Source organism: Planomonospora antibiotica (assembly GCF_014647955.1).
Taxonomy (GTDB): Bacteria; Actinomycetota; Actinomycetes; order Streptosporangiales; family Streptosporangiaceae; genus Planomonospora; species Planomonospora parontospora.
Genome location: NZ_BMQE01000007.1, coordinates 57672 through 171256, shown reverse-complemented (window position 1 = coordinate 171256; position 113585 = coordinate 57672). Strand labels below are relative to the sequence as shown.

Sequence of the window (113585 nt, the reverse complement as noted above, 5' to 3'; positions counted from 1 at the left end):
GTTGCGGACCAGCGTGTACTGCTTGCCGGCCTCGACCTTCTCGAACTTGTAGGGGCCGGTGGCGATGACGTGCTCGCGGTACTTGACGCCGGTGTCCTTGGCCTGGGGCACCGGGATGGTGCCGGGCAGGGCGGCGAAGTTGTCGAAGCCGGCATAGGCCTTCTTCAGGTGGAAGACGATCGTCTGGTCGTCCGGCGTCTCGATCGCGGAGTCGGTGTTGACGTCCGGGGTCTTGTAGACGCTCTTGAAGTCCTTCGGCAGGTCCAGCCAGTCGTTGAAGTACGTCGGGCCGTTGGGGAAGGTCTCCTTGTCCATGGAGCGCAGCACCGCGTACTTCACGTCCTTGGACGTGACCGGCGTGCCGTCCTCGAACTTCACGCCGGCGCGGAGCTTGTAGGTCCAGGTCTTGCCGCCGTCGCTCGACTCGCCCAGGCTCTCGGCCAGGTCCGGGGAGAGCTTGCGGCCCTCGGCGCCGGGGGCCGGGGTGTAGGTCACCAGCGAGCGCCCGTAGATCCGGACCAGGTTCCACGACAGGGCGTAGTAGGTGTCGCCCGGGTCGACGGAGTCCCAGTCCTCGGAGATGGCGAACTTCAGCGTGCCGCCCTTGGCGTCGGACGGGTTGAACACCTTGTCCACGCCCGCGTTGAACGCCTCCTGCGCCGCCGGGGCGCTCGCCTTGTCGCCGCCGGTCTGGCCGGCCTGGTTGCCCTCGCTGCTGCCGCCGCCGCAGGCGGCGAGGCCCACGGTGAGAACGACGCCCGCGGCCGTGAGGCCCAGTGCGGATCCCTTTTTCATTGCTTGCACCCCTTGCAGGATAGGGAGATGGAACAGGAGCGGTCGGTGTGTGAGCCGGGTCAGCGCGAGGACTTCGGGTCGAGCGCGTCGCGCAGCCCGTCGCCGAAGAGGTTGAACGCCAGCACCGTGATGAAGATCGCCATGCCCGGGAAGAACATGAAGTGCGGGACGGTGTAGAACTTCACCGCCTGCGCGAGCATGCCGCCCCAGGTCGCCGTGGGCGCCTGGATGCCGACGCCGAGGAACGACAGCGCCGCCTCGAACAGCACGTTCGTCGGGATCAGCAGCGTGGCGTAGACCAGGATCGGCGCGATCAGGTTCGGCAGGATCTCCCTGAACAGGATGTACGGCCCGCGCGCGCCGAGGCTGCGGGCGGCGTCGACGAACTCGCGCTCACGCAGCGAGAGCGTCTGTCCCCGGATGATCCGGCCGATGTAGGGCCAGTTGAAGAAGCCGATCACGAAGATCAGGAGCAGGATGCGGAGCGTGTCGCCCTGCACCCCGAGCTGCTGCTCGAACTGGCCGAGCACGCCGACCAGGGCGATCGCGAAGACGAGCAGCGGGAAGGCCAGGAAGATGTCCATCAGCCGGCTGATCACGGTGTCGACCCAGCCGCCGAAGTAGCCGGCCATGACTCCCATGACGGTGCCGATGACCACCGAGAGCACGGTGGCGAGGAAGGCGATGAGCAGGGAGATCCGCGCGCCGTAGACGACGCGGCTGAACAGGTCGCGGCCGTTGAGGGGCTCCACGCCGAACAGGAACTCCCCGCTGATGCCGGAGCCGCCCTTGGGCGTCATCGTGGAGGGGTCGATCATCTCCTGGTGGAACTCGTTCGGCGGATGGCCGAACCAGCCCACGATCAGCGGCGCGAAGGTCGCGACGAGGATCAGGAAGACGACGACACCGGCGCCGGCGAGCGCGACCTTGTCGCGTTTGAGACGCAGCCACGCGATCTGGCCGAGCGAGCGGCCCTGGATGGCCTTCCCGCTCACGCCCGCGACTACGGCCTCCGGCTCGGCCTCGGCAGCCTTGCCGGGCGCGTCGAGCGGTGCGGTCATACAGTGGCCCCCTGGGTCCCAGACGACGTTGTCCGACGGGCGCGTGCCCCGGTCCGGGGTGTCGCGCCCTGAAGTCTACGGTCCCGTTTTCCGCGGTCCCGCCTCGCAGAATCTATGGGCTGATCTGCGGTGACTAGTCCGTTGGGGGGCTATGTGGCTTAACTGTGATTTACGTGAAATTCATTCGTTCTGATCTTGACGCGGATGTCTGAGCGGTGTTCCGGTTATGTCTTGGTTTTGTGACACAACCAGGACCGATCCGCCGCCTCACCCGATCCCTCGGCGCTTGAGGATGTCCTCGATGTCGGAGAAGTCGTCGTCGGCCGCGGGCTGGGCGGCGGGCTTCGGAGCCGGCTTGGCCGTCGCGGGCGTGCGCTTCGGCAGCGGCTGGGTGACCGCGGCGGCGCCCTGCGTCGCGGTGGCACCCTGCACCGCGGGGGCGCCCGGCGCGGCGGGGACCGCCGGCGTCGCCGCGGGAGCCGCCTTGCGCGCGGTCGCCAGGCGCCGCCCTCGCAGGAAACCCGAGACGAGGAAGAGCAGCGCCGAGACCCCGGCCACCGCCACCCCGGCCCACACGGTGGGGTTGAGCACCAGGCCGGTCACGAACCCGGTGACCGCCGTGCCGATCTGCCACAGGGTCGGCAGTGCGCCGGTCAGGTAGGCGGCGAGCGGCAGCAGCGACCAGGCCGCGGCGCGCAGCCCCGCCGCGGCGCCTCTGCGGCGCAGCAGCAGGAAGCTCAGCACCAGTCCCACGCCGGTCAGCCCGGCGCAGACCGGCAACCATGCGATCTGGTGGAATGTCATGGCGGATCGCCCCCTCGTCGTCGTGTACCCGGATTTCCATCCTGGCACGCGAATCCGCAGGCGATCCTCCTCCTCAGGGAGGGATCATCCCTTAGGGGTCGAAGCTCCGCGCCTCGGGGAGGGCCTCCTCGTCGCCCTCGGACAGCGCCCGCAGGACCTCGACGTCGACCTCGCGCAGGGACTCCACGACCAGGCGGCCGGGCGCGTGCGGGATCGGCAGCACGCTCGGCACCGCCACCACCCGGCAGCCCGCGGCGGTGGCCGCGGTCACCCCGTTGGGGGAGTCCTCCAGCGCGACGCAGCGGGCCGGGTCCGCGCCGAGCAGCCGGGCCGCGGTCAGGTAGGGCTCGGGGTCGGGCTTGGTCCGCTCCACGTCGTCGCAGGTCACCACCTGGTCGAAGTGGTGCCTGCCGATGCTCTGCAGGCAGGCGTCGGCGATCTTCCGCGAGGAGGAGGTGACCAGGGCGGCGGGCAGCCCCGCCCGCCGTACGGCCGCCAGCAGCTCGGCGGCGCCCGGCATGAGCTCCACCCCGCCGGACAGGCGGCCGACCATGCCCTCCAGCATCCAGGCCGCCACGTCCGCGGGGTCGGCCGGCGACCCGGAGACCTTCAGCATGTAGGCGACGGTGGACGGCATGGAGCCGCCCACCAGGTGCTCCTGGTCCTGCGGCCCCCAGTGCCCGCCCAGCCGCGCCATCACCTCGGTCTCGACCTGGAACCAGACCTTCTCGCTGTCCACGAGAAGCCCGTCCATGTCGAACAGGACCGCGTCCATCCCCGGTGCCCCTTCCGCCTCAGACGTTCTCAGACGTTGAAGTAGCCGGCCTCGGGGTGGTGGACGATCAGCGCGGACGTCGACTGCTCGGGGTGGAGCTGGAACTCCTCCGACAGCTTCACGCCGATCCGCGCGGGGTCGAGCAGCTCCACGAGCTGGACCTGGTCCTCCAGGTTGGGGCAGGCCGGGTAGCCGAAGGAGTAGCGGCAGCCGGTGACGTTGACCTTGAGCATGTCCTCCAGCGACTCGTCGCCGCCGATCCCGAGCTCCGAGCGGACCCGGGCGTGCCAGTATTCGGCGAGCGCCTCGGTGAGCTGGACCGACAGGCCGTGCAGCTCCAGGTAGTCGCGGTAGGCGTCCTTGGCGAAGAGCTCGGCGGTGGCCTCGGAGATCCGGCCGCCCATCGTGGCGACCTGGAAGGCGACCACGTCGACCTCGCCGGAGTCCTTGGAGCGGAAGAAGTCGGACAGGCACAGGTGCCGGTCGCGGCGCTGGCGCGGGAAGGTGAACCGGGTCCGCTCGTTGCCGGCGTCGTCGAGGATGATCAGCGAGTCGCCGTCGCTGACGCACGGGAAGTAGCCGTAGGCCACGGCCGCCTCCAGCAGCCCCTCGGTCTGCATCCGCTCCAGCCACATCCGCAGCCGGGGGCGGCCCTGCGTCTCGACCAGCTCCTCGTAGGACGGCCCGTCGCCGCCGCGGGCGGCCTTGAGGCCCCACTGGCCCATGAACGTCGCCCGCTCGTCGAGGAAGGCGGCGTAGTCGGCGAGCGGGATGCCCTTGACCACGCGGTCGCCGAGGAACGGCGCGGCCGGGACGGGGTTGTCGGCGGCCACGTCGGAACGGGCGGGCAGCTCCTCCACCGGGGTGCGGGCCAGCGTCGCCCCGGTCTTGACCCGGCGCTCGCGCAGCGGCGGCAGGCTGGCGCCCTCCACCCCGCGCTTGACCGCCATGAAGGCGTCCATCAGGCGCAGGCCCTCGAAGGCGTCGCGGGCGTAGCGGACCTCGCCCTCGAACAGCTCGGCGAGGTCCTGCTCGACGTAGGCGCGGGTCAGCGCGGCGCCGCCGAGCAGCACGGGGTACTTGCCGGCGATGCCCCGGGAGTTCATCTCCTCGAGGTTCTCCTTCATGATGACCGTGGACTTCACCAGGAGGCCGGACATGCCGACGACGTCGGCCCCGGACTCCTCGGCGGCCTCCAGGATCGCCGAGACCGGCTGCTTGATGCCGAGGTTGACGACCTCGTAGCCGTTGTTGGACAGGATGATGTCCACCAGGTTCTTGCCGATGTCGTGCACGTCGCCCTTGACGGTCGCCAGCACGATGCGGCCCTTGGTCTCGCCCTCGACCCGCTCCATGTGCGGCTCCAGGTAGGCCACGGCGGTCTTCATGACCTCGGCCGACTGGAGCACGAACGGCAGCTGCATCTGGCCGGAGCCGAACAGCTCGCCGACCGTCTTCATGCCGTCCAGCAGCACGTCGTTGACGATCTCCAGGGCCGGGCGCTGGGCGAGCGCCTCGTCCAGGTCGGCCTCCAGGCCCTTCTTCTCGCCGTCGATGATGCGCCGCTTGAGCCGCTCCCACAGCGGCAGCGCGGCCAGCTCCTCGGCCCGGGACAGGGCGGTGGCGGCGCTGTCGACGCCCTCGAACAGCTCCATGAAGCGCTGCAGCGGGTCGTAGCCCTCGCGGCGGCGGTCGTAGACCATGTCCAGCGCGACCTGGCGCTGCTCCTCGGGGATGCGGGCCATCGGCAGGATCTTGGAGGCGTGCACGATGGCCGAGTCCAGCCCGGCGTTGACGCACTCGTTGAGGAAGACCGAGTTGAGCACCACGCGGGCGGCCGGGTTGAGGCCGAAGGAGATGTTGGACAGGCCCAGGATCGTCTGCACGGCCGGGTAGCGCCGCTTGAGCTCGGCGATGGCCTCGATGGTCTCCAGTCCGTCGCGCCGCGTCTCCTCCTGGCCGGTGGCGATCGGGAAGGTGAGGGCGTCGACGACGATGTCCTCGACCCTCATCCCCCAGTTGCCCGTCAGGTCCTCGATGAGGCGGGTCGCGATGCGCACCTTGTCCGCGGCGGTGCGGGCCTGGCCCTCCTCGTCGATGGTCAGGGCGACCACGGCGGCGCCGTGCTCCCGGGCCAGCTTCATGATCCTGGTGAAGCGGGAGTTCGGGCCGTCGCCGTCCTCGTAGTTGACCGAGTTGAGGATCGCCCGGCCGCCGAGCATCTCCAGGCCGGCCTCCAGCACGGCGGGCTCGGTGGAGTCGAGCATGATCGGCAGCGTGGAGGCGGTGGCGAAGCGGAAGGCCAGCTCCCGCATGTCCTGGGTGCCGTCGCGGCCGACGTAGTCGACGCACAGGTCGAGCATGTGGGCGCCGTCGCGGGCCTGGGCCCGGGCGATCTCGACGCACTCCTCCCAGTTGCCGGCGAGCATCGCCTCGCGGAACGCCTTGGAGCCGTTGGCGTTGGTCCGCTCGCCGACGGCCAGGTAGGAGGTGTCCTGGCGGAAGGGGACGTGCTGGTAGAGCGAGGAGGCGCCGGCCTCGGGGTGCGGGCGGCGGGCGGCGGTCTCGCGGCCCCGGACGCGCTCGACGACCTTGCGCAGGTGCTCGGGGGTGGTGCCGCAGCAGCCGCCGACGATCGACAGGCCGTAGGTGCGGGTGAAGGTGTCGTGCGCGTCGGCCAGCTCGTCCGGGCTGAGCGGGTAGTAGGCGCCGTCGGAGGTCAGCACGGGCAGCCCGGCGTTGGGCATGCACGACAGGCGCACCCGCGCGTGGCGGGCCAGGTAGCGCAGGTGCTCGCTCATCTCGGCGGGGCCGGTGGCGCAGTTGAGGCCGATGACGTCGACGCCGAGGGGCTCGATCGCGGTGAGCGCCGCGCCGATCTCCGAGCCGAGCAGCATCGCGCCGTTGGTCTCGATGGTGACCTGGGCGATGATCGGCACGTCGCGGCCCGCGTCGGCGATGGCCCTCCTGGCGCCGGTGACGGCGGCCTTGACCTGGAGCAGGTCCTGGGAGGTCTCGATGATCAGCGCGTCGGCGCCGCCGGAGACCAGGCCGGCGGCGTTGTCGTAGTAGGCGTCGCGGAGCTCGCCGTACGGCTTGTGCCCGAGGGTGGGCAGCTTGGTGCCGGGTCCGATGGAGCCGAGCACGAAGCGGGGGTGGTCCGGGGTGGACCAGTGGTCGGCGGCCTCGCGGGCGACGCGGGCGCCGGCCTCGGAGTAGGCGAAGACGCGGTCGGCGATGTCGTACTCGCCGAGCGCGGCGAGGTTGGCGCCGAAGGTGTTGGTCTCCACGCAGTCGACGCCGACCTCGAAGTAGGCGTCGTGCACGGCCCGGACGATGTCGGGGCGGGTGGCGTTGAGCACCTCGTTGCAGCCCTCGTGGCCCTCGAAGTCGTCGAGGGTGACGTCGTGGGCCTGCAGCATCGTTCCCATGGCCCCGTCGGCGACCATCACGCGCTCGGCCAGGACGTCACGGAAGGACGGTGCGTTTGTCATAGGCGGAAGCTTACTGGGAACCGCGCGGCGGCTATCGTTCACGGTGGCAATTGCACTTTCCGTCCAATTACCCCCGTCCTGTTACGAGAGGTGTCATTCCGGTGGCCTACCGCACCGTCGTCGTCGGCACCGACGGCTCCCCCTCCTCCTTCCGCGCCGTCTCCGCCGCCGCCTCCCTGGCCGCCGCGACCGGCGCCACCCTCGTGCTGGCCTGCGCCTACCTCCCCATGCGCGAGCGCGACCGCAGCGCGGCCGCCGACCTGCTCGGCGAGCTGTCCTACAAGGTGAGCGGCTCCACCCCGGCCGAGGACGCGCTGCGGGCCGCCCGCGAGCACGCGGTCGCCGCGGGCGCCCCGGTGATCGAGCTGGCCGCCGAGGAGGGCGACCCGGTCGACGTGCTGGTCTCCCTGGCCGACCGGCTCCGCGCCGACCTGCTGGTCGTCGGCAACCGGGGGCTCAACAGCCTCACCGGGCGGCTGCTCGGCTCGGTGCCGTCGAGCGTCTCGCAGCGGGCCGAGTGCGACGTGCTGATCGTCCGCACCACCTCCGGGAGGTGACGCGGGACCGCCTTGAGCGCATAGGCTTAGCCGGAGGAAACGAGGCGGGACAAGGAGGCGGCGCGTGATCGAACTCGAGGGGTTGCCCGAGCTCGTCGACCCGGTGCTGATCGCCGCGTTCGAGGGGTGGAACGACGCGGGCGAGGCCTCGAGCGGAGTGATCGCGCACCTCGAGACCGAGTGGAAGGCCACCGAGCTGGTCTCCTTCGACCCCGAGGACTACTACGACTTCCAGGTCACCCGGCCCACCGTCGAGATGGGCGAGGGCCTGACCAGGTCGCTCACCTGGCCGACCACGAAGCTGTCGGTGGCCCGGCCGCCCGGTTCCGCCCGCGACGTGGTCCTGCTGCGGGGCATCGAGCCCAACATGCGCTGGCGCTCGTTCTGCGACGAGATCGTCGGCGTCTGCCGCGCGGTGGGCGTCGAGCTGGCGGTGCTGCTCGGCGCGCTGCTCAACGACTCGCCGCACACCCGGCCGGTGCCGATCGTCGGCTCGGCCACCGACGAGGGGCTGGCCCGGGCGATCAACCTGGAGCTGAGCCGCTACGAGGGCCCGACCGGCATCGTCGGCGTCCTGCAGCACGCCCTGGGCGCCGCGGGGCTGCCCGCCATCTCCCTGTGGGCCTCGGTCCCGCACTACGTCGCCCAGCCGCCCAACCCCAAGGCGACCCTGGCGCTGCTGAGCCGGATGGAGGACCTGCTCGACGTCCCGATCCCCCTGGGCGAGCTGGCCGAGGAGGCCAGGGCCTGGGAGCACGGCGTGGACGAGCTGGCCGCCCAGGACACCGAGGTCGCCGAGTACGTCCGGGAGCTGGAGGAGCGCAAGGACGCCACCGAGCTGCCGGAGGCGAGCGGCGACGCCATCGCCGCGGAGTTCGAGCGCTACCTGCGCCGCCGGGATCGCGACGGAGACGGCTGAGACAAGCGGCCGTGACGGAGACCGCTGAGACACACAGCGCAGAGTTACTGCTATTTACCCCATTTCTCACTGATTTCGGGTAATAATCAGTCCTCACCGGATTCCCGCCGGAACGCACCCGGCGGAGATCGCAGACTTGCAACGATTGCACAACCAGGAGAAACACGGCTCGGCAAACACCGGCCGATGGCGTCACCCCCACGCCGAACCTTGTCCCTGTGACTGCGCACGTAAGGGCAACCATGGCGACTCCCCGGCTCGACCCGTACCAGAAAGCACAGGACACGCGGCGCCGCGTTCTCGAGATGGGCACGTTCATGAAACGCCAGGACGGCGAGAACGCCCTCCCCCACCCGGGGGCGGGGGGTCCCGCCGCTCCCGGGCAGTCGGTGGACCTGTTCCTCGCCCTGCTCCAGGACAGGCTCCCGGTCTGGCTGAAGATCCTCGACGACCTGATGCACCTGGTCGGCAAGGGCCGCGTCGCCGACAACCTGCTGCCCATCGCCCGGGCGGGCATCGACTACTACGCGGAGGTCCAGTCGGTGGCCCTGCCCGCCTTCACCTCCCCCTCGGTCACCGTCCGGTTCCGCGAGGCCATGAAGGACACCCGGCTCAGCCCGATGTCGGAGGTCGTGCCGCTGACCGACTACCTCGCGGCGGAGCAGCGCGCCGGCCGCGTCTCACCGCAGGTGGACCCGGTGGCCACCGCCCGGCTGCTGCTCGCCGGGTGCTTCCGGCACGCCTACTACGAGCTCTTCGTCGGCACCGACTTCGTGCCCTCGCGGGACGAGAGCGCCGAGGAGATCATCCGGGAGCTGAGGCTGGAGTCCCACGCGGCCTGATCGAAGCGGCGCCACACCAGCTCCGCCAGATCGGGGTCCGCCCCCAGGGGGGCGCCGACCAGGTCGGCGCCGAGAGCCTCCAGGCGGTTCTGGAAGAAGCCGGGGGCCAGGAGATACGAGGCGAGCGCGATCCGGGGCGCGGGCGTCGCCCTGAGCTCCTCCAGCGCCTCGGCCGCCGTCGGACTGCCCGCCGAGGCGAACGCGGCCCGCACCGGGCGCGACAGCCGGGCCGACAGCAGCCGCGCCGCCGCGCGCACGTCGTCCAGCGCCGCCGGGTCGGAGGACCCGGCCGCGCCCAGCACCACCGCGTCGGTGTGCCGCAGGCCCGCGGCGGCCAGCCTCCGGGCCAGCACCGCGGTCAGCAGCGGGTGCGGCCCGAGCGGGGCGGCCACCGTCGCGTCCGGCCGCGCGGCGGCGACCACCGCCGGCAGGTCGATGTGCACGTGGTAGCCGCCGGCCAGCAGCAGGGGGACCACCACCACGGGGCCGGGCAGACCCGGCAGCACGTCGGCGAGCAGGGGCGAGCTGATCTCCAGGAAGGCGAGCTCCACCCGCCGTCCAGGGCGGGCCCGCCGTACCAGGTCGCGCAGGCCCGCGAGCGTCTCCTCCCCCGCGGCGCTGCGCGTCCCGTGGGCGGTCAGGACGAGCGTCGTCACGCGACCTCGCCGCGTTCGCACGCCAGGCGGTAGCCGCGCTTGACGACCGTCTCGACGATGCCCGCCGGTCCCAGGGCGCGCCGCAGGCGGGTGATCGCCATCTCCACGGCGTGCTCGGCCGAGTCGCGGGACGGGCCGCCGGGCAGGACGGTCCGCAGCTCCGAGCGGGCCACCACGTGGCCGGGCTTGTCGGCCAGGCGCTTGAGCACCGCCATCGGGGCGGGCGGCAGCGGCTTGAGCTCGCCGTCGACGACGACGGCGTGGCCGCGGATCTCCAGCCCGTGGCCGCCCGCGACCAGCCGGGTGACGCCGCGGGCGGGCAGGTGCGTGGCGAGCGTGCGGGCCAGCGCGCCGAGGCGGGCGCGCTCGGGCTGCACCACGGGCACCCCGCGCGCCTCCAGCGGCGCGGCGGTGACCGGCCCCACGCAGGCGGCGGCGACCCGGCCGGCGAACGCCGCCAGCAGCGCCTCCTCCAGCCCGTCCGCGCGGGCCGCGCCGAGCATGGCCAGGACCGCCGGGGCGCTGGTGAAGGCCACCGCGTCCACCCCGCCGGAGACCGCCTGGCTGATCAGGCGGCGCAGCGGCGACGGGTCGCGGTAGGGCAGCCACCGGTAGACCGGCACCTCGATGACCTCGGCCCCCGCCTCGCGCAGCGCTGCCGTGAAACCGGTCAGCGGCTCCCCGTGCAGCTGCACCGCGATGCGCCGGCCCCGCAGGTCCTGGGCGAGCAGGTGCTGCTTGACCTCCTCGCACGACTCGGTGGCCGGCGTCCAGTGGTCGTTCAGCCCCGCCGCCCGGACCGCGCCGCGGGCCTTGGGGCCCCGGGTCAGCAGCCGGGCGGCGGTCAGGTGCGCCGACAGCTCCCCCGACAGCCCCCACCCCTCGGCGGCGGCCGTCCAGCCGCGGAAGCCGACCCCCGTGGTGATCACCACGTCGTCGATCGGGCCCGCCAGGACGGCCCGGGTCGCGGCCAGCAGGTCCGCGTCCTCGGCCAGCGGCACCAGCCGGATCGCCGGGGCCTGCACGACCCGGGCGCCCCGCCGTTCCAGCAGCGCGCAGAACTCCTCGCGCCGCCGGGTGGCGGTGACCCCGATGGTGAATCCGGCCAGCGCGTCGGGCTCCGTCTCCGGGGACCCCGACGGGGAGACCGGCGAGGAGAGCGGCGAGGAGACCGGTGACGGGATCAGGGGAGCCGGGGAGCTCAAGGGACTCTCACCTCCACCGCGCCGCCGGACAGGCGGACCGGATAGGTCGGTACGGCCGTCGCCGGGTCGTCCAGGCAGCGCCCGGTCACCAGCGAGAAGACCTGCTTGTGCATGGGGGAGGCCACGGTCGGCTCCGCGCCGCGCGTCCCGACGATCCCCCGCGACAGGACCCAGGCCCCGCTGAACGGGTCGAGGTTGCCGGTCGCGTACAGGTCGCCGTCGAAGGTGCGGAACACCGCGATCTGCTGCCCGTCCACCAGGACGCACACGCCCTCCTCGGGCAGCAGGTCGGTGTAGGCGCAGACCGCGGTCCAGCCGGCGGTCTCCAGGGCGGTGTCCAGGTTCTCGCGCAGGATGGTCATCGGGGAAACCCCTCCTTCTTCTCCGTCGGTGTGAGGTCGAGGGTCGGTGCGTGGTCGAGGGTCGGTGCGTGGTCGAGGGTCGCGGTGGTCAGGATCGGACCGCCTCCAGCGGGATCAGGACCGGCTTGACCTGGTCCCGCTCCGGGGCGAAGGCGATCGACGGGTCCGGGGTGCCGGGCGCGTTGACGAAGGAGACGAAGCGCCGCATCCGCTCAGGGTCGTCCAGGACCGCGCGCCACTCGTCGGCGTAGCCGGCCACGTGCCGCTCCATCTGCGCGTCCAGTTCGGCGCAGATGCCCAGCGAGTCCTCCAGCACGACCTCCTTGACGTAGTCGAGGCCCTGGTTCTCCAGCCAGACCGAGGTGCGCTGGAGCCGGTCGGCGGTGCGGATGTAGAACATCAGGAAGCGGTCGATGACCCGGATCAGCTCGTCGGTGGACAGGTCCGAGGCGAACAGGTCGGCGTGCCGCGGGGTGAAGCCGCCGTTGCCGCCGACGTAGAGGTTCCAGCCCAGCTCGGTGGCGATGATGCCGAAGTCCTTGCCGCGCGCCTCGGCGCACTCGCGGGCGCAGCCGGAGACGGCCGACTTCAGCTTGTGCGGCGAGCGCAGCCCCCGGTAGCGCAGCTCCAGCGCGATGGCCAGGCCGACGGAGTCCTGCACGCCGTACCGGCACCAGGTGGAACCGACGCAGGACTTGACCGTGCGCAGCGCCTTGCCGTACGCGTGGCCGGACTCGAAGCCGGCGTCGACCAGGCGCTTCCAGATCAGCGGGAGCTGCTCGACGCGCGCGCCGAACAGGTCGATCCGCTGCCCGCCGGTGATCTTCGTGTAGAGGCCGAAGTCGCGGGCGACCTCGCCGATCACGATGAGCTTGTCGGGGGTGATCTCCCCGCCGGGGATGCGCGGCACGACCGAGTAGGTGCCGTTGCGCTGGATGTTGGCCAGGTAGCGGTCGTTGGTGTCCTGCAGCGCGGCCTGCTCGCCGTCGAGGATGTGGCCGTTGCCGAGCGAGGCGAGGATGGAGGCGACGACGGGCTTGCAGATGTCGCAGCCGCGTCCGGTGCCGTGCTCGGCGATGAGCTGGGAGAACGTCGTGATGCCGCGTACCCGCACGATGTCGAACAGCTCGGCCCGGCTGTAGGTGAAGTGCTCGCACAGGGCCTTGGAGACCTCGACGCCGGACTTGACCAGGATCTGCTTGAGCATCGGGACGCAGCTGCCGCAGGTGGTGCCGGCGCGGGTGCAGTCCTTGATCCCCGCGACGTCGGTCAGCTCCTTGTCCGCGATGGCCGAGCAGATCTGGCCGTGGGTGACGTTGTTGCAGGAGCAGACCACCGCCTCGGCGGGCAGCTCCATGTTCGCCGGGCCGCCGGTGAACAGCAGCTCGCTCGGCGAGCCCGGCAGTTCGCGGCCGACGAAGGGCTTGAGCGTGTTGTACGGCGTGGCGTCGCCGACGCAGATCCCGCCGAGCAGGGTGCGGGCGTCGTCGCTGACGAACAGCTTCTGGTAGACGCCGGTGACCGGGTCCATGAAGGTCACGTCGAGCGCGCCGTCCATCGCGCCGAACTGGGCGACCTCCACGCCGAGCAGCTTGAGCTTGGTCGACATGTCCGCGGGGGTGAAGGCCGCCTCGCCGCCGAGGATACGGTCCGCGGCGACCTCCGCCATGGTGAAGCACGGCCCGACCAGGCCGTAGACCATGCCCTGGTGCAGCGCGCACTCGCCGATCGCGTAGATCGCCGGGTCGCTGGTGCGCATGCCGTCGTCGACGGCGATGCCGCCGCGCTCGCCGACCGCCAGGCCGCCGGCGCGGGCCAGCTCGTCGCGGGGGCGCACGCCGGCCGAGAAGACCACGACCTGCGCCTCGATCGTCTCGCCGTCCGGCTTGACCAGTCCGGTGACGCGCCCGGCGTCGTCGGCGGCGATCTCCTTCACCCCGGCGCCGGTGTGCACGCCCAGGCCGAGCGACTCGATGTGGCCGCGCAGCACCGCGCCGCCGCCCTCGTCGACCTGGCGGGGCATGAGCCAGCCGCCCATCTCCACGACGTGCGTCTCGAGGCCCAGCCCGCGCAGCGCGTCGGCGGCCTCCAGGCCGAGCAGCCCGCCGCCGATCACCACGCCGGCCGTGGCGCCCGCCGACGCCTCCCGGATCGCGTCCAGGTCGTCGAGGGTGCGGTAGACGAAGCAACCGTCCAAGTCCTTGCCGGGCACCGGCGGCACGAACGGGCTGGAGCCGGTGGCCAGCACCAGCACGTCGTACGGCTCGGCGTGCCCGTCGGCCGTCGTCACGGTCCGGCCGTCCCGGTCGATCGCGGTGACCGCCGAGCCGAGCCGGAGCACGACGCCGTCGGGCACCGGGTAGGTGAGGTCCTCGGCGCTCCTGCCGGCCAGGTAGGAGGTCAGCGCCACCCGGTCGTAGGCGGGCCGGGGCTCCTCTCCCAGGATCGTGATCCGCCCGCCGAAGCCGCGGTCGGTCAGCGTCTCGACCAGCCGGTAGGCCGTCGGCCCGTGTCCCACCACTACCAGCCGCGTCATCTGCGCGCCCCTTCCTTCCGCCGTGTTCGTCACGCCGAGACCCCTTCCTGCTCGCACAGCCAGCCGACGATGCCCTCGACCGCGTCGCGGCAGCCGCCGCAGCCGGTCGTGGCCCGCGTGGCGGCCGCCACGGCCTCCACGTCGCGGGCCCCGGACTCCCAGCAGGCCCGGATCTGGCCCTTGGTCACGTTGTTGCACTGGCACACCTTGGCCGCGTCCGGCATCCGCACCGGGCTGTCGGCCACCGGCGTGCCGCTCAGGCCGGGGAAGAGCAGCCCCGCCCGGTCGCCGGGGACCGGCGCGCCCCGGTCGAAGAGCTGGGTGAGCGTGCCCACCGCCGCCGTCTCACCGAGCAGGATCGCCCCGACCAGCCGGCCGTCGCGGATGACGAGCTTGCGGTAGGTGCCGCGGGCCCGATGGCTGAACCGCACCACCTCCGTCGCGCGGTCGGAGTCCTCGTCCACGTGGGTCTCGCCCATCGCCGCCAGCTCGACGCTCTTGGCCTTCAGCCGGGTCACCAGCCGCGACCCCCGGTAGCGCGCCGTCTTGTCGGCGCCGGTCACCAGGTCGGCGACGACAGCCGCCTGCTCCCAGGCGGGGGCGACGAGCCCGTAGACCATGCCCTCGTGCTCGGCGCACTCGCCGATCGCGAAGATCGACGGGTCGTCGGTGCGCATCTCGGCGTCCACGACGATCCCGCGCGCCACCTCCAGGCCCGCGTCCCTGGCCAGGGCGGTCACCGGGCGGACTCCGCAGGCGAGCACCACCAGGTCGGCGTCGACCGTCTCGCCGCCGGCCAGCCGTACGCCGTGCTCCTCGATCTCCTCCACCACGACGCCGGTCCGGATCCGCACGCCCAGCTCCGTCAGCGTCTCCTGGAGCAGCAGTCCCGCCTCGGCGTCGAGCTGGCGCTCCATCAGGTGCCCGGCCAGGTGGAGCAGCGTCACCGGCAGCCCGCGCCCGGCCAGCCCCCGGGCCGCCTCGATGCCCAGCAGCCCGCCGCCGACCACCACCGCGCCGCGCGCCGTGGCGGCGGCCTCCAGGATCGTCTGGCAGTCGTCCAGCGTCCGGAAGGTGACGGCCCGCTCCGCGCCGGGCACCGGCGGCACCACGGCCTCGCTCCCGGTCGCCAGCACCAGGACGTCGTACGGCTCCCGCCCGCCGTCGGCGGTGACGACCGCCTGCGCCTCCCGGTCGATCGCCGTCACCGCGACGCCCGGCATGGCCGTCACCCCGTGGTCGGCGTACCAGGACGGGTCCAGCAGCCGCACCTGGTCCGGGAGCATGGTCCCGGCCACCACGTTCGACAGCAGCACCCGGTTGTACGGCTGCCAGTCCTCGGCGCCGAAGACGGTCACCTTCATGTCCTTGTCACGGGCGCGGACCTCGTTCACCAGGCGGGAACCGGCCATCCCGTTGCCCACCACCACCAGCCGGGTCATCCGACACGCTCCACTCTCACGGCGCACACTTTGAACTCCGGCATCCTCGACACGGGGTCGAGTTCGGGATTGGTCAGCACGTTGGCTCCGATCCAGTGGAACGGCATGAACACGGTGTCGGCGCGGATCGCCGGGTTGATCCTGGCCGCGCCCTCGGTCTCGCCCCGGCGGCTGACCACCCGCAGCATCTCGCCGGGTGACACCTCCAGGCGCTCGGCCAGGTCGGGGTGGATCTCCACGAACGTCTCGGAGACGACCGCGTTGAGCGCCGCGATCCTGCGGGTCTGGGCGCCGCTCTGGTAGTGGGCCAGCACCCGGCCGGTCGTCAGGTACAGCGGGTAGTCGGCGTCGACGTCCTCCCCCGGCGGGCGGTGCTCGACCGGGACGAACCGGGCGCGGCCGTCGGGGGTGGCGAAGCCGTCCAGGAAGGGCCGCGGCGTGCCGGGGTGGCCGGTGTCCGGGCAGGGCCAGAAGACGCCGGTCTCGGCGGCGATCCGCTCGTAGGTGATGCCCGCGTAGTCGGCGATCCCGCCGGCGCTCGCGCGGCGCAGCTCGTCGAAGACCTCGCGCGGGTCGGTCGGGAACCCCGCGGCCCCCCGCGGCCCGTCCGCGTCCGGCCCGGCCAGCCGTACGGCCAGGCCCCGCAGGACCTCCAGGTCGCTGCGGACCCCCTCCGGCGCGGCGACCGCCCGGCGGCGGAGCAGGACCCGTCCCTCCAGGTTGGTCATCGTGCCCTCCTCCTCTGCCCATTGGGTGGTGGGGAGCACCACGTCGGCCAGGGCGGCGGTCTCCGACATGACGAGGTCGGAGACCACCAGCAGGTCCAGGCCCTTCAGCCGCTCGGTGACGTGCCCGGAGCGGGGCGCGGAGACCACCGGGTTGGAGCCGAACAGCAGCAGCGCGCGCGGGCCGCCGGCCGTGCCGAGGGCGTCGAGCAGCTCGTAGGCCGAGCGGCCGGGGCCGGGGATCTCGCCGGGGTCGACGCCCCAGACGCGGGCGACGTGCGCGCGGGCGGCGGGGTCGTCGATCTTCCGGTAGCCGGGGAGCTGGTCGGCCTTCTGCCCGTGCTCGCGGCCGCCCTGCCCGTTGCCCTGGCCGGTCACGCAGCCGTAGCCGGAGCCGGGCCGGCCGGGCAGCCCGAGGGCCAGGGCCAGGTTGATGAAGGCGGTCACCGTGTCGGTGCCCTTGGCGTGCTGCTCGGCGCCGCGCCCGGTGAGGATCGCCGCGCGGTCCGCGTCGCCGAGGATCTCCACGGCCAGGCGCATCTGCGCGACCGGGACCCCGGTGATCCGCTCCACCCGCTCCGGCCACCAGGCCGCCACGGAGGTGGCCACCGCCTCGAAGCCGTTCGTGCGCTCGGCCACGTAGTCCTCGTCCACGCGGCCCTCGGTGACCACGAGGTGGAGCAGGCCGAGGGCGAGCGCCAGGTCCGTGCCGGGGGTGGGCTGCAGGTGCAGGTCGGCCATGCGGGCGGTCGCGGTGAGGCGGGGGTCGATGACGATCAGGCGGCCGCCCCGGTCCCGCATCGCGGTCAGGTGGCGGACGAACGGCGGCATGGTCTCGGCCATGTTGCCGCCGGCCAGCAGCACCGCGTCGGCCCCGGCCAGGTCGGTGATCGGGAAGGGCAGCCCGCGGTCCATGCCGAAGGCCCTCATCGACGCGGCGGCCGCCGAGGACATGCAGAACCGGCCGTTGTAGTCGATCTGGCTGGTCCGCAGCGCCACCCGGGCGAACTTGCCCAGCAGGTAGGCCTTCTCGTTGGTGAGGCCGCCCCCGCCGAACACGGCCACGCCGTCGGGGCCGTGCTCGGCCTGCAGCGCGCGGATCCGGCCGGCGACGAAGTCGAGCGCCTCGTCCCAGCCGACCGGCTCGCCGTGCAGGAGCGGGGTGGTGAGCCGTACACCGCCGGTGAGGAGCTCGCCGGCGGTCCAGCCCTTCTGGCAGAGGCCCCCGGCGTTGGCCGGGATGTCCTGCCGCGGGGTGATCGCCACCGTGCCGTTCCCGGTCCCGGCGTCGCCGCCGGCGGCGACGTTCATGCCGCACTGCAGGGCGCAGTAGGGGCAGTGCGTCGCCACCGGCGCCTTCACAGGCGCTGCGACGGGAAGTGAGATCGGCATGCGTCCGATGGTGCTTTCGAGCGGTTTCACCGCTGGGTCCCTCCTGTTACCGCTGTGCTACAAGCCTCTAACCGTGTTCACGTTCGCCTTCACCCCGATGTGAGCCGACGTGAGCGGCGGCGGTCAGACGCGGGCGGCCGCCAGGCTCGGCACCCGGCCGGCGGTCCGCAGGTAGCAGGCCCAGGTGATGAACGCGCACAGGACGTAGAAGCCGGCGAAGGAGGCCAGCGCGGCGCCCGCTCCCCCGGTGGCGGCGATGGAGCTGCCGAACCCGCGGTTGATGAAGAACCCGCCGAACGCGCCGATCGCGGAGATGAGCCCGACCGCGGCCGAGGCGTCGCGCTTGCCGACCGCCAGCGCCGCCTCGTGGGCGGGCGTGCCGGCGCGGATCCCGGCCGTGGCCTTGGCCCGGAAGATCGCCGGGATCATCCGGTAGGTGGAGCCGTTGCCGACGCCGGTGGTGGCGATCAGCAGCATGTAGGAGCAGAAGAACAGGGCGAAGCTCTGCTGGACCAGGCCCTGCCAGACCAGGGCCACCGCGCCGGCCATCGCGCCGAAGTTGACCAGCGTCACCCGCGAGCCGCCGATCCGGTCGGCGAGCCAGCCGCCCGCGGGGCGGATCAGCGAGCCCACCAGCGGACCGAGGAAGGCCAGCGTGACCAGGGAGGCCTGCTCGGGGAACTGGCTGTTGATGAGGAGGGGGAAGGCGGTGGAGTAGCCGATGAAGGAGCCGAAGGTGCCGATGTAGAGGACCGCCATGATCCAGGTCTGGGCCCGTCCGGCGATCTTCAGCTGCGCCCTGGGGTCGGCCTTGGCCACGGTCAGGTTGTCCATGAAGAAGTAGGCGCCGGCCGCGGCGGCCAGGATGAACGGGATCCAGAACAGTCCGGCGGCGGCCAGCCCGAACGCGCCGATGACCAGCGGCATGAACAGCTGCACGGAGCTGACGCCGATGTTGCCGCCCGCGGCGTTGAGGCCGAGCGCCGAGCCCTGCTTGGCCTGCGGGTAGAAGTAGGTGATGTTGGCCATGCTGGAGGCGAAGTTCCCGCCGCCCAGGCCCGCGGTGGCCGCGATGGCCAGGAACACCCAGTACGGCGTGGCGGGGTCGCTCACCGCGACGGCCAGCAGCGCCGCCGGGACGAGCAGGAGCAGCGCGCTCGCCACCGTGAAGTTCCGGCCGCCGAACTTCGCCGGGCCGAAGGTGTAGGGGATGCGCAGCGCCGAGCCGACCAGGTTCGGCAGGGAGACGATCCAGAAGAGCTGGTCGGTGGAGAACTCGTAGGAGCCGAGCTTGACCGCCACGATGCTCCACACCGTCCAGACGGTGAAGCCGAGGTGCTCGGCGAAGACGGAGAAGACCAGGTTCCGCCGGGCGACCCTCTTCCCGTCGTGCTCCCAGAAACCGGGGTCGTCGGGGCGCCATTCGGTGATCCAGCGCTTCGCCATCGTTCCTCCTGCTCAGGTTTTCGGGGAATCCGGTCCTGAAATGTAGGAGTGAGGCGTTACGCACATTCACGTTGTGTGATGGTGCACCGGTTACATGTGGCTAACCGCTGAAATGTGCAATGCACACGTCGCACGTCCGCAACACTGCGGAAACATGACCGGATCCCCAGGTTGGATTGGAAATCGGCGATACCGGGAATCGTAGGCACATCGACCAGCCGCCTCGGGGAGTGCGCGTGACCGTCCAGCCGATCCGCATGTTCAGCGACCCTGCGCTACGGACCGTGACCGATCCGGTGACCACGTTCGACCGCGAGCTGCGCAGGCTCGTCAGGTCCCTCCAGCTGACCCTGCGGGCGGGCGCGGGCCGCGCCGGCCTCGCCGCCCCCCAGATCGGCGTCCCGCTCCGGGTCCTCGTCTACGAGCTCGACGGCCGGTCCGGCCACCTCGTCAACCCGCGGCTGGAGCTGTCCGAGCGGAAGGTCACGGCCGACGAGGCCTGCCTGTCCGCACCCGGGCTGTGGTGGCCGCTGGAGCGCTCCTACATGGTGACCGCGCGGGGCCGCGACATGTTCGGCAAGCCCGTCACCGTCCGCGCGCTCGGCATGCTCGCCCGGGTGCTCCAGCACGAGGCCGACCACCTCGACGGCGTGCTCTTCGCCGACCGGCTCCCCGCAGAGGATCGTGAACGCTTCCTGAAGAATGTCCCATTTTGAGCGTTTCATCCCAATTGTTGGGTAGAGTCCGCATACTGTTTGCTCCCTCTTCGCGGCGCACGGCCCTCGATGCGGCGGACGATCCGGAAAGGGCGCGCCCGCGGATGTTTGCCAGGCGCTCCGGCATCCGGTAGATTGAAGAGGTTGCCGTCGCAGTTTTCAGGTAGCTTGTCACCGCAAGTGTTTGAGAAGTCCGTCGACAGCGGGCGTTCCAGCTTTCTCCGGATGGTCTCCGCGGATGCATGGTAGGGTCCGCAGTGCAGCCCCGGTGCGCCGACCTGGCGTTTCGGTGAGGCTCCCAATGAGGAGAAGTAGTTTTGTCTGAAGGCACCGTTAAGTGGTTCAACGCCGAAAAGGGCTTCGGATTCATCGCTCCGGACGACGGTAGCGCCGATGTTTTCGTGCACTACTCGGCTATCAACTCCAGCGGCTACCGCAGCCTGGAGGAGAACCAGCGGGTCAGCTTCGTCACGACCCAGGGCCAGAAGGGCCCCCAGGCTGAGCAGGTTCAGCCCATCTGACGTCGTTAGCAGCTTCACCTGAGCCCCGTACCGCTCCAGCGGTACGGGGCTCAGTGCTTCTCCGGCTCCTCCGTGTCCGAGCCACCGGGCGCGCGCCCGGATCCCGCCGGGCGGGCTCCGGACGCGCTCCCGGCTCGCTCCGGTCCCGGTTCCGCGAGACCGGAGCGAGCCTACGGGCGGCTCTAGAGACGGACTCCGAGCAGCGCGTCCACCACGTCCCTGACGAGCGCGGGCGCCTGCGGGTCGGTGCCGCCCTGCGAGAGCGCCCGCTCCGCCCAGCCGTCGATGACGGCCAGCGCCCCGGGGGCGTCCAGGTCGTCGGAGATCCGGGCGCGGACGTCGGCGAGCACCGCATCCGCCCGGGGCCCGGCCTCCAGGCCCGCGGCCGAACGCCAGCGTGCCAGCCGTACCTCGGCGGAGGCCGACTGGTCGGCGGTCCACTCCCAGTCGTCCCGGTAGTGGTGCGCCAGCAGGGCCAGCCTGACGGCCATGGGGTCGATCTCCTGGCGGAGCCGGGAGACGAAGACGAGGTTGCCCCGGGACTTGGACATCTTCTCGCCGTCGAGGGCGACCATGCCCGCGTGGACGTAGGCCCTGGCGAAGGGCCACTCCCCCGCCGCGACGTGGCCCTCGTGGGCGCCGCACTCGTGGTGCGGGAAGATGAGGTCGGAGCCGCCGCCCGCGACGTCGAAGCCGGTGCCGAGGTTGGCCAGCGCGATCGCGGTGCACTCGATGTGCCAGCCGGGCCGTCCCCGGCCGAACGGGGAGGGCCAGGACGGCTCCCCCGGACGCTCGGCGCGCCACAGCAGCCAGTCGAGCGGATGCTTCTTGCCGTCCCGCCCGGGGTCGCCGCCGCGCTCGCCGAACAGGGTGAGCATCAGCTCCTCCGGGTAGCCGGAGACCGCGCCGAACTTGGGAGCCGCGGCGACGTCGAAGTAGACGTCGCCGTCGAGCTCGTAGGTGGCGCCCTTGTCGCGCAGGTTCACGATCAGCTCGGCGACCTGGTCGATCGACTCGGTGACGCCGACGTACTCCCGGGGCGGGAGGATCCGCAGCGCCTCCATGTCGGTGCGGAACAGCTCGATCTCGCGCTCGGCGAGCTCCTGCCAGTCCTGACCGGTCTGCCCGGCGCGCTCCAGGAGCGGGTCGTCGACGTCGGTGGCGTTCTGGGTGTAGTGGACCTCGTGGCCGGCGTCCCGCCAGGCCCGGTTGACCAGGTCGAAGGCGAGGTAGGTGTTGGCATGGCCCAGATGGGTGGCGTCGTAGGGCGTGATGCCGCAGACGTACATCCGCGCGACGGGCCCCGGCTGCGTGGGGACGACCTCTCCGGCGGCGGTGTCGAACAACCGCAGCGGAGCACCAGCACCAGGGAGCCGAGGAACCTTCGGCGCAGACCACGATCTCATGTAGTGAGCCTATCCAGGGGACGGACCGCCCCGATCACCCCGGGGCGGTGGATTCGGGGCGTCCATCACAACCACCGGGACCGGCCTGCTCATTCCGGCAGGACCCGGTGGAACGCCCGCGGGTCACCGGGATCACCGGTGAAGTCGTAGCGGATCCCGCCGGCGGAGAAGGCGAGCAGGGTGACCGAGAGCGAGGCGAAGACCCGGCCGTCGGGGAGTTCGTGCCGGATGATCAGCGCGCGGGGATCATCTGCCGGCAGGCCCGCCCCGGTGGCCAGGACCGCCCACTCGTCCCAGGGGCCGTCCAGCGCGGCGGGCCGCCGGGCCCCGGCGAACAGGGGGCGGAAGAACGCGACGCGCTCGTTGTCCGCGCCGCGCTCCCATCCGCTGTTGACGATCATGTGGGTCCCGGCCGGGAGGTCCGTACCGTCCAGGGCGGCGCCGTCCCAGCTCCACAGGCGGGCGCCCGCGGCATCGGCCAGCACGAGGTGGAAGGGGTCGTAGCCGGCCAGATCCAGGTCCGCGGGGCCGCCACCGGCCGCGACCAGCAGCGGCAGCTCGCCGCGGGAGCGGCGGATCGACTCCGGTGCGGGCACGCCGTGGCCGTTGAGCAGCGCGCAGGCCCGGCCGGCTCCGGGGTCGACGGCCAGCCAGGTCCCGCCGGCGAGCAGGTCCCTGCCGCCGACCAGGCCGGGCCAGTGCTCCGCCGGGGCGGCCCAGGGGCGGCCGGTGAACTCGTCCCGGACACCGACCAGGATCAGGGGGATCTCGGCGCCGGGGTCGACGCTGACGACAGCCGTGCACATGTCCGGCAGACTACGGCAGACCCGGCGGAATTGGCGGGGCGGGCTGATCCGCAGAGCGAGGACCGGCGGGGCGCGCCGGACCGCAAGCCGGAGGACCGACGGGGCGCGCCGGGGGTCTCAGGCCGGGGGCCGAGCCGGAGCCTCAAAACGAGGTCCGGGTCGGCGCCTCAGATCGGGGGCCAGGGGATGGCGGGCCAGTCCTGTGAGGGGCGGGGGTGCAGGCCGGTGTCCAGGAGCTTGCGGACCCGCGCCCAGGTGGCCTCCACCTCGGCGAGGGTGAGGAGCTCTCGGAGGCGGCGGCCCAGGCGGCCCCGTTCCAGTTCCCGTTCCAGGCGGGCCAGGACGTTCATCGCCTCCCGGGGCAGAGGCTTGCCGCGCCACTGCCAGAGCACGGTGCGGAGCTTGTCCTCGGTGGAGAAGCAGACCCCGTGGTCCACCCCGTAGACGTGCCCGTCGGCGAGCGGGAGCAGGTGCCCGCCCTTGCGGTCGGCGTTGTTGACGACGGCGTCGAACACGGCCATCCGCCGCAGGGCGGGCTGACGGCTGCGGATCAGCGCCATCAGGTCGGCCTCGGGGTCGGTGTCGACCCACAGCTGGCACATGCCGGGGCCGAAGGGCCCGTCCCGGTAGACCGTCGGGGGGACGATGCGCCAGCCGGTCGCGGCCGAGACCTCGAACGCGGCGACCTCGCGCGCGGCCAGGGTCCCGTCGGGGAAGTCCCAGAGAGGCCGTTCGCCGCGCACCGGCTTGTAGACGCAGGCGGCGGCGAGACCGCCCAGCCGGACCGAGCAGTAGAGCGTCATGTTCGTCGCCTCGACCAGCCGGCCGGCGACCTCGAGATGACCTTCGCGGAGCAGTCGCAGAGCGGCCCCGTCGTCCAGCCCGGTCGCGGGCGGCGCGCTCAGCGTGGGCTCGCTTTCGGCACTCATTCGCCTCCTCCACCGGATGCAGTTGCACTGCCTCGGTAACCGTTGAGCCGTACGCACACGTGCCCCTCCGCGTCGAGCGGCTGGGCGCACAGCGGGCAGGGCGGGCGGCCCGCGGCGACGAGGGCCATCGCACGCCGGGTGAAGGCCCTGGCCACGGCGGGGCTGATGCGGACCCGGAGCACGGCGGGCTCGTCGAGGAGGGACGGTTCGAACTCCTCGTCCTCCGCGACGACCTCCTGCGCCTCGATCACCACCTGGGACGCCTCGGGGTCCCAGGCGAGGGCCATCGTGCCGACCCGGAAGTCCTCGCTGATCGGCATGTCGAGGGGGTCGTTGTCGGTCAGGGCCTCGGGGGCGACGGCCGGCACGTGGGCGGTGCCGCCGCTGCGGCGCAGCACCTCGTCGAGCAACTCCTCGAGGCGGTCCGCGAGCGCGGCCACCTGGAACTTCTCCAGCCCGACGGTGGTCAGCCGTCCCTCGCCCCGGGCCTGCAGGAAGAAGGCCCGCGAACCCGGCTGTCCCACCGCACCAGCCACGAACCTCTCAGGTGGGTCGTAGTCGAACACCGGCATAGCCCGACCTTACGTGGTCCCGGATCCGCCGCCGACTGCGGCATCGCTCCCGGTGGGATTTTCTCCCCCGTCTTCTTCCTCCGAACCCTCCCGGGGTCGCAATCCGGTCACATCTCCTCCCACGTCGTTGAGCCTGAGGACGAAGGGGCGCATGGGGGTGTAGCGGATCACCGTGAGGGAGGCGGGGTCGGCCGCGATCCGCTGGAACTGGTCCAGGTGCAGGCCCATGGCGTCGGCCACGATGGACTTGATCACGTCGCCGTGGCTGCAGACGAGGTAGACGGCCCTGGGCCCCAGGCGGGCGTTCCACTCCCTGACCGCGGCCACCGCGCGGTGCTGGACCGAGGGGAGGGACTCCCCCCCGGGGAAGGTCACCGCGCTCGGGTGGGTCTGCACCACGGGCCAGAGCGGGTCCTGGGCGAGCTCGGCGAGCGGCCGGCCGGTCCAGTCGCCGTAGCGGCACTCGCCGAACCGCTCGTCGGTCAGCACCTGCGCGCCGCGGCCGCCGGCGATCGCCTGCGCGGTCTCCTGGCAGCGCTCCAGCGGGCTGGAGACGATGGCGTCCAGCTCCAGGGGGGCCAGCCGCAGCGCCAGGGCCTCCGCCTGGGCCCGGCCGGCGTCGCTGAGATGCACCTCCGGGGTCCACCCGGCCAGCACCGGGCCGGTGAGAGGGGTAAGGCCGTGTCTTGCCAGCAGCAGCGTCGTCACGGCTCCAAGTCTTGCAGCAGTCGTTCCCTCGTTTTCACCTGTCCGGGCGGTAACCTGGCCGGATCATGGAGCAGCGCTATGTCGGCCGGAGCGGCCTGTCGGTGTCCCGCCTCGGGCTCGGGACGATGACATGGGGGCGCGACACCGGCGCCGAGGACGCCGCGGCGCAGCTCCGCGCCTTCGCCGACGCCGGGGGCACCCTGATCGACACCGCCGACGTCTACACGGGCGGGGAGGCCGAACGGCTGCTCGGACGGCTGATCCGCGACACCGTGCCCCGCTCGGAGCTGGTGCTCTCCACCAAGGCCGTGCTCACCCCCGCCGGGCGGCGGCCGCGTGACGCCTCCAGGAGGCACCTGGTCGCCGCCGTCGACGCCTCCCTCACCCGTCTGGGCGTCGACGAGGTCGACCTCTGGCAGTTGCACGCCTTCGACCCGGAGGTGCCCCTGGAGGAGACCCTGGCGGCGGTGGACGCCATCGTCTCCTCGGGCCGGGCGGCCTACGCCGGGGTGTGCGACTACACCGGCTGGCAGCTCGCCGCGGCGGCCGTCACCCAGCGGGCGGTTCCCGGCCGGACGCCGGTCGTCGCCGCCCAGGTCGAATACTCCCTGCTGGCCAGGGAGCCCGAGCGCGACCTGCTGCCCGCCGCCGAGCACGTCGGCGCCGGGGTGCTGGCCTGGTCCCCGCTCGGGCGCGGGGTGCTCACCGGCAAGTACCGCACGGGCATCCCCGCCGACTCCCGGGCGGCCACCCCTCACCTGGCCGAGTTCGTCACGCCCTATCTGGACGAGCGGTGCCGCCGGGTCGTGGAGTCGGTGGCGACCGCCGCCGAGGGGCTGGGCGTCTCCCCCCTGTCGGTGGCTCTGTCGTGGGTCCGCGACCAGCCGGGGGTGGCCGCGGCCATCGTCGGCGCCCGCACCTGCTCCCAGCTGGCCGGGATCCTGGAGGCGGAGGATCTGGCACTCCCCATGGAGATCAGGGAGGCTCTCGACGACGTGTCGGCGGACTGAGACCCCGGATCCGTGCGGGGCGTCCCTATAGAACGAGAGTCTTTCTCGCATGTCACTAGTCGATACCGAATCGCAACTTTCCGTGGAAAAGCACGGCCTTCGCACAAAACTGTCATTCGCATGGCAGACGGGGTTCAGGCAGGCGTCGGCGAGGCTTCGCCGCCGGCACACGAGGGGGGAACGATGCGAGCTGCGCTCTCGGCCGGCGCGCTGGCGCTGGCGCTGGGCGGCGGGATCCCCGTGGTCGCGGCCGCATCCGGCAGCGTCGCCCGGGCGGCGGACTGCCCTCAGGGCGGCGGGCTGCTCGGCGGGGTCACGAGCGGGCTCTGCCAGACGGTGGACGGCGTCACCGACGCCGTGGACGGCCTGACCGGGTCCTCCCTGACACCGGTGACCGGAGGGCTCGACGCCACCGCGGAGAAGGCGCTCGAGCCCGTCGGCGAGCTCGCGCCGACGGAGCGGCCGAGAACCGGTGGGGGCTCCTCCTCCGGCGCCCCGCCGCACGACCCGGGCGGCCCGGGTGAGAAGAGAGACGAAGGACTGCTGCCCGAGGTCCTCAGCGACGTCTGCCTTCCGCTGGTGCGCTCCCCCGGGTGCGCGGCCTCCGTACCCGACCGGGCCGTACGGCCGACCGCCACGCCCTCCCCCACCGGGAGCCGCAGGCCGGCCAGGCCGCGGAAGGAGGCCGGGGCGGAGGAGGGGATCCCGTTCCGGCCGGCCTCTCCGCGTCCGCCGGAGACGCGGACGCACACCACGGAGGTGCGCGACCCGGTGCTTCCCGAGCCGTTCGCCGTCGACGCCGAGGCGCCCCGGGTGGACCCTCTCTGGCCCGGACCCCTGACCCAGGAGCTGCAGCAGCGGATGCCCGGCGAGCGGGCGGTCACCCCCACCCGCTCGTCCGACCCGCTGGGCACCGCCCTCACCGCGGCCCTGCTGGCCGCCGCGGTCATCGCCGTCCGGCTGGTGCACGCCAGGCGGGCCGAGGAGGAGTCCATCCCGTTCGAGCCGTTCCGGGTGGGACGGCACCGCGTCGCCTAGATGCCGCCGGGGACCGCGCGGGGCGCCGGGCCGGCCGTACGGATCCCTCGGGCGTCCGGGTCCGGGAGATCCGCGGCTAGGCGCCGATCGCGTGCACTCCTCCGTCGACGTGCACGATCTCGCCGGTCGTGGCGGGGAACCAGTCCGACAGCAGCGCCAGGCACGCCTTGGCCGCGGGGACGGTGTCGGACAGGTCCCAGCCGAGCGGGGCCTTCTCCGGCCAGCTGTCCTCGAACTCCTTGAACCCCGGGATGCTCTTGGCCGCCATCGTGCGCAGCGGCCCGGCCGCCACCAGGTTCACCCGGATGCCGTGCTTGCCGAGGTCGCGGGCCAGGTAGCGGGAGCAGGACTCCAGCCCCGCCTTGGCGACGCCCATCCAGTCGTAGACCGGCCAGGCCTTGGTGGCGTCGAAGTCGAGGCCGACGACCGAGCTGCCCTGCTTCATCAGGGGCATGCAGGCGACCGCCAGCGACTTGAACGAGTAGGTCGAGACGTGCACCGCGGTCGCGACGTCCTCCCACGGGGTGTTCAGGAAGTTGCCGCCGAGGCAGCTCTGCGGGGCGAAGCCGATGGAGTGCACCACGCCGTCGAGGCCGCCCACGTGCTCGCCCACCCGCTCGGCCAGCGAGTCGAGGTGCTCGGTGTTCTGCACGTCCAGCTCGATCACCGGCGGCGGCTCGGGGAGCCGCCGGGCGATGCGCTCGACCAGGCTGAGCCGGCCGAAGCCGGTCAGCACGACGGTGGCGCCCTCCTCCTGCGCCAGCCTGGCCACGGAGAAGGCGATCGAGGCGTCGGTCAGGACGCCGGTGACCAGGATCCGCTTGCCGTCGAGGATTCCCATGAATACCGTCCTTTGTGAAGTGCTCCCGCGGACGAGTCCGAGGGCTCGCGCCCGGGTGCCCGGCGCGTCCGGCCGTTCCGGCTCTTGCGGTGATTGCGGAGAGGGGCTCAGTGCCCCATGCCCAGGCCGCCGTCGACGGGGATCACGGCCCCGGTGATGTAGGCGGCGTCCTCGCCCGCCAGGAAGGCGACGACCTTGGCGATCTCCTCGGGCCGGGCCTGCCGCCCCAGCGGGATGTTCTTGCGGATCTGCTCCTGGTAGGACTCGTCCAGCGCGGCCGTCATGTCGGTCTCCACGAAGCCCGGGGCGACGACGTTCACGGTGATGCCGCGTGAGCCCAGCTCGCGGGCGGCCGACCGGGCGAAGCCGATCATGCCGGCCTTGGAGGCGGCGTAGTTGGTCTGCCCGGCCGAGCCGAGCATCGCCACGACCGAGGAGATGAGCACGATCCTGCCGCGCCTGAGCCGCAGCATCCCGCGGGTGGCCCGCTTGGCCACGCGGTAGGCGCCGGTCAGGTTGGCGTCGATGACGTCGGTGAAGGTCTCCTCCTTCATCATCGGCAGGAGCGTGTCCCTGGTGATGCCCGCGTTGGCGACGAGCACCTCGACCGGGCCCTGCTCGGCCTCGACCTTCCCGAACGCCGCTTCGACATCGGCCATGCTGGTCACATCGCACTGCACGCCGAACAGCCCCTCGGGGGGCTCTCCGGAGCGGTAGGTGACGGCGACGGCGTCGCCGGCCCTGGCGAGTTCGCGGGCGATCGCGAGGCCGATGCCGCGATTGCCGCCGGTTACGAGAACAGATCGAGCCATGGAGCCGACGCTATCCGTTACTTGCCAGTAGACCGGTTATCCGTGAGGGACAAGATCACAGGTCTAGGATCGTGGACATGCGCCAGATCGATCCCGACTTCCTCGCCCTGCCCATGAGGCGGATGGCGGACGCGGCCCTGCAACGCGCCCGTGACCTCGGTGCCGAGCACGCCGACTTCCGGCTCGAACGCGTCCGCGCGGAGACCCTGCGCCTGTCGGACGCCCGGCTGGAGGGCTCCATCGACGCCGACGACCTCGGCTACGCCGTACGGGTCGTCAAGAACGGCACCTGGGGCTTCGCCTCCGGCATCGAGCTCACGCCCGAGGCCGCGGCCGCCGTGGCCGAGCAGGCCGTCGAGGTGGCCGTCGTCTCCGCCGCGGTCAACCGCGAGCCCATCGAGCTGGCCCCCGAGCCGGTCCACGCGGACGTCACCTGGGTGTCGGCCTACGACGTCGACCCGTTCGACGTCCCGCTGCGCGACAAGGTGGAGCTGCTGGCCGACTGGTCGGGCGGCCTGCTGAAGGACCCGCGCGTGGACCACGTCCAGGCCTCGCTGATGCAGGTCAAGGAGCAGAAGTTCTACGCCGACACGGCGGGCACCCGCACCACCCAGCAGCGGGTGCGCGTGCACCCGGTGCTGGACGCCATGAAGGTCGGCGAGGGCCGCTTCGAGGAGATGCGCACCCTGGCCCCGCCCGTCGGCCGCGGCTACGAGTACCTCACCGGCACCGGCTGGGACTTCCCCGCCGAGCTCGCCGCCCTCCCCGAGCTGTTGGAGGAGAAGCTCAGGGCCCCCTCCGTCGAGGCCGGCGTCTACGACCTGGTCATCGACCCGTCCAACCTGTGGCTGACCATCCACGAGTCGATCGGGCACGCCACCGAGCTGGACCGCGCGCTCGGCTACGAGGCGGCCTACGCCGGGACCAGCTTCGCCACCTTCGACCAGCTCGGCAGCCTGGTGTACGGCTCGCCGGCGATGAACGTGACCGGCGACCGCACGGCCGCGCACGGCCTGTCCACCATCGGCTACGACGACGAGGGCGTGGCCACCAGGGAGTTCGACATCGTCTCCGGCGGCGTCCTGGTCGGCTACCAGCTCGACCGGCGGATGGCGCGGATGAAGGACCTGGGCGCCTCCAACGGCTGCGCCTTCGCCGACTCCCCCGGGCACATGCCGATCCAGCGCATGGCCAACGTCTCGCTGCGGCCCGCGCCCGGCGGCCCCTCCACCGACGAGCTCATCGCGGGCGTCGAGCGGGGCGTCTACGTCGTCGGCGACAAGAGCTGGTCGATCGACATGCAGCGCTACAACTTCCAGTTCACCGGGCAGCGGTTCTACCGCATCGAGAACGGCCGGCTGGCCGGCCAGCTCCGCGACGTCGCCTACCAGGCCACGACGACCGACTTCTGGCGCTCGATGGAGGCCGTCGGCGGCGAGCAGACCTACGTGCTGGGCGGCGCGTTCAACTGCGGCAAGGGCCAGCCCGGCCAGGTCGCGCCGGTCAGCCACGGCTGCCCCTCGGCGCTCTTCCGGGGCGTGCGCGTCCTCAACACCGTGCAGGAAGGCGGCAAGTGATGACCTCTCAGCCGAGCCCCCGGATGAGCCCGCAGGAGATGGTCGAGCGGGCCCTGGAGCTGTCGACGGCCGACGACACCGTCGTCATCGCCGACTCCGGCTCCAGCGCCAACCTGCGGTTCGCGGGCAACACCCTCACCACCAACGGCGTCTCCCGCTCCGCCCAGCTGACCGTGATCTCGATCGCCGGACAGGGCGTGGGCGTGGTGTCCCGGGCCGCGGTCCGGCCCGAGGAGCTGGCCGACGTCGTCGCCGCGGCCGACCGCGCCGCGGAGGACGCGCGTCCCTCCGAGGACGCCCGGCCGCTGGTCGGGGGCACCGTCTCCGCCGACTGGGACGCCCCCGCCGAGCCCACCACGATCGGTGTGTTCGGCGCCTTCGCCCCCGCGCTGGGCGAGGCCTTCGCCGCCGCCGAGGCGGGCGGGCGCAGGCTGTACGGCTTCGCCGAGCACAGCGTCACCACGACGTTCGTGGGCACCTCCACCGGCGCCCGCCTCCGGCACGTCCAGCCCACCGGGCGCCTGGAGCTCAACGCCAAGTCCCCGGACATGAAGCGCTCGGCCTGGACGGGCGTGGCCACCCGCGACTTCTCGGACGTGGACGTGGCGGCGCTGGACGCCTCGCTGGCCCGGCGGCTGGAGTGGGCCAAGAACCGGATCGACCTGCCCGCGGGCCGGTACGAGACGCTGCTCCCGCCGGGAGCCGTCGCCGACCTGATGATCTACCTGTACTGGACGGCCGGAGCCCGCGACGCCTTCGAGGGCCGCACGGTCTTCTCCAGGCCCGGCGGCGGCACCCGCGTCGGGGAGACCCTCGCCTCCCTCCCGGTACGGCTGCGCAGCGATCCGGCCGCCGCGGGCCTGGAGTCCGCCCCGTTCGTGGTCGCACACGCCTCCAGCCGGCAGAGCTCGGTGTTCGACAACGGCCTGCCGCTGACGCCGACCGACTGGATCGCCGACGGCGCGCTGGCGAACCTGATCCAGACCCGGCACTCTGCCGAGCTGACGAACCTGCCCGCCACCCCCGCCATCGACAACCTGATCATGGAGGGACCGGCGGGGGGCAGGTCGCTGGAGGAGATGATCGCCTCGACCGAGCGGGGCCTGCTGCTCACCTGCCTGTGGTACATCCGCGAGGTGGACCCGCAGACCCTGCTGCTCACCGGGCTCACCCGCGACGGCGTCTACCTCGTGGAGAACGGCGAGGTGGTGGGCGAGGTCAACAACTTCCGCTTCAACGAGAGCCCGGTGGACCTCCTCGGCCGCGTCACCGAGATCGGGGCGAGCGAGCAGACGCTGCCGCGCGAGTGGAACGACTACTTCACCCGCACGGTGATGCCCCCGGTCCGGGTGCCGGACTTCAACATGTCGACGGTCAGCCAGGCGAGCTGATCCGGCACGGCGGACCGGCGCCGTGCGGGCGCGCAGGCCCGCCCGGCGCCGGTCCGCCGCCGTGCGGGCCGGGGGCGGGTCCGGGCGGGCCTGCCGCGGGTCAGCCGTCCTCCAGGCGGAAGCCCACTTTCATGCCGACCTGGAAGTGGGCGACCTCCCCGTCGACGATGTGCCCGCGGACCTCGGTCACCTCGAACCAGTCGAGGTGGCGCAGGGTCTGTGCGGCGCGGCGGACGCCGTTGCGGACCGCCGCCTCGATGCTCTCCCCCGACGTGCCGACTATCTCGGTCACCCGGTACGTTCGATCCGTCATGCCCCCGTCCTACCCGGAAGTCATGATCACATGACCGTTCGCATCCGATCGATCCGAGGTCTACGTTGGAAGGTGTGAGGGGATGGCGCAGGCGCGAGACGGTTCATCAGGTGACCGACGCCCGGCCTTCGCTGAGCGAGGACATCGGGCGGCGTGAACGGAACTACCTGATCAAGATGGGGATCCGGCTGGTCTGCCTGATCCTCGCCTTCACCGTGCCCGCGCCGATGGCCGTCAAGATCCTGCTCTTCGCCGGAGCGATCTTCCTGCCGTACATCGCCGTGGTGGGGGCCAACGCCCCCCGGGGCGGGGCGCCCGCCGACCCCGGCTTTACCGACCCGGGACAGAACGAGATCCCCAGGCACCGACGCGAGATCGGGTCGTGACGAAGTCTTGACGCATCCTCCGGGTTGGAGGTGTACGCTTTAACCAAGTGCCCTGGTCCCCCGTCGGGGCACTGGTGCCGGCGTTCCGGGCCCCCGTCGGAACGCCGATGAAGCGACGCCGGGTGGTTTGCCCCCGTAACCACCCGGCGTCGCCCTTTTCCCGGACTTCCTGTGCCTTCCCAGGTTCCCTACGCGTCGCCCAGCGTCTCCGTGGTCGCCCGCTCCCAGTTGCGGGCCAGTTCCGTCACCCGCTCCACCGCGTCGGCCGGCGCCGTTCCCGCCCCCTGGGCCAGGCCCAGCACGTAGGCCGTCAGCGGTGCGGCCGGGCGGGCCACTCCGTGGGCCACGTCCTTGGTGAGGTCGAGCAGCGCGTCCCGGTCCACCTGCGCGGGGTCGACGCCGAGCTCCCTGCAGACCAGGGCGGTCCACTCCTCCAGCACGTTCACGTCCTGCTCCTCACATGCGTCAGATCGTCCAGCGTGTCGCAATCGAACCACGGTTCCCCGGGCAGGTGGAGCCTGACCGGGTCCAGCGGGGCCAGCAGCCCCCGGAGGGACCGTCCCCCGTAGCCGGAGAGCGCCCCGGCGAGCACGGCCGTACGCCATGCTCCCACCAGCCACTGCTCGCGGCCGTCGTCGTCGACGAGCAGGGCGCCCGCGCCCGGCCCGTCCTTCCCGGCCCCCTCCTCTCCGCCGCCCGCCGCGTCGAGGAGCGCCTCGACGTGCCGGGCGCGCAGGAACGGCAGGTCGGCGGCGAGCAGGACCACGCGGGGGGCGGTCACCTCCGCCAGCCCGGCCCGCAGCGCCGGGACCGGCCCGCCGCCCGGCGGGTCCTCGGTGCGGAAGACCGCCCGGCCGAGTCCCGGCCGCGCGGGCCCCACCACGACGAGGCGGCCCGCACCGGGCACGGCGGCGGCCACGCGCTCGATGAGCGGCACACCGCCCACCTCCAGGCCGGGCTTGTCCCGCCCGCCGAGCCGGGAGGCCCGTCCTCCGGCGAGGATCAGCGCGTCGTAACCGCTCATGGAGATGAGGCTAGCTCACGTCGATGCGGCGTCCGGATCCGGACGCCACCGGGCGGGTGTCCGGGTGCGGACGCCACCGGGCGGGTGTCCGGGTGCGGACGCCACCGGGCGGGTGTCCAGGTGCGGACGCCCTCGGGCGGGTGTCCGGGTGCGGCGTCCGCGGACGGATCCGGGCGTCCGTCGGCGGCCGGTGCCCGATCGAGGGCGTCCGGCCCGCCCCGTCGGTGACCAGGGGCGGCTCCGGCTCCTGAGCCGGAGGTCACCGGGTCCCTCAGTAGCGGAAGCCGGAGACCAGCCGGTGCAGCCGGTTCGACAACTCGGCCAGGTCGGCCGCGGCCTGCCGGCTCTCGCCCACTCCCTCCGCGGTCACGTGCGCCGCATCGGCCAGCACCGAGATGGTGGTGGCGATGTCGGCGCTGCCCTGAGCGGCCTCGGCCACACTGCGGTTCATCTCGTTGGTGGTCGCGCTCTGCTCCTCCACCGCGCCGGCGATGGTCAGCTGGTAGTCGTTGATCTTACCGATGATCGCCGAGATCTCCGCGATGGCCGCGACCGCGCTCTCGGTGTCGGCCTGGATGGCCTCCACCCGCCGCGAGATGTCCTCGGTCGCCTTGGCCGTCTCCTGCGCCAGGTCCTTGACCTCGCCGGCCACCACCGCGAAGCCCTTGCCGGCGTCCCCGGCGCGCGCCGCCTCGATGGTGGCGTTGAGCGCCAGCAGGTTGGTCTGCTCGGCGATCGAGGTGATCGTCTTGATCACCGAACCGATCTCCGCGCTGGAGGCGCCGAGCTTGGCGACGGTCTCGTTGGTGGAGGTGGCCACCGTGACCGCCTGCGAGGCGACCTTCGCGCCCTCGTTGGCGTTGTGCGCGATCTCCCGGATCGAGGCGCCCATCTCCTCGCTGCCGGCCGAGACGGTCTGCACGTTCTGCGAGACCTCACCCGCGGCCGAGGCGACGTTGTGGGCCTGGGTGGAGGCCTCGTCGGCCGAGGCGGCGATCCGGTCGCTGACGCCCGACAGCTCACCGGAACTGGCCGCCAGCCTGTCGGCGCTGCTCGCCAGCTCCGCGATGGCCTGCCGGGTGGAGGCGTTGGCCCGGTTGACCGCCGCCGCCATCTGGCCGATCTCGTCGCGGGAGGTCACCTCGGCGCTCTGCGTCAGGTCACCCCGGGCCGAGGCCTCCAGCGCCAGGGAGAGCGCGTCCACCGACCGCGCCATCTGGCGGGAGAAGACCCGCGCCAGCACGACGGCGAACAGCAGGCCGGCGCCGAGCAGCACGAAGATCAGGGTACGGGCGCTGTCGTATCGGCCGGACGCCGCGGCGGTGACCGTCTCGGTGGCCGTCTGCTCGTAGTCGACCAGCCGCTTGAGCGCCTCCTTGAACGCGGTGGTCACCTCGCCGAACTCGGCGAGCATCTTCTCGATGTCGGCGGGAGCGGCGGCCGCCGCCGCGTTCGGCTCGGCCATGGAGGCATCCCGCAGAGACCGGTACCGCTCCCATGCCTCGTCGAAGTCCGCCACGGCCTTCTGCCAGGCGGGATCCGGTACCGCGGCGGCCCGGTAGGCCTCGAACTCACGGGTCGCCGCCGCGGTGTAGTCCTGCATGTTCTTCTTGGCGCCGGCCTTGATCTGCGGATCGGGGATGGTGCTGTAGCCGAGGGTGGCGTCCATCATGTCCGTCATGTGGCCACGCATGTTGCCGAGATGGATGAGACGCTCGACGTTGCCGTCCTTGACGGTGGTCAGGTCGTCGTTCAGCCCGCTCATGCGGGTGAGCGCCACCGTGCCGACGCCTGCGCCCATGCCGGCCATGAGCAGCACGACGATGAGGATTTTGGTGCTGATTCGGCGGTCGGCGAACCAACCGAGCACCCGGCTACGGCTTACAGTCACCACAGGGCGTGCGATGCCGGCAGCTGACTCGGTCACGATCAGATCCTTTCCAGAGCGACCGATGGCCGCGAGAGCGAGGCAGCGCGTGAGGCTGCAGCTGTCCATCGGCATCCGAGACCGGTACTTGAGCCGATGAACGGCTCGCTCCGCCTGGATCCGCCGAGCCGAGGACGGCGCGGGCCGGCCGGGCCTCCTGCGGGACCTGGTGGCGCGGGGCCTGCCGGGGGTGCGGCTGATCGTCTCCGACGCCCGACCAGACCGTCTACCGCCCGGTCTCAGATCACGATCCGTCCGTTGCCGTACTAACCGCCGATGGCCGACATCGGGCGGGACGGCTGCAGGAAGGCGGGGTCGTCGATGCCGTGCCCGGCCTTCTTGATCCGGACCGCCGCCAGCCAGCGCTCGGCCAGTTCGTCGTCGGAGGCTCCGGAGCGCATCGCCGCCCGCAGGTCGGACTCGTCCGTCGCGAACAGGCAGTTGCGGATCTGGCCGTCGGCGGTGAGCCGTACCCGGTCGCAGGCGCCGCAGAACGGGCGGGTGACCGAACCGATCACGCCCACCCTCGCCGGCCCGCCGTCGACGAGGAACAGCTCGGCGGGGGCGCTGCCCCGCTCCGCCGGGTCGGCGTCGGTCAGGTCGAAGGAGGCCTGCAGCGTCGCGAGGATCTCGTCGGCCGTGATCATGTTCTCCCGGCGCCAGCCGTGCTGGGCGTCCAGCGGCATCTGCTCGATGAAGCGGAGCTCGTAGCCCTTGTCGAGGCAGTAGCGCAGGAGCGGGACGGCCTCGTGGTCGTTGACGCCGCGCATCAGCACCGCGTTGATCTTCACCGGGCGCAGCCCGGCGGCCTCGGCCGCGGCCAGGCCCGCCAGCACGTCGGCCAGCCGGTCGCGGTGGGCGAGCTTGGCGAACGTCTCACGGTCCAGGGTGTCCAGGGAGACGTTGACCCGGTCGAGGCCGGCCGCGGCGAGCGGCCCGGCGAGCCGGGCCAGCCCGATGCCGTTGGTGGTCAGCGAGACCTGCGGCCGGGGAGCGAGCACGGTGGTGCGGGCCACGATGTCGACCAGCTCACGGCGGAGCAGCGGCTCGCCGCCGGTGTAGCGGACCTCGGTGATGCCGAGCCGCTCCACCCCGATGGTGACCAGCCGGACGATCTCCTCGGCGGTCAGCAGCTCGGGCTTGGGAAGCCAGTCCAGGCCCTCGGGCGGCATGCAGTACGAACAGCGCAGGTTGCAGCGGTCCGTCAGGGACACCCGAAGATCGGTCGCCACTCGGCCGAACGAGTCGCGCAACACGGGCGTCACCCCTCATCCGTCGTCATTCGAGCAGGGGGCCAGCCTAAGGCCGACCCCCTCCTCCGCCCAAAAACGGGCTCCATCGCCTGACAACAGCCGCGCCGTACGGATGATTCCCCTCCCGGGGACGTCCCGGCGCCGCCCCGCGCGCGGGTGTGCGGTCAGCCGATGGTGGAGCGTCTCGACGTCCCACCCCGGCGCCACCCCGCGCGGGTGCCGGTCCGTCCCGCCGGGCCCGCCAGCGGCCGCGGGCGCGACCGGCCGTCACCGCTCCCGCAGCGCCTGCCGTACCTCCATCAGCGCGAACCCGAGCAGGTTCAGCCCCCGCCACGCCCCGGGCCGCCCGGCCCGCTCGTCATCGGCCGCGAGCCCGATCCCCCAGACCCGGTCCACCGGGCTCGCCTCGACCAGCACCCGCTCTCCCGTCCCCAGCAGGAACTCCGCCAGCTCCGGGTGCCGGTCGAACTTGGCCAGGTTGCCCTGGACGACCAGGTCGAAGCGGGCCGCCGCCCATGCCCGCTCGTCGAAGCCGCGCACCCTGCGCCCCAGGTCCTTGGCCTGCTTCGGATGTCCGGCCGCCACGATCTCCGCCTCGGTCTCCCCGTCGCCGAACAGCCGCGCCTTGCCCGCCATCATGAAGTGCTCCGCGGTGCGGTAGACCACCCCGTCCACGGTGAAGTCCGCCGGCCACCACTGCGACAGGCACCCGGCCCCGACCCCGCCGGAGCGCGGCGGCCGGTGCCCCCAGAACATCAGGTATCTGACCTGTTCGCCCCGCTCCACCGCCGCCGTCAGCGCCGCCACGTCGCGCGCGTCCCTCGCCTCAGCCATGCCGTGCACCCTTCCAGATCCCCGCCGCGGGCCGCCAGCCGGTTTCCGCGCCCCGGCAAGGCCCGTCCGGGTGCTACGAACGGATCCTCGGCTGCGAGGTCGTCATGCTCCTGCCCGGCGGGCGGGTGCGGTCCCCGTCACCCGCCCGCCACAGGTCGTACGCCAGCCAGAGCCCTCCTGCGGCCAGCAGCGCGCCGTGGGCGACGCGCATCGCGGGGGTGCCGTAGAACTGCGGGACGAACAGGACGAACCCGGCCGCCAGCGGGACACCGCTCCACCGCGGCCCGGCACCGGAGCGCCGGATGCGGACCGCGACCACGATGGCGCCCGCCGCGAGCAGCACCAGGCCGGTCAGGAACATCGCCGCGGGCACGGGTGCGAAGCGGAACCGGTCGACCAGCTCCAGCAGGGTGGCGTCCCGATCGTGTACGGCACGCGCACCGATCACGTTGAGCCCGAACGTCTCGGCGCCGTAGTAGGGCAGGACCAGGCCGGTGCCGATCCAGAACGTCACGACCGGAGGCAGGCCGAGGCGCGCGCCGGGCGCGAGGTGCAGGCCGAGCAGACCCGACGCGACGAGGACGAACCCTGCGACGGCGCACAGGTGGGCGGCGACCCAGGCGGGAGAGGCCATCGCCGCGGCCCCCTCCAGGGCGGTCTCGTCGGCGTAGGGCCTGACGGCCTGGTAGAGGAGGAACAGGACGCCGCCGGCGGCGAGGGACAGGGCGGTCAGCCGGGCACGGTTCACGGAGGGCTCCAGAGAGGGGAAGAATCGATGCTCCAATTAGAGAGCGATGATCTCACATAGGGTCAGCGATTCCAAGAGCAGTGCTCTCGGAATTCCCTCTGCGCCGTCCCGGAACGTCGCCCTTCGCGGGCTTCGCCGTACTGCGCGCTCCCCTGCCGGGCCGCCTGACGGCGAGCCTCCGATCGGTCAGGATCTTGCCGACCTCGCCGGATGACGACGGCCGGGCAGATCTCGCCGGATGTGGCGGACGATGTGCGGGCGGCGCGACGCGACCGGTGATGCGGGCGGGGACGGGGCGCGGCTCCGTTCAGACGCCTTCCGGCGAGGAGGGCTGGAGCAGGTCCCAGCGGTTGCCGTACAGGTCGCGGAAGACCGCTACCGCGCCGTACGGCTCCAGCCTCGGGGTCTCCTCGAAGACGACACCCGCCGACCGCAGCCGTTCGTAGTCGCGGGGGAAGTCGTCGGTGTACAGGAACAGGCCCACCCTGCCGCCGGTCTGGTCCCCGACCCGGGCCTCCTGCTCGGGGGTGGCGGCGCGCGCGAGCAGCAGCGCCGTCTCCTCCGCGCCGGGAGGACGGACGACCACCCAGCGCCTTCCGTCCTCCAGCTCCGTGTCCTCCAGCAGCTCGAACCCCAGGACGCCGGTGTAGAACCCGACGGCCTCGTCGTAGTCGCGCACGACCAGGGAGACGAGCCCGAGGTAGGACGTCCGGTGCCGGGAGGGCGCAGGACCACCGGCGGCACGGACGGCCTCCTGGAGCCGGGTGATCACCAGGACGATCCGGATGGCGAGCAGGCCCGCGGCGATCGCGAGCGGGACACCGGCCGCCGCGGCCGCGGTTCCCAGCCCGGACGCCAGCTCGGCGGCCCTCTCCTCTTCCTCCGCGTCCATCTCCATGCCCACGGCCGTCAGAGCGGCGGCGAGCGTGTCGGCGCACCCCGCCGCGAGCCAGGTCAGCCACCAGGCCCAGACCAGGCCCGGACGGCGGATCTGGAGGAGGTTCGTCCCCGGACGGAGGCCACCGGGCCGCGAGGTGGCCCAGACGTCGTCGACGATCCCCTTCGGGACGAACAGGTTGACGACGGGGACGAACCATCCGAGCACCAGGAACGGCGCGGCGTACGAGTGCGCGACCCCGGGAGAGATCGCGTACGCGTTGGACCGGGCGCGGAACAGCCAGCACACGAAGGCGATCCCCGCCAGGAGGTGGACGGCCGCGTACGGGAACAGGAGGCGGCCGGCCAGATCTGCCTCCGGCCACGACCAGCCGCCGAGGCGGCCGAGGTAGAGGACGGAGACGGCGGTGGACGCGACGGTGACCGCGGCGATCAACGCGACGGCGACCGTCGCGAACGGGCGGACCGGGCGCAGGGAACGGACGGGCGTGGGGGACGTGCTCGAAGTCATGAAGGTCTTTCGCCGAGGGGTACGACACGGGCCGGTACCGCGGATCAGCCCAGGATGAGGAAGGCGAACCCCAGAACGTCGCGGTAGCCGCGCAGCCATCGGGAGCGGTGCCGGTCCACCTCGGCGCGGGCGGCCTCGGCCCGGGGGTGGGCGGGATTGGCCAGGAGCCATTCCTCCACGTCAGCGGTGTAGCCCGACTCGAACAGCTCCCATTCGCCGCGGGTGGCCGTCTCGATGCGCAGCGGCCGGAATCCGGCGGCCGTGGCCTGGTCCACGAGGCCGGCCAGATCGGTGTGGTCGCCTGCGGAGGCGCCCGGCCACATGCCGGCCAGTTCGTCATCGGTGGGGGTGCGTTGCCAGAACCCGTCGGCGAACAGCAGACGGCCCCCCGGGGCGACCAGGGGGCGCAGGGCGTGGAGCGCTGCCGGGATGTCACCGAAGGCCTGGGAGGCTCCGACGTTCAGCACCAGGTCCGCGGCGGTGAGGTGCTTCTCGGCCGGGCCCTCGACGAAGGTGACGCGGTCGGACAGACCGCGGGCCTCGGCATCGGCCCGCCCGCGCGCCAGGTCGGGCCCGTGGACGTCGACGCCCACGCCGCGGGCGCCCGGTACGGCCTCCAGGATGCGCAGCAGCAGCCGGCCCCACCCGCAGCCCAGGTCGAGCACGGTCGACGGTCCGGCCGCGGCGAGAGCGGCCGTCAGCCGGTCGGCGCGTCCGGCGGACAGCGGCGCGTGGAAGTCCAGCCGGCCGCATGTTCCCAGGGAAGGGGGATCGGTCATGGCGCGCACTGTAGAGGTTCGATCGCGATCTCCGCGAGAGGTTTTCCCGCCTCCCGAGGGGCGGGGCCAGGTGCGGCGGCCGCGCGCGAGGCGACGGGAGACGCCGGGAGTCCGCACCACGGGTCGGCGGGGTTCCGCCGTCGCGGTGCGGGCTCCCGGACCGGGTCAGCCCTTGATGCAGATCAGCTGGCGCAGGTGGGCGACGACCTCCACCAGGTCGGACTGGGCCGCCATGACCGACTCGATGTCCTTGTAGGCGGCCGGGATCTCGTCGATCACCCCGGTGTCCTTGCGGCACTCCACGCCCTCGGTCTGGGCCTTGAAGTCCGCCAGCGTGAACGTCCGCTTGGCCTTGTTCCGGCTCATCCGGCGACCGGCACCGTGCGAGGCCGAGTTGAACGCCGAGGCGTTCCCCAGGCCCTTCACGATGTAGGTGCCGGTCGCCATCGAGCCGGGGATGATGCCGAACTCGCCGGATCCCGCGCGGATCGCGCCCTTGCGGGTGACGAGCACATCCACGCCGTCGTACCGCTCCTCCGCCACGTAGTTGTGGTGGCAGGAGATCGGCTGCTCGAAGGTGATGTTCGGAAGGTGGCGCCGGAGCACGTCGCAGACCAGGGCCATCATGACCGCCCGGTTGCGGCGCGCGTAGTCCTGTGCCCAGAACAGGTCCCGCCGGTAGGCGTCCATCTGCGGCGTGCCCCCAACGAACACCGCGAGGTCCCGGTCCGGCAGGTCCTGGTTGTGCGGCAGGCTCCGAGCCTCGCCGATGTGGTGCTCGGCCAGCTCCTTGCCGATGTTGCGCGACCCGGAGTGCAGCACGACCCAGACCGCGCCCTCGTCGTCGGCGCAGACCTCCAGGAAGTGGTTCCCTCCCCCGAGGGTGCCCATCTGGACCTCGGCGCGCTCCCGCTTGCCCCGCACGGACGGGGCGAGGCGGTCGAAGTCCTTCCAGAAGTCCGCCCAGTCGGCGGTCTTGAAGCCGTGCAGCTTCGTCGGGTCGACCGGCCGCTTGTGGTGCCCGAACCCCACGGGCACCGCCTGCTCCAGCTTCGAGCGCAGGTAGGCCAGGTTGTCCGGCAGACCGCTCGCCGTGTAGGAGGTCTTCACCGCGGTCATCCCGCACCCGATGTCGACGCCCACCGCCGCAGGCGAGACCGCGTCGCGCATGGCGATGACCGAGCCCACGGTGGCCCCCTTGCCGTGGTGCACGTCCGGCATCACCGCGACCCCCTGCACCCACGGCAGGTTCGCCACGTTGCGCAGCTGCTGCATGACGTTCGTCTCGACCTCGTCGGGGTCGGCCCACATGCGGATCGGCGCACGGCCTCCCGGCACCTCTCTGTACGTCATCCCCACGTCGCCTCCCTCCGGCGAATCGCTTGCGAACTCCATTGCGAACAAGGTCAATGACGCCAGAACCGGATCATCCGCCGCAACTCAATTAACGACTCTCACTCGGATGAACGGCCGGAGGGACGCGCAATCTTCCCGTACGGCCCGCGAGACGGACGGCCCCGGGCGGGGACCGGGGCGAGGACCCGGGGCGGGGACCCGGGCGGGGACCGGGGCGAGGACCCGGGGCGGGGACCCGGGCGGGGACCGGGGCGGGCCCGATGACCTCCGCGGTCCACCAGCTCTGTGCGATCTACGTGATCGCGGTGCCCCGGGACAGCAGGAGCAGGACGTCGACCGCCGCGACGGCGACGGCCGCGGCGAACGGCGCGCGCGGCGAACGGCGGCCCAGCAGCAGGCCCGCGCCCGCGAGCACGGCGGCCCCGGCGAGGGCCGTCCAGCCGCCGGGGCCGGGCGGCTCCGGCGGGGCCAGGACGAGCAGGCAGGTGGCCGCCAGGAGCGGCACCGGGACCAGGACGCGGACCCGGTCCTGGCCCAGCCGCTGCGGCCAGCCGCGGACCCCGGTGGCCAGGTCGCCGGGGATGTCCGGCAGCACGTTGGCCAGGTGCGCCCCGCAGCCGAGCAGCGCCGCCGCGAGCACCGCCCACCAGGCGGGCCACGGCTGCCCGGGCAGGCCGAGCGCGACGAAGGCGGGCAGCGAGCCGAAACCCACGGCGTAGGGGACCCAGGACAGCACCGTGCCCTTCAGCCCGAGGTCGTATCCCCAGGCGGCGGCGACGCCGGCGAGGTGGACGGCGCCGGCCGCCGGGCCGGAGGCCAGGGAGAGCGGCACGCACGCCGCCAGGGCGGTGAACGCGGCGGTCCACACCGTCCGGGCGCCCACGGCGCCGTCGGCGACGGGCTTGCCGGTGCGCCCGGCGGCGCGGTCCCGCCCGGCGTCCACCGCGTCGTTGCACCAGCCGATCGAGAGCTGCCCGGCCAGCACGGCCGCGGCCACCAGGGCGCAGCCGGCCGCGTCGCGCCCGCTCGCCGCGGCCAGCGCGGCCGTCAGCACGGTGACCGCGACGGTCGGCCCGGGGTGGCAGGCCCGCGCCAGCCCGGACAGGAGCACCGGAAGGCGGGGGCGGCTCTCACTGCGCGGTGTCCCGCTCGTCGTCACGGACGCGATCCTAGACGCCGGTGATCGGCCCGGCGAAGCATGGCGCCCGCCCTCGCGGGCAGAGATCGGGTAGTCCCCCTCCGCGAGCCGGGAGTGTCCAGATTGAGCCGTATCACCGCCGTCCATGGCGTGCTGCCCCCGAACCGCCACTCCCAGGACGAGATCACGGACGCGTTCGCGCGGCTGTGCCTGCCGGAGGGGGCCGACCGCCTGCTCCTGAACCGGTTCCACGCGAGCGCGGGGGTCGGCCACCGCCACCTGAGCCTGCCGCTCGACCGGTACGACAAGCTCGACGGTTTCGGGGCGGCCAACGACGTCTTCATCGACACCGCGCTCGAGCTGGGCGCCCAGGCGGTGGGCGGCGCGCTGGAGGAGGCGGGGCTCGCTCCGGAGGACGTCGACATGATCATGTGCACGTCCGTGACGGGCGTCGCCGCGCCATCGATCGAGGCCCGTCTGGCGGGCCGGCTGGGGCTGCGCCCGGACGTCAAGCGGGTGCCGGTCTTCGGCCTCGGGTGCGTCGCCGGGGCGGCCGGGATCGCCCGCGTCCACGATTATCTGCGCGGCTGGCCCGATCATGTGGCCGTGCTGCTCTCGGTCGAGCTGTGCTCCCTGACCCTGCAGCGCGGGGACGCCTCGGTCGCCAACCTGGTGGCCTCGGCGCTGTTCGGCGACGGCGCGGCCGCGGTGGTGCTCTGCGGCGACGGGCACGAGCCTCCGGGGCGGGGGCCCGGACGGGGATCGGCGGAGGGACCCGGACGGGGACCCGCGGAGAGACCGGAACAGGGATCCGCGAGGGGACCCGGACGGGTCTCCGCGGGAGGACCGGTGCGGGGACCCGAGGTGGTCGCCACCCGCAGCCGCCTGTACCCCGGTTCCGAGCGGGTGATGGGCTGGGAGGTCGGCGACACCGGCTTCCGGGTGGTGCTCGACGCGAGCGTCCCCGACGTGGTCAGGACCTACCTGGCCGACGACGTGCACGGTTTCCTGGCCGACCACGGCCTGACCGCCGGCGACGTCACGGCGTGGGTGTGCCACCCTGGGGGGCCGAAGGTCCTGGAGGCGGTCTCCGAGGCGCTCCGGCTCCCGCCCGGCGCGCTCGACGTCACCTGGCGCTCCCTGGCCGACGTGGGGAACCTCTCCTCCTCCTCGGTGCTGCACGTCCTGCGCGACACGATCGCCCTGCGGCCGCCGCCGGGCACGCCGGGCCTGATCATCGCGATGGGCCCCGGCTTCTGCTCCGAACTCGTCCTGCTGCGCTGGTAGGGGGTGACCGGGATGTCGTGGCAGTTGTCGTCGTGGTACCTGCTGCTGGTGCTGCTCGTCGCCGTCGAGCGGCTCGCAGAGCTGGTCGTCGCCCGCCGCAACCTGCGGTGGAGCCTGGCCCGCGGCGGAGTGGTCTCCGGGCGCGGCCACTATCCGTGGATGGTGCTCCTGCACACGGGCCTGCTGGCCGCCTGCCTGGTGGAGGCGGGCCTGTCCGGCCGGCCCTTCGTCCCGGCGCTCGGCTGGCCGATGCTGGCCCTCGTCCTCGCCGCGCAGGCGCTGCGCTGGTGGTGCATCACCACGCTGGGACCGCAGTGGAACACCCAGGTGGTCGTGGTGCCGGGCCTGGCGGCGGTCACCGGCGGCCCCTACCGGTTCCTGCGCCACCCCAACTACGTCGCGGTGGCGGTGGAGGGGGCGGCGCTCCCCCTGGTGCACGGGGCGTGGGTCACCGCCGCGGTCTTCACGGCCTGCAACGCCGTGCTGATGGTGGTCCGGATCCGGTGCGAGGACGCCGCCCTGGCGGCTCTCGCCCCGGCGCCGGGACGGACGCCGGCATGATCGACGTACTGGTCGCGGGCGGCGGGCCGGCCGGTCTGGCGACCGCCATCCACGCGGCGCGGGCCGGGATGGAGGCGGTGGTGGTCGAGCCCCGGCCCGGACCGGTGGACAAGGCGTGCGGCGAGGGCCTGATGCCCACCGGTGCCGCCGTCCTGCGGTCCATGGGCGTCGAGCCGGCCGGTCGGCCGCTGCGCGGGATCCGCTACCTGGACGGGCGCCACCAGGCGCAGGCCGCCTTCCGCGGCGGGACCGGGCTGGGGGTGCGGCGCACCGCGCTGCACGCGGCGCTCTCGCGGCGCGCGGCCGAGCTGGGCGTGCGGGTCGTCCCCGGGCGGGTGTCGCAGCTGCGCCAGCACGACGACGGCGTCGAGGCGGCCGGGTTCCGGGCCCGCTGGCTGGTGGCCGCCGACGGCCTGCACTCGCCGCTGCGGGCCCTGCTCGGGCTGGAGCTGCCCGGTGCGGGACCGCGCCGGTACGGCCTGCGGCGGCACTACGCGACCGCTCCCTGGTCGGACTTCGTCGAGGTGCACTGGGCGGCGGGCGGCGAGGCGTACGTGACCCCGGTGGGCGACGGGCTGGTGGGCGTGGCGGTGCTGACCTCCCGGCGCGGCGGCTACGCCGAGCGGCTGAGCGAGTTCCCCGCGCTGCTGGAGCGGCTGGAGTGCCCGGCCGCGACGCCGGTGCGCGGCGCCGGGCCGCTGCGCCAGCGGGTCCGCGCCCGGGTCGCCGGGCGGGTGCTGCTGGTCGGCGACGCGGCCGGGTACACCGACGCGCTGACCGGCGAGGGCGTGTCGCTCGCGCTGCTGTCGGCGCAGGCGCTGGTGCGCTGCCTGCGCGCCGGCGCGCCGCAGTCCTACGAGTCCGCCTGGCTGCGGCTGTCCCGGCGGCACCGGCTGCTCACCGGCGCGCTCCTGGCGGCCCGGCGGCACCGGGCGTCGGCGCGGCTGATCGTCCCGGCGGCGCAGCGCCTGCCCGCCGTGTTCGGCGCGGCGGTGCAGGCGCTGGCCTGAGCGGCGTCCGGCGCGGCGCCCGCCCGCCGTGTTCAATGCGGCGGCGCAGGCGCCGGGCCGAGCGCGCCCGGCCGGGAAGCCGTCCGTCCAACGGGAGGCGCGGCGGAATCCAGCGGACGCCGTGCGCGGGGTCAGACGGCCCGGCGGACGGTCTCCGCCTCCGGGGCGTGCCGGTTCGTTCCGGGGAAGCGGACCCGCCACTCCCCGCCGCGGTACCCCCGCACCTTGCGGATGAAGCGCCCTCCGCGGTCCGTCGTGGCCGTGGCCACCCTCGTCCACTCCTCCCCCCGCTCCGGCCGGTGCAGGATCTCCACCCGCTGGCGGGGGAAGGGGGCGTAGTCCAGGTAGCCCTCCGGGTCGATCCGGTTCAGCACGCCTCTGACCTGCACGCCCCGGTCCGCCCGGCGGACCTGGAGCGCGCTGAGGTCGGTGGCGTGCCGGAGCCGGAACCCGGCGTGCCGGACCACCCGGTGGCCGTCCTCCCCCTTCGCGGTGGCGGTGACGGTCCAGAGCCCGGTGGGGTACCAGCGGTTCAGCCGCCGCTCCGGCAGGAACCGCCAGGTCCGCCAGCCCGGCTCCGGCAGCCGCTGCGCGCCCTCCTGCCCGGGCCACCGGTCCTGCGGGGAGCCCGCCGACGGCGAGGAGACGGGCGGCGCGCCGGGCTCGACCTTGATCGTCACGCCGTCCCGGCCGGAGACCCCGCGGGCGACCACCTCGATGATCAGGCGCACCGGCCGGTCCGGGTGGACCACCGGGGAGGCGGGGCGCAGGGTGATCGAGCGGATCGCCACGTGGTCGTCCGCGGCGACGGGCGCGGCCGTGGCCACCAGCGTCGGCAGGGCGCACGCCCCGGCCGTCAGGGAGATGAGAAAAGCTCTGAAGGTCATGACCAGGAACGCTAGATATCGCCTGGCAATGGCCGTGGCGGCGACAGGCCCGCGAACGGGCAAGAGGCGGGAAAGCGCCCGCCCCCCTCCCGAGGACGGGCGCCTTCCGGCTCCGGTGCCGTCAGCCGGCGTACATCTCGTCGATGATCGCGGCGTACTTGGCGTGCACGACGCGGCGCTTCAGCTTCAGGCTCGGGGTGAGCTCCTCGGTCTCGGGCGTCCACTCCACCGGCAGCAGGCGCCAGCGCTTGACCTGCTGGACCCGGGCCAGCTTCTCGTTGGCCGCGGCGACGGCGGCCTCGACGGCCTTGAGGACGTCGGGGTGCTCGGCGAGCTCGGCGAGGGTCGCGGAGCCGATCCCGTGCGCCTGCGCCCAGCCGGGGGCGGCCTCCCCGTCGAGGGTGAGGATCGCCACCGGGTACGGCCTGCCGTCGCCGTAGGCGAGGGCCTGCCCGATGAGGGGATGCTCCTTGAGGTGGTTCTCGATGTTGGCCGGGGAGATGTTCTCCCCGCCGGCGGTGATGATGAGCTCCTTCTTGCGGTCGACGATCCTGACGAAGCCGTCCTCGTCGACGGAGCCCACGTCCCCGGTGTGCAGCCAGCCGTCGGGGTCGACCAGTTCGGCGGTGGCCTCGGGGCGGTTCAGGTAGCCGCGGGTGTTGAGCGGGCTGCGGGTGAGGATCTCGCCGTCCTCGGCGATGCGGACCTCGACGCCGGGCTCGGCGCGGCCGACGGTGCCGAGCTTGTAGCTCTCGGGGCTGTTGGCGGTGAACGCCCCCGTCGTCTCGGTCATGCCGTACACGTCGAGGATCTTCAGGCCGAGGCCGGCGAAGAACCGCTGGACCTCGATCGGCATCGGGGCCGCGGCGGTGGCCAGCCAGCCGGCGTTGTCGAACCCGATCATGGAGCGGATGATCGAGAGCAGCGCGGCGTCGGCGGCGTCGTAGGCCTGCCGGACCTCCGGCGTGACCGCCCGCCCGTGCTGGCCCGCCTCGACGTGGGCCAGTCCGGCGGCCATGGCCTTGCGCACGTTCTCCTGCTGCTCCTCCGGCTGGGTCGCCAGCAGCGCCTGCAGGCGGGCCATCATCTTCTCCCACACGCGGGGGACGCCGAAGAACATCACCGGCTTGACCTGCCCGAGCGTCGCGCCCAGGTTCGCCAGGTCGGTGCAGAAGTGCACGTGCGAGACCTTGAACAGCGGCAGGTACAGGCTGAGCACCCGCTCGGCGATGTGCGCGTAGGTCAGGTAGGAGATCTGCGTGCCGTGGGTGGGCAGCGAGGTCATCCGGTCGGTGGCGCCGACCTCGTAGAGCACGTTGGCGTGGGTGAGCGGCACGCCCTTGGGGTTGCCGGTGGTCCCGGAGGTGTACAGGACCGTCAGGACGTCGTCGGGCCGGACCGCCTGCCAGCGGGCATCGACCGCGGCCGGGTCGGCGGCCAGGCGCTCGCGGCCCAGCTCCAGGAAGGCGTCCCAGCCGAGGAAGCGGTCGTCGCCGGCGGGGACGCCGTCCAGCATCACGATCCGGCTCAGGCGCGGCAGCTCGCCGAGGATCGGCTCCCAGCGGGCCAGCTCGGCCGTGCCGCCCAGCACGGCGACCTTCGCGCCGACGTTGTCCGCGACGAAGGCGACCTGGTCGGGGGCGAAGGTGGAGTAGACCGAGCACGACGCCGCCCCGGCGTGCACGGCCCCCAGGTCGGCCAGCACGTGCTCGCTGCGGTTGATCATCATCAGCGCGACGGTGTCGCCGGGCTCCACCCCGAGGGCGGCGAACCCGGCCGCGATCTCCAGGACCCGCTGCCGGGCCTCGGCGTAGGTGAGGGTGGACCAGCCGCCCTCGACCGGGTCGGAATAGGCGGGCGCGTCGGGGTTCTGCTCCGCCGTCTCCTTCAGCTGTGCGCAAACGGTACGGCCCGCGATCTCCCGCTCGATCGCGGCGCGCACCTCAAGGACCTCACCCATGACGCGCCTCCAGAAAGTGCTCACTTGCACGATTGGGATGCATCGCACCACACCGGGTCGGCGCAGACAAGACCTTGCCGGAATAAGGAACCGGACCGTTCCCCGGAGGCGCGCCACCCGCCCGCGCGGCCTTCCGGTGCCGCGGTGCGGCGCCGGGCGGGGCCCCGACCCAGGGGGGCATAGGGCCGGTCATGGGATCATTTCCCGGTGACCCAGGTGCTCGACCTCGTCGGAATCTTCGTCTTCGCGCTCTCCGGAGCGCTCGTCGGCGTGCGCAGGCGGCTGGACGTGGTCGGCATGGCCGTCCTCGCCTCGATGACCGCGCTGGGCGGCGGGATCCTGCGGGACCTGATCCTCAACGTACGGCCCGCCGCCTTCTTCAGCGTCGGCTACGTGGTGGTGCCCCTGGCGGCCACGGTGATCGTGTTCTTCTGGCATCCGCACGTCCAGCGGGTGATGCCGGTGGTGAACGTGTTCGACGCGGCGGGCCTCGGGCTGTTCTGCGCCGTCGGCACGGAGAAGGCACTGGAGGCCGGCCTCAGCCCGCTGCACTCCGTCCTGCTCGGGGTGACCACGGCGGTCGGCGGCGGCGTGCTGCGCGACATGCTCTCCGGCCAGATCCCCGTGCTGCTCTACGACCGCCAGTTCTACGCGGTGCCGGCCATGCTCGGCTCGGCGGTGATGGCCGCGCTCTACGTCCTCGACCTGCACGGCTGGACCGCCACCCTCGCCGCGGCCGTCCTGACCTTCGGGCTGCGGATCGCCGCCGTGCGCTTCCGGCTCCGCGCCCCGCTCGCCCGGGGCGTCACGGCGCCGGACTGATCCCCGCCGGTCTCAGACCCTGGTGAGCGGCCCGGCCGGGCGGCGGACGCCGTACGGGCCCCTGACGCGGGCCTCGGCGATGCGCTCCACCGCCTCGGTGACGACCTGGGGCGGCTGGGTGAAGGGCAGGCGGAGGCGGCCCTCCAGGGTGCCGTCCAGGCCGAACCAGGCGCCGGGGGCGAGCCGTACGCCGTGGCAGGCGGCGGCGTCGGCCAGCGCCGCGGCCGAGGTGCCCTCCAGCCGGATCCAGAGCGACCCGCCGCCCTTGGGGACGGTGAAGGACCAGTCGGGCATGCGCCGCTCCAGCGCGGCCGCCAGGGCGTCCCGGGAGGCTCCGAAGGTACGGCGGCGCTCGGCCCTCGTCTCCTCGATGTCCTCGAACAACCGGGCCGCGACCAGCTGCTCGAAGAGCGGGCTGGCGATGTCCACCGCCGAGCGGAACACGGCCAGGCGGCGGACCATGGCCGCGGTGGCGCGGATCCAGCCGATGCGCAGGCCGCCCCACCACAGCTTGGAGGCCGACCCGACGGAGATCACCCGGCTGTCGGTGTCGAACGCGGCCAGGGGCGCGATCGGCGGCACCTCGTCGATCGCCAGCTCGCTCCAGGTCTCGTCCACGACCAGCGTGGTGCCGCAGTCCCGGGCCGCGCCGACCAGCCCGGCCCTGGTGGCGTCGTCCATCAGGTGGCCGGTCGGGTTCTGGAAGTCCGGGATCACATAGGCCAGGCGGGCGGCCGACTGGCGCATCGCGGAGGTGAGCAGGTCCAGGTGCCAGCCGCCGGAGGGGACGCCGACCGGGACGATCCTGGCGCCGCGCAGCCTGGCCGCGTCGAGGATGTGCGGGTAGGTGGGCGACTCGACCATCATCGGGTCGCCCGGCGACAGCAGCGTCATGACCAGCAGGTGGAGCGCGTGCTGGGCGCCGGTGGTGACGAGGATCTGCTCGGGCCGGGTGGCCAGCCCCCGGGCGGTGTAGCGGGCGGCGATCGCCTCGCGGAGCGGAGCGATCCCGGTCGGGTCGTAGCCCATGCCGAGCGCGTAGCGCGGGTAGTGCTCGCCCGCGTGGGCGATCGCCGCGGGCAGCGCCGAGGTGGCGTGCGGCGCGGCGCAGTGCATCGGCAGCAGGCCGTCGTCGCCCGAGGCGATCCACGGGTTCTCCGCGCCGAGCGCGCCGACGTCGGGCAGCGCGGTCCAGCTCCCGGCGCCCTGCCTGCTGTCCAGGTAGCCCTGCTCGCGGAGGCGGTCGTAGGCGGCGGTCACGGTGGTGCGGCTGACGCCCAGGGCCTCGGCCAGGTGCCGCTCGGCCGGGACGCGCACGCGCACCGGGAGGCGCCCGTCGAGGATCAGCGCGCGCATCCGGCCGGCCAGGGCCCGGTAGTAGGGCCTGGTGCCGGGGTCGATCACCACGAGGCGGGCGAGCTGGGGCCCGCTCAGATACCGGTCCATGCGGGCCACTATAAGACCACTTTCCACGATTGGCCCTTTGTCGGAGCGGTTACGGACGGGAGGATTCAGACCATCATGAGCGAACTCTCCCTGACCGCCCTCGGCTCCCTCCCCAACCGCCTGGTCCGCCTCTACGCGGGCCTGGCGCTCTACGGCGCCGGCGTCGCCCTGCAGATCGAGTCCGGCCTCGGCGGCAGCCCCTGGGACGTCTTCCACCAGGGGCTCTCCATCCACCTGGGCCTGTCCGTCGGGACCTGGATCATCCTGGTGGGCGCACTGGTGATGCTGCTGTGGATCCCGCTGCGGCAGCGGCCCGGCGTCGGCACGATCAGCAACGTCGTCTTCCTCGGCCTGTTCGCCGACGCCGCGATGTGGCTGGCGCCCGCGCCCGACCCCCTCGCCGCCCGGTGGGCCTTCCTGCTGTCCGGCGTGGTGGCCACCGCCGCCGCGACGGCCCTGTACATCGGCGCCGGCCTGGGCCCCGGCCCGCGGGACGGGCTGATGACCGGCCTGGTCCGCCTGGGGCTCTCGGTCCGCGCCGCCCGCACGCTCATCGAGCTGACCGTGCTGGCGGCCGGCTGGCTGCTCGGCGGCACCGTGGGCGTCGGCACGGTGGTCTTCGCCCTGGCCGTGGGGTTCCTCACCCAGTTCTTCATGCCGCGGCTGAGCTTCACCCGCCCGGCCGCCCGGAGCTGACCGGGCCTGCGGGCGGGTGCCCGGGGGCCCGGCTCAGCGCCGCCCGGAGGCCCGGCTCAGCGCCGCCCGGAGGCCCGGCTCAGCGCCGCCCGGAGGCCCGGCTTCCCGCCGCCCGGGACCGCGGAGCGGACCGCCGCGCGGAACCGGACCGGTCCCGGGTGCCGCCCGGACGCGGCCGAGGTACTAGCGTCGGATCCATGCGCATCGAGGACTACGCCCTCATCGGCGACATGCAGTCGGCCGCCCTCGTCGGCCGGGACGGCTCCATCGACTGGCTCTGCCTGCCCCGCTTCGACTCGCCGTCGTGCTTCGGCGCGCTGCTCGGCGACACCGACCACGGGCAGTGGTGGATCGGCCCGGCCGGCGGCGAGCGGCCCGCCGCCACCCGGCGCCGCTACCGGGGCGACACCCTGGTGCTGGAGAGCGAGTGGGACCTGCCGGGCGGCACGGTCCGCGTGATCGACTTCATGCCTCCCCGGCAGGCCAATCCGGACCTGGTCCGGATCGTCGAAGGCGTCTCGGGCTCGGTGGAGATGTCCACCGAGATCCGCATCCGCTTCGACTACGGGCGGATCGTGCCGTGGGTGCGCCGTACCGACGGAGGCCTGCTCCACGCCGTCGGCGGTCCCGACTCGATCTGGCTGCACTCCCCGGTGCCGCTGCGCAGCCGCGGCTACGCGCACCACGGGGCCTTCCGCGTCTCGGCGGGCGAGCGCCTGGCGTTCGTCTTCACCTGGCACCCCTCCCACCAGCCGCGCCCGACCGAGATCGACCCCTTCGAGCAGCTGACCGAGACCGAGGCGCTGTGGACCGAATGGGCGAGCACGTGCACCCACACCGGCCCGTGGCGGGACGCCGTGGTCCGCTCGCTCATCACGCTCAAGGCCCTGACCTACTCCCCCACCGGGGGCATCGTCGCCGCCCCCACCACCTCGCTCCCCGAGGACCTGGGCGGCGTCCGCAACTGGGACTACCGCTACTGCTGGCTGCGCGACGCCACCATGATCCTGGACGCCCTCATCGGTTCGGGCTACCTGGAGGAGGCCGCCGACTGGCGCGCGTGGCTGCTGCGCGCCATCGCGGGCCGCGCCGAGGACCTGCAGATCATGTACGGCGTCGCGGGGGAGCGCCGCCTGCCGGAGATGGAGCTGGACTGGCTGCCCGGCTACGAGGACTCCCGGCCGGTCCGCATCGGCAACGGCGCGGTCAACCAGCTCCAGCTCGACGTCTACGGCGAGGTCTCCAACTCCCTCTACCTGGCCCGCGCCTCAGGCCTGTCGCCGGACAACCGCGCCTGGACCATCCAGCGGCAGCTGATCGACTACCTCGAGGCGCACTGGGACGAGCCCGACGAGGGGCTGTGGGAGGTCCGCGGCCCCCGGCGCCACTTCACCCATTCCAAGGTGATGTGCTGGGTCGCGCTGGACCGGGTGATCAGAGCCGTGGAGGAGTTCGGCCGCACCGGCCCGGTGGAGCGGTGGAAGGCGCTGCGCGACCGCATCCACGCCGAGATCTGCGCCAAGGCCTTCGACAGCACGCGCAACACCTTCACCCAGTCGTACGGCTCGCACGAGCTGGACGCCGCCCTGCTGCTCATCCCGATCGTCGGCTTCCTGCCCGCGACCGATCCGCGCGTGATCGGCACCATCGAGGCCATCGAGCGCGAGCTGCTGGTGGACGGGTTCGTGCTGCGCTACCCGGTGGCCAAGGACAACGACGTGGACGGACTGCCCGGCGGCGAGGGCGCCTTCCTGGCGTGCAGCTTCTGGCTGGCCGAGGCCCTCGCGATGGTGGGCCGCAGGGACGAGGCGGTCGAGCTGTTCGAGCGGCTGCTGGCCCTCCGCAACGACGTCGGGCTGCTCGCCGAAGAGTACGACCCCCGGTACGGCCGCCTGGTCGGCAACTTCCCGCAGGCGTTCAGCCACGTCCCGCTGATCCACGTGGCCAGCGCGCTCAGCTGATCGCGCGGCCGGGCCGGGAAGGGCCGCCCCTTCCCGGCCCCTCCCGGAGACCCCGCGAAAAAACTTCCGGTCCCGCTGTAACAAAACGCCTCGGACCCGACTCTCATCTGGCGAACGGCACAACGAGAGGATCGGGAAAATGAGCGACTTCGTCACCACCGAGTTCATCGACAGCAACGGCGACGGCCACACCGACGCCGAACTGATCGACACCACCGGCGACGGCTACGCCGACGAGGCGCGTTACGACGTCGACGGCGACGGTGTCACCGACGTCGTCGACTACGACCACAACGGCGACGGCATCATCGACGAGACCCGCGTCGACCTCGACGGCGACGGCGTGTCCGACTACACCGAGACCTCGGGCCCCTTCTCGGCCTGACCCCAGGGTCCGGCACGCGCCCGGGTGATCTCGGATCCGGGAGCACACCCGTGAGCCCGTGCCCGCCTCCCGGCGGGCCCGGGCCCGGGCGGGCTCCGGACCGCCCGGGCCGCCGACGAAAGGTGATCATGAAAGACGCACGGGCTCTCCCCGCCCTGCTGCTCGCGGCCTTCCTCGCGCTGACCGGCTGCGCCCCGGTGACGGCCGGCTCCGCCGGGGAGTCGCCGGGCCTCGGCAGGGTGGCCGCGGGCTCGGACGGGGCGGTCATCGCCTCCCCGCCGCCGGCCTCCGGGGGCGGCCAGGACGGCGATGCTCCGCTGAGGCCCCCGGGCCGCGAAGGCGAGCCCGGCCGGGCGGGCGACGGCCCCGCGGAGGTGGGGGAGACGGGACCGGTGAGCGGTCCCGGCCTGCCCCTCCCCCTGCCGCTGCTGCTCGCGCTGGCCGCCGGCGCCCTCCTCGCTGTCGCCGCCGCGCTCTACCTGCGGCAGCGCGGCCGGGCCGCCCCCGCCGCCTGGCAGGGCGGTCCGGGGCCGGCGGAGTTCCCGGCCCCGGCGGGCCCTCCGCCCACCGCGCCGCCGTCCCCGGCACCGACCGGAGCACCGCCCATGCCGCCCATGCCGCCCGCCGCACCGACCGGAGCACCGACCGGAGCACCGACCGGAGCACCGACCGGAGCACCGACCATGACCTCCCCCATGCCACCCGCCACACCGCCCGGGTCACCGCCCGCGGCCTCTCCGGCGCCGCCCGCCGTACCGGCCGGAGCGTCACCCGTACCGCCCGCGCCGCCCGGAGGACCGGAAGGTCCGCCGCCGCAGCCGGGCTTCGCCGCGTCCGGTCCCGGTCCCCTCCCCGGGCCTGCGGAGTCCGATCCGCTGGCGGACGCGCTGGCCGAGGTCGCCCGGAGCGGGATCAGCCCGGCTCTCGCCCAGCGGGTGGAGCGCCTGTTCGCCGACGGCCATCCGGGGCGGCAGGCGCTGCTCGACGCCTGCATCGACTGCCGGGACCAGATCGACGAACGGCATCCCCGGCTGTCCGGCATGCTGCTGGACGGGCTGAACCGGGCCGGCGTCCGGGAGATCCTCGCGGACGGGCAGCGCTTCGACCCGCGCCTGCACGAGGCGTTCGGCACCGAGCCGACCGACCGGCCGGAGCTGCACGACGTCGTCGCCGAGACCGTCAAGCAGGGCTACGCCGACGGCGAGCACGTCATCCGCGTGCCGCAGGTCGCCGTCTACCGCCACGAGCGGTCCGGGGACGGGACGCCGCGGTGAGCGTCCGCGCGTTCCCGGCGACGCCCTCAGTCCCCGGCGAGCTCGGCCTGCAGGCGCTTCCTGGCCCGGTGGATCCAGACCCGCACGGTGTTGAGCGGCACCGCGAGCGCGGCCGCCGTCTGCTCGTAGGTGAGCCCGCCCGCCCACAGCAGCAGCGCCTCCCGGTGGGACTCCGGCAGCGCGGTCAGCGCCCGGCGCAGGTCGGCCAGCTCGGCCACGGTGTCCTCGAACGGCCCGGTGACCACCGTCTCCTCCTCCACCTCGGAGAAGAGCGCCCCGCCAGGAGCGCGGCGCCGGACCACCGTGTGGGCGGCGTTGCGCGCGATCGCGAGGACCCAGGCGCGGAAGGGCGCCCGGCCCGCGAAGGAGTCCAGCCCCTTCCACGCGGCCAGCTGCGTCTCCTGCAGCGCGTCCAGCGCGTCGGCGCGGTTGCCGGTCAGGTGGTAGCAGACCCCGAAGGCCTGGCGCTGGGCGGTCGCCCACAGCCCGGCGAAGGCGTGCTCGTCACCCGCCCGCGCCGCGGCCAGGAGAAGACCTTCGTCCTCGACGACCCTGCTCAGGGACCCGCTCGTCATCGGTCACGCTTTCTCCCGAGATGGAAACCACCCCATGACAGCACGCCGCACGATCGTCCGGGTATGAGGTAGCAAGCCATGATATTGGACCGTAACAATACGGAAGCCGGATCAGCCGGAAACGAGTCAGAGGACTTGGCTGAGCTGCGTCAACTCCTCTTCGGGACGGTCCCGGGACCCACCGAGGAGGAGTCCCGGGACATGTTCGCGCAGACCTTCTCCTCGGAGGAGGCCGACCTGTCCCTGCTGCCGGAGCCGGACGTCTACGGGCCGGGCGGCGGAGACGGCGATCCGGCTCCGGACGACGCCGGCTCCGGGCCGTTCGGCACGGCCGGGCCGGAGGACGACGCCTGGGACCTCTCCGGCGCCGGCGATCCCGGCGGCCACCACCCGGACGACGGCCACGATCCCCACGACGACTCCCACGACGGCTGGGACCCGCTCTTCGGCGGTGACGTGTGACGGCCTCCCCCGCTCCCCCCGTCTCCCCCGCCGCTCCCGCCTCCCCCGCGGACCTGCTGCGCCGCCTGTGCGACACCACCGCGGCCCGGCTCGCCGGGGCGGAGCTGCGCGAGCGGGTGGCGCAGGTGCGCGCCGGCCTCGACGCGCCGCTGCGGGTCGCGGTGGCGGGCGCGGTGAGCAGCGGGAAGTCCACGCTGGTCAACGCGCTGCTGGGGCTTCCGGTCGCCCCGGTGGACGCGGGCGAGTGCACCTTCGTCGTCACCCAGTACGAGTACGGCCCCGACGACGGGCTCATCACCATCGAGCTGACCGACGGCACCACGGCCCGTTCCCGGCTGCTGCCCGGTCACCGGCTCCCCGCCGACCTCGGGGTGGACACGGCCCGGATCCGCCGCCTGCGCGTCTCACTGGACCTGCCGTCGCTGCGCACGGTCACGATCGTCGACACCCCCGGCATGAACACGGTGACGGCCGTCAACGAGCGGGCCGCCCGCAGCATGCTGTTCGGCTCCGGCGAGGAGGACGACCGCGCGCAGGCGATGATCTACGTGCTGCGCTACGTCCAGAAATTCGACGACACCACCCTCGCCGAGTTCCGCGGCTTGACCGGCGCGTGCGGACTGAGCTGCGTCAACACCCTCGCCGTGCTCGGTCAGATCGACCGGCGCGGCGACGAGGACGACCCCTGGCCGACCGCCCGCCGACTGGCCTCCGGCGGCTACGCAGACCTGCGGACCTCCGTCTTCGACGTGGTCCCGGTGATCGGCCTGCTCGCCGAGACCGCGCGGGCCCGCCCGCTGGACGCCGAGGAGTTCGCGGCCCTGTCGGCCCTGGCCGGTCTGGATCCCGACGACCTGGAGGACTACCTCCTCGACCTGGACGACTTCCGTACCGCGCCCGACCTGCCCGCCCCCACCGGGGTACGGCACCGCCTGGTGGAGCGGCTGCACCGCTACGGCATCCGCACGGCGGTGGACGCGCTGCGCCGGGGCGAGGCGGCCGACCCCTCGACGCTCACGGCCTGGCTGCTCCAGCGTTCGGGGTACGCCTCCGCGGGCCGCGCCTCCACGGGCTCGGTGGCCGCGGGCATCGCCCACTTCGCCCGCCGCGCCGACCAGCTGAAGGCGCTCGACGCGCTGACCCGGCTCCGCCGGATCGCCCGCACGCCCGCGCTGGGCTCGGACCGCGCGACCCTGGACGCGCTGGCCGCGCAGCTCGACGAGAACCGGCCGATCGCCGCCGCCCTGGCGGGCCTGCGCATCTTCGCCGCGGCCGAGGCGCTCGGCCGCGGCACCCTGGTGCTGGGCGAGGAGATGGCCGGCGAGCTGCTCCGCCTGGCCCGCCACGACGACCCCGCCGAGCAGCTCGGCCTGCCCGCCGGGGCGCCGCCGGAGGAGATCGCCGCCGCCGCCACCGCCGCGTCGACGCGCTGGCGCGCCCTGGCCATGATGAACGAGGGACGCACCGCCGGGCACCGGGCCCGGGACGTGCTGACCGTCCTGGAGGACCTGGTCATCGCGGCGCTGGACGCCCAGGCCGGGAACGGCTCCGGGGGCGGGAACGGCTCCGGGGGCGGGGCCCCGCTCCCCCCGGTCCGGGTGGACGCCGCCGCGGTCGAGACCCTGCGCGCCTGTCCGGCGGTGCCGGCCGACGACCGGCGGGCGCTGGAGCTGCTGCTCACCGGGACCGAGCTCGCGGTCCAGCTGGGCGCGCCGCCCGGCAGCCCGCACGCCGAGCTCGCCGGTTACGCCGCCGCCCTCGGCGCCCGGTTCCGCGTCCTGACCCACCGGCCGCTCACCCTGCGGCAGCGCCGGGCCGCGGAGCGGATCTGCGACGCCTACGAGGACATCTGGGCGCGCCACCACGGCGCGTGAGAGGAGAACCTTGACTTCCTCCCCCGCCTAAAGGCGGAGGGTTCCAGCGGTCGCCCGCTGGGGTTCCTGCTTCACCGACGACCGCCCCGTCCGGGAGGACTCCCGTTGAGGTCTCACACCGTCTCCACAGGCGGACGCCGCCAGCCCGGCGGCCAGGATGTTGCGTGCCGCGTTCACGTCGCGGTCGTGCACCGCGCCGCACTCGCACGTCCACTCCCGGACGTTCAACGGCAGCTTCCCGCGGACCGTGCCGCAGGCTCCGCACAGCTTCGAGCTGGGGAACCAGCGGTCGATCACGACGAGTTCGCGCCCGTACCAGGCGCACTTGTACTCCAGCATGGAGCGCAGATCCGTCCAGGCCGCATCCGAGATGGCGCGTGCGAGGCGGCCGTTCTTCAGCCCGGTGGACAGGGGCACCAGGGAGGTGATCCCGGCGTCCAGGCCGACCGCCGCCGTGGTGGCGGGGGCCGGGGCGATGGTGTCCTCGCACAGCATCGAGACGAACCAGCGTCCCGCCGCGTCCCGGGACACCGTCACCGTGGTCGGCTCCGCCCCCGGCGGGAGGGGACGCGACCAGCGGATGTCCAGCGGTTCGGCCATCTTGGCCAGCGTCAGCCGCCCATCGCGCCAGGTGAAGGCGCTGCGGGTGTACTCGGCCGACGCGCGGGACCTCTTGCGGCTCTTGAAGCGCGGATAGTTGGCGCGCTTGGCGAAGAAGTTGGAGAACGCGGTCTGGAGATGGCGCAGCGCCTGCTGGAGCGGGACGGAGGACACCTCCGTCGGGAAGGCGGGTTCCTCGGTCTTCTTCCACCGGGTCAGCGCGGCCGACGACTGCACGTAGGAGACGCGGCGCTACTCGCCGTACCAGGCCCGGGTGCGCTCTTCCAGCGCCTTGTTGTACACGAGGCGGACGCAGCCGAACGTGCGCGACAGCTCGGCCGCCTGCTCGTCCGTGGGGTGGAAGCGGTACTTGAACGCCCGTTTGACCTGCTGCGTCACGTCTTACAACCTAGCGGCTCCGGTGTGAGCGGCGGGTGCCGATCGGTGGACGGCGCACGCCGGTCCGCTCTGGCGGCGAACCCGCTTTTCCTGCCCCGCTCCACAGGAGCCTCGCTTCCTCCCCGGCCTGAAGACCGGGGTATCCACGAAGGAGAGACCCGATGACGACCCCCGACCCGAACGGCCCTGTGGCCAGGCTGCTGCGCTACGCCAACGAGGTCCACGCGCTGGCGGGCCGGTGCGGCAGGAAGGACCTGGCGGAGGTGCTGGCCGCCTGCGCCGCCCGCTGGAAGGACGAGTGCACCGACATCGTGGTCGCCGGAGCGCAGAAGCGGGGCAAGAGCCGCCTGCTCAACACGCTCGTCGGCCACCCCGACCTGGTCCCGGTCGACGCCGACGTCGCCACCAACTGCTTCCTGTCCCTGCGGCGCGGCCCCAGGCTGACCGCCGTGGTGCACCGCAGCACCGACGCCGGGCCCGTCCAGCTCCCGATCACCGTCGAGTCGATCCCCGACTACGCCTCGATGCGCGGCGACGCCGGCAAGCGGCGCGACGTCGTCAGCGTGGACATCACCCTGGACAACCCGCTCCTGGACGGCCTGCGGCTGCTCGACACGCCCGGCGTGGACAGCCTCACCGTGGGGCACCGGCAGGTGACGGTGGCCATGCTCCAGCGGGCCGACGCGCTGCTGTTCACGCTCAGCGCCCAGGACCAGCCGGTGCTCCGGCACGAGCTGGAGTTCCTCGCCGAGGCGGCCGAGCGGGTGCAGGCGATCGCGTTCGTGCTGACCAAGGTGGAGGACTCCGCCAACTGGCGGACCCTGATGGAGGAGAACCAGGCCCGGCTGAGGACCTTCGTCACCGAGGCCGTCGCGGAGAACCCGGCCCGGGCGGTGACCCTCACCCCGCTGCTGTCGGCTCCCTGGATCCCGGTGAGCTCCAAGCTCGCCGAGGCCGCCGAGGCCAAGCGGCGGGAGGGCCGCCTGGAGCGGGCGGACGCGCTGCGGGCGCGCAGCGGCATGGACGCGCTGGAGCGGCACCTGCGCGCCTTCGCCGAGGGCCGGGAGTCGGCGCGGGGCGCCACCGTGGTGGCCGCCGCGCTGTCGGTGCTGGCCTCGCTGTCGACCACCGCGCAGGACGACGTCGCCGCGGGCTCGGACGACGAGGGCGACGTGGCCGCCCGGCTCGCCCAGGTCGAGGCCGACCTGGAGGGTCTCACCGAGCTGGCCGCCCGCCGCCGGGCGGGTGCGGTGGCCAACACCTTCCTCGGGCGCGAGGTGGCGGGGATCGTGGCGGCGCGGGTGGCCGAGATCCGCCAGCCGTACGAGAACTCGATCGCCACGCTGAAGAAGCAGGAGCAGGTCGACCGGTACATGGCGGAGCTGCCGATGAGCGTGCAGCGCTCGCTGGAGGCGGCCTGGTCGCAGATCGTCTACGACGTGGAGAGCCTGGCCCGCCGGACGCTCGACGCCTTCGCCCGCGACCTCGGCCTCGACCCCGTCGAGTTCGCCGCCGACCCGAGCGCCATGCCCAACCTCTCCCAGGTCCAGGTCAGGAAGGACGCCTCCGCGGACGCCCCGGGCGAGGTGGACATGGTCCGGGACGTGCTGCCGTCGGCCTCGATCGGGCTCTCCCTGGGCGGCTTCGCCGCGTCCCTGCTCGGCCCGGTCGGCTTCCTGCTGGTCGCCCCGGCCATCGGGGCGGCCATCTTCATGGGGCGGCGCTCGATGGAGAAGGTGCAGCGCAACCAGGCGGCGATCCGGGGGGCGCTGCGCGACCAGTTCGCGGCGGTCTCCCGGGAGATGACCCTCGACCTGGAGCGCATGGTGGCGACCTGGCGGGTCGGCGTCGAGCAGGCCGCCGACGAGAGCCTGCTGAAGCGGCGCAAGGAGCTGGAGGGCAGGCGCGCCGAGCTGAAGGCCGCCTCCGCCCGCTCGGCCGCCGACCGCCGCAAGGCGCGGGAGTCCGGTCAGGACCGGATCGCCGCGATCGAGACCCTCACCAGGCGCGGCCAGGAGCTGCGCCGGGAGCTCGCGACCGCGGTCGCCGCCCTGGGCGCCGGGCAGGAGGCGTCCCCGGCCGCGCCGTGAGAGGGCCCGCCCTCCGGAACTCCCGGCAGGCCCGTCTCCCGCGGGAGCCGGCGTCCTGAGAGCGCCGCCCTCCCGAGAGCCGGCGTTCTGAGAGCCCGCGTCCTGAAAGCCCGCGTCCCGCCGCCCCGGGTGTGAACCCGGAGGCGGCGGGACGGCGGGGCGGGCGCGGCGGATGCGGGCCGTACGCGCCGGTGGCGGTCAGAAGGCGCGGCGGGAGTCGTCCGCGTCGCCCTCGACGTCGATGTGCTCCTTGCGGACCTGCCCGGAGACGGTCTCCTGCTCGGTGACCCGCTCCTTGCCCAGGCGCACCCGCTCGACCGGTACGGCCTGCCTGTCCACCACCGGCCGCTCCTCGTGCAGGACGACCTCGTGCTCGGCCTCACTGATGTCCGGACCGGCCAGGGCCTCGTCCCGGTTGGCGTCCGTGATCGGCTCGCGTTCGACGCGCACCTCCTCGCGGGTCACCGGCACGCTGACCTGCTGCTCCTCGGTGACCACGTACTTGCGCAGCCGCGCCCGGCCCGCCTCGTGCGCTTCGGTGCCGACGGTCAGCTGCTCCTCGGAACGGGTCATCGCCTCGTCGCCACGGCCCAGCCGCTCGCGCTCGAGCGCGCCGCCGCTGTGCGCCCACCCGCTCTCCCCGGGCTGGTTGGCCTGCCGCCAGGAGTCCGCCCAGTCGATGCCGTAGTAGCGGTACAGCTCGCGCTCCTCGTCGGCCGACAGGTGGCCGCCGGCGTCCACGTCCACGTTGGGGGCCGCCTTGACCCGGTCCTTGTCGTAGGCGACCTCGACGTGGTCGGCGACCACGTCGGCCGCCTGGACGGGGACGAAGGTCTCCCGCATGCCGAACAGGCCGGTCTTGACGCACAGCCACTCGGGGCGGCCGGTGGCGTCGTCGAGGTAGACGTGCTTCACCTCGCCGATCTTCTCGCCGTTGGCGTCGTAGACGTCCTGGTCGAGCACCGTACGGATCTGCTCCTGAGTGATCATCCTGTTTATCCCCCTTTGATCTGTTCGTTCTTCTTGTTCCTTTCGTGACCGATGAATAACCGCGACACTGCGCCGGAAACCTGCGGGCCGAAATCCGTCCCGGCTGCGGAGATCACGGGAGGTGACCGGCGGATCACCCAGGAAGACCTTCTCCGCAGGTCGGGCGCGGAAAAGCCGTCTTCGGGCGGCACGGCGGCACCGTGCCGGGAAACGCCGTTCGACCTGGGGATCCTCGCTTGACCCTCACCTTGGAGTGACAAGGACCTAACCGGGTGACCGGACCGGGGCCGGGATGGACCCGGGCCGGGGCGGCGGCGTGGAGGGTCAGAGAGGCAGGTGCACCAGGGTGGCGGGATGGTCGCGGGTGGCCCCGGCCGGGTCGGCGGGGCGGTGCAGGCAGAGCAGGCCCGTCGGGACCCGGACGACCGGCTCGAACGTGCCCGCCGCACGGTGGACCTCCCGCGCCCCCTCGGGGGTGACGTGCACGAGCCTGCTCCGGCCGGCGTCGAGCATGGTCAGCCAGAGGGAGTCGCCGTCTGCCACCAGGCGCGGGCGCTCCCAGCGGTACCGGGAGGTGAGGTGGCCCGCCAGGGCCGCCGACTTCTTGCCCATCAGGAACCGCAGCGCACCGGACCGCTCGTCGAGGATGCTGACCGACCAGCCCCTGGCGGGGCTCACCTGGTCCGCGCCGACCGCGTAGAGGCTGCCGCCCGCCGGGACCCAGCGCAGCGCTCCGGCCGGGGGGCGCGGTGCGACCAGCGCGGGCCGGCCGGCGGCGGTGTCCGCCTCCAGCCCCGCCGAGCTGGCCGTGAACCACCTGCCGTTGTGCAGGACGACCTGGTGGAGCCAGCTCCGGCCCGGCTCGCGCATCGTCGGCCGGACCACGCCGCCGGGATCGACCAGGCACAGCACCTGCCACGGCCGGAAGTCCTGGTGCCGGCTGGCGAACAGCGGTTTGTTGCTGCTGAACTGCCCGAGGACCACCGTGCAGCCGGGCGCCCCGACCGAGAGCGCCGGATCGGTGCCGCTGGGCGAGTCCTGGTCGACCAGCCGGCGCACCCTGTTGTCCTCGTTCACGAACCACTGGGCGTAGGGTCCGAGGTCGCGCGGCTGGGGCTCCTGGAAGAAGAAGCCGCCCCCCAGATCGATCTCGATCATCGCCAGCTGCCCGGTCTCCCCCCACGGCAGGCCCACCGCGGCGTCGACCGCGACGGTCTGCCGGGCCTGGTAGAACACCCACCCCGTACGGCCGTGCGCCAGCACGGTCGGGTTGCCCCAGGTCTGCAGCGGATGGGTGGAGCGGATCCCCAGCTCGGGGGTGAGCGCGCGCACCAACAGCTGCGCCGGTCCGACCTGCTCCGTCGTGACGACGCCCTCGCCCGAGGCGGCCCACTCCACCAGCCGGCCGAAGTGGAGCTCGCGGTCGTGCCGGCCCTCCACGCCGTCGAGCCTGCGCAGGAAGTGGCCGCCCTCGAACGCCTGGTGGACGAGGACCCGGCCGCCCGCGGCCCGCGCCTCCAGCACGTGGTCCATCACCTTCTCGACGCCCTTGACCGTGGGCCCGTCCACGGCCGGGGCGCCGACGGAGGGCGCCCGGTGCCCGGCGGGCACGTGCATCGGCCCGGTGGAGGCCCGGTGCCCTCCGGCCGGGTCCCCGGCCGCCCCGGGAGCGGCGGCGGGAGCGGCGGCGGGAGCCGGGGTGGGGGCGGGCGCGACGGGGAGGACGGGGACGGGGTGCCCGCCGGTCGTGCCGACGGGCCGCAGGGAGGGCCCGCCGGCCGGGTGGGGGCCGGTCGTCCGGCCGGGCTCGCGGTGCTCGACCTTGAGCTTCCAGGCGAGCTGCGCGGCGCCGTACGCGACGACGATCTTCGGGTCGTCGTAGGTGCGCACCTTGTCCCCGAAGCGGTCGCGCACGGCCTGCTGGACCGAGGGCATCCGGCTGCCGCCGCCGGTCATGAACACCGCGGCCAGCTCGTCCGGGCCGATCCCCGCGCCGCGGATCGTCTCCTCCAGGATGTCGGCCGTCCGGATGATCTCCTCGCCGATGAGGCCGCCCAGCTCGGCCCGGTCGATCTGCACGTCCTCGTTGACGCCGACCACGTAGTGGGAGGAGGTCTCGAACTTCGACAGGGTCTCCTTCGCCTCCCTGGCCGTCTTCAGCAGGTCGGCGGCGTAGCTGACGTAGCGGCGCTCCGGGTTGGTGGTCACCTGCGTCCACCACTCGGGGTCGATGCGCTCCAGCTGCGTGCCGAAGAAGGCGAAGACCTGCTCGTCGAAGCCCTCGCCGCCGATCTCGTCGCTGCCGCCCGGCTCCCCCACGACCTTGAAGTCGCTCCCGTCGGCGGTGAGCACGGCCGCGTCGAACGTGCCGCCGCCGAGGTCGTAGACGGCCAGGTGGGACCCGCTCGGCACGCGCCCGGAGGAGGCGAAGTAGCGGGCCGAGGCGACCGGCTCGTCGACGAAGGCGATCCGCACGCCGCGCACCACCTTCTTCGCCGCCGCCAGCAGCACCGCCTTGCGCTCGGCGCTCCAGGCCACCGGATGGGTCAGCGCGATGCAGTCGGGGTCGGCCCCGTCGAACCGGCGCCGCCCCTCACTGACGAACAGCTCCAGCAGCGCCGCCATGGCGTCGGTGACGTCCACCGGGACCCCGCCGAGCAGCATCCGGCCCCGGCCGACGTAGCGCTTGGGGTTGCGCTCGACGCGCTCGGGGCTGACGCCGATGCCCCGCTGGGCGATCCGGCCGGCCACCAGCGTCCCGCGCTCGTCCAGCATGACGGCGGAGGGGATGCGCCGCTCCCCCTCGACCTCCAGGACGTCGAAGCGGCCTTCGGCGGCTATCACCCCGGCGGAGAAACTCGTCCCGAGATCGACACCGAGGCACCACTGCGCCATTTCTCACTCCTCGTCAGCACAAACCGATCAGCCCGCCTCCGCCGGCCGCGGCCCGGTCGCGACGGGCACGCGGGGAACGGTCCAGGATGATGCACAGAAGGATCATCGGGCCGAGCGCGGGACGGAAATCATCTTCCTATGGTTTGTCGTGGCCACATGACGTTTGGTTTGCCGAAGGAGCGTACTGTTCGCACCGGTTTCACCATCCGCCCCCGGCACGGCCCTCGGGTTCCCTCCACAACCGGTCCCCGGGCCGTCCTCAGGCTCCGCCGGTCCCGCCGCCCGGCCGCCCGGCCAGGGAGGCCAGGACGCGGGCGAACTCCTGCGGCGGAGCCACCACGAGCCGGGTCTGCCCGTCCTGCCTGACCAGGTCGGCCCTGATCAGGCTGAGACGGCCCCGATGCCACCAGTGGACCTGCGGGCTCAGCGGATCGGCCGCGCGCTCGAACTCCCGTTGGGCGAACGTGCGCAGCCGCTCGATCGCGCGCACCACGTCCAGGCCCTCGACCGGGTGCACGACCAGGGTCGCCGGGTCCGGCAGGACGACCAGCGCCCCGTCCGCGGGCACCGGGAAGTAGTCCTCCAGGTGGCGCAGGTGGGTGGCGGCGCAGGCGGTCGAGCCGGTCAGCCGCCGGACGGCCACGCCGCCGAGGTCCTCCCGGGTCGCCGAGAGCCGCTCGTCCTTGCGGGTGTTGTCGGCGGCCAGCTCCAGCGCCTGGGCGGGGGTGATCGGCCAGCAGCCGACCTCCTCCGGGCGGACCGGCCGGCCTTCGCGGCCGTACCCGATCGTGAGCACCTCGACCAGGTCGGCGGTGAGGTGGCGGCCGACCACGCGGGCCGGGCCCAGGTCGTCGTCGAGCCGGATCCGGGTGCGCAGCAGGGGACGGATCTGGGCGAGGTCGCAGGCGTCCAGCGGCTCGTCCAGCGTGGCCAGGGTGTGGGCCAGGTGCTCGGAGACCAGCGTCGGCCAGTCCTCGCGCGAGTGGCGCCCCGCCTCGGCGCGCAGCCCCGCCAGCCGGACCGTGACGGTGTCCGGGCCGGACGGCGCTCCGGACGGCGCTCCGGACGGCGCTCCGGACAACGTCAGTGTGCCGCCGTCGGGGGCGAAGGAGCAGGTGTAGCCGAGGGAACCGGCGACCAGGCCGAGCAGGGAGTCGAGATCGACGTCCTCCACCGGGCGCGGCGGCGGCCCCGCCCGCCGGTCTGCCCGCCGGTCACGATGCCGCCGGAGCCGGAAGAGCCTCAGCCTCACGCGTGCGTCCCCTCTGCCGGGTTTCCTCTCTCTGGTCTCCTTAGAGTGCCCCGGCGGGATAGCGGATCGACCAGGTCAGGGAGCACGATTCAGCATCAATACTACCAAGTGCCCCCATAGGCACACTGAACTGCGGCGTTCCGTGGCCGACCGGGAGCCCCGCGACCACCGGCACACCGAGCGCCCCGAGCCGCTCCTCCAGCACCGGCCAGGGGTCGCCGCAGTCCGTCCAGGAGCCCAGCGCGAACCCCGCCGCCCCGTCCAGCGCCCCGGACCCCAGCAGCTGCGTGAGCATCCGGTCGATCCGGTAGGGCGCCTCCCCGACGTCCTCCAGCAGGACGATCCGCCCCTCCGCCCGCAGCCGGTACGGCGTGCCGCACAGCGCCGCCAGCAGCGACAGGTTCCCCCCGGTGATCGGGCCCGCGGCGCTCCCGGCGACGATCATCCTGTCCCCGGCGACGGACCCGGTGACGGGCCCCGCGACGGGCCCCGTGCCGCCGGACAGGGCGGCCGAGAGCCGATCCAGGCTCCGGGGCTCGGGCCCGCCCGGACCGGCGAGCAGCGGGCAGGCGGGCATGGGGCCGAACCAGGAGACCAGGCCGAGCCGGACCTCCAGCGCCCGGTGCAGGGCGGTGACGTCGCTGGAGCCGACCAGGGTCTTCGGCCCGGCCGCGCGCATGGCCTCCCAGTCGAGCAGGTCCAGGATCCGCGTCGCGCCGTAGCCGCCCCGTGCGCACAGCACCGCGGCGACCGCCGGATCGCACCAGGCCCGCTGGAGGTCGGCCGCCCGCGCCGCGTCGGGCCCGGCCAGGTAGCCGTCGCGGTCGAGCACGTGGGCGCCCGTGACGACCTTCAGCCCCAGCCCGGCGAGCACGGCGGTGCCGCGGGCCAGCCGTACCGGGTCGACCGGCCCGGACGGGGCCACGACGGCCACCGTGTCGCCCGGGCGCAGCGGAGGCGGGACGGCGGCGCCCGTGTCACCCGGGCGCGGCCTGGCGGAACCCGTCCCGGCGTGCCTGGGCGTGGCCGGTTCGTTCACTCCGCAAACGGTGCCACACTGGGGTCAGACATGCGACCTCCGCCCCACATCCTCGTGGTCAACGGCATCAAGGTCCGTCGGCCGGTGTTCGTGCTCGCCGCCCCGCACTCCGGCGCGGACCTGCTGGGCCGCGCCCTCAAGCGCTCTCCCGGCTTCCACGTCACGATGGGCCGGGCCGCCGTGACGCACGTCGTGCACGCCTTCGCCCGGCGGCCCTCCATCGTCCGCCGGGGCCTGGGCGCGATCCGCGTGCTCCGGGACGCCATGGCCGAGTCCTGGCAGATCCTCCCGGGGGCGTGCCGCGAGTGCCCGGACGTCTGCCGGGAGGCGGGCGGCGTGACCGGTACGGGCCCGTGCGCGACCGCCGGGACGGTCGCCCGGTTCGGCGACGCCAGCCCCGACCTGCTCTACAGCGCCCCGGTGCTGCTCCAGGCCTTCCCCGACGCCAGGTTCGTCCAGCTGATCCGCGACGGCCGGGACGTGGCCGCCGACATGATGGCCGACCCGGCGGCCCTGTCGTGGTTCAAGCCGGTCCGGGTGAGCGAGGACACCGAGTTCCCCAACCCCTTCCTCGGCGTCAAGTCCGCCGAGCACATCGACCGGTGGAAGGCGATGTCCACGGCGGGCAAGTGCGCGCTGCGCTGGCGCGGAGCCGTGCGCCTGGCCGCGGAGCTGCACCGCGAGCTCCCGCGCGAGCAGCTGCTGACCCTGCGCTACGAGGAGCTCGCCGCCTCGCCCGCCGAGACGGTGGAGATCCTCTCCCGCTTCCTGGAGACCCGCGTCTCCAAGGTCGCCCTGTACGGCAGGAACGCTCCGAAGGTCGGCGCCTGGCGCACCCGCCTGCGCCGCGAGGACGCCGAACTGGTGGAGAAGGTCGCCCGCGAGGAGCTCGCCCGCCTGGGCTACCGGTGACCGCCCGCCCTGCCGCCCGTCACCGCGCGCTGAACCGCGTGCGCCGCGGCCGGGCCCGTCACCGCGACTGCACGCTGAACTGCGTGCGGTAGAGCTCGGCGTAGACGCCTCCGGCGGCCAGCAGCTCCTCGTGCCGGCCCCGCTCGGCGACACGGCCGTCGGCGATCACCAGGATCTGGTCGGCCTCGCGGATCGTGGACAGGCGGTGCGCGATGACCAGGGAGGTCCGCCCGGCCAGCGCGCTCTTCAGCGCCCGCTGCACGGCGGCCTCGGACTCGGAGTCCAAGTGCGCGGTGGCCTCGTCCAGGACGACCACCCGGGGCGCCTTGAGCAGCAGCCTGGCCAGCGCCAGGCGCTGCTTCTCCCCGCCGGACAGCCGGTAGCCCCGGTCGCCCACCACGGTCTCCAGCCCTTCGGGCAGGGACTCGACCAGCTCGGCGATCTGCGCGGCGCGCAGGGCCTCCCAGACCTCCTCGTCGGTCGCGCCGGGCCGGGCGTAGCGCAGGTTGGCCCCGATGGTGTCGTGGAACAGGTGGGCGTCCTGCATGACGACGCCCACGGTGTCGCGCAGGGACTCCAGGGTGGCCTCGCGCACGTCGAGCCCGTTGACGCGGACCGCGCCCTCGCTCACGTCGTACAGCCGGGAGACCAGCGAGGTGATCGTCGTCTTGCCCGCGCCCGAGGGTCCGACCAGCGCGACCAGCTCGCCCGGGCGGGCGGTGAACCCGATCCCGCGCAGCACCTCGCCGCTCTGCCCGGTGTCGGGGCGGGCCACCGCCTCCAGCGACGCCAGCGACACCTCCGAGGCGGCCGGGTAGTGGAAGCGCACGTCGTCGAACTCGACCGTCACCGGACCGGCGGGGACGGGACGGGCTCCGGGCCGCTCGGCCACCATCGGCTCCAGGTCCAGCACCTCGAAGACCCGGTCGAAGCTGACCAGCGCGGTCATCACGTCCACGTGCACGTTGGACAGGCTGGTCAGCGGGCCGTACAGGCGCATCAGCAGGGCGGTGAGCGCGACCAGGGTGCCGACCTGGAAGGCGCCGTCGACGGCCAGCACGCCGCCCACGCCGTACACCAGCGCGGTGGCCAGTGAGGCGACCAGGCCCAGGGCGACCCGGAAGACCGTCCCGTACATGCCGACGGTGACGCCCACGTCGCGCACCCGCCCGGCACGGGCGGCGAAGGCGTCCGCCTCCTCGCCCGGCCGGCCGTACAGCTTGGCGACCATGGCGCCCGCCACGTTGAAGCGCTCGGTCATCATGGAGCTCATCTCGGCGTCGAGCTCCATCTGCTCGCGGGTGAGCCCCGACATCTTCCGCCCCACCCACTTGGCGGGGAGGACGAAGACCGGCAGCAGCACCAGGGCCACCAGGGTGATCTGCCAGGACAGCACGATCATGGTGCCGAGCACCAGCACCAGCATGACCACGTTGGACACGACCGACGACAGCGTGCTGGTCAGCGCCCGCTGCGCGCCGATCACGTCGGTGTTCAGCCGGGAGACCAGCGCGCCGGTCTGCGTCCGCATGAAGAACGCGACCGGCATGCGCTGGACGTGGTCGAAGACCTCGGTGCGCAGGTTGTAGATCAGCCCTTCGCCGACGCGGGCGGAGAACCAGCGCTGGGCCAGCCCGAGCCCGGCGTCCAGCACCGCCAGTCCGGCGATGGCCAGCGCGAGCCCGACGACGAGCCCGGCGTCGCGCCCCTCGATGCCGTCGTCGATGATCGCCCGCATCAGCAGCGGGTTGACCACCACGATGACCGAACCGAGCACGACCAGGGCGAGGAAGGCGGCGATCTGCCGGGAGAACGGCTTGGAGTAGCGCACGATCCGCTTCACCGTGCCCGGCGCGAGCCGCTCCTTGGTCACCGAGCTGTCGCGCCGCAGCGAGCGCATCGCCTGGGGGCCGAAGCCCCCGCCCATCATCGCCATCTGGCCTCCTCTCCCGATCCGAGCGCCGGGAGAGGCGGGGTGATTCCCGGATCAGCTCCGGGCGAACACCGCATCCGGCCTGCTCTCTCAGCCGAACAGGGCCTTGATACGCGCCATCTGCTCCTGCCGCTCGGCCGCGCACTGCTCCTCCAGCGTGCGCCCCGAGGCGCCCTGGAGCAGCCGCTTGGTCGCCGTGGCGGCGTCGCGGTTGGTGGCCAGCAGCGCGGCCGCCAGGTCCCGTACGGCCTGCGCCAGGTCGCCGGGGGCGACGACCAGCTCGGCCAGGCCGATCCTGGCCGCCTCCTCCGCGCCCACGGTCCGGGCCGTGAGGCAGATCTCCACGGCCCGCGACAGGCCGACGAGGTCGACCAGCGGCTTGGTCCCGGTCAGGTCGGGGACCAGGCCGAGCGCGGGCTCCTTCATGCACAGCTTGGCGTCGTCGGCCAGGATCCGCAGGTCGCAGGCGAGCGCCAGCTGGAAACCGGCGCCGACGGCGTGGCCCTGGACCGCCGCGATCGAGACGATGTCCGGCCGCCGCAGCCACATGAAGCCCTGCTGGGCCTGCGCGATCCGCTCGTCGAAGGCCTCGCCCCGGAGCGTGGCGGTGCTCGCGAACGACCCCTGCCCCGGAACCCCCTCCGGGGTGAACATCCGCAGGTCGATGCCCGCCGAGAAGGACGGCCCCTCACCTCGGACCACGACGACCCTCACCTGCTGCGGCAGGTCGTCACCGATTCGAGCCAGCGCCGACCAGGTGGCGAACGTCTGAGCGTTCCGCTTTTCCGGCCGTGCCAGCGTGATCGTCGCGATCTCGCCGTCCACCTCGAAGCGCAGTCCGACCTCCGCAAGAGAGATCTCCTCCGCACTCCCCCCGTGCACCACTTCCGCCATCGCTCGCTCTCCCCTGCGTTCGCCGTCTGTCACGCCCGAGCCTACCGACTCTTCTAGAATGAGGTTCGGCAGACCCGGACGGACGGACGAGCTGAGGACGAGCGGCTGCGGTCGCGCGTTCCGAGGCGGCTCAGCGCTTGGTCTTGCCCCGGGTGGCGCCGCCGCGCCCGCGCAGAGTCACACCGGACTCGCTCAGGATGCGGTGGATGAACCCGTACGACCGGCCGGTCGAAGCGGCGAGCGCGCGGATGCTCTCACCCGAGCTGTAGCGCTTCTTGAGATCGGCGGCCAGTTTTTCACGGTCGGCCCCGGTCACCCGGGTGCCCTTCTTGAGAGTCTCGGCCACGAGCTACCTCCTGTAGTGCCAGACTTCCGCAGCGTTACTCCGCCATGATCAGTCATTTCTGCGGGATCGGCTACCTACTCCCAGGGAAAAGATCCGTACCCGCTCAAATTGAGATCAGGCAAGTGCCACAAGATCGGAAAATTCGTCGCTCCACGCGTCTTCAACTCCGTCCGGCAGCAAGATCACCCTATCCGGTTGCAGAGCGTCCACAGCACCCTCATCGTGCGTTACGAGGACAATCGCCCCAGAATAGGATCTCAAGGCCGTGAGCACCTGCTCCCGGCTGGCCGGGTCGAGGTTGTTCGTGGGCTCGTCCAGGAGCAGGACGTTGGCCGCCGACAGCACCAGGGTGGCCAGGGCCAGCCGGGTCTTCTCGCCGCCGGAGAGCACCCCGGCGGGCTTGTCCACGTCGTCGCCGGTGAACAGGAACGAGCCCAGGACCTTGCGCAGCTCGACGTCGGCCAGGTCGCCCGCGGCCGAGCGCATGTTCTCCAGCACCGTGCGCTCCGGGTCGATCGTCTCGTGCTCCTGGGCGTAGTAGCCCAGCTTGAGCCCGTGCCCCGGCCGGACCTCGCCGGTGTCGGGCTTCTCGATGCCGCCCAGGATGCGCAGCAGCGTGGTCTTGCCCGCGCCGTTCAGGCCCAGGATGACGACCCGGGAACCCCGGTCCACGGCCGCGTTGACGTCGGTGAAGACCTCCAGCGAACCGTAGGACTTCGACAGCTCCGTCGCCGTGATCGGGGTGCGCCCGCAGGGGGCCGGCTGGGGGAAGCGCAGCTTGGCGACCTTGTCGCTGCGCCGCTCCACCTCCAGGCCGGACAGCAGCCGCTCGGCGCGGCGCTGCATGTCCTGGGCCGCCTTGGCCTTGGTGGCCTTGGCGCGCATCTTGTCGGCCTGCGACATCAGCGCCGAGGCCTGCTTCTCGGCGTTGGCCCGCTCGCGCCTGCGGCGCTTCTCGTCGGTCTCCCGCTGGGCCAGATAGGCCTTCCAGCCGACGTTGTAGGTGTCGATCACCATCCGGTTGGCGTCCAGGTGCAGGACCCGGTTTACCGTCGCTTCAAGAAGCGCCACGTCGTGGCTGATAATGATCAAACCACCTTGATGGGATCGCAAAAAGTCGCGGAGCCACGCGATCGAATCCGCGTCGAGGTGGTTTGTGGGCTCGTCCAGCAGGAGAGTCTCCGCCCCGCTGAACAGGATCCGGGCCAGTTCCACGCGCCGGCGCTGACCGCCGGAGAGGGTCTCCAGCGGCTGGCCGAGCACCCGGTCGGGCAGCCCCAGGCTGGAGGCGATCGAGGCCGCCTCCGACTCCGCGGCGTATCCGCCCAGGACGTGCAGCCGGTCCTCCAGCCGCCCGTAGGCGCGCACCGCGCGGTCGCGGGTGCGCTCGTCGGCCGAGGACATGCCCAGCTCGGCCTCGCGCAGCTCGCGCAGGACCTCGTCCAGCCCTCGCGCGGACAGGATGCGGTCGCGGGCGATCACCTGCAGGTCGCCGGTGCGGGGGTCCTGCGGCAGGTAGCCCACCGCGCCCGTGGTGGCGACCGTGCCCGACGCCGGCAGCGCCTCGCCCGCGAGCACCTTGGTCAGCGTCGTCTTCCCGGCGCCGTTGCGCCCGACGAGGCCGATCTTGTCGCCGGGGTTCACCCGGAACGACGCGCCCTCGATGAGCAGCCGGGCTCCGGCGCGGAGTTCGATGTCAGAAGCAATGATCATGTTTGGGGGAACACTCCCAGGCTGGGGGATTCACGGGCTCACCATGGCGCTGTGACCGAACCCGCCGCGCCCTATGTCTCCCGGCTCTCGGCTCGGCCGTCCCGCCCCGTCGCGGGCGGCGTCAGTCGGGGGTGCGCATACGGATCAGTGTACGGCTCGCGCGCACCCGCGCCCGCCCTGTTCCCCGCACCGCACCCGGCCCGCACCCGGCCGGGCACCGGCCGGCTCCCGTCCCGGGGCCGGGTCGGCCGGACGGAGCCGGACGGGACCGCACAGGTCAGGCGGGGATGAGCGGGTCAGGCGGGGTCGACGACCCTGATCCTGACCGCGCGGAACTGGGCCGGGGTCGCGGTGAGCACCGCCAGGCGGGGGTCGGGGACCGTCAGGAAGGGCTCGGCCTCCAGCGCGAAGACCGGGGCGAGCCTGCGGTCGGCCCGCAGCGCGTCCACCGCCCGCCGGTCGCCGCCCAGGACGACCGCCTCCAGCCCGCCGGTGTGCGGGCCCAGGATCCGCAGCGCCACCTCGGCCGCCGCCTCGTGCGCCTGGTCCACCTGCTTCTCCCTGCGCCGGGCGAAGCGCCGCTGCGACCAGCCGCCCGCAGCGCTGCGGCCGTGGACCTGCCGCGAGCCGACCTTGGAGGAGACCAGCTCGTCCCCCTGGAAGATCCCGGCCGCGTGGCCGCCGAGCCGTACCAGCAGCACGCCCACCCTGCGCTCCCGGCGCGCGTGGGTGGTCAGCCGGGCCAGCGGGCCGCCGCCGCCGGCCGTCAGCGGCGGGAAGGGCACCCGGCACTCGGCCACCGCCCCGTCGGCGGCCTCGATCCGGACGAGCTCGTCGGAGGCGGCGGCCTCCAGCGGGCCGTGCCGGTCGGCGAAGCCGTCGATCCAGCGGCCGAGCCGCTCCGGCCCCACCGAGACCCAGCGGCCCCCGCCGGCGGCCGGTCGTGACGTCATGCCCGGACCCTACCCGGGGCCGGACCCGCGCCGGCTCAGGAGGGTGGTCGCCCCCTCCCCGCTCGATCCGGGAGCACCGGCGGCGGGTCCGCCCCGGACCGGCGCCCTCTCCGGGACGGGGCCCCCGTCCCGGAAAGGCCACGCCGCTCAGGGCAGCCGCGTCCCGTGCGTCACCGGGGCCGTCCGAGGTCCCTGGGCCCCGGGCATCTCCTGCATGCCCGCGACCTGGCGGATCAGGTCCGAGACCCGCACGATGCCCATGCACCGGCCCACCTCGTCGATGACGGCCAGGTCGTCGTAGACGCGTTCGGCGTCGCGACCCGCGACCTGCATGGCGGCGATCGCGGGGGTGGTCTTCGGGACCGCGCGGACGGGGTCGGCCAGGCGGGCGGCGGGCTTCCTGCCGTGCAGCGCGTGGCCGTACCGGCTGGCGATGGCGAGCAGGAAGCGGCTGCGGTCCAGGCTGCCCCTGGGCCGCTGGTACTCGTCGACCAGGATCACGCTGGTGATCGAGGGCTCGCCGCTGAAGGTCTCCACGGCCTCCTCCGCGGTCGCCTCGTAGGGGAGCGTCACCGCCGGCAGCAGGAACTCCTGGACCCTCGGGCCCAGCAGGAGCCCGGCCGGCTCCGGCTCGACGACCGGCAGCGGCACGTGGACCCGGCCGGAGGGGCCCGGCACCAGCAGCGGGCCCTGCGCCAGCCGTACCCCCCACCTGCGGACCGCGGCGAGCTGGGCCTCCTCCGCCACGCCCGGGGTCAGCACGTGGGCGCCCGCGTCGCGGGCCAGGGCGGCCAGCGACTCGGCCAGCGCCGTCCGGCGGGGGTCGCGCCCCACCCGCGCCATCAGCCCGGCCGAGAGCACCGCCAGGTACGGCGAGGCGTCGGCCAGCAGGTCCGGCGGGACGTGCGCGGTGCCCAGGTCCCCCACCGCGATCAGGTAGCCGATGGCGCGCAGTCCCTCCAGCCCCGCGAGCAGGGCTCGGCGGTCCTCCTCGGCGAAGCCGCCCCGGAGCACGAGGATGATCTCGCGGGGCCGTCGCCCGGAGATCCGCAGGGCCTCGTGGAGCGGCGCCAGGGCGGCCGAACCGCTGATGACCGCCCTCGTGGGCAGGGAGAGGACCAGGGGGAGCAGCGCCTCGCTCCGCGACACCTCCAGCACGGTCCTGGCCAGGACGACGACGTCCCCGTGGCCCGAGCCGCCCTCCCCCAGGTCACCGGCGGCGGCCTGGAGCGCGATGACGCCCCCGGTGTCGAGGTCGACGATCGGCACGACACCCGGGACGCTCCCCGGAAGGGGCCCCGGGAAGGAGGCGTCCGGTGCGGTGAACGACGCGGCCGCGGCGCCCGCGGGCGCCGCGGCGGCCGGCGGCAGGAGGTGCGTGTTGGTCGGCACGTATCGAGGATGGCCCCGCCCCGACCGCAACAGGGGCAACGCGCGGTGATGTTCACCGACATTTCGCCGTTCGTTGAGCGGCCGGTCCGGTACGGCGCCCATCCGGCCGCCCTCCGCGCCGGTCCTCTCCGCACGCTCCTTCCGCAGCCCCTGCCCGCCGCACCCCGCCAGCCCCTCCTACACGGCCAGCGCCCAGGACAGGCAGGCCAGCGCGGCCGTGCAGGCCAGCGCGCGGACCACGTTCCAGCGCACCCACACCGCCTCGAACCGCTCGCGCACCGCCGCCGGGTCGGGGATCCGGCCGGGCTCCCCCGCGGCCTCGAGCGCGTTGTTGAGCGGTATGTTCATCGTGAACGTCACGACCAGCGCCACGCCGTACGCCGCGAAGGCCGCCGCGATCCACGGCAGCCCGGGGCGCCCCAGGTGGAGCAGGCCCGCCGCGGCGGTCAGCAGCGCGGCCCCGATGAAGGCGGCGGCGAACCAGCCGTTGAGGATCGCCACGTTGATCCGCTGCATCGCCTCCACGAACGTCCGGTCGCCGGCCCGGCCCAGCCCCGGCATGACCGCCACCGCGAAGGCGTAGAACAGGCCCGCCATCAGCCCCGTCGACACCGTGGCCCCGATCAGGACCGCCACCCGCAACAACTGTGTGCTCTCCGTCATGCCTCCAGTCAACCGGCGCCCGGTCCGCCAGGCCATGCGCGACGATCTCCGTTCCATGCGCGGCCGTCTAGAATCGGCGGCGCCGAGGATCCCGGCCAGGAGGCCGGAGTCGCACACCGGAGGCGATCCATGAGCGCGTTCGCGGACCTGCTGGACGGGCCGAGGGCCCGGGGGGCGTTCCTCCTCCGCAGCATCCTGGAGCCGCCCTGGTCGCTGCGGATCGAGGACCGGGCGCCGCTCACCCTGGTCGCCGCGGTCCGCGGCGAGGCGTGGATCGTGCCCGGCGACGCCGGGGAGGAACGGCTCCGCCCCGGGGACGTCGCGGTGGTGCGCGGCCCCGATCCCTACATCGTCGCCGACGACCCGGCCACCCCGCCCCGGGCCGTCGTCCGTTCCGGAGGCTGCGCCACGACGCCGGAGGGCGAGGACCTGTGCGACGCGCTGGACCTGGGCGTGCGCACCTGGGGCGGCTCGCCCGACGGCGCGACGACGCTGCTCACCGGGACGTACCGGATGCGCAGCGAGGTCGACCGGCGGCTGCTGGCGACGCTGCCCCGGCTGCTCGTCCTCCCCTCCGGCTCCTGGGACTCCCCGCTCGTCCCCCTGCTCCACGAGGAGATCGCCAGGGACGCGCCCGGCCAGGAGGCCGTGCTGGACCGCCTCCTGGACCTGCTGCTGGTCGCCGTCCTGCGCACCTGGTTCTCCCGCCCCGGGGCCGAGGCCCCGGGCTGGTACCGGGCGCACGGCGACCCCGTCGTGGGCCCGGCACTGCGCCTGCTCCACGAGCACCCGGCCCATCCCTGGACGGTGGCCGGGCTGGCCGCCCGGACGGGCACCTCCCGCGCGGCGCTGGCCCGCCGCTTCACCGAGCTGGTGGGCGAGCCGCCCATGACGTACCTCACGAACCGGCGGCTGGCCCTCGCCGCCGACCTGCTGCGCGACCCGGGCGCGACGGTCGAGGCGGTGGCCGGGCAGGTCGGCTACGGCAGCCCCTTCGCGCTCAGCACCGCCTTCAAGCGCGCGTACGGCGTGAGCCCCCGCGACCACCGCTCAGCGCTCTCCGCCCCCGGCCAGGGCTGACCCGTCCCTACGGCTTTACAACGTAGATTCACTGATCGCCCGGCCGCCCCGGAACGGCCTCCCCCGGCCTGCGCGTATGCTATTACTTAGGCATACCTAAGTTGATCACACCGGGAGCGGCTCATGGCAGAAGGCAGGCCCGTGCGCAGGGCACGGCGCGGCGAGGTGGTGCGCACCGAGCGGCTCACCCCGCACATGATCCGGGTGGTGCTCGGCGGCGAGGGCCTGCGCGACCTGCCCGTGGGCGAGTTCACCGACCACTACGTGAAGCTGCTGTTCGCTCCCCCCGGGGTGACGTACCCGCAGCCGTTCGACCTGGAGGCGATCCGCCGCGACCTGCCCCGCGAGCAGCAGCCCACCACCCGGACCTACACGGTCCGGGCCTGGGACGCCGAGGCGGGCGAGCTCACCCTCGACTTCGTGCACCACGGCGACAGCGGCCTGGCCGGCCCGTGGGCGGCCCGGGTCCGGCCGGGCGAGGACATCTGGTTCCTCGGTCCCGGCGGGGCCTACGCGCCCTCCGCCGAGGCGGACTGGCACCTGCTGGCGGGCGACGAGAGCGCGCTGCCGGCCATCGCGGCCTCCCTGGAGCGGCTGCCCGCCGGGGCCCCGGCCCACGTCCTCGTCGAGGTGGCCGGCCCCGAGGAGGAGCAGCCGCTCGACTCCCCCGGCGACGTGAAGATCGTCTGGCTACACCGGGGCGGGGCGCCGATCGGCGAGCGCCTGGTCGCCGCCGTCCGCGAGCTGGACTTCCCCGAGGGCGCCCTGCACGCCTTCGTCCACGGCGAGGCCGGGTTCGTCAAGGAGCTCCGCCGCCACCTGCGCACCGAGCGCGGCGTCCCGCTCTCGGCGCTGTCCATCTCCGGCTACTGGCGGATCGGCCGCGACGAGGACGGCTGGCAGTCCTCCAAGCGCGAGTGGAACCAGCGGATCGAGGAGGAAGAGGCCGCCGCCCTCCCCTCGTGACCCGCGGCGCCCCGGCCGCCCGGCGCTGCCGGGCGGCCGGCGTGACCGGGAACCCGCCCCGGGTGACAGGTCCCCGGCGTCCGGGGCCGGGAAGGACACGTCCGGCGCCGGAAGGACCTGGCAGGCGGCAGTCGCGGCGGACGAGGGGCGTCAGAGGCGGCAGGCGTAGATGGCGGTGACCAGGATGGCCTTCGCACCGAGCTCCCAGAGCTGGTCCATCACCTGCTGGTGCCCCTTGCGCGGCACCATCGCGCGCACCGCGACCCAGCCCTCCCGGTGCAGCGGGGAGACGGTGGGCCCCTCCATGCCGGGGGTGAGCGCGATGGCCTCCTCGATCCGCTCGGCGCGGATGTCGTAGTCCATCATCACGTAGTCGCGGGCCACCAGCACGCCCTGCAGCCGGCGCACCAGCTGGTCGAGCCCCTGGCTCTCCACCGCGTCCGGGCGCTGGATCAGCACGGCCTCGGAGCGGGCGATCGGCTCGCCGAACACCTCCAGCCCGATGTTGCGCAGCGTGGTGCCGGTCTCCACGACGTCGGCGACGGCGTCGGCCACGCCCAGCCGGATGGCGGTCTCCACCGCGCCGTCCAGCTTGATCACCCTCGCCTCGACGCCCTGTTCAGCGAGGTAGCCCTCCAGCAGGCCGGCGTAGGCGGTGGCGATCCGCCGGCCCTTCAGGTCGGCGACGGAGGCGAACTCGCCCGGGTCGGCCGCGAAGCGGAAGGTGGAGCGGCCGAAGCCGAGCGGCAGGATCTCCTCCACCCGCGCGCCCGAGTCGTGGAGCATGTCGCGGCCGGTGATCCCGGCGTCCAGGGTGCCCTCGCCGACGTAGACGGCGATGTCCTTGGGCCGCAGGAAGAACAGCTCGCAGGAGTTGTCGGGGTCGATGACCACGAGCTCCTTGCTGTCCTTGCGGACGCGGTATCCGGCCTCTTTGAGGATCGTCTGGGCGCCCTCGGCGAGGGCGCCCTTGTTGGGTACGGCGAGACGGAGCATGGCGGGAGGAATCCTTCTTCTCGGGCGGGGAGGGTCTTCGCACGGGGGCCGGGCACGCCGGCTCAGAGATGCTTGTAGACCTCGTCCAGCCCGATCCCCTTGGCGATCATGAGGACCTGCACGTGGTAGAGCAGCTGGGAGATCTCCTCCGCGGCCCGCTCGTTCGACTCGTGCTCGGCCGCCATCCAGCTCTCGGCGGCCTCCTCCACGACCTTCTTGCCGATGGCATGGACTCCGGCGTCCAGCGCGGCCACGGTCCCCGACCCCTCGGGCCGGGTGCGCGCCTTGTCGGACAGCTCGGCGTACAGCTCTTCGAAGGTCTTCATCGTCTCTCTCGGCGTCGTCCGGATATGCGCACCCAGCCTAACGGCCCGCCCGGCGTGACCGCGCGCCCGGTCCACCCACCGGAACCGTCCGCACCCCGGCCGGGACCACCGGCCAGGACCCTGCCCCGGTTCTGCCCGTGCTCTCCCGCCTCCGCCCCGGCCCTCCCCCGCCCCTGCCGAGGACCGGGGCCGGGGACGGGGGCCGGGGACGGGGACGGGGGCCGGGGACGGGGACGGGGGCCGGGGACGGGGACGGGGGTCGGGGGCCGCCCGTGCGGGCCCCGGCCCTTCGCCTCATCCGCGTTCCGGCCGGGCCTCGTTCACGCAGCGCAGCACCGGGAAGGAGAGCAGCGCCGCCGGGTCGAGCTCCCGCTCCGTGGTGACGTGGAAGACCGCGCTCTCCTCCGGCAGCAGCGTCACCAGCAGGTCGTCGACCGAGGCGTCCGGGTCCAGCCGGTCCGGGAACAGCGCCAGCTCGCGCAGGAGCGTGCGCGCGGTCACCGTCACCCGGTAGCCCCCCTCGACGGGCTCGGCACAGGCGTCGTAGGCCGCCTCGGGGAAGGCCACCGCCGTGTCCTCGGCGTAGAAGGAGACCGCGCGGCTCCCGTCCAGGCCGGCGACCAGCACCTCGGCCGCGGGATCGCCGGGCACCGCGACCGCCTCCGGCAGCGGCACCCGCACCACCGAGCGCGGCGCCGCCTCGACGCGGGCGACCTCCTTGGCCAGCGGCCGGCCGTCCAGGCCGTGCCGGACCAGCGACAGCTCGCCGCGCCACGGCTCGGGGGCGTCGTTGACCACCGCGACCTCCCCGTCCTGGACGGTCAGCAGCCGGTCGGCGTAGACCCGGCGCAGCGCGTACCAGAGCGGTTTGCGCCGGCCGTCGCCGTCGACGGCGGCCCAGGAGGTGACCGGCCAGCAGTCGTTGAGCTGCCAGACGACCGTGCCCATGCAGTGCGGCGCGAGCGACCGGAACCGCTCGATGCCGAAGGCCATCGCGCGGGCCTGGTTGAGCTGGGTCAGGTAGTGCCAGTCGTCGAAGGTCGCAGGCCGGGGCAGGTGCTCGCCCAGGCCGGCCAGGAGCTTGGCGTTGCCGTCGACCGCTTTCTGGTGGTGCAGCACCAGGGGGGCGTCGGCGGCCAGCTCGCCGCTGATCGCGCGGCGCATGGTGGCGTACGCCGGCGGGCCCTGGAAGCCGAACTCGGCCACGAACCGGGGGGTGTAGGCGCCGTAGCGGGTGTAGTCCTCGCGGTTCCACACGTCCCAGATGTGGATGGTGCCGCGCGCCGGGTCGTTGGGCGGCAGGTCCGGCGCGCCGGAGTACGGGCTGCCCGGCCAGTAGGGGCGGGTCGGGTCGAGCTCGGCCAGGACCGAGGGCAGCAGGTCGTAGTAGAAGCCCGCGCCCCAGCTGCGCCCGGCCAGCTCCTCCTGCCAGCCCCAGTCGGCGTGGCCCTCCAGGTTCTCGTTGTTGCCGCACCACAGCACCAGGCTCGCGTGGCCGGCCAGCCGGGTGACGTTCTGGCGCGCCTCGGCCTCCACCTCCGACCGGAACGGCTCCTCCTCCGGGTAGGCCGCGCACGCGAACGGGAAGTCCTGCCAGACCAGCAGGCCCATCTCGTCGGCCAGGCCGTAGAAGTCGTCGCTCTCGTACAGCCCGCCGCCCCACACCCGCAGCAGGTTGACGCCCGCCTCGGCCGCCTGGGCGAACCGGGCGGCCAGCCGGTCGCGGGTGACCCGGGCCGGGAAGCAGTCGTCGGGGATCCAGTTGACGCCGCGCACGAACACCGGCACGCCGTTGACGACGAGGGTGAAGGCGCCTCCGTCGCGCTCCAGCTCGACCGTGCGGAAGCCGATCCGCCCGCTCCAGCGCCGCCCGCAGGGCCCGTCGTCCCCGCCGTGCCGCGCGCCGTCTCCCGCGCCGTGCCCGGGTCCTCCGCCGTCCAGGCGGACGGTCAGCTCGTGCAGCGGCTGCGCGCCGTACCCGCGCGGCCACCAGCGCTCCGGTTCCGGCACGGCCAGCTCCAGCACGGCCTCGCGCTCGCCCGGCGCCAGCTCCGCCCGTACGGCGGCGCCCGCGACGGCGGCGCGCACCGACAGCGGCGCCTCGGTGGCGCGCTCGACGCGGACGTGCACCCGCACCCTGCCGTCGGCGCCGTCCATCGTCACCAGCGGGCGCACCTCGGCCAGCCGGGCGCCGCTCCAGGACTCCAGCCCGATCGGCCGCCAGATCCCCGCGGTGACCACGGTCGGACCCCAGTCCCAGCCGAAGTTGCAGGCCATCTTCCGGATGAACTGGTACGGCTCGTCATACGGGCTCGGCCGCTCGCCGAGGGCGGCCCGCTGCGCCTCGGCGTAGGCGTAGGCCGAGTCGAAGCGCACGGTCAGGGTGTTGGCGCCCTCGCGCAGCAGGTGCCGCACGGCGAAGCGGTAGGAGCGGTGCTGGTTGGCGGTGGTCGCGACCTGGACGCCGTTGAGGATCACCGTGGCGACCGTGTCGAGGCCCTCGCAGACCAGGTCGGTCCGCTCGTGGCCGTCGCCGGCCCAGTCGAAGACGGTCTGGTAGACCCAGTCGGTCCGGCCGATCCAGGCCAGCCGGTTCTCGTTGTCGTCCAGGTAGGGGTCGTCGATGATCCCGGCGGCGAGCAGGTCGGTGTGCACGCAGCCGGGGACGGTCGCGGTCACGCCCGCCACCCCGGTGTCCTGCGAGACGGCCGTGAGGGTCCAGCCGTCGTGCAGCGGGCGGTACGAACTCAAGTAGATCTCTCCTTAGCGGCCGCGCGGGGCGTCAGGGGACGCCCCGCGCGGTGTCTCGTGGGACGCCGGGCGAGGCGTCCCGTGAACCGTCGCCCGGACCGTCACAGGGGCCGTCACGTCACCCGGACCCGGACCGTCGCGGGGACCGTCACCGGAGGCAGCCGTCGAGCCGGGCGCACGCCACGAAGTGGCCCGCCTCCGCCTCGAACAGCGCGCCGGACGCCCCGCCCGCGTGGTAGTGGCAGGTGTCCGTCGGTGCGGCGTCCTCCCAGGGGGCGTTCAGCCGGGGCACGGCGGCCAGCAGCTTGCGGGTGTAGGGGTGCAGCGGATCGCCGAAGACCTTGTCGGTCAGCCCCATCTCGACCACCGTGCCGTTGCGGAGCACGACGGTGCGCTCGGCCAGGTAGTTGCCGAGCGACAGGTCGTGGGTCACGTACAGCACGCCGAGGCCGCGCTCCTTGAGCTCGGCCAGCAGGTTCAGCACGTCGATGCGGGTCGAGGCGTCGAGCATGCTGGTGATCTCGTCGGCGACCAGCAGCTTGATGTCCAGCAGCAGCGCCCGCGCGATGAGCAGGCGCTGGAGCTGGCCGCCGCTGAGCTGGTGGGGGTACCGGCCGAGGACCTGGCCGGGGTCGAGCCGGACGTCCTCGATGGCGGAGCGCACGCGCCCGTCCCACTCGGCGGCGGAGACCTGCGGGTAGTAGGACTCCTTGATCATCTGGAAGACGCGGTCGGCCTTGAACACCGGGTTGTAGCAGCTGAAGGGGTCCTGGAAGACGCCCTGCACGTGCCGGTAGTACTCCTTGGCGGCCTTGACCGGCACGCCGTCGACGGTGATCGATCCGGCGGTGACCGAGGTGAGGCCGAGGATCATCTTGCCGATCGTGCTCTTGCCGCTGCCGCTCTCCCCGATGAGGGAGACGACCTCGCCGGAGCGCACGTCGAAGCTCACGCCGTCCACGGCCGCGAAGGTCTTCCCGCCGAACGCGCCGACCTTGTAGACCTTCGTGACGTTGTCGAGTTGCAGCATCATGCCTTCCAGCACGCGACGAAGTGGTCGGGCTCGACCTCGACCACGGGCGGTTCCTGCGCGCACTCGTCGCCGGCCACCGGGCAGCGGGCCCGGAAGCGGCAGCCGGCCGGCGGGTCGAGCAGCGAGGGCGGGCTGCCGGCGATGCCGGACAGCTTCTTGTCGGCGTGGCGCACGCCGACCTCGGGCAGCGAGTTGATCAGGAGCCTGGTGTACGGGTGACGCGGCGCCGTGACCATCACCTTGGCGGGCGCCTTCTCGGCGAGCCTGCCCGCGTACATGACCATGATCGTGTCGGCGATGTGGGACGTGAGCGCGAGGTCGTGGGTGACGAAGATCATGCTCTTGACGAACCCCGCGTCGCGGAAGCCGATCAGGGCCTTGGCGACCGCCTTCTGCGTGGACACGTCGAGCGCGGAGGTGACCTCGTCGGCGATGAGCAGCGACGGGTTGAGCAGCGTGGAGATGACCATGACCATCCGCTGCTTCATGCCGCCGGACAGCTCGATGGGGTAGTTGTCCAGCACCTTGCGCGGCAGCTCGACCAGCTCCAGGCGGGACTCCAGCTCGGCCCGGTCGAGGGCCGCGCCCCGGGACCTGAGCAGCTCGCCCACCATCTTCCCGATCTTGCGGGTCGGGTTCATCGCGCTCATCGAGTACTGCGGGATGAGGGAGACCTCGTGGAAGCGGAACTCGTTCATCCGCCGGTCGTCGCCGATGGGCAGCTCGCGGCCGTCGAGCTGCACCGTGCCGCCCATGTGCCGCATCCGGCCGTCCATCCGGATGAGGCTCTTGCCCAGGGTCGTCTTGCCGCAGCCCGACTCCCCCGCCAGGCCGAGGATCTCCCCGTCCCGCATCGTGAAGGAGACGTCGTCGAGCGCCTTCACGTCGCCCTTGAGGGTCCGGTAGTACACCCTCAGCTCGCTGACCCGCAGACTCATGTCTCCCTCAGTTTCGGGTTGAAGACCTCGTCGAGCCCGACGTTGGCCACGTACAGGGCCCCGACGATCGCGGTGATCCCGGCGCCCGGGGGCAGGAACCACCACCACATGCCCAGCTGCATCGCGCTCCACTGGTTGGCGTTCTGCAGCATCAGGCCGAGTGAGATGCCCTCGGTGGGGCCGAGTCCGATGAAGTCGAGCGAGGACGCGATCAGGATCGAGCCGCCGAAGAGCAGGATGAACATCATGAACAGGTAGGAGCTCATGTTCGGCGCGATCTCGCGCATGATGATCTTCCGCGTGCTCGAGCCGCTGAGCCTGGCCAGCGCCACGAAGTCCCGGGTGCGCAGCGAGAACGTCTGCGCCCGGATCGCCCGCGCCGCCCACGGCCACGAGGTGAGCCCGATGAACAGGGCCTGGGCCGGGACGCTGCGCACGCCCAGGTAGGCGTTGATGATCAGCAGCACGGCCAGCGTCGGGATGACCAGGACGATGTTGGTGAACATGTTGAGGACCTCGTCGACCAGGCCGCCCCGGTAGCCGGCGGTGAAGCCGACCGCCATCGCGATGACCGCCGCGATGCCGCCGCCGAGCGCGCCCACGATGAAGGTGGTCTGCAGGCCGTACACGAACTGCGAGAACACGTCCTGGCCGAACGTCGTCGTGCCGAACCAGTGCTCGCCCGAGGGCGGCGACATGGGCTTGGTGCCGTAGGCGTTGGGGTCGACGGCGTCCAGCACCAGCGGGCCGGCGAAGCCGAGCAGGAAGAGGAGGAGCGCGAGACCGAAGCCGACCAGCAGCTTGCCGTTGCGCACCGCGAAGTACAGCGCCTCGCGGCGCGCCCCGGCGCCGGCGGCGACGTCCTTGGCGGGGGTCTCCTGGATCGCCGTCATGCCTGCGCACCCGCCATTCCGGCCCGCGTCCGCGGATCGACCACGACGTAGACGATGTCGATGATGAAGTTGGCGATCAGCACGCCGAGGACGATGAACATGAAGGTGCCCTGGAGCAGGAAGAAGTCCTGGTTCTGGATGGCCTTGAGGATGAGGCTGCCCAGCCCGGGATAGGAGAAGACGATCTCGGTGACCAGGGCGCCGGCCACCAGCACGCCCAGTTGCAGGGCCAGGCCGGTGATCTGGGGCAGCACCGCGTTGCGGAAGGCGTAGCGGCGGATCAGCCGCTGCGGGGCCCCCAGCGCGGACAGGTAGTTGGAGTAGTCCGACTCCAGCTCATAGATGATCATGTTGCGCATGCCGATCGCCCACCCGCCGAGCGCGACGAGGAAGAGCGAGAGGAACGGCAGCACCCAGTGGTGCAGCAGGTCGGCGATGAACTCCCACGACAGGCTGGGCTGCAGCGAGAAGCTGTAGCCGCCCGCGACCGGGAAGATCCCCGCCACGACCCCCAGGCCCCAGGCCAGCAGCACCGCCAGCCACATGTACGGCATGGCCGTCAGGACGTAGCCGACCGGCAGCACCGTGTTGTCCAGCAGCTTGCGCCGCGCGGCGAAGGCGCCGGCCCAGTTGCCGACGACCCAGCTCAGCAGCACCGAGGGGATCATCAGTCCCAGGGTGTACGGCACCGCGCCCATGATGACCTCGCTCACCGGGGTGGGGAACACCCAGATGCTGATGCCGAAGTCGCCCTGGAACAGGGCCGCCCAGAAGTTCGCGTACTGCTTCCACAGCGGCTGGTCGAAGCCGAAGAGGTTGGTGTAGTAGGTGCGCATGGTCTCCACGGCGCCGGGGTTGCTCACACCCGCCCGGGCCACCATGCTCGAGACCGGGTCGCCGGGCATGAAGCGCGGGACCATCCAGTTGATCGTGACGGCGACGAAGAACGTCAGGCCGTAGACCAGCAGTTTCCGACCGAAGTATTGACGCAAGGGGAACCCTCCCAGAGGGCCCCCTCCCCGCGCCGCCCGGCGCGGGGAGGGGGCCGGTGCTCATCCGGTCAGGAGGCCGGCTTGATCTGCGTGAGCGTCTCGAAGCCGCCCAGCTCCAGCCAGTTGCGCCACATCGTCGGCGGGGTCTTGGGCGTGTCGCCGACCGAGGAGGGCCAGTTGGTCCAGGAGGAGTTGCTCACCTGGGACCACAGGCCGTTGTACCAGAGCGGGATGATCGGCATCTCGTCCAGGTGGATCGCCTGGATCTTGGACATGACCTGCTTCATGCCCTCGGCGTCGTCGGTCTTGACCTGGTCGAGCTCCTGGACGAGCTTCCAGATGTCCTTGTTCTCGTACCGGCCGAAGTTGACGGTGTTCTGCGTCTTCTGCACCGGGAGCTGGAACATGTAGTCGTAGTACGTCCAGGGGGTGTTCGACAGCTGCCGCTCATTGTTGATCAGCAGGTCGAAGTCGCCCTTGCCGCGCTTGTCCACCAGGGCGTTGAAGTCCGGGAAGTCGGGGGTGATGTTGATCCCCGCCTCCTTGGCGCTGGCGGCGATGACGCGGATCGACTCCATCCAGTCGGTCCAGCCCGACGGGACGATGATGTCCAGCTCGATCTTCGAGCCGTCCTTGTTCTCCACGAACCCGTCGCCGTCGGAGTCCTTGTAGCCCGCGTCGGCCAGCAGCTTCTTGGCCTTGGCGGTGTCGAAGGAGAAGCCCTTGTCGGCGACGACCTGCTGGTCGATGTACTGCTCCCACTGGGGGAGCAGGCCGGTGGGGCTGGCCGCCTTGACCAGGTTGCCGTAGACGCCCTCGACGATCTTCTTGGTGTCGATCGAGCTGGCGAGCGCCTTGCGGAACGCCGGGTCGTCCATCGGCTTCTTCTTGGTGTTCAGCACCAGGAAGGCGGTGTTGGCCGAGAGCATGTACGGCGGCTCGGGGTAGTAGGTGGTGATGCCGAAGTTGCCCTTGACCAGGTTGGCCGCGCCGGGCAGGAAGTTGTTGCTGAGGTCCATGCCCTTCTGCAGCAGCAGGCCCATCGCCACCTCGTTGCTGGAGTTGACGATGTCGACGATGTACTTCGGCTTGGGCTCCATGTTGAGCGCGGTCTTGCCCCACCAGTCGTCGCGGCGCTGCCAGACGACGCGGTCCTGGTCGTGCCTGGAGTAGGTGTAGGCACCGGTGCCGACCGGGTTCTCGTTCTTGCCGTCCAGCACCTCCTGCTCGGAGCGGCCCTCCCAGACGTGCTGCGGGACGATCGCCCGGCTGTACATCTGGAAGTCCCACTCCTGGTAGTTGGCCTTGGAGAAGGTGAACTTCACGGTCTGGTCGTCGACCGCCTCGGCCTTCTCCAGCCACTCCCAGATGTTGTGGTAGGGGACCGTCTCCATCTTGCCGAGCTCGAAGGTGAAGACGACGTCCTTGGCGGTGAACGGCTTGCCGTCCGACCAGGTGACGCCCTGGCGGAGCTTCAGCTCGTAGGTCTTGTCGTCGACCCAGGTGCCGCTCTGGGCCAGCCACGGGACCAGCTTCCCGGCGTTGCCGTCGAAGTGGAACAGCGACTCGTAGACGAGGCCCTCGGTGCCGGTCGCGTAGTCCCACTCGCGCAGGGGGTTGAAGTTCGCCGGCGGGCCCCACTGCGTGCCGCTGGTGTACAGCGTCTCGTTGCGGGGCAGCGCGCCGCCGCCGCCCGGGGCGGCCGCGGGGGCGCTCCCCGCCTGGGAGCCCTGCGGGGCCGGCGTGGACCCACCGCTCGAACACGCGGCGGCCAGGCCGACCGCCAGGAGCGGAACAACGATCCGCATCCGGTTTCGCATTGCGTTTCTCCTTCCCCCGCCGGTGCGGCGGAGGTCCGAACGTCGTCACAGACCCCGATAGAGAAGTCCGGAGGGCCGTAGCCCTCCGGACCTGGGAGCGCTCCCATTGATTGCGGGGCGGGCACGCCCCCGCTCTCCAACCGGCCACCGCCGGCGTGCCGCGACGCGCCGTGCCGACCGGCCGCCCGCGCCCCGCTCCGCCAGACTTAACTGAACCGGATAAGTACGGCGAACGTAAATTCCGCGTAACCCCGACGTCAATAGCCGTGACGCGTTCGATATGTACGGCTCCGCGACCTCCGCACTGATATCACCCTCCCTTTCGAGGAGGCGATCGATCCCGCAGGTACCGGCAGTGCGACCCGGGAGCCCGCCGCGGTCGGGGGACCGGCGGCGGCCGGAGGCGCGCCCAGGCGGTAAGGTCGGCTCGACACAGTGGCTAACCGGTTCAATCAGGGGGCTCGGTGAAGCGACCGACGATCGCCGACATCGCCCGGCAGGCGGGCGTCTCCAAGGTGGCGGTCTCCTACGCGCTCAACGACCGCCCGGGGGTCTCCGACGCCAAGCGCGCCCTCATCAAGGCCATCGCCGAGGAGATCGGCTGGCGGCCCAACAGCGCGGCGCGGGCGCTCAACGGCGCGCGGGCCAACAGCGTCGGCCTGACCGTCTGCCGCCCGGCCCGCATCCTGGGCGTGGAGCCGTTCTACATGGAGCTGATCAGCGGGATCGAGGGCGAGCTCTCCGCCCGGTCCTACGCGCTGATGCTCCAGGTGGTGGCCGACCCCGGGCAGGAGATGGAGGTCTACCGCCGCTGGTGGGGCGAGCGCCGGGTGGACGGGGCGATCCTGGTCGACCTGCGCTTCTCCGACCCGCGCATCACCGAGCTGGAGGACCTCGGCCTGCCCGCCGTGGTGGTCGGCCACCCTTCGGAGGCCGGCTCGCTGGTGCCCGTCTGGTCCGACGACACCGCCGCCGTCCGCGAGGCCGTCGAATACCTCGTGGCGCTCGGGCACCGCAGGATCGCCCGGGTCGCGGGGCTGCCCGAGCTGGTCCACACCGTCCTGCGCGACCAGGCGTTCATCGCCGCCTGCGAGGATCTCGGCCTGACCGCGTACACCATCACGCACACCGACTACACCGGGGAGGAGGGCGCGCGGGCCACCCGGCGCCTGGTCAGCTCCCCCTCCCGGCCGACCGCGATCGTCTACGACAACGACATCATGGCGGTGGCCGGCCTGTCGGTGGCCCAGGAGATGCGGCTCGACGTGCCGGGGGACCTGTCCGTCGTGGCATGGGACGACTCACCGCTCTCCCAGGTCGTGCGGCCCGCCCTGACCGCGCTGACCCGCGACATCCCCTCCTACGGCGCCCACGCCGCGCGGACCCTGCTGGCGCTGATCGTCGGCGAGGAGGCCGAGGCCTTCGAGGACGAGGCGGCCCGGCTCGTCCCCCGGGGCAGCACCGCCCCGCCCCCTAACGGCTGAGCCCCGTCCCGGCCGGAGACCTGGGGCCGCGGGGCGGCACCGCCCCGGGCAGGGCGGCCACCGCACCGTCCGGCGCACGGCGGCACCGTCCCCCGGACGCGGGAGTCCGGACACGCGAAAGGCCGGTACGGCGATGCCGTACCGGCCTTCACGGGATCATGCGGTGATCAGCGGCCGTAACGCGAGCCGCCGGAGTGGTCGCCGCGCCCGCCGCGGTAGCCGCCGCCGGAGCGCTCCGAGCGGCGCTCGCCCCCGCGGAACTCGCCCTGGCCCGCAGGACGGTCCGAACGGAACGGCTCGCTGCGGTAACCGCCGCTGGGACGGTCGCCGCCGCGGAACGGCTCGCTGCGGTGGCCGCCCTCGGCCGGGCGGTCGGAGCGGAACGGCTCGCGCCGCTCGCCGCCCCGGTAGCCGCCGGAGGGGCGGTCGCCGCGGAAGGAGTCGCGCTCGCCCGCCGGGCGCTCGGAGCGGTAGCCGCCGCCACCGGCGGGACGGTCGCCGCCGCGGTAGCCGCCGCCCGTGGGGCGGTCGGAGCGGTAGCCGCCGCCGGCGGGACGGTCGCCGGCGCGGTTGTCGTCGCCGAAGGAGCGCTCGCGGGCCGGACGGCCCTCGCCCTCGAACCGGTCGCGGAACCGGCGCGGGCCGCGGCCGCCGCCACCGCCGCCGAAGCCCTCACGGCGCTGACGCTGCTTGGCGGCGGGGGCCGAGGGCTCCCAGACCGGGATCGGCTCGCCGCTGGGCCGCCGGGCCCCGGCGATCTCCTCCAGGCGCGGGTGGCCGGGGGTGGCCTTGAGGCGGAACGGCTTGATGCCCGCGCGGCGGGTCATCGCGTCGGTGGAGCGGCGCTCGTTGGGGAGCACCAGCGTCATGACGGTGCCCTTCTCCCCGGCGCGGGCCGTACGGCCGCCGCGGTGCAGGTAGCTCTTGTGGTCCTGCGGCGGGTCGACGTGCAGCACGAGGCTGATGTTGTCGACGTGGATGCCGCGGGCCGCGACGTCGGTGCAGACCAGGACGTTGATCGCACCTTCCTTGAACTCCGCCAGGATGCGGGTGCGCTGGTTCTGGCGCTTGCCGCCGTGCAGGCCGCCGGCCTTGATGCCGACCTGGGCGAGCTGCTTGCACAGGCGGTCCACCCCGTGCTGGGTGCGGACGAAGATGATCGTCCGGCCGTCACGGTTGGCGATCTCGGCGGTCACCGGGAACTTGTCGTCGCGGTGCACCTCCAGGACGTGGTGCTCCATGGTGTCCACCGAGGAGGCCGCCGGGGCCATCGAGTGGGTGACCGGGTCGGTCAGGAAGCGCCGGACGAGCTTGTCCACGTCGCCGTCGAGGGTGGCGGAGAACAGCAGGCGCTGGCTGTCGGCCGGGGTCTGCTGCAGGATCGCGCTGACCACCGGGAAGAAGCCGAGGTCGCACATGTGGTCGGCCTCGTCCAGGATGCTCACCTGGACCTCGTCCAGGGTGCACTCGCCCTGCTGGATCAGGTCGGTCAGCCGGCCGGGCGTCGCCACGACGACCTCGACGCCGCGGCGCAGCGCCTCGATCTGGCGGCCCATGGACATGCCGCCGACGACGGTCTTCATCCGCAGGGACAGGCCGCGGCCGAGCGGCTCGAGCGCGTCGGTGACCTGCATGGCCAGCTCGCGGGTCGGCACCAGGACGACGGCGAGCGGGTGACCCGGGCGGGCCTTGCGCCCGGCGATGCGGGCCATCATGGGCAGGCCGAAGGCCAGGGTCTTGCCGGACCCGGTCTGGCCGCGGCCGAGCACGTCCTTGCCCGACAGGATGTCGGGGATGGTGGCGCGCTGGATCGGGAAGGGGCTGTCGATGCCCTGCCGGGACAGGCCGGTAACCAGGGGCTTCGGCAGGCCGAGGAGGATGAACTCGGAGACGCCGTCGGGGATCTCGGGGATCTCGATGACGTCGATGTTCTCGGGCAGGGCAGCGTCAAGCATGGTCACGAAGATTCGTGCCTTTCGGTAGAAGAACGGGGCACGTCACTTCTGCGAAAGGACGAGCCTGGAGCGCGCGGCCATGAGGCCGCGCTCGATCGACGCCCACTTCGGAGGGGCGGTGGTGCGGTGCAAGTCGAGGCGCACCGCACGGGGCGGGTCTAGCTTACCCGCACGCAGTCAAACCACGATCAAGCATTCCCGGCGTTCGCAGTGCCGGGTCGGTCGGGGCGCTCGCCATTGGGGGGCGAACGCTTGTCCGTCGGTGGAGACAACGCTCCGCACCGGGCGTTTCTTCCCGGCGCATGGCATTCTCTCACACATTTCGGTACGGCCCGCAACCCGGAAGCCGCGAGCCGTACCGGAGACGAGGTCGCTCAGACGTTGAAACCGAGCATCCGGAGCTGGTCGCGGCCCTCGTCGGTGATCTTGTCGGGTCCCCACGGCGGGAGCCAGACCCAGTTGATCTTCACATCGGAGACCATGCCGTCCAGCGCCGAGTGCGCCTGCTCCTCGATGACGTCGGTCAGCGGGCAGGCCGCGCTGGTCAGCGTCATGTCGATGGTCGCGACCGGCGGCGCCCCGGCCTCCGCGGGGTCGAGGTTGACCCCGTAGATCAGGCCGAGGTCCACCACGTTGATCCCGAGCTCGGGGTCCACGACGTCCTTGAGGGCCTCCATGACCTCGTCAAGGGTCGTCTCCCCGTCGTACGACGCCCCGGTGGGCGTCTCCACGGGCCTGCTCATCGGGCCTCCTTCTCCGGTGTCCGGGGGAGACGGACTCCCCCGTCCACGACTGGCTCGCTCATCGTCACGCGCTCCTCGCGACCGCGTCCTTGTAGGCCATCCAGGCCAGCAGCGCGCACTTCACCCGGGCCGGGAACTTGGCGACCCCGGCGAACGCCACCGCGTCGCCCAGCACGTCCTCGTCGGCCTCCACCTTGCCCCTGCCCTGCATCAGCCGGGTGAACTCGTCCACCACGGCCAGCGTCTCGGCCACGGTCGACCCGGTGGCCAGCTCGTGCAGGACCGAGGCGGCGGCCTGGCTGATCGAGCAGCCCTGGCCGTCGTAGGAGACGTCCTCGACCTTGCCCCCGTCGCCCAGCTTCACCCGCATGGTGATCTCGTCGCCGCAGGTCGGGTTCACGTGGTGGACCTCGGCGTCGAAGGGGTCGCGCAGACCGCGCCCCTGCGGATGCTTGTAGTGCTCCAGGATCAGCTCCTGGTACATGGACTCGGCGATCATGGAGTCGCGCTCACCTTCTCGTTCGCTGCGCACGACAGGCCGCCGGCCCACCGGTTCGGCTGCACCGGCATGACTAGGCGAACACCTTCTGCACGTGGTGGAGGCCGCGGACCAGGGCGTCGATCTCGGCCGTTGTGTTGTACAGGTAGAAGGACGCCCGCGTCGTGGCGGGGATCCCGAACCTCAGGTGGAGGGGGCGGGCGCAGTGGTGCCCCACCCGCACGGCCACGCCGAACTCGTCGTCCAGGATCTGGCCGACGTCGTGCGGGTGGACGCCCTGCAGGGTGAAGGAGACCGTGCCGCCCCGATCCTCCAGGTCCTCCGGCCCGATCACCTTCAGGCCGGGCAGCTCGCGCAGCGCCTGGAGGGCGTACGCCGTCAGCTCGCGCTCGTGGCGGGCCACCGCGTCCAGGCCGACCGCGGACAGGTAGTCCACCGCGGCGCCGAGGCCGACGGCCTCGACGATCGGTGGGGTGCCCGCCTCGAACTTGTGCGGCGCGGGCGCGTAGGTCGAGCGGTCCATCCAGACCGCCTCGATCATCTCGCCGCCGCCCAGGAACGGGGGCATGGCCTCCAGCAGTTCCGCGCGGGCCCACAGCACGCCGATCCCGGAGGGACCGACGGCCTTGTGCCCGGTGAACGCCAGGAAGTCGACGCCCAGCGCGGCCACGTCGACCGGCTTGTGCGGGACCGACTGGGAGGCGTCCAGCATGAGCAGGGCGCCGACCTGCCGGACCCGGGCGAGGATCCGGTCGACGGGGTTGACCGTGCCGAGCACGTTCGACTGGTGCGCGATCGACACGATCTTCGTGCGCTCGGTGACCAGCTCCTCGATGCCCGACAGGTCCAGGCGGCCCTCGTCGGTGACGGGGAACCACTTCAGGGTGGCGCCGGTGCGCGCCGCCACCATCTGCCAGGGCACGATGTTGGAGTGGTGCTCCATCTCCGAGATGACGATCTCGTCACCGGGCCCCAGGGTGAACCTGGGATCGGAGTTGGTGGGGTTGCCGAAGCCGTGGGCCACCAGGTTGATCGCCTCGGAGGCGTTCTTGGTGAAGACGATCTCGTCGCGGCTCGGCGCGCCGACGAAGGCGGCGACCTTGTCCCGGGCGTCCTCGTAGGCCTCGGTGGACTCGGCCCCCAGCGCGTGCATGGCACGGCCGACGTTGCCGTAGTGCATCGACAGGTGCTCGCGCATGGCCTCGATCACCTGGACGGGCTTCTGCGAGGAGTTGCCCGAGTCGAGGTAGACCAGCGGCCTGCCGCCGGGCAGCTCGCGGGAGAGGATCGGGAAGTCCTTCCTGATCCTGTCCACGTCGAACGCAGGAGTGCTCACCGGCCGCTCACCGCCCCCTGTCCCCGTCGTCCCTGTCGTCGCCGTCGTCACGTCGTCACCGCCGCGTCCTCGCCCGTCCTGTCGATCCGCTCACGCAGAGGCCTTGGTGTAGGCCTCGTAACCCTCCGCCTCGAGCTTGTCGGCGAGCTCGGGACCGCCCTCCTCGACGACCCGGCCGGCGGCGAAGACGTGGACGAAGTCCGGCTTCACGTAGCGCAGGATGCGGGTGTAGTGGGTGATCAGCAGCACGCCGGTCTCGCCGGAGGCGCGGAAGCGGTTGATGCCCTCGGAGACGACGCGCAGGGCGTCGACGTCCAGGCCGGAGTCGGTCTCGTCGAGGACGGCGATCTTCGGCTTGAGCAGCTCGAGCTGGAGGATCTCGTGGCGCTTCTTCTCGCCGCCGGAGAAGCCCTCGTTCAGGTTGCGCTGGGCGAAGGCGGAGTCGATGGACAGGGCGTCCATGCCGGCCTTCAGGTCCTTGGCGAACTGGCGGAGCTTGGGGGCCTCGCCGTTCACGGCGGTGACCGCCGAGCGCAGGAAGTTGGAGACCGAGACGCCGGGGACCTCGACGGGGTACTGCATGGCGAGGAACAGGCCGGCGCGGGCGCGCTCGTCCACCGAGAGCTCGAGCAGGTCGACGCCGTCCAGCAGGACCTGGCCGCCGGTGATGGTGTACTTCGGGTGGCCGGCGATCGCGTAGGCGAGCGTGGACTTGCCGGAACCGTTGGGGCCCATGATGGCGTGGGTCTCGCCGGACTTCACGGTCAGGTTGACGCCGCGCAGGATCTGCTTGTCCTCGACGGCGACCTGGAGGTCGCGGATCTCAAGCGTTGACACTTATGACTCCTTCGAGAGCGAGACGAGCACGTCGTCGCCGTCGATCTTGACTCGGTAAACGGGAACGGGCTTGTTGGCGGGCGGGCCGGTGGGCTTGCCCGAGCGCAGGTCGAAGCACGAGCCGTGCAGCCAGCACTCCAGGGTGCCGTCGTAGACCTCGCCCTCGCTGAGCTTGACCTCGGCGTGGGAGCACACGTCGTGCAGCGCGTGGACCTCCTCGCCCTGGCGGACCAGGGCGACGGGGGTGTCGCCGACCTCGATGCCGAGCACTCCCCCGTCGGGGATGTCGGCGAGCTTGCAGACTGTCTCGAACGTCACCGCTCGAGCTCCGCCTCGACCCTGGCGAACACGCGCTCGCGGAGCTCGGGGAGCTCGATCTTCTCCAGCAGCTGCGCGAAGAAGCCCCGGATGACCAGGCGCCGGGCCTCGTCGAACGGGATGCCGCGGGCCTGCAGGTAGAAGATGTGCTCGTCGTCCAGCCTGCCGGAGGCGCTGGCGTGGCCCGCCCCGGCGACCTCGCCGGTGAGGATCTCCAGGTTCGGCACCGAGTCGGCGCGGGCGCCGTCGGTGAGCAGCAGGTTGCGGTTGAGCTCGTAGGTGTCGGTGCCCTCGGCCTCGACCCGGATGATCACGTCGCCGATCCAGACCGCGTGGGCGCCCTCACCCTGCAGTGCGCCCTTGTAGACCACGTTGCTCTTGCAGTCGGGCTGCGAGTGGTCCACCAGCAGGCGGTGCTCCAGGTGCTGGCCGGCGTCCGCGAAGTACAGGCCGGTCAGGTCGGCGTCGCCGCCTGGCGCGGTGTAGGCGACCGACGGCGAGAGCCGCACCAGGTCGCCGCCGAGGGTGACCACGAAGCTGCGGAAGGTCGCGTCCCTGCCCAGCCGGGCGTGGTGGTGGGAGACGTGCACCGCGTCGTCGGCCCAGTCCTGCAGGCTGACGACCTTCAGGATGGCGCCGTCGCCGACGACGAACTCGACGTTGTCGGCGTAGACCGCGCTGCCGGTGTGCTCCAGGACGACGGTGGCCTCGGCCATCGGCTCCAGCACGACGACGGTGTGGCCGAAGGCCGCGCCCTCGCCCGACCCGGTGAAGGTGATCACGGTCGGCGCGGAGGCCACCGCCTCGCGCGGGAAGGTGACCACGGTCGCCTTCTCGAAGGAGGCGTAGGCCTGCGCGCTGACCCGGTCGGCCGGCACGTAGGCCGCGCCGATGCGGGCGTCGCCGCGGCCCGCGGTCTCCACCGCGGCCTCGGGGGCCGCGTCCACGGTCACCAGCACGCTGCCGGAGGCGGCGGCGGTGCCGTCGTGCAGGCCCTTCAGCCGCGAGAGCGGGGTGAAGCGCCACTCCTCCTCGCGACCGGTCGGAACCTCGAAGTCGGCCGGGTCGTAGGACGACTTCGCGTGCAGGCTCGACAGGGGTTTGGTCTCCAGGCCCATCAGCCGACGGCCCCTTCCATCTGCAGCTCGATCAGGCGGTTCAGTTCCAGCGCGTACTCCATCGGCAGCTCGCGCGCGATCGGCTCGACGAAGCCGCGCACGATCATCGCCATCGCCTCGTCCTCGCCCAGACCGCGGCTCATCAGGTAGAAGAGCTGGTCGTCGGAGACCTTGGAGACGGTGGCCTCGTGCCCCATCGACACGTCGTCCTCGCGGACGTCGACGTAGGGGTAGGTGTCGGAGCGGCTGATCTGGTCGACCAGGAGCGCGTCGCACTTGACCGTGCTGGCGCTGCCGTGCGCGCCCTCCTCGATCTGGACCAGACCGCGGTAGGAGGTGCGGCCGCCGCCGCGGGCGACGGACTTGGAGATGACGGTGGAGGAGGTGTGCGGAGCCAGGTGCACCATCTTGGCACCGGCGTCCTGGTGCTGGCCCTCGCCGGAGAAGGCGACGCTCAGCGTCTCACCCTTGGCGTGCTCGCCCATCAGGTAGACGGCCGGGTACTTCATGGTGACCTTGGAGCCGATGTTGCCGTCGATCCACTCCATGGTCGCGCCCTCGTAGGCGACGGCGCGCTTGGTGACCAGGTTGTAGACGTTGTTCGACCAGTTCTGGATGGTCGTGTAGCGGCAGCGGGCGCCCTTCTTCACGATGATCTCCACGACCGCGCTGTGCAGCGAGTCGGAGGAGTAGATCGGCGCGGTGCAGCCCTCGACGTAGTGGACGTAGGAGTTCTCGTCCACGATGATCAGAGTCCGCTCGAACTGGCCCATGTTCTCGGTGTTGATCCGGAAGTAGGCCTGGAGCGGGATCTCGACGTTGACGTTCGGCGGCACGTAGATGAAGGAGCCGCCGGACCAGGTCGCGGTGTTCAGCGCGGCGAACTTGTTGTCGCCGACCGGGATGACCGAGCCGAAGTACTCCTTGAAGAGCTCCTCGTGCTCGCGCAGGCCCGTGTCGGTGTCGACGAAGATGACGCCCTTCTCCTCGAGGTCCTCACGGATCTTGTGGTAGACGACCTCGGATTCGTACTGGGCGGCGACGCCGGCGATGAGGCGCTGCTTCTCCGCCTCCGGGATGCCGAGCCTGTCGTAGGTGTTCTTGATGTCCTCGGGCAGCTCGTCCCAGGAGGCGGCCTGCTTCTCGGTGGAGCGCACGAAGTACTTGATGTTGTCGAAGTCGATGCCGGAGAGGTCTGCACCCCAGTTGGGCATGGGCTTCTTGCCGAAGAGGCGCAGCCCCTTCAGGCGGAGGTCCAGCATCCACTCCGGCTCGTTCTTGAGCGCGGAGATGTTGCGGACGACCTCCTCCGACAGGCCTCGCTTCGCGGCGGCGCCGGCCACATCAGAGTCGGCCCAGCCGAACTTGTAATTCCCGAGGCCTTCCAGCTCCGGGCGGTCGGTGACAGTCACCTTCCGGTCTCCTTGCTCGATTCGTCGATCGTTCTATGACGGGGCGGACTCACGTGGGTGGTGCACACTCCGTCGCCGTGGGCGATGGTCGCGAGCCGCTGCACGGGAGTGCCGAGGATCTGCGCGAACGCCTCCGTCTCGGCCTCGCACAGCTGCGGGAACTCCGCGGCCACGTGCGCCACCGGGCAGTGGTGCTGGCACAGCTGCTCGCCACCGACCGCGGCCCTGCTCGCCGAGGCGGCGTAGCCGTCGGCCGAGAGCGCCTCGGCCAGGACGCGGACCCGCTGGTCGGCGGGGACCTCGTCCATCCCGGAGCGCAGGCGGCCGACCAGGCCGGACACCTGCGACCGGGCGAACTCGGCCACGGCCTCCTCGCCCAGGCGGTCGGCGAGGAAGCGCAGCGCGCTCCCCGCCAGGCCGTCGTAGGCGTGCTCGAAGGCACTGCGCCCGGCGTCGGTGATGGCGAACAGTTTCGCCGGTCGTCCCCGGCCACGCTGTCCGCGAGGCCGCGCCGTACGGGGTTCGATCATCCCGTCGGCGAGCAGCGCGTCCAGGTGGCGGCGGACGGCGGCGGGGGTGAGCCCGAGCCGTTCGCCGAGGGCGGCGGCGGTGATGGGTCCGTGTTCCAGGATGAGCCGGGCGACGCGCGCCCGCGTGCCGCTCTCGGCGGGCACGCCGGAATGCCGCGCTTCGGCGGCTTCCCGAGTGTCCGACATCCGGTTCACGTATTTCACAACATCAGTGTGGCGTAATTACTTCCCCCCTGCCAAACCGGAGGGACATTCCTTGCCAATGGCATGCATCACTCAGGCAAGCCTTACCTAACCTGCGGAAACGTTCCGGGCGGGCCTCCGCAGACCCGCGAAGGAGGCCAGCGCCGCGACGGCGAACACCGCCAGCACGACGGCCATCGGCAGCGCCGATCCGCCGCCGCCGAGACCCACCAGCGGGGCCGCGAGGCCGCCGAGCGCGAACTGCAGGACGCCCAGCAGCGCCGAGGCGCTCCCGGCGACCTGCTGGGGCTGGTCGGCCAGCGCCAGCGCACCGGTGCCGGGCAGCACCAGGCCGGCGCCGCACATCATCGTGAACAGGCCCGCCACCAGCGCGCCGAGCGGCAGTCCCGCGGCGGCCACGACGACCAGCGCCGCACCTCCGGCCACGTAGAGGAACAGTCCCGCCAGGATCAGCCGGACGGGGGTCGCCCGGCGCCCGGCGAGCCGCCCGCCGGCCTGCGCCGCGGCGGTCAGGGCCAGCGCGTTGAGCGCGAACACCAGCGAGTAGGTCTGCGGCGAGGCCCCGTACACCTCCTGGATCACGAACGGGGAGCCGGAGATGTAGGCGAACAGGGCGCCGAACCCCAGGCCGCCGGCCAGCGCGCAGGCCATGAAGGAGCGGTCGCGCAGCAGGTGGCCGAAGGTGGCGAGGGTCTGCCGCAGCCCGCCGCGCTCCCGGCTGCCGGCCGGGAGCGTCTCGCGTACGCCGAGGAGCGCCGCGGCCAGCAGCACGAGCCCCGCGACGCTGAGCACGGCGAAGATGCCCCGCCAGGAGGTGTGCGCGATCAGCTGCGCGCCGAGGATCGGAGCCAGGATCGGGGCGAGCCCGCTGACCAGCAGGAGGGTGGCGAAGATGCGCGCGATGGCGGCGCCCTCGTACAGGTCGCGGACGACGGCGCGCACGATCACCAGCGCGGCGCCGCCCGCGATCCCCTGGAGCAGACGGGAGCCGATCAGCCCCTCGACCGACGGGGCGAAGGCGCACAGCAGCGAGGCCGCGGCGTAGGCGGCGACGCCGATCGCCAGCGGCCTGCGCCGTCCGAACATGTCGCTGAGCGGACCGGCCACGATCTGGCCGGCGGAGACGCCGATGAGGCAGGCGGTGAGGGTGAGCTGCACCTGCGCCTGGCCGGTGCCGAGCTCGGCGGTGATGGCGGGCAGCGCGGGCAGGTACATGTCGATGGAGAGCGGCCCGATCGCCGAGAGGGCGCCCAGGACCAGCAGCAGGAGCAGCCCGCCGCGCCGCCGCGCCGCCGGGCGCGCGGCCTCCCGTCCCGCCTCCGGGCGTGCGGACTCCTCCGGTGCGACGTGGGCCGCGGTCATCCTGTTCTCCGTTCCCTCACAGGCCACAGTGGGCCCGTGGGGGCCGGAAGTCCCCAACGAGATCAGGTCATCCGATATTCCACATATCGGATTTTCCTAAGGGAAGCGCGCTGTGTCACCCAGGTGTCACCCGGGCGTCGCGCGTGCCTCGCCCGGGCGTCATCCGGGCCGGTCGGGGGCGATCAGCGCGAAGGGGGCGAACTCCGGGTCCGCCACCACCGCGACGGGCCCCCGGGGCGTGCTCACGCGCTCGGTGAGGACCGAACCGCCCAGCTCGCGGACCTTCGCCACGGTGCCGCCGAGGTCGGCGACCGCGAAATAGGTCAGCCAGTGCGGCGGCACGTCCTGCGGCGTCTGCGGGCCCATCGGCGCCATCCCGGCCACGGGGCGGCCGCCCGCCCGCCACTCGGTGTACTCCACGCCGCCCGGGTCGCCGTCCCGGACCTCCCAGCCGAAGACCGCCGGGTAGAAGGCCTTGGCCGCCGCGGTGTCGCGGGTGGCCAGCTCGTTCCAGGCGAACGCGCCCGGTTCGCCGACGAGCTCGGCCCCGTGCATCTCCAGCGCCTGCCAGGCCATGAAGAAGGCGCCCGAGGGGTCCTGGAAGGCGGCGGTCCAGCCGTGCTCGAAGACCTGGACGGGCTCCAGCACGACCCCTCCTCCCGCGGCGCGCACCTTCGCGGCCGCGGCGGCGACGTCGTCGACGGCCACGTGGACGTTCCACATCGAGGGCGCGCCCTCGCCGAAGCTCGGCCCCACCCCCGCCACCGCCCTGCCGCCGAGCGTGAACCGCCCGTAGCCGCCGGAGTCCGGGCGCGGGTCGAAGGCCACCTCCCAGCCGAAGACCCCCCGGTAGAACCGCGCCGACAGGGTGACGTCGGTGCTCGACAGGTCGACCCAGCACGGGACGCCGGACCGGTAGCCGCTCCGCTCGGACACTCCGACCCCCCGTCGGTCATGACTCGGACGCGCCCAGCCTGACATGCGCGCAAGGACGGCCCGGTGGGCCGCCGGGGCACTTGGCGGGATCCGCCCGAAGCCTTTTACCGGGCATGGCGGCCCGCCGCCCACCGGGCGCACGCCGCCCCGGGCGGACAGGGCGCGAACAGGACCGCCCGGGAGAGTCCCTAAACTCGTGGCCATGGACTCCCCAGCCGTCGAGATCATCGATCTGGTCAAACGGTACGGCCGAACGACCGCGATCGACGGCCTGAGCCTGCGCGCCGGCCGCGGCGCGGTCACCGCCGTCCTGGGCCCCAACGGCGCGGGCAAGACCTCCACCGTCGAGATCTGCGAGGGGTTCCGGCGCCCGGACGGCGGCACGGTCAGCGTGCTCGGCCTCGACCCGGCCCGGCCCGAGCTGCGGGCCCGGGTCGGCGTGATGCTCCAGTCCGGGGGCGTGCCCCCGGCGATGCGCTGCGGCGAGTGGCTGCGGCTGACGGCCCGCTTCTACGCGAACCCGCTCGACCCCGCGGCGCTGCTGGACCGGCTCGGGCTGACCGAGCACGCCCGCACGCCGTACCGGAGGCTGTCGGGGGGCCAGCAGCAGCGCGTCTCGCTGGCCGCGGCCGTGATCGGCCGCCCCGAGCTGGTCTTCCTCGACGAGCCGACCGCCGGGCTGGACCCCCAGGCCCGCCACGCCTGCTGGGAGCTGGTCGGCGACCTGCGGGCCGCCGGGGTGTCGGTGGTGCTCACCACCCACCACATGGACGAGGCCGAGAAGCTCTCCGACCACGTGGTGATCATCGACCACGGCCGCGTGGTGGCCGAGGGCACGCCCGCCTCGCTCACCGGCGCCGAGCGGCAGCTGCGCTTCCGCGCCCGGCCCGGGCTCGCCCTGGACGAGCTGCTCACCGCGCTGCCCGCGGGCAGCGCCGCCAAGGAGTCCCCGGCGGGCCACTACATCATCGAAGGGCAGGTCGGCCCCGAGCTGCTGGCGACCGTGACGGCCTGGTGCGCCGCCGAGGGCGTCACCGCCGACGACCTCAGCATCGAGCGCCGCACCCTGGAGGACGTCTTCCTCGAACTGACCGGCCGGGAGCTGCGATGACCACGAACACCCCCGCGCCGGGGCTGGACCTGACGCCCGCCGGCGCCGCCGCGCCGCTGCCCGCCATGGTGCTGGCCCAGGCGGGCGCGGAGATCCGGGCCACGCTGCGCAACGGCGAGCAGCTGCTGCTCACGATGATCATCCCGGTGCTGCTGCTCGTCGGCTTCTCCAGCGCGCCGCTGGTGGACGTCGGCGGCGGCTCCCGGGTGGACTTCACCACCCCCGGCGTGCTCGCGCTGGCCGTGATGTCCACCGCCTTCACCGGCCAGGCCATCGCCACCGGTTTCGAGCGCCGGTACGGCGTGCTCAAGCGGCTGGGGGCGACCCCGCTGTCCCGGACCGGCCTGCTGCTGGCCAAGACGCTCGCGGTGGTCGCGGTCGAGGCCGTGCAGGTCGCGGTCATCGCCGGGGTGGCGTTCGCGCTGGGCTGGCGGCCCGGCGGCTCCCCCCTGGCGGCGCTGGCGCTGATCGCGCTGGGCACCGCCGCGTTCAGCGGGCTCGGCCTGCTGATGGCCGGCACGCTGCGCGCGGAGGCGACCCTCGCCGGGGCCAACCTGGTCTACCTGCTCCTGCTCGGCTGCGGCGGGGTGATCTTCCCGCTCTCGGCCTTCCCCGACGCGGTCGAGCCGGTGCTGGAGCTGCTGCCCATCTCGGCGCTGGCCGGCGGGCTCCGCGCGGTGCTGTCCGACGGCTCGGGCCCGCCCGTCGCCGCGGCGGCCGTCCTGGCGGTCTGGGCGGCCCTCACCCTGGGTCTCGCCTCGCGCACGTTCCGCTGGGAATAACGTGATCACTCCGCGGGGACAGGAAAGACCTTTTATCATCCCTCAGTGGTGATTACCGGAACGCGGCCCGCGGCCGCTCCGGCGGCACGACACACGGGGCGAGTTTTCCGGCCGTACGCGGCCGTGGGGATCATTGCAACGGTTGTCGCCGTCGTCGGCTCATCGACGGCCTCCCTGTCGTCGGACGAACTGGCCACCCACAGTGCCGCCCGCCGGGGCGCGGCCGGTCTGTGGGAGCTGGCCCAGCACATCGACGGGCACTTCCTGCCCTACTACGCGTTCATGCACCTGTGGCTGGAGTTCGGGCAGTCCGAGTGGTGGATGCGCCTGCCGTCGGCCCTCGCCACCGGCGCGGCCGCGGTGCTCGTGGCCGACCTGGGGCGCCGGTTGCACTCCCTGCCCGCGGGGCTGCTGGCCGCCGCGGTCTACACGGCCCTGCCCTCCGTCTCCTACCAGGGGCAGAACGCCCGCTCCTACGCCTTCGCCGCGGCCGCGGCCGTCCTGGCCGCCTGGGCGCTGCACCGGGCGGTCGAGGAGCCGGGGCGCCGCCGCCGGTGGGCGGGATACGCCGCGGCCGTCGCGCTGCTCGGCTCCACCCAGGTGTTCGCGCTGCTCACACTCGCGGCCCACCTGATCGTCGCGGTGCCGTACGGCAGGAGTGTCCTGGTCCGGGCGCTGCCCGCGATGGGCGCCGGCTGCCTGCCCGGCGCCGTGTGGCTGGCGGTCGGGTACGCCGAGCGGCACGCCATCAGCTGGATCAAGCTGCCGGAGCCCTCGGTCTTCCTGGCCCTGCCGAAGATGGTCGGGGGCACCCCGGTGGCCGGCTGGATCCTGGTGGGGATCGCCGCGCTCGTGCTGCTCCCCCACCGGCGGCGTGCCCCGGGGAACTGGACGGCGGGCCTGGCGGGCTGGGCGCTGCTCCCGCCCGTCCTGCTGTTCGCCGTCTCCCACCTGGTCGCCCCGGTCTACGTCGACCGCTACCTGTTCGCGACCGTGCCCGCGTACGCGCTGCTGGCCGGTCTCGCGCTCGCCTCGCTCCCCCGGGCCGTCGCACTGCTCGCCGTGGCGGGCCTCGTCGCGGGCGCCGTCCCCGGGCACCTGGGACACCTGGACCTCCGCAGACCGGACGGGCGACACGAGAACTTCCCCCGGGCGGTCCGGCTCGTCGAGCAGGGGGCGCGTCCCGGCGACGCGATCGTCTACGGGCGATCCCGGCTGCGGGAGGGGTTCCTCTACTACGGCGGGGAGCGGCTCCCCGACGACGTGCTGCTCAGCGGTACCGCGCCCCTGCCGGACTCCTTCGGCTACCCAGAGCGGGACGACGTCGCCGCGGCGGTCGGGGAACGGCGGCGCGTATGGGTCGTCTGGCCCGGAGGCCCCGAAGCCGCCGCGCGGGCCGGGAGGGTCGACGCGCTGGTCGGGGCCGGATTCACCCGGGTCAAGGCCTGGCGCACCGGCCGGGTGCCCGGCATGACGGTGGCCCTGTACGCCAGGCGGACGCCCTCCGGCGGCTGAGCGCGGCCGCCTGGCGGCGGACTCCCGGCCGGGGCGCGGAAACCGGCGGGACGGCGCACCTCCCGGCCCAGTAAGGTGCATACAGCCATATAGCCCCTGAGGAGTGCGATGACCGCCGAAGCCCTGCCAGGAGCCGCCGAACCGGGCCGGCGCGGCCCGGGAGCCCTGCTGCGGGCCGCCTCCGACGCCGTCCCGCCCTCCGGCCTGGTGCTGCTGGCCATCCTGTCGGTCCAGACCGGCGCGGGCTTCGCCAAGGAGCTCTTCGCGCACCTGTCGCCCAGCGCCGTGGTGCTGCTGCGGATCGGGATGGGCGCGCTGGTCCTGTGCGTGGTGGCCCGGCCCCGGCTGCGCGGGCTCACCCGGGCCGACCTGGGGGTCGGGGTCGCGTTCGGCGCGGCGCTGGGCCTGATGAACATGACGTTCTACGAGGCGCTGGCCCGGCTGCCGATGGGGATCGCGGTGGCCATCGAGTTCCTCGGCCCGCTCGGTGTGGCGGTGGCCGCCTCGCGGCGCCGCCTGGACCTGCTCTGGGTGGCGCTGGCCGCCTCGGGCATCGCGCTGCTGGCCCCCTGGGGCCAGGCTTCCGGGCTGGACTGGGTCGGGATCGGTTTCGCCCTGGCCGCCGGGGCCTGCTGGGCCGCCTACATCCTGCTCTCGGCCGCGGTGGGGCAGCGCTTCCCGGGCACCGGCGGGGTGTCCTTCGCCATGCTCGTCGCCTTCCTGCTGTCCGCCCCCTTCGGCATCGCCGCCGGCGGCGCCGACCTGCTCCAGCCGGAGCTGCTGCTGATCGGCCTGGGCGTCGGGCTGCTGTCGTCGGTCATCCCCTACTCGATCGAGCTGGAGGCGCTGCGCCGGATGCCCAAGCGGGTGTTCGGCATCCTGATGAGCCTGGAGCCGGCCATGGCCGCCCTGGTCGGCCTGCTCGTCCTGGGCGAGATCCTCGACGTGCGCGAGTGGGCCGCCATCGGCTGCGTGGTCATCGCCAGCGTGGGTGCCACCCGCGCCGCACGCTGACTCCAGGCCAGAGGCGGGACCACCGCACCCGCCGCCTACCATGTGACCCGTGAAACAGCTCCCCGACCGGCCCGCCCGGCGTGCCGTGCACCCCTTCCTGAGCCTGTGGTCGCCCACGGCCGCCACCATGCGCCTGTGGGCCCTGGCCGCGGTGGCCGTCAACGCGGGCATCACGGTTACGGGCGCGGTGGTGCGGGTGACCGGGTCGGGGCTGGGCTGCCCCACCTGGCCCCGCTGCACCCCGGACAGCTTCGTCCCGGCCGCCCACGACGGGATCTCGCCGCTCAACACGGCGATCGAGTTCGGCAACCGGCTGCTGACCTTCCTGGTGCTGGTCGTGGCGGTGGCCTGCGTGATCGCCGCGCGCCGCCTGCCGGAGCGCCGGAGCGGCCTGGTCCGGCTCGCCTGGATCCAGCCGTTCGGCGTGGCCGTCCAGGCCTTCTGGGGCGGTGTGGTCGTGCACAGCGCGCTCAACCCGGTCACCGTGAACGTGCACTTCCTGTTCTCCGTCGGGATGATGGCCGCGGCCTGCCTGCTGTACGCCCGCGCCGGGGAGGGCGACGCCCCGCCGGAGCCGCTGGTCCACCCCCGCATCCGCGCGCTCGGCTCCGTCCTGGTCGGCGCCGTGCTCACGCTGATCGTCGCGGGCATGGTCGTGACCGGCACCGGCCCCCACTCCGGGGACGAGCTGGCCTCCCGGTTCCCCTTCGACATCGAGACCGTGGCCAGGATCCACGCCGACGCCGCCTACCTCGTGGTGGGCCTGACCTTCGCGCTGACCTTCGCGCTGCACGTGACCGGCGCGCCCGGCCCCGCGCGGCGGGCGGCGCTGACGCTGCTGGCCGTGGAACTGGCCCAGGGGGTCGTCGGCTACGTCCAGTACTTCCTGGCGGTGCCCGCGTTCCTGGTCGGCCTGCACGTGCTCGGCTCGACCCTGGTGTGGATCTGCACCCTGCGGGTGGTCTTCACGCTCCGCTCCCGGGGCCCGGCGGACGCGCCCGCCGCCCCGGCCGCCGGGGCGTCCACGCCGGACGCCGTGCGTGCATAGCCCCGAAGGCGGTTCCGCGCCTCCATCCCTCCCCGGTTCCCCGTCCCGGCCCGCGCCTGAGCCCCCGGCCGGGCCCCGGGCCGGGGCGCTGCGCCGTACGGCCGGCCGTCTCGTGTCCCTGGCGGCCTCCGTCCGGGCGTCCCGCACGGCGCTGCGCCGCTGCTACCAGGCGGCGGTGGCGCTGAGCGTGCTGGCGGTCGCCCCGCTCACCTGGGCCTGGCTGGCCAGCTCCGGCCACCGGGTGGTGGCCGGCTCCTCTCCCGGCTGGACCGCCGAGGTGCCGCAGGCGCCCGTCGCGCTGGTGCTGGGCGCGGCCGTGCACGGCGGCCACCCCTCGCCCATGCTGGCCAGGCGGCTGGACATCGCCGCCGAGCTGTACCGGGCGGGCCGGGTGCGCGCGCTGCTGCTCTCCGGCGACAACGGCCGCCGCGGCTACGACGAGCCGACCGCGATGCGCGACTACCTGCTCGCGCGCGGGGTGCCCGGCCGGGCCCTGGTCCTCGACTACGCGGGCTTCGACACCTGGGACTCCTGCGTGCGCGCCCGTGACGTGTTCGGCGCCACCCGGCTGACCGTGGTCACCCAGGTCTTCCACCTGCCCCGGGCCGTGGCGCTGTGCCGCGCGGCGGGACTGGAGGCCTCCGGCGCCGGGGACGACTCCGCCCGGCGGTGGGCCTCGACCACCTACGCCTACGCGGCCCGCGAGTTCGGGGCGGCGGCGAAGGGCTTCCTGGACGCGGTGGTCCTGCGCTCCGAGCCGGTCTTCCCCGGCCCCCGGGAGACCACCCTGGACGCCGCCCTGCGCGCGGGGGGCTGACCTGGGCGGAAGGCCTGCGGGGACCTACGGAGAGGGGGCCTGCCCGCCGGGCGGGCGGCTCCAGGGGGTCGCCTCAGGCGCCTGCCCCCGGGCCGGGACCGGCGCCGCCACCGGGAAGTTGCGGCGGGCCTCGGCCATGCACTGCAGCAGCGCGTACTGCTCCTCGTTGAAGGTCTGCTCGCCGATCGTCCGGTGCGCGGCCCGCTCGTGCAGCAGGCCGAGCTCGGTGGCGGCGAGCTGGTAGTCGGTCATCGCCCGCAGCCCCGCGCGCCCGCCGTTCGTCCTGGCCCAGTGCCGGGCCTGGCGGCGGCCGGGCAGCGAGGAGAGCATGGAGACGTCCTGCGGGGCGACCAGCCCGGTCGCCTGGTAGGCGGGCAGGTAGTTCTGGATCAGGCCGACGATGCGCCTGCGGTCGCGGACCACCACGCCGATGAGCACCAGCAGCACGACCATCAGCAGCAGGTAGGCGCCGGCCAGCCCGGTGAGCCCGGCGTAGAGCGTGAAACCGTTCCAGATGCCGTGCAGCAGCATCGCGCCGACCCAGCCCGCCGCGATGACGCTCACCTGGCCCGGACGGTTGCGCTGGGCGGCGTAGGCCACCGCGACGCCGATCATCGAGGTGAACAGCGGGTGCGCGAACGGCGAGAGCACGCCGCGCAGCACGGCGGTCACCGCCAGGCCCCGTGCGCCGGTGTCGCCGAGGGCGGTCACGTAGTAGCTGACGTTCTCGCTCATGGCGAAGCCGAGGCCGACCATGCTCGCGTAGATGACGCCGTCGGTGGGCCCGTCCAGCTCCGCCCGCCTGAACCTGAGCAGGCCCAGCAGGACCAGGCCCTTCATGGTCTCCTCGACCACCGGGGCGCCGAACGTCGCGGCGAGGTTGCGCGCCTCGGTCTGCCCGAGCATCGCCGACTGCCACAGGTAGAGCAGGTTCAGGGAGTTGACCACGCCCGCCACCAGGACGGCCACGCCCGCGCCCCAGGCGAAGGCGAAGACCAGGTTGCCCCGCGGCTCGGGCTCCATCCGGTCCAGCGCGAGCACCGCCGCCAGCAGCACCGGGACCGGGGCCAGCGCCAGGGCCAGGGCGATGAGGAAGTGCACCGGGTCGCCGTCGCGCAGGTCGAAGGAGAACGACACCAGCGCGCACAGCCCGGTCGCGACGAGCCCGGCGATCAGCCCGACGGACGGGCGGTCCTTGAACACCCATCGGGGATCGCGGCTCGCCATGGGGCAACGGTAACCGATCAGCCGGAGGCTGTCCCCCCGGCCGCCCGTCCACCTGCGGTCCCGCCGCCGGCGGGGGCCCTCGGCGGGGCGCGGCCGGCTCAGACGAGCATCGAGTCGATCGCGACGGCGAGGAAGAGCAGCGCCAGGTAGGCGTTGGACCAGTGGAAGAAGCGCATCGGGCGCAGGTCCACCCCGGTCTTGCCGGCGTTGACCCGGCCCAGCAGGCTGTGGACCTCCCACAGGCAGGCGGCGCCGAGCACGGCGGCCACCGCGGGGTAGAGCGGGGTGGTGCCCGCGAGCGGCCACAGCAGCAGCGAGCAGAGCACGGTCGCCCAGGTGTAGACGATGCTCTCCAGCACCACGCGGCGCTCGGTGGCGACCACCGGGAGCATCGGGACCTTCGCCGCGGCGTAGTCCTCCTTGTAGCGCATGGCCAGGGTCCAGGTGTGCGGGGGCGTCCAGAAGAACACCACGCCGAACAGCACCACGGGCGCCCAGTCCAGGCGGCCGGTGACCCCGGCCCAGCCGATCAGCACCGGCATGCAGCCGGCGATGCCGCCCCACACCACGTTCTGGGCGGTGCGCCGCTTGAGGATCATCGAGTAGACGAGGACGTAGAAGAGGTTCGCGGCGAGCGAGAGCCCGGCCGCGAGCCAGTTCACCGTCAGCCCCAGGCCGAGGGTCGACACGACGCCGAGGACGACGCCGAAGACCAGCGCGTTGCCGGGCGGCACCTGGTCGCGGGCCAGGGGGCGGCGGCGGGTGCGGCGCATCGCGGCGTCGATGTCGCGGTCGATGTAGCAGTTCAGCGCGTTCGCGCTGCCCGCCGAGAGGGTGCCGAACACCAGCGTGTTGACGGCGGTCCACAGCGGCGGCAGGCCCTTGGCCGCCAGGAACATCACCGGCAGCGTCGTGATCAGCAGCAGCTCGATGATCCGCGGCTTGGTCAGCGCGACGTAGGCCTTGACCACGTCGCCGAACGAGCGCGGCTCGGCGCCCGGCGCCGCGCTCTCCTGGAGCGGGGCCGTCGGTTGCTTGTCGGTCAGCACCATCTAGGGCGCTTCCAGCACGTGCGGGGTCAACTGCTCAACCTCGTGATCGACGACGCGGATCCGTGAATGCGGGCACCAGCCAGCTTGTGGACTCACTGTAGTTGCAGGAGGGGGTGGTCCCGGCACGGGGGTGCGAAGCCCGCCGGGGAGCCGCGATGGGAGCCCTTCCGCTGGGTAGGTCACCGGTGCCGCTCACGACTCCCGCGACCGCGCTCCGGCTGGGCCTACGCCACGGTAGCAAGGTCGAACCGTTAGGGTCCGTTGTGGGCGGGAAATGCCAACCGGCGCCACCAACACGACTAGATCCGGAGATCGAGCACTTGAGCAGCGAACTCGTGCCAGCCCTCGAATGGAGCGACCTGGACCGCCGTGCGGTCGACGTCGTCCGGGCCCTGGCGATGGACGCGGTAGAGAAGGCGGGGTCGGGCCACCCCGGCACCGCGATGAGCCTGGCCCCCGCCGCATACCTGCTTTTCCAGCACGTGATGCGACACGACCCCTCCGACCCGGCGTGGGTCGGCCGGGACCGCTTCGTGCTGTCCTGCGGCCACTCCAGCCTGACCCTGTACATCCAGCTCTACCTGTCGGGTTACGGGCTCACCCTGCACGACCTGGAGATGCTGCGCCAGTGGGAGAGCCTGACCCCGGGCCACCCCGAGCACGGCCACACCGCCGGTGTGGAGACCACCACCGGCCCGCTCGGCCAGGGCATCGGCAACGCGGTCGGCATGGCGATGGCCGCCCGCCGCGAGCGCGGCCTGTTCGACCCGGACACCGCGCCGGGCGCCTCGCCGTTCGACCACATGGTCTGGTGCTTCGCCTCCGAGGGCGACATCGAGGAGGGCATCAGCCACGAGGTCAGCGCGCTGGCCGGCCACCAGAAGCTGGGCAACCTGGTCGTCGTCTTCGACAGCAACCACATCTCCATCGAGGACGACACCCAGATCGCGCTGAGCGAGGACGTCCTGGCGCGCTACGAGGCGTACGGCTGGCACGTGCAGACCGTCGACTGGACCCGGACGGGCGACTACGTCGAGGACGTCCAGGAGCTGTACGACGCGCTGGAGGCGGCCCGCGCCGTCACCGACAAGCCGTCCTTCATCCGGCTGCGGACCATCATCGGCTGGCCCGCGCCCAACAAGCAGAACACCGGCAAGATCCACGGCGCGGCGCTCGGCGACGAGGAGATCGCCGCGACCAAGAAGATCATGGGCATGGACCCGGAGAAGTCCTTCGACGTCCCGGCCGAGGTGCTGGAGCACGCCCGGCGGGTCGTCCAGCGCGGCCGCGCCGCCCGCGCCGGGTGGGACAAGGCCTACGCCTCCTGGCGGGAGTCCTCCCCCGAGCGCGCCGAGCTGTTCGACCGGATGTCCCGCAAGGAGCTCCCGGACGGCTGGTACAAGGCGCTGCCGGCCTTCGAGACCGGCTCCTCGGTGGCCACCCGCAAGGCCTCCGGCGAGGTGCTCAGCGCGCTCGCGCCGGTCCTGCCCGAGCTGTGGGGCGGCTCGGCCGACCTGGCCGAGTCCAACAACACCACGATGAAGGGCGAGCCGTCCTTCATCCCCGAGGAGCACCAGACCAAGGCCTTCCCGGGCGGCCCCTACGGCCGGACGCTGCACTTCGGCATCCGCGAGCACGGCATGGGCGCGATCCTCAACGGCATCGCGCTGCACGGCGGCACCCGCCCCTACGGCGGCACGTTCCTGGTCTTCAGCGACTACATGCGCCCCGCCGTACGGCTCGCGGCGCTGATGAAGCTGCCGGTCACCTACGTGTGGACGCACGACTCCATCGGCCTGGGCGAGGACGGCCCGACCCACCAGCCGGTCGAGCACCTGTGGGCGCTGCGCGCGATCCCGGGCCTGGACGTGGTCCGCCCGGCGGACGCCAACGAGACGGCCGCCGCGTGGCGGGTCGTGCTGGAGCACACCGACCGCCCGGCCGCGCTGGCGCTGACCCGGCAGAACCTGCCGGTCTACGAGGGCACCGCGGACTCCTGCAAGGTCGCCAAGGGCGGCTACGTCCTGCAGGACGCCTCCGACGGCCAGCCCCGGGTGATCCTGATCGCCACCGGCTCGGAGGTCGAGCTGGCCGTCGAGGCGCGCAAGGTCCTGGAGGCCGAGGGCGTGCCGACGCGGGTCGTGTCGATGCCGTGCGTCGAGTGGTTCCACGCCCAGGACGCCGCCTACCGGCAGACCGTGCTGCCGCCGTCGGTGCGCGCGCGCGTCGCCGTGGAGGCGGGCATCGCGCTGGGCTGGCGGGAGTTCGTCGGAGACGACGGGGTAGTGGTGAGCCTGGAGCACTTCGGCGCGTCGGCCCCCTACCGCACCCTCTTCCAGCAGTTCGGCCTGACCGCCGAGCGCGTGGTGGCCGCAGCGAAGGGAAGCCTCGCGAAGACCGGGGCCGACAAGGGCGAGACGACGGGAAACTGATCATGAGCGAGATCCTGAAGAGCCTCTCCGGCCACGGCGTTTCCATCTGGCTGGACGACATCAGCCGCGAGCGCCTGCGCACCGGCAACCTGGAGTCCCTCATCCGGGACAAGGGCGTGGTCGGCGTCACCTCCAACCCGACGATCTTCGCCTCGGCGCTGAGCAAGGGCGACGCCTACGACACGCAGCTGCACGACCTGGCCGTGCGCGGCGTGGACGTGGAGGAGGCGGTGCGCGCCATCACCACCTACGACATCCGCTGGGCCGCCGACGTGCTGCGCCCGGTCTACGACGTCACCGGCGGCGTGGACGGCCGGGTCTCCATCGAGGTGGACCCGCGCCTGGCCAGGAGCACCGACAAGACGATCGCCGAGGCGCGCGCGCTGTGGTGGATGGTCGACCGGCCCAACCTGTTCATCAAGATCCCGGCGACGCTCGAGGGCCTGCCCGCGATCACCCAGGCCATCGCGGAGGGCATCAGCGTCAACGTCACGCTGATCTTCTCCCTGGAGCGCTACCGCGCCGTGATGGACGCCTGGCTGACCGGTCTGGAGCAGGCCAAGGCCGCCGGGCTGAACCTCGCCGGCATCGAGTCCGTGGCCTCCTTCTTCGTCAGCCGCGTCGACACCGAGATCGACAAGCGCCTGGAGGCGGCCGGCACCCCCGAGGCGAAGGCGCTCAAGGGCAAGGCGGCGGTCGCCAACGCCCGCCTGGCCTTCGCCGCCTTCGAGGAGGTCATGAACTCGCCGCGCTGGCAGGCGCTGCAGGCCGCCGGGGCGCGTCCCCAGCGTCCGCTGTGGGCCTCCACCGGCACCAAGGACCCGAGCTACCCCGACACCCTCTACGTCGACGAGCTGGTCACCGCCGGGACGGTCAACACCCTGCCGGAGAAGACCCTCGACGCCGCCGCCGACCACGGCCGGATCACCGGCGACACGATCCGCCCCTTCTACGAGCAGGCCTGGAACACCATGGCCGCGCTCAAGGAGGCCGGCATCGACTACGACGACGTCGTGCGGGTGCTGGAGGAGGAGGGCGTGGAGAAGTTCGAGGCCTCCTGGAACGAGCTCCTGGCCACCGTCACCGCCGAGCTGCGGAAGGCGTGAACCCCATGGCAGTCTCCGTGACGTTCAACGAGGACCGCCTGGCCGAGCAGGCCGCCGAGACGGTCAGGGCGCTCGTCGCCGACGGGGTGCACGAGCGCCTGGCCGCGGGCGACGCCGCCCTGTGGGGCGAGGAGGCCCGGGCCGAGGCGGCCGTCCGGCTGGGCTGGCTCACCCTCCCCCTCACCAGCAGGGAGCTGCTCCCCGAGATCGGCATCCTGGTCGAGCGGGCCCGGGCGCAGAGCCTGGACCACGTGGTCCTGGCCGGCATGGGCGGCTCCTCGCTCGCCCCCGAGGTCATCTGCGCCACCGCCGACGTGCCGCTGACGGTGCTCGACACCACCGACCCGGCCCAGGTCCGCCGCGCCCTGGCCGACCGGCTGGAGCGCACCATCGTGGTGGTGGCCAGCAAGAGCGGCGGCACGGTCGAGACCGACAGCCACCGCCGGATCTACGAGCAGGCCTTCCGCGACGCCGGGATCGACCCGGCCGAGCGGATCGTCGTGGTCACCGACCCGGGCTCGCCGCTGGAGCAGGCCGCCATCGAGGCGGGCTACCCGGTCATCCTCGCCGACCCCAACGTGGGCGGGCGCTACAGCGCCCTGTCGGCGTTCGGCCTGGTGCCCAGCGCGCTGGCCGGGGCCGACGTGCTGAAGCTGCTCGACGACGCCGCCGCGGTGCAGCCGCTGCTCGCGCAGGCCCAGGGCAACCCCGGCCTGGAGCTCGGCGCCGCCCTGGGCGCCGCCGCGCTGGCCGGGCGCGACAAGCTGGTCCTCGAGGACAGCATGTCGGAGATCAACAGCCTGCCCGACTGGATCGAGCAGCTGGTCGCCGAGTCCACCGGCAAGTCCGGCAAGGGCATCCTGCCGGTCGTCGGCGCCGACCCGACCGACGCAGGCGACGAGCTGGTCGCCGGGATCGACTCCGACGGCTCGGTGACCGTCGCCGGCCCGCTGGGCGCGCAGTTCCTGGTCTGGGAGTACGCCACCGCGGTCGCCGGCCGGGTCCTCGGCATCGACCCGTTCAACCAGCCGAACGTGACCGAGTCCAAGGAGAACACCAACCGGCTGCTGGCGGCCGGCGAGCTGCCGGCCGGCGCGCCGGCGCTGGTCGACGGCCCCGTCGAGGTGTACGGCGAGGGCCTGGAGGACGCCAAGGACCTGTCCGAGGTGTTCACCCG

General features: G+C 73.0%; 100 protein-coding genes and 1 pseudogene (2 of these 101 cut by a window edge). 34 read left to right on the top strand and 67 right to left on the bottom strand.

What is annotated here, in order from left to right:
• From IEZ06_RS09305 to metH, 5 genes are all read right to left on the bottom strand, one after another.
• Positions 1-795 carry the beginning of an ABC transporter substrate-binding protein gene (locus tag IEZ06_RS09305; RefSeq protein ID WP_189236357.1) on the bottom strand. Its footprint begins 981 nt before the window's first position, so the window shows 795 of its 1776 coding nt (coding positions 1-795); the start codon lies at positions 793-795; its stop codon lies beyond the left edge, outside the window.
• A gap of 59 nt (positions 796-854) precedes the next feature.
• Positions 855-1856: an ABC transporter permease gene (locus IEZ06_RS09300; RefSeq protein ID WP_189236271.1), complete on the bottom strand. Its 1002-nt coding sequence runs from the start codon at positions 1854-1856 to the stop codon at positions 855-857.
• 267 nt (positions 1857-2123) lie between these two features.
• Positions 2124-2660, bottom strand: a complete 537-nt coding sequence (locus IEZ06_RS09295; RefSeq protein ID WP_189236270.1) for a cellulose synthase — start codon at positions 2658-2660, stop codon at positions 2124-2126.
• A 91-nt stretch (positions 2661-2751) separates the two neighbouring features.
• Complete coding sequence (locus IEZ06_RS09290) at positions 2752-3435, bottom strand: HAD family hydrolase (protein ID WP_189236269.1); 684 nt, start codon at positions 3433-3435, stop codon at positions 2752-2754.
• 29 nt (positions 3436-3464) lie between these two features.
• On the bottom strand, positions 3465-6929 hold the full coding sequence (gene metH / locus IEZ06_RS09285) for a methionine synthase (RefSeq protein WP_189236268.1): 3465 nt from the start codon (positions 6927-6929) through the stop codon (positions 3465-3467).
• A gap of 101 nt (positions 6930-7030) precedes the next feature.
• Between metH and IEZ06_RS09280 the strand changes: the two genes are divergently transcribed.
• From IEZ06_RS09280 to IEZ06_RS09270, 3 genes are all read left to right on the top strand, one after another.
• Entirely contained in the window at positions 7031-7486 is a 456-nt protein-coding gene (locus tag IEZ06_RS09280) for a universal stress protein (protein WP_189236267.1), read from the top strand.
• 64 nt (positions 7487-7550) lie between these two features.
• On the top strand, positions 7551-8405 hold the full coding sequence (locus tag IEZ06_RS09275; protein WP_189236266.1) for a PAC2 family protein: 855 nt from the start codon (positions 7551-7553) through the stop codon (positions 8403-8405).
• Positions 8406-8647: 242 nt separating this feature from the next.
• A complete protein-coding gene (locus IEZ06_RS09270) occupies positions 8648-9247 on the top strand; it encodes a hypothetical protein (RefSeq protein ID WP_189236265.1) in 600 nt (199 codons plus the stop codon).
• Here IEZ06_RS09270 and IEZ06_RS09265 read toward each other — a convergent pair.
• The 7 genes from IEZ06_RS09265 to IEZ06_RS09235 form a co-directional block, all read right to left on the bottom strand.
• Entirely contained in the window at positions 9151-9903 is a 753-nt protein-coding gene (locus IEZ06_RS09265) for a sirohydrochlorin chelatase (RefSeq protein WP_189236264.1), read from the bottom strand. The two genes, IEZ06_RS09270 and IEZ06_RS09265, sit on opposite strands and share 97 nt — an antisense overlap.
• Positions 9900-11087 carry a uroporphyrinogen-III synthase gene (locus tag IEZ06_RS09260; protein WP_268245586.1) on the bottom strand — a complete coding sequence of 396 codons (1188 nt, stop codon included), beginning with the start codon at positions 11085-11087 and terminating at the stop codon, positions 9900-9902. Before IEZ06_RS09260 ends, IEZ06_RS09265 begins: the two co-directional genes overlap by 4 nt.
• A 17-nt stretch (positions 11088-11104) precedes the next feature.
• Positions 11105-11470: a nitrite reductase small subunit NirD gene (gene nirD, locus IEZ06_RS09255; RefSeq protein ID WP_189236263.1), complete on the bottom strand. Its 366-nt coding sequence runs from the start codon at positions 11468-11470 to the stop codon at positions 11105-11107.
• An 88-nt stretch (positions 11471-11558) separates the two neighbouring features.
• On the bottom strand, positions 11559-14006 hold the full coding sequence (gene nirB / locus IEZ06_RS09250) for a nitrite reductase large subunit NirB (RefSeq protein ID WP_189236262.1): 2448 nt from the start codon (positions 14004-14006) through the stop codon (positions 11559-11561).
• Positions 14007-14035: 29 nt separating this feature from the next.
• On the bottom strand, positions 14036-15448 hold the full coding sequence (locus tag IEZ06_RS09245) for an FAD-dependent oxidoreductase (protein ID WP_189236261.1): 1413 nt from the start codon (positions 15446-15448) through the stop codon (positions 14036-14038).
• Complete coding sequence (locus tag IEZ06_RS09240) at positions 15445-17565, bottom strand: molybdopterin oxidoreductase family protein (protein ID WP_189236260.1); 2121 nt, start codon at positions 17563-17565, stop codon at positions 15445-15447. Before IEZ06_RS09240 ends, IEZ06_RS09245 begins: the two co-directional genes overlap by 4 nt.
• A 123-nt stretch (positions 17566-17688) precedes the next feature.
• Positions 17689-19011, bottom strand: a complete 1323-nt coding sequence (locus IEZ06_RS09235) for an MFS transporter (protein ID WP_189236259.1) — start codon at positions 19009-19011, stop codon at positions 17689-17691.
• 236 nt (positions 19012-19247) lie between these two features.
• Here IEZ06_RS09235 and IEZ06_RS09230 point away from each other — a divergent pair, with 236 nt between their 5' ends.
• Positions 19248-19727, top strand: coding sequence for a peptide deformylase (locus tag IEZ06_RS09230; RefSeq protein WP_189236258.1), 480 nt, complete (start codon positions 19248-19250; stop codon positions 19725-19727).
• A 317-nt stretch (positions 19728-20044) separates the two neighbouring features.
• Positions 20045-20248, top strand: a complete 204-nt coding sequence (locus tag IEZ06_RS09225) for a cold-shock protein (RefSeq protein ID WP_189236257.1) — start codon at positions 20045-20047, stop codon at positions 20246-20248.
• Between the two features lie 182 nt (positions 20249-20430).
• Here IEZ06_RS09225 and mshC read toward each other — a convergent pair whose 3' ends face one another.
• From mshC to IEZ06_RS09200, 5 genes are all read right to left on the bottom strand, one after another.
• Complete coding sequence (mshC, locus tag IEZ06_RS09220; protein ID WP_189236256.1) at positions 20431-21654, bottom strand: cysteine--1-D-myo-inosityl 2-amino-2-deoxy-alpha-D-glucopyranoside ligase; 1224 nt, start codon at positions 21652-21654, stop codon at positions 20431-20433.
• Between the two features lie 89 nt (positions 21655-21743).
• Positions 21744-22460 (bottom strand): NRDE family protein, encoded by a 717-nt coding sequence (locus tag IEZ06_RS09215; protein WP_189236255.1) that lies wholly within the window; start codon positions 22458-22460, stop codon positions 21744-21746.
• 167 nt (positions 22461-22627) lie between these two features.
• On the bottom strand, positions 22628-23389 hold the full coding sequence (locus IEZ06_RS09210; RefSeq protein WP_189236254.1) for an SCO1664 family protein: 762 nt from the start codon (positions 23387-23389) through the stop codon (positions 22628-22630).
• Complete coding sequence (locus tag IEZ06_RS09205; RefSeq protein ID WP_189236253.1) at positions 23386-23961, bottom strand: DUF3090 domain-containing protein; 576 nt, start codon at positions 23959-23961, stop codon at positions 23386-23388. Before IEZ06_RS09205 ends, IEZ06_RS09210 begins: the two co-directional genes overlap by 4 nt.
• 9 nt (positions 23962-23970) lie before the next feature.
• Entirely contained in the window at positions 23971-24669 is a 699-nt protein-coding gene (locus tag IEZ06_RS09200) for a histidine phosphatase family protein (protein WP_189236252.1), read from the bottom strand.
• A 65-nt stretch (positions 24670-24734) separates the two neighbouring features.
• Between IEZ06_RS09200 and IEZ06_RS09195 the strand changes: the two genes are divergently transcribed.
• Both IEZ06_RS09195 and IEZ06_RS09190 read left to right on the top strand, forming a co-directional pair.
• Positions 24735-25679 carry an aldo/keto reductase gene (locus IEZ06_RS09195; protein ID WP_189236251.1) on the top strand — a complete coding sequence of 315 codons (945 nt, stop codon included), beginning with the start codon at positions 24735-24737 and terminating at the stop codon, positions 25677-25679.
• Positions 25680-25862: 183 nt separating this feature from the next.
• Positions 25863-26717, top strand: a complete 855-nt coding sequence (locus IEZ06_RS09190) for a hypothetical protein (protein ID WP_189236250.1) — start codon at positions 25863-25865, stop codon at positions 26715-26717.
• Positions 26718-26793: 76 nt separating this feature from the next.
• Here the strand turns inward: IEZ06_RS09190 and fabI are convergent, their stop codons facing one another.
• On the bottom strand, positions 26794-27558 hold the full coding sequence (gene fabI / locus IEZ06_RS09185; protein ID WP_189236249.1) for an enoyl-ACP reductase FabI: 765 nt from the start codon (positions 27556-27558) through the stop codon (positions 26794-26796).
• A gap of 107 nt (positions 27559-27665) precedes the next feature.
• Positions 27666-28370: a 3-oxoacyl-ACP reductase FabG gene (gene fabG, locus IEZ06_RS09180; protein ID WP_189236248.1), complete on the bottom strand. Its 705-nt coding sequence runs from the start codon at positions 28368-28370 to the stop codon at positions 27666-27668.
• Positions 28371-28447: 77 nt separating this feature from the next.
• Here fabG and IEZ06_RS09175 point away from each other — a divergent pair, with 77 nt between their 5' ends.
• Together IEZ06_RS09175 and IEZ06_RS09170 are read left to right on the top strand one after the other, a co-directional pair.
• Positions 28448-29947, top strand: coding sequence for a TldD/PmbA family protein (locus tag IEZ06_RS09175; protein ID WP_189236247.1), 1500 nt, complete (start codon positions 28448-28450; stop codon positions 29945-29947).
• Positions 29947-31338 (top strand): TldD/PmbA family protein, encoded by a 1392-nt coding sequence (locus tag IEZ06_RS09170; protein ID WP_229797903.1) that lies wholly within the window; start codon positions 29947-29949, stop codon positions 31336-31338. The genes IEZ06_RS09175 and IEZ06_RS09170 overlap by 1 nt, the downstream gene beginning before the upstream one ends.
• 100 nt (positions 31339-31438) lie before the next feature.
• On the opposite strand, the gene IEZ06_RS09165 is transcribed toward IEZ06_RS09170, so the two are convergent.
• A complete protein-coding gene (locus IEZ06_RS09165) occupies positions 31439-31651 on the bottom strand; it encodes a dodecin (protein WP_189236246.1) in 213 nt (70 codons plus the stop codon).
• 110 nt (positions 31652-31761) lie between these two features.
• Here IEZ06_RS09165 and IEZ06_RS09160 point away from each other — a divergent pair, with 110 nt between their 5' ends.
• Positions 31762-32037 (top strand): DUF3099 domain-containing protein, encoded by a 276-nt coding sequence (locus IEZ06_RS09160; protein WP_229797902.1) that lies wholly within the window; start codon positions 31762-31764, stop codon positions 32035-32037.
• A 188-nt stretch (positions 32038-32225) separates the two neighbouring features.
• On the opposite strand, the gene IEZ06_RS09155 is transcribed toward IEZ06_RS09160, so the two are convergent.
• The 10 genes from IEZ06_RS09155 to IEZ06_RS09110 all read right to left on the bottom strand — a co-directional run bounded on the left by IEZ06_RS09155 (position 32226) and on the right by IEZ06_RS09110 (position 42525).
• Positions 32226-32483, bottom strand: coding sequence for a DUF6457 domain-containing protein (locus tag IEZ06_RS09155; RefSeq protein ID WP_068899318.1), 258 nt, complete (start codon positions 32481-32483; stop codon positions 32226-32228).
• Positions 32480-33061 (bottom strand): molybdenum cofactor guanylyltransferase, encoded by a 582-nt coding sequence (gene mobA, locus IEZ06_RS09150; protein WP_189236244.1) that lies wholly within the window; start codon positions 33059-33061, stop codon positions 32480-32482. Before mobA ends, IEZ06_RS09155 begins: the two co-directional genes overlap by 4 nt.
• Before the next feature lie 271 nt (positions 33062-33332).
• The gene (locus IEZ06_RS09145; RefSeq protein WP_189236243.1) at positions 33333-34988 is read right to left on the bottom strand and encodes a methyl-accepting chemotaxis protein; all 1656 of its coding nucleotides are present in this window, start codon (positions 34986-34988) and stop codon (positions 33333-33335) included.
• Between the two features lie 266 nt (positions 34989-35254).
• Positions 35255-36244, bottom strand: a complete 990-nt coding sequence (gene moaA, locus IEZ06_RS09140; RefSeq protein WP_189236354.1) for a GTP 3',8-cyclase MoaA — start codon at positions 36242-36244, stop codon at positions 35255-35257.
• A 264-nt stretch (positions 36245-36508) separates the two neighbouring features.
• The gene (ybiA, locus tag IEZ06_RS09135; protein ID WP_189236242.1) at positions 36509-37075 is read right to left on the bottom strand and encodes a riboflavin biosynthesis intermediates N-glycosidase; all 567 of its coding nucleotides are present in this window, start codon (positions 37073-37075) and stop codon (positions 36509-36511) included.
• A gap of 73 nt (positions 37076-37148) precedes the next feature.
• Positions 37149-37823: a hypothetical protein gene (locus IEZ06_RS09130; protein ID WP_189236241.1), complete on the bottom strand. Its 675-nt coding sequence runs from the start codon at positions 37821-37823 to the stop codon at positions 37149-37151.
• A 307-nt stretch (positions 37824-38130) separates the two neighbouring features.
• Positions 38131-39231: a DUF4328 domain-containing protein gene (locus IEZ06_RS37840; RefSeq protein ID WP_189236240.1), complete on the bottom strand. Its 1101-nt coding sequence runs from the start codon at positions 39229-39231 to the stop codon at positions 38131-38133.
• 44 nt (positions 39232-39275) lie between these two features.
• Positions 39276-40010 (bottom strand): SAM-dependent methyltransferase, encoded by a 735-nt coding sequence (locus tag IEZ06_RS09120; protein WP_189236239.1) that lies wholly within the window; start codon positions 40008-40010, stop codon positions 39276-39278.
• A 165-nt stretch (positions 40011-40175) separates the two neighbouring features.
• A complete protein-coding gene (locus IEZ06_RS09115; protein WP_189236238.1) occupies positions 40176-41363 on the bottom strand; it encodes an RtcB family protein in 1188 nt (395 codons plus the stop codon).
• A 295-nt stretch (positions 41364-41658) separates the two neighbouring features.
• Positions 41659-42525 (bottom strand): UbiA family prenyltransferase, encoded by an 867-nt coding sequence (locus IEZ06_RS09110; RefSeq protein ID WP_229797901.1) that lies wholly within the window; start codon positions 42523-42525, stop codon positions 41659-41661.
• A gap of 102 nt (positions 42526-42627) precedes the next feature.
• Here IEZ06_RS09110 and IEZ06_RS09105 point away from each other — a divergent pair, with 102 nt between their 5' ends.
• The 3 genes from IEZ06_RS09105 to IEZ06_RS09095 are packed head-to-tail and all read left to right on the top strand — an operon-like array spanning position 42628 to position 45362.
• Positions 42628-43791 (top strand): type III polyketide synthase, encoded by a 1164-nt coding sequence (locus tag IEZ06_RS09105; RefSeq protein ID WP_189236236.1) that lies wholly within the window; start codon positions 42628-42630, stop codon positions 43789-43791.
• Between the two features lie 12 nt (positions 43792-43803).
• Entirely contained in the window at positions 43804-44352 is a 549-nt protein-coding gene (locus tag IEZ06_RS09100) for an isoprenylcysteine carboxyl methyltransferase family protein (RefSeq protein ID WP_189236235.1), read from the top strand.
• A complete protein-coding gene (locus IEZ06_RS09095) occupies positions 44349-45362 on the top strand; it encodes an NAD(P)/FAD-dependent oxidoreductase (RefSeq protein WP_189236234.1) in 1014 nt (337 codons plus the stop codon). The genes IEZ06_RS09100 and IEZ06_RS09095 overlap by 4 nt, the downstream gene beginning before the upstream one ends.
• Positions 45363-45493: 131 nt before the next feature.
• Here IEZ06_RS09095 and IEZ06_RS09090 read toward each other — a convergent pair whose 3' ends face one another.
• Both IEZ06_RS09090 and IEZ06_RS09085 read right to left on the bottom strand, forming a co-directional pair.
• Entirely contained in the window at positions 45494-46249 is a 756-nt protein-coding gene (locus IEZ06_RS09090) for a hypothetical protein (protein ID WP_189236233.1), read from the bottom strand.
• Positions 46250-46370: 121 nt separating this feature from the next.
• On the bottom strand, positions 46371-48209 hold the full coding sequence (locus IEZ06_RS09085) for an AMP-dependent synthetase/ligase (protein WP_189236232.1): 1839 nt from the start codon (positions 48207-48209) through the stop codon (positions 46371-46373).
• Positions 48210-48416: 207 nt separating this feature from the next.
• Between IEZ06_RS09085 and IEZ06_RS09080 the strand changes: the two genes are divergently transcribed.
• A complete protein-coding gene (locus tag IEZ06_RS09080) occupies positions 48417-49031 on the top strand; it encodes a trimeric intracellular cation channel family protein (RefSeq protein ID WP_189236231.1) in 615 nt (204 codons plus the stop codon).
• 12 nt (positions 49032-49043) lie between these two features.
• Here IEZ06_RS09080 and yczR read toward each other — a convergent pair whose 3' ends face one another.
• Positions 49044-50477, bottom strand: coding sequence for a MocR-like transcription factor YczR (yczR, locus tag IEZ06_RS09075; RefSeq protein WP_189236230.1), 1434 nt, complete (start codon positions 50475-50477; stop codon positions 49044-49046).
• 75 nt (positions 50478-50552) lie between these two features.
• Here yczR and yczE point away from each other — a divergent pair, with 75 nt between their 5' ends.
• The 4 genes from yczE (at position 50553) to IEZ06_RS09055 (ending at position 54793) form a co-directional block, all read left to right on the top strand.
• Complete coding sequence (gene yczE / locus IEZ06_RS09070) at positions 50553-51173, top strand: membrane protein YczE (protein ID WP_189236229.1); 621 nt, start codon at positions 50553-50555, stop codon at positions 51171-51173.
• A 197-nt stretch (positions 51174-51370) separates the two neighbouring features.
• Positions 51371-53134: a glycoside hydrolase family 15 protein gene (locus IEZ06_RS09065; RefSeq protein ID WP_189236228.1), complete on the top strand. Its 1764-nt coding sequence runs from the start codon at positions 51371-51373 to the stop codon at positions 53132-53134.
• Between the two features lie 139 nt (positions 53135-53273).
• The gene (locus IEZ06_RS09060; protein WP_189236227.1) at positions 53274-53519 is read left to right on the top strand and encodes a hypothetical protein; all 246 of its coding nucleotides are present in this window, start codon (positions 53274-53276) and stop codon (positions 53517-53519) included.
• 128 nt (positions 53520-53647) lie between these two features.
• Positions 53648-54793 carry a nucleotide exchange factor GrpE gene (locus IEZ06_RS09055; RefSeq protein ID WP_189236226.1) on the top strand — a complete coding sequence of 382 codons (1146 nt, stop codon included), beginning with the start codon at positions 53648-53650 and terminating at the stop codon, positions 54791-54793.
• Positions 54794-54819: 26 nt separating this feature from the next.
• Here the strand turns inward: IEZ06_RS09055 and IEZ06_RS09050 are convergent, their stop codons facing one another.
• Positions 54820-55368, bottom strand: coding sequence for an RNA polymerase sigma factor (locus tag IEZ06_RS09050; RefSeq protein WP_189236225.1), 549 nt, complete (start codon positions 55366-55368; stop codon positions 54820-54822).
• Between the two features lie 135 nt (positions 55369-55503).
• On the opposite strand from IEZ06_RS09050, the gene IEZ06_RS09045 reads away from it, so the two are divergent.
• A complete protein-coding gene (locus tag IEZ06_RS09045) occupies positions 55504-55830 on the top strand; it encodes a hypothetical protein (RefSeq protein WP_189236224.1) in 327 nt (108 codons plus the stop codon).
• Positions 55827-57704 (top strand): dynamin family protein, encoded by a 1878-nt coding sequence (locus IEZ06_RS09040; protein WP_189236223.1) that lies wholly within the window; start codon positions 55827-55829, stop codon positions 57702-57704. Before IEZ06_RS09045 ends, IEZ06_RS09040 begins: the two co-directional genes overlap by 4 nt.
• Before the next feature lie 27 nt (positions 57705-57731).
• Here IEZ06_RS09040 and IEZ06_RS09035 read toward each other — a convergent pair.
• Positions 57732-58703: pseudogene (locus IEZ06_RS09035) on the bottom strand (RNA-guided endonuclease InsQ/TnpB family protein).
• A 161-nt stretch (positions 58704-58864) separates the two neighbouring features.
• Here IEZ06_RS09035 and IEZ06_RS09030 point away from each other — a divergent pair.
• Entirely contained in the window at positions 58865-60793 is a 1929-nt protein-coding gene (locus tag IEZ06_RS09030; RefSeq protein ID WP_189236222.1) for a dynamin family protein, read from the top strand.
• A gap of 198 nt (positions 60794-60991) precedes the next feature.
• Here IEZ06_RS09030 and IEZ06_RS09025 read toward each other — a convergent pair whose 3' ends face one another.
• From IEZ06_RS09025 to IEZ06_RS09010, 4 genes are all read right to left on the bottom strand, one after another.
• Entirely contained in the window at positions 60992-61783 is a 792-nt protein-coding gene (locus IEZ06_RS09025; RefSeq protein WP_189236221.1) for a DUF2382 domain-containing protein, read from the bottom strand.
• Between the two features lie 324 nt (positions 61784-62107).
• Positions 62108-64678, bottom strand: coding sequence for an Hsp70 family protein (locus IEZ06_RS09020; RefSeq protein WP_189236220.1), 2571 nt, complete (start codon positions 64676-64678; stop codon positions 62108-62110).
• 259 nt (positions 64679-64937) lie between these two features.
• Positions 64938-65930 (bottom strand): hypothetical protein, encoded by a 993-nt coding sequence (locus IEZ06_RS09015; RefSeq protein ID WP_229797900.1) that lies wholly within the window; start codon positions 65928-65930, stop codon positions 64938-64940.
• 40 nt (positions 65931-65970) lie between these two features.
• Positions 65971-66969 carry a S66 peptidase family protein gene (locus IEZ06_RS09010; RefSeq protein ID WP_189236219.1) on the bottom strand — a complete coding sequence of 333 codons (999 nt, stop codon included), beginning with the start codon at positions 66967-66969 and terminating at the stop codon, positions 65971-65973.
• Positions 66970-66999: 30 nt separating this feature from the next.
• Here IEZ06_RS09010 and IEZ06_RS09005 point away from each other — a divergent pair, with 30 nt between their 5' ends.
• Positions 67000-67881 carry a sulfotransferase family protein gene (locus IEZ06_RS09005; protein WP_189236218.1) on the top strand — a complete coding sequence of 294 codons (882 nt, stop codon included), beginning with the start codon at positions 67000-67002 and terminating at the stop codon, positions 67879-67881.
• A gap of 58 nt (positions 67882-67939) precedes the next feature.
• On the opposite strand, the gene IEZ06_RS09000 is transcribed toward IEZ06_RS09005, so the two are convergent.
• The 7 genes from IEZ06_RS09000 to IEZ06_RS08970 all read right to left on the bottom strand — a co-directional run bounded on the left by IEZ06_RS09000 (position 67940) and on the right by IEZ06_RS08970 (position 75775).
• Positions 67940-69817, bottom strand: a complete 1878-nt coding sequence (locus tag IEZ06_RS09000) for an ABC transporter ATP-binding protein (protein ID WP_189236217.1) — start codon at positions 69815-69817, stop codon at positions 67940-67942.
• A gap of 87 nt (positions 69818-69904) precedes the next feature.
• On the bottom strand, positions 69905-70708 hold the full coding sequence (locus IEZ06_RS08995; RefSeq protein ID WP_189236216.1) for an enoyl-CoA hydratase/isomerase family protein: 804 nt from the start codon (positions 70706-70708) through the stop codon (positions 69905-69907).
• A 130-nt stretch (positions 70709-70838) separates the two neighbouring features.
• Positions 70839-71054: a helix-turn-helix domain-containing protein gene (locus IEZ06_RS08990; protein ID WP_068899248.1), complete on the bottom strand. Its 216-nt coding sequence runs from the start codon at positions 71052-71054 to the stop codon at positions 70839-70841.
• Between the two features lie 114 nt (positions 71055-71168).
• On the bottom strand, positions 71169-72767 hold the full coding sequence (locus tag IEZ06_RS08985; RefSeq protein ID WP_189236215.1) for an ABC-F family ATP-binding cassette domain-containing protein: 1599 nt from the start codon (positions 72765-72767) through the stop codon (positions 71169-71171).
• A gap of 296 nt (positions 72768-73063) precedes the next feature.
• Complete coding sequence (locus IEZ06_RS08980) at positions 73064-73720, bottom strand: acVLRF1 family peptidyl-tRNA hydrolase (protein WP_189236214.1); 657 nt, start codon at positions 73718-73720, stop codon at positions 73064-73066.
• 147 nt (positions 73721-73867) lie between these two features.
• The gene (locus tag IEZ06_RS08975; RefSeq protein WP_229797899.1) at positions 73868-75112 is read right to left on the bottom strand and encodes an EAL domain-containing protein; all 1245 of its coding nucleotides are present in this window, start codon (positions 75110-75112) and stop codon (positions 73868-73870) included.
• 177 nt (positions 75113-75289) lie between these two features.
• Entirely contained in the window at positions 75290-75775 is a 486-nt protein-coding gene (locus IEZ06_RS08970; protein ID WP_189236212.1) for an anthrone oxygenase family protein, read from the bottom strand.
• Positions 75776-75904: 129 nt separating this feature from the next.
• Here IEZ06_RS08970 and IEZ06_RS08965 point away from each other — a divergent pair, with 129 nt between their 5' ends.
• Both IEZ06_RS08965 and IEZ06_RS08960 read left to right on the top strand, forming a co-directional pair.
• Complete coding sequence (locus IEZ06_RS08965) at positions 75905-76855, top strand: AraC family transcriptional regulator (protein WP_189236211.1); 951 nt, start codon at positions 75905-75907, stop codon at positions 76853-76855.
• A 123-nt stretch (positions 76856-76978) separates the two neighbouring features.
• Positions 76979-77821 carry a siderophore-interacting protein gene (locus IEZ06_RS08960; RefSeq protein ID WP_189236210.1) on the top strand — a complete coding sequence of 281 codons (843 nt, stop codon included), beginning with the start codon at positions 76979-76981 and terminating at the stop codon, positions 77819-77821.
• 150 nt (positions 77822-77971) lie between these two features.
• Here the strand turns inward: IEZ06_RS08960 and hisG are convergent, their stop codons facing one another.
• From hisG to IEZ06_RS08920, 8 genes are all read right to left on the bottom strand, one after another.
• A complete protein-coding gene (gene hisG / locus IEZ06_RS08955) occupies positions 77972-78817 on the bottom strand; it encodes an ATP phosphoribosyltransferase (RefSeq protein WP_189236209.1) in 846 nt (281 codons plus the stop codon).
• A 62-nt stretch (positions 78818-78879) separates the two neighbouring features.
• Entirely contained in the window at positions 78880-79143 is a 264-nt protein-coding gene (locus IEZ06_RS08950; protein WP_012892448.1) for a phosphoribosyl-ATP diphosphatase, read from the bottom strand.
• Positions 79144-79437: 294 nt separating this feature from the next.
• Positions 79438-81894, bottom strand: a complete 2457-nt coding sequence (locus IEZ06_RS08945) for a glycosyl hydrolase 2 galactose-binding domain-containing protein (RefSeq protein ID WP_189236208.1) — start codon at positions 81892-81894, stop codon at positions 79438-79440.
• A gap of 148 nt (positions 81895-82042) precedes the next feature.
• Positions 82043-82924, bottom strand: a complete 882-nt coding sequence (locus IEZ06_RS08940) for an ABC transporter ATP-binding protein (protein WP_189236352.1) — start codon at positions 82922-82924, stop codon at positions 82043-82045.
• A complete protein-coding gene (locus tag IEZ06_RS08935; RefSeq protein WP_189236207.1) occupies positions 82924-83865 on the bottom strand; it encodes an ABC transporter ATP-binding protein in 942 nt (313 codons plus the stop codon). The genes IEZ06_RS08940 and IEZ06_RS08935 overlap by 1 nt, the downstream gene beginning before the upstream one ends.
• Positions 83862-84758, bottom strand: coding sequence for an ABC transporter permease (locus tag IEZ06_RS08930; protein ID WP_189236206.1), 897 nt, complete (start codon positions 84756-84758; stop codon positions 83862-83864). Before IEZ06_RS08930 ends, IEZ06_RS08935 begins: the two co-directional genes overlap by 4 nt.
• Positions 84755-85750: an ABC transporter permease gene (locus tag IEZ06_RS08925; protein WP_189236205.1), complete on the bottom strand. Its 996-nt coding sequence runs from the start codon at positions 85748-85750 to the stop codon at positions 84755-84757. The genes IEZ06_RS08930 and IEZ06_RS08925 overlap by 4 nt, the downstream gene beginning before the upstream one ends.
• Positions 85751-85818: 68 nt before the next feature.
• On the bottom strand, positions 85819-87570 hold the full coding sequence (locus IEZ06_RS08920; RefSeq protein ID WP_189236204.1) for an ABC transporter substrate-binding protein: 1752 nt from the start codon (positions 87568-87570) through the stop codon (positions 85819-85821).
• A gap of 464 nt (positions 87571-88034) precedes the next feature.
• Here IEZ06_RS08920 and IEZ06_RS08915 point away from each other — a divergent pair, with 464 nt between their 5' ends.
• Positions 88035-89054 (top strand): LacI family DNA-binding transcriptional regulator, encoded by a 1020-nt coding sequence (locus tag IEZ06_RS08915; RefSeq protein WP_189236203.1) that lies wholly within the window; start codon positions 88035-88037, stop codon positions 89052-89054.
• A gap of 167 nt (positions 89055-89221) precedes the next feature.
• Here the strand turns inward: IEZ06_RS08915 and IEZ06_RS08910 are convergent, their stop codons facing one another.
• The 11 genes from IEZ06_RS08910 to IEZ06_RS08860 all read right to left on the bottom strand — a co-directional run bounded on the left by IEZ06_RS08910 (position 89222) and on the right by IEZ06_RS08860 (position 100304).
• The gene (locus IEZ06_RS08910; protein ID WP_189236202.1) at positions 89222-91009 is read right to left on the bottom strand and encodes a DEAD/DEAH box helicase; all 1788 of its coding nucleotides are present in this window, start codon (positions 91007-91009) and stop codon (positions 89222-89224) included.
• 374 nt (positions 91010-91383) lie between these two features.
• On the bottom strand, positions 91384-91752 hold the full coding sequence (locus tag IEZ06_RS08905; RefSeq protein WP_068899216.1) for a metal-sulfur cluster assembly factor: 369 nt from the start codon (positions 91750-91752) through the stop codon (positions 91384-91386).
• A 64-nt stretch (positions 91753-91816) separates the two neighbouring features.
• Positions 91817-92251 carry a Fe-S cluster assembly sulfur transfer protein SufU gene (gene sufU / locus IEZ06_RS08900; protein ID WP_189236201.1) on the bottom strand — a complete coding sequence of 145 codons (435 nt, stop codon included), beginning with the start codon at positions 92249-92251 and terminating at the stop codon, positions 91817-91819.
• 73 nt (positions 92252-92324) lie between these two features.
• On the bottom strand, positions 92325-93587 hold the full coding sequence (locus IEZ06_RS08895; RefSeq protein WP_189236200.1) for a cysteine desulfurase: 1263 nt from the start codon (positions 93585-93587) through the stop codon (positions 92325-92327).
• 90 nt (positions 93588-93677) lie between these two features.
• Entirely contained in the window at positions 93678-94424 is a 747-nt protein-coding gene (sufC, locus tag IEZ06_RS08890; RefSeq protein ID WP_189236199.1) for a Fe-S cluster assembly ATPase SufC, read from the bottom strand.
• Positions 94425-94742, bottom strand: a complete 318-nt coding sequence (locus IEZ06_RS08885; RefSeq protein WP_189236198.1) for a Rieske (2Fe-2S) protein — start codon at positions 94740-94742, stop codon at positions 94425-94427.
• On the bottom strand, positions 94739-95860 hold the full coding sequence (gene sufD / locus IEZ06_RS08880; protein WP_189236197.1) for a Fe-S cluster assembly protein SufD: 1122 nt from the start codon (positions 95858-95860) through the stop codon (positions 94739-94741). Before sufD ends, IEZ06_RS08885 begins: the two co-directional genes overlap by 4 nt.
• Positions 95860-97272, bottom strand: coding sequence for a Fe-S cluster assembly protein SufB (gene sufB / locus IEZ06_RS08875; RefSeq protein WP_189236196.1), 1413 nt, complete (start codon positions 97270-97272; stop codon positions 95860-95862). The genes sufD and sufB overlap by 1 nt, the downstream gene beginning before the upstream one ends.
• Positions 97269-97988: a helix-turn-helix transcriptional regulator gene (locus IEZ06_RS08870; protein ID WP_189236195.1), complete on the bottom strand. Its 720-nt coding sequence runs from the start codon at positions 97986-97988 to the stop codon at positions 97269-97271. Before IEZ06_RS08870 ends, sufB begins: the two co-directional genes overlap by 4 nt.
• Positions 97989-98093: 105 nt before the next feature.
• On the bottom strand, positions 98094-99368 hold the full coding sequence (locus IEZ06_RS08865; RefSeq protein WP_189236194.1) for a multidrug effflux MFS transporter: 1275 nt from the start codon (positions 99366-99368) through the stop codon (positions 98094-98096).
• Between the two features lie 159 nt (positions 99369-99527).
• Entirely contained in the window at positions 99528-100304 is a 777-nt protein-coding gene (locus IEZ06_RS08860) for a VOC family protein (protein ID WP_189236193.1), read from the bottom strand.
• 202 nt (positions 100305-100506) lie between these two features.
• Between IEZ06_RS08860 and IEZ06_RS08855 the strand changes: the two genes are divergently transcribed.
• From IEZ06_RS08855 to IEZ06_RS08830, 6 genes are all read left to right on the top strand, one after another.
• The gene (locus IEZ06_RS08855; RefSeq protein WP_189236192.1) at positions 100507-101415 is read left to right on the top strand and encodes an ABC transporter ATP-binding protein; all 909 of its coding nucleotides are present in this window, start codon (positions 100507-100509) and stop codon (positions 101413-101415) included.
• Positions 101412-102197 carry an ABC transporter permease gene (locus IEZ06_RS08850; protein ID WP_189236191.1) on the top strand — a complete coding sequence of 262 codons (786 nt, stop codon included), beginning with the start codon at positions 101412-101414 and terminating at the stop codon, positions 102195-102197. Before IEZ06_RS08855 ends, IEZ06_RS08850 begins: the two co-directional genes overlap by 4 nt.
• Positions 102198-102320: 123 nt before the next feature.
• Positions 102321-103712: a glycosyltransferase family 39 protein gene (locus IEZ06_RS08845; protein WP_189236190.1), complete on the top strand. Its 1392-nt coding sequence runs from the start codon at positions 102321-102323 to the stop codon at positions 103710-103712.
• A 108-nt stretch (positions 103713-103820) separates the two neighbouring features.
• Positions 103821-104726, top strand: coding sequence for an EamA family transporter (locus tag IEZ06_RS08840; protein WP_189236189.1), 906 nt, complete (start codon positions 103821-103823; stop codon positions 104724-104726).
• A 49-nt stretch (positions 104727-104775) separates the two neighbouring features.
• On the top strand, positions 104776-105774 hold the full coding sequence (locus IEZ06_RS08835; RefSeq protein ID WP_203871862.1) for a COX15/CtaA family protein: 999 nt from the start codon (positions 104776-104778) through the stop codon (positions 105772-105774).
• A 112-nt stretch (positions 105775-105886) separates the two neighbouring features.
• A complete protein-coding gene (locus tag IEZ06_RS08830; RefSeq protein WP_229797898.1) occupies positions 105887-106591 on the top strand; it encodes a SanA/YdcF family protein in 705 nt (234 codons plus the stop codon).
• A gap of 24 nt (positions 106592-106615) precedes the next feature.
• Here the strand turns inward: IEZ06_RS08830 and IEZ06_RS08825 are convergent, their stop codons facing one another.
• Complete coding sequence (locus IEZ06_RS08825; RefSeq protein ID WP_189236188.1) at positions 106616-107818, bottom strand: PrsW family intramembrane metalloprotease; 1203 nt, start codon at positions 107816-107818, stop codon at positions 106616-106618.
• 98 nt (positions 107819-107916) lie between these two features.
• On the bottom strand, positions 107917-108870 hold the full coding sequence (locus IEZ06_RS08820) for a heme o synthase (RefSeq protein ID WP_189236187.1): 954 nt from the start codon (positions 108868-108870) through the stop codon (positions 107917-107919).
• Positions 108871-109268: 398 nt separating this feature from the next.
• Between IEZ06_RS08820 and tkt the strand changes: the two genes are divergently transcribed.
• The 3 genes in view from tkt to IEZ06_RS08805 are tightly spaced (at most 5 nt apart) and all read left to right on the top strand, a layout consistent with a single transcriptional unit that may run on beyond the window.
• Positions 109269-111302: a transketolase gene (gene tkt, locus IEZ06_RS08815; protein WP_229797910.1), complete on the top strand. Its 2034-nt coding sequence runs from the start codon at positions 109269-109271 to the stop codon at positions 111300-111302.
• A 2-nt stretch (positions 111303-111304) separates the two neighbouring features.
• Complete coding sequence (tal, locus tag IEZ06_RS08810) at positions 111305-112408, top strand: transaldolase (RefSeq protein ID WP_068899175.1); 1104 nt, start codon at positions 111305-111307, stop codon at positions 112406-112408.
• A gap of 5 nt (positions 112409-112413) precedes the next feature.
• A protein-coding gene (locus tag IEZ06_RS08805; protein ID WP_189236185.1) for a phosphoglucose isomerase-related protein crosses the window boundary here: on the top strand, positions 112414-113585 show its 5' portion. The gene runs 454 nt beyond the window's last position; the window shows 1172 of its 1626 coding nt (coding positions 1-1172); its start codon is at positions 112414-112416; the stop codon falls past the right edge of the window.

Bases quoted from the DNA above. Each gene is read 5' to 3' on its own strand.
- ybiA (WP_189236242.1), bottom strand. From the start codon at position 37,075: ATGGCTGAGGCGAGGGACGCGCGCGACGTGGCGGCGCTGACGGCGGCG.
- IEZ06_RS09270 (WP_189236265.1), top strand. From the start codon at position 8,648: ATGGCGACTCCCCGGCTCGACCCGTACCAGAAAGCACAGGACACGCGG.
- IEZ06_RS09100 (WP_189236235.1), top strand. From the start codon at position 43,804: ATGTCGTGGCAGTTGTCGTCGTGGTACCTGCTGCTGGTGCTGCTCGTC.
- IEZ06_RS08825 (WP_189236188.1), bottom strand. From the start codon at position 107,818: ATGGCGAGCCGCGATCCCCGATGGGTGTTCAAGGACCGCCCGTCCGTC.
- fabI (WP_189236249.1), bottom strand. From the start codon at position 27,558: ATGGGAATCCTCGACGGCAAGCGGATCCTGGTCACCGGCGTCCTGACC.
- nirD (WP_189236263.1), bottom strand. From the start codon at position 11,470: ATGACCATCCTGCGCGAGAACCTGGACACCGCCCTGGAGACCGCCGGC.
- IEZ06_RS09300 (WP_189236271.1), bottom strand. From the start codon at position 1,856: ATGACCGCACCGCTCGACGCGCCCGGCAAGGCTGCCGAGGCCGAGCCG.
- hisG (WP_189236209.1), bottom strand. From the start codon at position 78,817: ATGCTCCGTCTCGCCGTACCCAACAAGGGCGCCCTCGCCGAGGGCGCC.
- IEZ06_RS09170 (WP_229797903.1), top strand. From the start codon at position 29,947: ATGACCTCTCAGCCGAGCCCCCGGATGAGCCCGCAGGAGATGGTCGAG.
- sufU (WP_189236201.1), bottom strand. From the start codon at position 92,251: ATGATCGCCGAGTCCATGTACCAGGAGCTGATCCTGGAGCACTACAAG.
- IEZ06_RS09065 (WP_189236228.1), top strand. From the start codon at position 51,371: ATGCGCATCGAGGACTACGCCCTCATCGGCGACATGCAGTCGGCCGCC.
- IEZ06_RS09210 (WP_189236254.1), bottom strand. From the start codon at position 23,389: ATGAGTGCCGAAAGCGAGCCCACGCTGAGCGCGCCGCCCGCGACCGGG.
- IEZ06_RS09175 (WP_189236247.1), top strand. From the start codon at position 28,448: ATGCGCCAGATCGATCCCGACTTCCTCGCCCTGCCCATGAGGCGGATG.
- IEZ06_RS08820 (WP_189236187.1), bottom strand. From the start codon at position 108,870: ATGGTGCTGACCGACAAGCAACCGACGGCCCCGCTCCAGGAGAGCGCG.
- IEZ06_RS09025 (WP_189236221.1), bottom strand. From the start codon at position 61,783: ATGATCACTCAGGAGCAGATCCGTACGGTGCTCGACCAGGACGTCTAC.
- IEZ06_RS09090 (WP_189236233.1), bottom strand. From the start codon at position 46,249: ATGACCTTCAGAGCTTTTCTCATCTCCCTGACGGCCGGGGCGTGCGCC.
- IEZ06_RS08840 (WP_189236189.1), top strand. From the start codon at position 103,821: ATGACCGCCGAAGCCCTGCCAGGAGCCGCCGAACCGGGCCGGCGCGGC.
- IEZ06_RS09295 (WP_189236270.1), bottom strand. From the start codon at position 2,660: ATGACATTCCACCAGATCGCATGGTTGCCGGTCTGCGCCGGGCTGACC.
- IEZ06_RS08870 (WP_189236195.1), bottom strand. From the start codon at position 97,988: ATGTCGGACACTCGGGAAGCCGCCGAAGCGCGGCATTCCGGCGTGCCC.
- IEZ06_RS08940 (WP_189236352.1), bottom strand. From the start codon at position 82,924: ATGCTGCAACTCGACAACGTCACGAAGGTCTACAAGGTCGGCGCGTTC.
- IEZ06_RS08965 (WP_189236211.1), top strand. From the start codon at position 75,905: ATGAGCGCGTTCGCGGACCTGCTGGACGGGCCGAGGGCCCGGGGGGCG.
- nirB (WP_189236262.1), bottom strand. From the start codon at position 14,006: ATGACGCGGCTGGTAGTGGTGGGACACGGGCCGACGGCCTACCGGCTG.
- IEZ06_RS09235 (WP_189236259.1), bottom strand. From the start codon at position 19,011: ATGGCGAAGCGCTGGATCACCGAATGGCGCCCCGACGACCCCGGTTTC.
- IEZ06_RS09095 (WP_189236234.1), top strand. From the start codon at position 44,349: ATGATCGACGTACTGGTCGCGGGCGGCGGGCCGGCCGGTCTGGCGACC.
- IEZ06_RS08920 (WP_189236204.1), bottom strand. From the start codon at position 87,570: ATGCGAAACCGGATGCGGATCGTTGTTCCGCTCCTGGCGGTCGGCCTG.
- yczE (WP_189236229.1), top strand. From the start codon at position 50,553: ATGAGCGAACTCTCCCTGACCGCCCTCGGCTCCCTCCCCAACCGCCTG.
- IEZ06_RS08935 (WP_189236207.1), bottom strand. From the start codon at position 83,865: ATGAGTCTGCGGGTCAGCGAGCTGAGGGTGTACTACCGGACCCTCAAG.
- IEZ06_RS08970 (WP_189236212.1), bottom strand. From the start codon at position 75,775: ATGACGGAGAGCACACAGTTGTTGCGGGTGGCGGTCCTGATCGGGGCC.
- yczR (WP_189236230.1), bottom strand. From the start codon at position 50,477: ATGGACCGGTATCTGAGCGGGCCCCAGCTCGCCCGCCTCGTGGTGATC.
- IEZ06_RS08865 (WP_189236194.1), bottom strand. From the start codon at position 99,368: ATGACCGCGGCCCACGTCGCACCGGAGGAGTCCGCACGCCCGGAGGCG.
- IEZ06_RS09165 (WP_189236246.1), bottom strand. From the start codon at position 31,651: ATGACGGATCGAACGTACCGGGTGACCGAGATAGTCGGCACGTCGGGG.
- IEZ06_RS08950 (WP_012892448.1), bottom strand. From the start codon at position 79,143: ATGAAGACCTTCGAAGAGCTGTACGCCGAGCTGTCCGACAAGGCGCGC.
- IEZ06_RS08905 (WP_068899216.1), bottom strand. From the start codon at position 91,752: ATGAGCAGGCCCGTGGAGACGCCCACCGGGGCGTCGTACGACGGGGAG.
- sufD (WP_189236197.1), bottom strand. From the start codon at position 95,860: ATGGGCCTGGAGACCAAACCCCTGTCGAGCCTGCACGCGAAGTCGTCC.
- IEZ06_RS09245 (WP_189236261.1), bottom strand. From the start codon at position 15,448: ATGACCCGGCTGGTGGTGGTGGGCAACGGGATGGCCGGTTCCCGCCTG.
- IEZ06_RS08910 (WP_189236202.1), bottom strand. From the start codon at position 91,009: ATGCTTGACGCTGCCCTGCCCGAGAACATCGACGTCATCGAGATCCCC.
- IEZ06_RS08980 (WP_189236214.1), bottom strand. From the start codon at position 73,720: ATGACGTCACGACCGGCCGCCGGCGGGGGCCGCTGGGTCTCGGTGGGG.
- IEZ06_RS09205 (WP_189236253.1), bottom strand. From the start codon at position 23,961: ATGCCGGTGTTCGACTACGACCCACCTGAGAGGTTCGTGGCTGGTGCG.
- tal (WP_068899175.1), top strand. From the start codon at position 111,305: ATGAGCGAGATCCTGAAGAGCCTCTCCGGCCACGGCGTTTCCATCTGG.
- fabG (WP_189236248.1), bottom strand. From the start codon at position 28,370: ATGGCTCGATCTGTTCTCGTAACCGGCGGCAATCGCGGCATCGGCCTC.
- IEZ06_RS08930 (WP_189236206.1), bottom strand. From the start codon at position 84,758: ATGACGGCGATCCAGGAGACCCCCGCCAAGGACGTCGCCGCCGGCGCC.
- IEZ06_RS09005 (WP_189236218.1), top strand. From the start codon at position 67,000: ATGCGACCTCCGCCCCACATCCTCGTGGTCAACGGCATCAAGGTCCGT.
- tkt (WP_229797910.1), top strand. From the start codon at position 109,269: ATGGACGCGGTAGAGAAGGCGGGGTCGGGCCACCCCGGCACCGCGATG.
- IEZ06_RS08850 (WP_189236191.1), top strand. From the start codon at position 101,412: ATGACCACGAACACCCCCGCGCCGGGGCTGGACCTGACGCCCGCCGGC.
- IEZ06_RS09195 (WP_189236251.1), top strand. From the start codon at position 24,735: ATGGAGCAGCGCTATGTCGGCCGGAGCGGCCTGTCGGTGTCCCGCCTC.
- IEZ06_RS09020 (WP_189236220.1), bottom strand. From the start codon at position 64,678: ATGGCGCAGTGGTGCCTCGGTGTCGATCTCGGGACGAGTTTCTCCGCC.
- IEZ06_RS09240 (WP_189236260.1), bottom strand. From the start codon at position 17,565: ATGCCGATCTCACTTCCCGTCGCAGCGCCTGTGAAGGCGCCGGTGGCG.
- IEZ06_RS08855 (WP_189236192.1), top strand. From the start codon at position 100,507: ATGGACTCCCCAGCCGTCGAGATCATCGATCTGGTCAAACGGTACGGC.
- IEZ06_RS09115 (WP_189236238.1), bottom strand. From the start codon at position 41,363: ATGACGTACAGAGAGGTGCCGGGAGGCCGTGCGCCGATCCGCATGTGG.
- IEZ06_RS09030 (WP_189236222.1), top strand. From the start codon at position 58,865: ATGACGACCCCCGACCCGAACGGCCCTGTGGCCAGGCTGCTGCGCTAC.
- mshC (WP_189236256.1), bottom strand. From the start codon at position 21,654: ATGAGATCGTGGTCTGCGCCGAAGGTTCCTCGGCTCCCTGGTGCTGGT.
- IEZ06_RS08985 (WP_189236215.1), bottom strand. From the start codon at position 72,767: ATGATCATTGCTTCTGACATCGAACTCCGCGCCGGAGCCCGGCTGCTC.
- IEZ06_RS09290 (WP_189236269.1), bottom strand. From the start codon at position 3,435: ATGGACGCGGTCCTGTTCGACATGGACGGGCTTCTCGTGGACAGCGAG.
- IEZ06_RS09215 (WP_189236255.1), bottom strand. From the start codon at position 22,460: ATGTGCACGGCTGTCGTCAGCGTCGACCCCGGCGCCGAGATCCCCCTG.
- mobA (WP_189236244.1), bottom strand. From the start codon at position 33,061: ATGAGCGGTTACGACGCGCTGATCCTCGCCGGAGGACGGGCCTCCCGG.
- IEZ06_RS09085 (WP_189236232.1), bottom strand. From the start codon at position 48,209: ATGGGTGAGGTCCTTGAGGTGCGCGCCGCGATCGAGCGGGAGATCGCG.
- IEZ06_RS37840 (WP_189236240.1), bottom strand. From the start codon at position 39,231: ATGACTTCGAGCACGTCCCCCACGCCCGTCCGTTCCCTGCGCCCGGTC.
- IEZ06_RS09060 (WP_189236227.1), top strand. From the start codon at position 53,274: ATGAGCGACTTCGTCACCACCGAGTTCATCGACAGCAACGGCGACGGC.
- IEZ06_RS09120 (WP_189236239.1), bottom strand. From the start codon at position 40,010: ATGACCGATCCCCCTTCCCTGGGAACATGCGGCCGGCTGGACTTCCAC.
- metH (WP_189236268.1), bottom strand. From the start codon at position 6,929: ATGACAAACGCACCGTCCTTCCGTGACGTCCTGGCCGAGCGCGTGATG.
- IEZ06_RS09190 (WP_189236250.1), top strand. From the start codon at position 25,863: ATGCGAGCTGCGCTCTCGGCCGGCGCGCTGGCGCTGGCGCTGGGCGGC.
- IEZ06_RS08960 (WP_189236210.1), top strand. From the start codon at position 76,979: ATGGCAGAAGGCAGGCCCGTGCGCAGGGCACGGCGCGGCGAGGTGGTG.
- IEZ06_RS09000 (WP_189236217.1), bottom strand. From the start codon at position 69,817: ATGGCGATGATGGGCGGGGGCTTCGGCCCCCAGGCGATGCGCTCGCTG.
- IEZ06_RS08995 (WP_189236216.1), bottom strand. From the start codon at position 70,708: ATGGCGGAAGTGGTGCACGGGGGGAGTGCGGAGGAGATCTCTCTTGCG.
- IEZ06_RS09050 (WP_189236225.1), bottom strand. From the start codon at position 55,368: ATGACGAGCGGGTCCCTGAGCAGGGTCGTCGAGGACGAAGGTCTTCTC.
- IEZ06_RS09055 (WP_189236226.1), top strand. From the start codon at position 53,648: ATGAAAGACGCACGGGCTCTCCCCGCCCTGCTGCTCGCGGCCTTCCTC.